The organism is Pseudomonas sp. UTLPPB19802, assembly GCF_059730225.1.
In genome coordinates this window covers 2,242,669-2,358,011 of record NZ_AP048545.1, presented here as the reverse complement: position 1 = coordinate 2,358,011, position 115,343 = coordinate 2,242,669, and the positions used below count along the sequence as shown (strand labels likewise).

102 protein-coding genes and 1 pseudogene (2 of these 103 only partly in view) are annotated in these 115,343 nt (G+C 62.5%); 41 read left to right on the top strand and 62 right to left on the bottom strand.

Annotated elements, in window-relative coordinates; translation table 11 throughout:
- From AC6I6U_RS10685 to AC6I6U_RS10675, 3 genes are all read right to left on the bottom strand, one after another.
- Positions 1-816, bottom strand: the 5' portion of a protein-coding gene (locus tag AC6I6U_RS10685) for an ATPase (protein ID WP_497881913.1). The gene continues 30 nt to the left of window position 1, outside the view; the window shows 816 of its 846 coding nt (coding positions 1-816); it begins with the start codon at positions 814-816; the stop codon falls past the left edge of the window.
- Between the two features lie 114 nt (positions 817-930).
- Entirely contained in the window at positions 931-1,929 is a 999-nt protein-coding gene (locus AC6I6U_RS10680) for an NAD-dependent epimerase/dehydratase family protein (RefSeq protein ID WP_497881912.1), read from the bottom strand.
- A 51-nt stretch (positions 1,930-1,980) separates the two neighbouring features.
- Positions 1,981-2,874 carry a LysR family transcriptional regulator ArgP gene (locus AC6I6U_RS10675; RefSeq protein ID WP_497881911.1) on the bottom strand — a complete coding sequence of 298 codons (894 nt, stop codon included), beginning with the start codon at positions 2,872-2,874 and terminating at the stop codon, positions 1,981-1,983.
- A 96-nt stretch (positions 2,875-2,970) separates the two neighbouring features.
- Here AC6I6U_RS10675 and AC6I6U_RS10670 point away from each other — a divergent pair, with 96 nt between their 5' ends.
- The 10 genes from AC6I6U_RS10670 (at position 2,971) to AC6I6U_RS10625 (ending at position 17,080) form a co-directional block, all read left to right on the top strand.
- A complete protein-coding gene (locus AC6I6U_RS10670; RefSeq protein ID WP_497881910.1) occupies positions 2,971-3,372 on the top strand; it encodes an ACT domain-containing protein in 402 nt (133 codons plus the stop codon).
- A gap of 20 nt (positions 3,373-3,392) precedes the next feature.
- The gene (locus tag AC6I6U_RS10665; protein WP_497881909.1) at positions 3,393-3,995 is read left to right on the top strand and encodes a LysE/ArgO family amino acid transporter; all 603 of its coding nucleotides are present in this window, start codon (positions 3,393-3,395) and stop codon (positions 3,993-3,995) included.
- A 175-nt stretch (positions 3,996-4,170) separates the two neighbouring features.
- Positions 4,171-4,767 carry a superoxide dismutase gene (locus tag AC6I6U_RS10660; RefSeq protein WP_010452821.1) on the top strand — a complete coding sequence of 199 codons (597 nt, stop codon included), beginning with the start codon at positions 4,171-4,173 and terminating at the stop codon, positions 4,765-4,767.
- Between the two features lie 366 nt (positions 4,768-5,133).
- Positions 5,134-7,188, top strand: coding sequence for a putative bifunctional diguanylate cyclase/phosphodiesterase (locus AC6I6U_RS10655; RefSeq protein ID WP_497881908.1), 2,055 nt, complete (start codon positions 5,134-5,136; stop codon positions 7,186-7,188).
- 161 nt (positions 7,189-7,349) lie between these two features.
- Complete coding sequence (locus AC6I6U_RS10650) at positions 7,350-8,693, top strand: imelysin family protein (protein ID WP_497881907.1); 1,344 nt, start codon at positions 7,350-7,352, stop codon at positions 8,691-8,693.
- Between the two features lie 326 nt (positions 8,694-9,019).
- Positions 9,020-10,441, top strand: a complete 1,422-nt coding sequence (locus AC6I6U_RS10645) for a di-heme oxidoreductase family protein (RefSeq protein ID WP_497881906.1) — start codon at positions 9,020-9,022, stop codon at positions 10,439-10,441.
- A 26-nt stretch (positions 10,442-10,467) separates the two neighbouring features.
- Positions 10,468-11,532 carry an imelysin family protein gene (locus AC6I6U_RS10640; protein ID WP_497881905.1) on the top strand — a complete coding sequence of 355 codons (1,065 nt, stop codon included), beginning with the start codon at positions 10,468-10,470 and terminating at the stop codon, positions 11,530-11,532.
- A gap of 2 nt (positions 11,533-11,534) precedes the next feature.
- Positions 11,535-12,632, top strand: coding sequence for a DUF1513 domain-containing protein (locus AC6I6U_RS10635; protein WP_497881904.1), 1,098 nt, complete (start codon positions 11,535-11,537; stop codon positions 12,630-12,632).
- 261 nt (positions 12,633-12,893) lie between these two features.
- Positions 12,894-14,042 (top strand): efflux RND transporter periplasmic adaptor subunit, encoded by a 1,149-nt coding sequence (locus AC6I6U_RS10630; RefSeq protein ID WP_497881903.1) that lies wholly within the window; start codon positions 12,894-12,896, stop codon positions 14,040-14,042.
- 14 nt (positions 14,043-14,056) lie between these two features.
- Complete coding sequence (locus tag AC6I6U_RS10625; protein WP_497881902.1) at positions 14,057-17,080, top strand: multidrug efflux RND transporter permease subunit; 3,024 nt, start codon at positions 14,057-14,059, stop codon at positions 17,078-17,080.
- 135 nt (positions 17,081-17,215) lie between these two features.
- Here the strand turns inward: AC6I6U_RS10625 and rpoS are convergent, their stop codons facing one another.
- The 8 genes from rpoS to AC6I6U_RS10585 form a co-directional block, all read right to left on the bottom strand.
- Positions 17,216-18,220 (bottom strand): RNA polymerase sigma factor RpoS, encoded by a 1,005-nt coding sequence (gene rpoS / locus AC6I6U_RS10620; RefSeq protein WP_497881901.1) that lies wholly within the window; start codon positions 18,218-18,220, stop codon positions 17,216-17,218.
- Positions 18,221-18,327: 107 nt separating this feature from the next.
- Entirely contained in the window at positions 18,328-19,194 is an 867-nt protein-coding gene (locus AC6I6U_RS10615; protein WP_497881900.1) for a peptidoglycan DD-metalloendopeptidase family protein, read from the bottom strand.
- Between the two features lie 243 nt (positions 19,195-19,437).
- A complete protein-coding gene (locus AC6I6U_RS10610) occupies positions 19,438-20,073 on the bottom strand; it encodes a protein-L-isoaspartate(D-aspartate) O-methyltransferase (protein ID WP_497883015.1) in 636 nt (211 codons plus the stop codon).
- 38 nt (positions 20,074-20,111) lie between these two features.
- Entirely contained in the window at positions 20,112-20,861 is a 750-nt protein-coding gene (surE, locus tag AC6I6U_RS10605; RefSeq protein WP_497881899.1) for a 5'/3'-nucleotidase SurE, read from the bottom strand.
- Positions 20,849-21,907, bottom strand: coding sequence for a tRNA pseudouridine(13) synthase TruD (gene truD / locus AC6I6U_RS10600; RefSeq protein ID WP_497881898.1), 1,059 nt, complete (start codon positions 21,905-21,907; stop codon positions 20,849-20,851). Before truD ends, surE begins: the two co-directional genes overlap by 13 nt.
- Positions 21,904-22,377: a 2-C-methyl-D-erythritol 2,4-cyclodiphosphate synthase gene (ispF, locus tag AC6I6U_RS10595; RefSeq protein WP_497881897.1), complete on the bottom strand. Its 474-nt coding sequence runs from the start codon at positions 22,375-22,377 to the stop codon at positions 21,904-21,906. The genes truD and ispF overlap by 4 nt, the downstream gene beginning before the upstream one ends.
- A gap of 52 nt (positions 22,378-22,429) precedes the next feature.
- A complete protein-coding gene (fghA, locus tag AC6I6U_RS10590; RefSeq protein ID WP_497881896.1) occupies positions 22,430-23,275 on the bottom strand; it encodes an S-formylglutathione hydrolase in 846 nt (281 codons plus the stop codon).
- Between the two features lie 55 nt (positions 23,276-23,330).
- The gene (locus AC6I6U_RS10585; RefSeq protein ID WP_497881895.1) at positions 23,331-24,443 is read right to left on the bottom strand and encodes an S-(hydroxymethyl)glutathione dehydrogenase/class III alcohol dehydrogenase; all 1,113 of its coding nucleotides are present in this window, start codon (positions 24,441-24,443) and stop codon (positions 23,331-23,333) included.
- Positions 24,444-24,549: 106 nt separating this feature from the next.
- Here AC6I6U_RS10585 and AC6I6U_RS10580 point away from each other — a divergent pair, with 106 nt between their 5' ends.
- The gene (locus AC6I6U_RS10580) at positions 24,550-25,446 is read left to right on the top strand and encodes a LysR substrate-binding domain-containing protein (RefSeq protein ID WP_497881894.1); all 897 of its coding nucleotides are present in this window, start codon (positions 24,550-24,552) and stop codon (positions 25,444-25,446) included.
- A 61-nt stretch (positions 25,447-25,507) separates the two neighbouring features.
- Here the strand turns inward: AC6I6U_RS10580 and ispD are convergent, their stop codons facing one another.
- From ispD to rpsB, 23 genes are all read right to left on the bottom strand, one after another.
- Entirely contained in the window at positions 25,508-26,218 is a 711-nt protein-coding gene (ispD, locus tag AC6I6U_RS10575; protein WP_497881893.1) for a 2-C-methyl-D-erythritol 4-phosphate cytidylyltransferase, read from the bottom strand.
- The gene (gene ftsB, locus AC6I6U_RS10570) at positions 26,215-26,493 is read right to left on the bottom strand and encodes a cell division protein FtsB (RefSeq protein ID WP_497881892.1); all 279 of its coding nucleotides are present in this window, start codon (positions 26,491-26,493) and stop codon (positions 26,215-26,217) included. Before ftsB ends, ispD begins: the two co-directional genes overlap by 4 nt.
- Positions 26,494-26,660: 167 nt before the next feature.
- A complete protein-coding gene (gene eno / locus AC6I6U_RS10565) occupies positions 26,661-27,950 on the bottom strand; it encodes a phosphopyruvate hydratase (RefSeq protein ID WP_497881891.1) in 1,290 nt (429 codons plus the stop codon).
- Positions 27,951-28,106: 156 nt separating this feature from the next.
- Positions 28,107-28,952 carry a 3-deoxy-8-phosphooctulonate synthase gene (gene kdsA, locus AC6I6U_RS10560; RefSeq protein WP_497881890.1) on the bottom strand — a complete coding sequence of 282 codons (846 nt, stop codon included), beginning with the start codon at positions 28,950-28,952 and terminating at the stop codon, positions 28,107-28,109.
- A gap of 5 nt (positions 28,953-28,957) precedes the next feature.
- Positions 28,958-30,589, bottom strand: a complete 1,632-nt coding sequence (gene pyrG, locus AC6I6U_RS10555; RefSeq protein ID WP_497881889.1) for a CTP synthase — start codon at positions 30,587-30,589, stop codon at positions 28,958-28,960.
- Between the two features lie 274 nt (positions 30,590-30,863).
- Positions 30,864-32,192, bottom strand: coding sequence for a tRNA lysidine(34) synthetase TilS (tilS, locus tag AC6I6U_RS10550; RefSeq protein ID WP_497881888.1), 1,329 nt, complete (start codon positions 32,190-32,192; stop codon positions 30,864-30,866).
- Positions 32,193-32,366: 174 nt separating this feature from the next.
- Positions 32,367-33,314 (bottom strand): acetyl-CoA carboxylase carboxyltransferase subunit alpha, encoded by a 948-nt coding sequence (locus tag AC6I6U_RS10545; protein WP_497881887.1) that lies wholly within the window; start codon positions 33,312-33,314, stop codon positions 32,367-32,369.
- A 149-nt stretch (positions 33,315-33,463) separates the two neighbouring features.
- Complete coding sequence (dnaE, locus tag AC6I6U_RS10540; RefSeq protein WP_497881886.1) at positions 33,464-36,988, bottom strand: DNA polymerase III subunit alpha; 3,525 nt, start codon at positions 36,986-36,988, stop codon at positions 33,464-33,466.
- A 72-nt stretch (positions 36,989-37,060) separates the two neighbouring features.
- Entirely contained in the window at positions 37,061-37,678 is a 618-nt protein-coding gene (gene rnhB, locus AC6I6U_RS10535; protein WP_497883014.1) for a ribonuclease HII, read from the bottom strand.
- Between the two features lie 11 nt (positions 37,679-37,689).
- Positions 37,690-38,820: a lipid-A-disaccharide synthase gene (lpxB, locus tag AC6I6U_RS10530; protein WP_497881885.1), complete on the bottom strand. Its 1,131-nt coding sequence runs from the start codon at positions 38,818-38,820 to the stop codon at positions 37,690-37,692.
- 2 nt (positions 38,821-38,822) lie between these two features.
- On the bottom strand, positions 38,823-39,599 hold the full coding sequence (gene lpxA, locus AC6I6U_RS10525; RefSeq protein ID WP_497881884.1) for an acyl-ACP--UDP-N-acetylglucosamine O-acyltransferase: 777 nt from the start codon (positions 39,597-39,599) through the stop codon (positions 38,823-38,825).
- Positions 39,596-40,036 carry a 3-hydroxyacyl-ACP dehydratase FabZ gene (gene fabZ / locus AC6I6U_RS10520; protein ID WP_497881883.1) on the bottom strand — a complete coding sequence of 147 codons (441 nt, stop codon included), beginning with the start codon at positions 40,034-40,036 and terminating at the stop codon, positions 39,596-39,598. Before fabZ ends, lpxA begins: the two co-directional genes overlap by 4 nt.
- Before the next feature lie 105 nt (positions 40,037-40,141).
- Positions 40,142-41,197, bottom strand: a complete 1,056-nt coding sequence (lpxD, locus tag AC6I6U_RS10515; protein WP_497881882.1) for a UDP-3-O-(3-hydroxymyristoyl)glucosamine N-acyltransferase — start codon at positions 41,195-41,197, stop codon at positions 40,142-40,144.
- 3 nt (positions 41,198-41,200) lie between these two features.
- Positions 41,201-41,704, bottom strand: coding sequence for an OmpH/Skp family outer membrane protein (locus tag AC6I6U_RS10510; RefSeq protein WP_497881881.1), 504 nt, complete (start codon positions 41,702-41,704; stop codon positions 41,201-41,203).
- Between the two features lie 45 nt (positions 41,705-41,749).
- Entirely contained in the window at positions 41,750-44,137 is a 2,388-nt protein-coding gene (gene bamA, locus AC6I6U_RS10505) for an outer membrane protein assembly factor BamA (protein ID WP_497881880.1), read from the bottom strand.
- A 75-nt stretch (positions 44,138-44,212) separates the two neighbouring features.
- Entirely contained in the window at positions 44,213-45,565 is a 1,353-nt protein-coding gene (gene rseP / locus AC6I6U_RS10500; RefSeq protein WP_497881879.1) for a sigma E protease regulator RseP, read from the bottom strand.
- A gap of 54 nt (positions 45,566-45,619) precedes the next feature.
- Positions 45,620-46,810: a 1-deoxy-D-xylulose-5-phosphate reductoisomerase gene (ispC, locus tag AC6I6U_RS10495; protein ID WP_497881878.1), complete on the bottom strand. Its 1,191-nt coding sequence runs from the start codon at positions 46,808-46,810 to the stop codon at positions 45,620-45,622.
- Positions 46,807-47,619, bottom strand: coding sequence for a phosphatidate cytidylyltransferase (locus AC6I6U_RS10490; RefSeq protein ID WP_497881877.1), 813 nt, complete (start codon positions 47,617-47,619; stop codon positions 46,807-46,809). The genes ispC and AC6I6U_RS10490 overlap by 4 nt, the downstream gene beginning before the upstream one ends.
- Entirely contained in the window at positions 47,619-48,374 is a 756-nt protein-coding gene (gene uppS, locus AC6I6U_RS10485; protein ID WP_497881876.1) for a polyprenyl diphosphate synthase, read from the bottom strand. Before uppS ends, AC6I6U_RS10490 begins: the two co-directional genes overlap by 1 nt.
- A gap of 17 nt (positions 48,375-48,391) precedes the next feature.
- Positions 48,392-48,949, bottom strand: a complete 558-nt coding sequence (gene frr, locus AC6I6U_RS10480) for a ribosome recycling factor (RefSeq protein ID WP_186682124.1) — start codon at positions 48,947-48,949, stop codon at positions 48,392-48,394.
- Positions 48,946-49,689: a UMP kinase gene (gene pyrH / locus AC6I6U_RS10475; RefSeq protein ID WP_017906274.1), complete on the bottom strand. Its 744-nt coding sequence runs from the start codon at positions 49,687-49,689 to the stop codon at positions 48,946-48,948. The genes frr and pyrH overlap by 4 nt, the downstream gene beginning before the upstream one ends.
- Before the next feature lie 201 nt (positions 49,690-49,890).
- Complete coding sequence (tsf, locus tag AC6I6U_RS10470) at positions 49,891-50,754, bottom strand: translation elongation factor Ts (protein ID WP_497881875.1); 864 nt, start codon at positions 50,752-50,754, stop codon at positions 49,891-49,893.
- Positions 50,755-50,946: 192 nt separating this feature from the next.
- Positions 50,947-51,681 carry a 30S ribosomal protein S2 gene (gene rpsB, locus AC6I6U_RS10465; protein WP_497881874.1) on the bottom strand — a complete coding sequence of 245 codons (735 nt, stop codon included), beginning with the start codon at positions 51,679-51,681 and terminating at the stop codon, positions 50,947-50,949.
- 396 nt (positions 51,682-52,077) lie between these two features.
- Here rpsB and map point away from each other — a divergent pair, with 396 nt between their 5' ends.
- The 3 genes from map to dapC are packed head-to-tail and all read left to right on the top strand — an operon-like array spanning position 52,078 to position 56,828.
- Complete coding sequence (map, locus tag AC6I6U_RS10460; RefSeq protein WP_497881873.1) at positions 52,078-52,860, top strand: type I methionyl aminopeptidase; 783 nt, start codon at positions 52,078-52,080, stop codon at positions 52,858-52,860.
- 21 nt (positions 52,861-52,881) lie between these two features.
- On the top strand, positions 52,882-55,584 hold the full coding sequence (locus tag AC6I6U_RS10455; protein WP_497881872.1) for a [protein-PII] uridylyltransferase: 2,703 nt from the start codon (positions 52,882-52,884) through the stop codon (positions 55,582-55,584).
- Between the two features lie 41 nt (positions 55,585-55,625).
- Complete coding sequence (gene dapC / locus AC6I6U_RS10450; protein WP_497881871.1) at positions 55,626-56,828, top strand: succinyldiaminopimelate transaminase; 1,203 nt, start codon at positions 55,626-55,628, stop codon at positions 56,826-56,828.
- A gap of 63 nt (positions 56,829-56,891) precedes the next feature.
- Here the strand turns inward: dapC and AC6I6U_RS10445 are convergent, their stop codons facing one another.
- Complete coding sequence (locus AC6I6U_RS10445) at positions 56,892-57,839, bottom strand: PDR/VanB family oxidoreductase (RefSeq protein WP_497881870.1); 948 nt, start codon at positions 57,837-57,839, stop codon at positions 56,892-56,894.
- Between the two features lie 103 nt (positions 57,840-57,942).
- Here AC6I6U_RS10445 and AC6I6U_RS10440 point away from each other — a divergent pair, with 103 nt between their 5' ends.
- Complete coding sequence (locus AC6I6U_RS10440) at positions 57,943-58,662, top strand: autoinducer binding domain-containing protein (RefSeq protein ID WP_497881869.1); 720 nt, start codon at positions 57,943-57,945, stop codon at positions 58,660-58,662.
- Positions 58,663-58,731: 69 nt separating this feature from the next.
- Here AC6I6U_RS10440 and AC6I6U_RS10435 read toward each other — a convergent pair.
- Positions 58,732-58,887: pseudogene (locus AC6I6U_RS10435) on the bottom strand (hypothetical protein); the annotation flags it as partial.
- Positions 58,888-59,031: 144 nt separating this feature from the next.
- Here AC6I6U_RS10435 and AC6I6U_RS10430 point away from each other — a divergent pair.
- The 7 genes from AC6I6U_RS10430 (at position 59,032) to AC6I6U_RS10400 (ending at position 64,532) form a co-directional block, all read left to right on the top strand.
- The gene (locus AC6I6U_RS10430; protein WP_497881868.1) at positions 59,032-59,613 is read left to right on the top strand and encodes an acyl-homoserine-lactone synthase; all 582 of its coding nucleotides are present in this window, start codon (positions 59,032-59,034) and stop codon (positions 59,611-59,613) included.
- Between the two features lie 132 nt (positions 59,614-59,745).
- The gene (locus AC6I6U_RS10425; protein ID WP_497881867.1) at positions 59,746-60,624 is read left to right on the top strand and encodes a sugar phosphate isomerase/epimerase family protein; all 879 of its coding nucleotides are present in this window, start codon (positions 59,746-59,748) and stop codon (positions 60,622-60,624) included.
- 52 nt (positions 60,625-60,676) lie between these two features.
- Positions 60,677-61,411 (top strand): AzlC family ABC transporter permease, encoded by a 735-nt coding sequence (locus tag AC6I6U_RS10420; protein ID WP_497881866.1) that lies wholly within the window; start codon positions 60,677-60,679, stop codon positions 61,409-61,411.
- Positions 61,408-61,752 carry an AzlD domain-containing protein gene (locus tag AC6I6U_RS10415; RefSeq protein WP_497881865.1) on the top strand — a complete coding sequence of 115 codons (345 nt, stop codon included), beginning with the start codon at positions 61,408-61,410 and terminating at the stop codon, positions 61,750-61,752. Before AC6I6U_RS10420 ends, AC6I6U_RS10415 begins: the two co-directional genes overlap by 4 nt.
- Before the next feature lie 4 nt (positions 61,753-61,756).
- Positions 61,757-63,022, top strand: a complete 1,266-nt coding sequence (locus tag AC6I6U_RS10410) for an aspartate aminotransferase type Ic (protein ID WP_497881864.1) — start codon at positions 61,757-61,759, stop codon at positions 63,020-63,022.
- 73 nt (positions 63,023-63,095) lie between these two features.
- Positions 63,096-64,088, top strand: a complete 993-nt coding sequence (locus AC6I6U_RS10405; RefSeq protein ID WP_497881863.1) for a threo-3-hydroxy-L-aspartate ammonia-lyase — start codon at positions 63,096-63,098, stop codon at positions 64,086-64,088.
- 24 nt (positions 64,089-64,112) lie between these two features.
- The gene (locus tag AC6I6U_RS10400) at positions 64,113-64,532 is read left to right on the top strand and encodes a hypothetical protein (protein ID WP_497881862.1); all 420 of its coding nucleotides are present in this window, start codon (positions 64,113-64,115) and stop codon (positions 64,530-64,532) included.
- 77 nt (positions 64,533-64,609) lie between these two features.
- On the opposite strand, the gene AC6I6U_RS10395 is transcribed toward AC6I6U_RS10400, so the two are convergent.
- Positions 64,610-66,253, bottom strand: a complete 1,644-nt coding sequence (locus tag AC6I6U_RS10395) for a Na+/H+ antiporter (RefSeq protein ID WP_497881861.1) — start codon at positions 66,251-66,253, stop codon at positions 64,610-64,612.
- Positions 66,254-66,524: 271 nt separating this feature from the next.
- On the opposite strand from AC6I6U_RS10395, the gene AC6I6U_RS10390 reads away from it, so the two are divergent.
- From AC6I6U_RS10390 to AC6I6U_RS10375, 4 genes are all read left to right on the top strand, one after another.
- Positions 66,525-66,833: an arsenate reductase gene (locus AC6I6U_RS10390; protein WP_497881860.1), complete on the top strand. Its 309-nt coding sequence runs from the start codon at positions 66,525-66,527 to the stop codon at positions 66,831-66,833.
- Between the two features lie 45 nt (positions 66,834-66,878).
- Complete coding sequence (gene dapD / locus AC6I6U_RS10385) at positions 66,879-67,913, top strand: 2,3,4,5-tetrahydropyridine-2,6-dicarboxylate N-succinyltransferase (RefSeq protein WP_497881859.1); 1,035 nt, start codon at positions 66,879-66,881, stop codon at positions 67,911-67,913.
- A 153-nt stretch (positions 67,914-68,066) separates the two neighbouring features.
- Complete coding sequence (locus AC6I6U_RS10380) at positions 68,067-69,272, top strand: aminotransferase class V-fold PLP-dependent enzyme (RefSeq protein ID WP_497881858.1); 1,206 nt, start codon at positions 68,067-68,069, stop codon at positions 69,270-69,272.
- Positions 69,269-69,679, top strand: a complete 411-nt coding sequence (locus AC6I6U_RS10375) for a SufE family protein (RefSeq protein ID WP_497881857.1) — start codon at positions 69,269-69,271, stop codon at positions 69,677-69,679. The genes AC6I6U_RS10380 and AC6I6U_RS10375 overlap by 4 nt, the downstream gene beginning before the upstream one ends.
- A 22-nt stretch (positions 69,680-69,701) precedes the next feature.
- Here AC6I6U_RS10375 and tcdA read toward each other — a convergent pair whose 3' ends face one another.
- Positions 69,702-70,511 carry a tRNA cyclic N6-threonylcarbamoyladenosine(37) synthase TcdA gene (tcdA, locus tag AC6I6U_RS10370; protein WP_497881856.1) on the bottom strand — a complete coding sequence of 270 codons (810 nt, stop codon included), beginning with the start codon at positions 70,509-70,511 and terminating at the stop codon, positions 69,702-69,704.
- Between the two features lie 244 nt (positions 70,512-70,755).
- On the opposite strand from tcdA, the gene AC6I6U_RS10365 reads away from it, so the two are divergent.
- From AC6I6U_RS10365 to AC6I6U_RS10350, 4 genes are all read left to right on the top strand, one after another.
- Positions 70,756-73,347, top strand: a complete 2,592-nt coding sequence (locus AC6I6U_RS10365; protein WP_497881855.1) for a glycosyltransferase — start codon at positions 70,756-70,758, stop codon at positions 73,345-73,347.
- Between the two features lie 186 nt (positions 73,348-73,533).
- The gene (gene dapE, locus AC6I6U_RS10360) at positions 73,534-74,685 is read left to right on the top strand and encodes a succinyl-diaminopimelate desuccinylase (protein WP_497881854.1); all 1,152 of its coding nucleotides are present in this window, start codon (positions 73,534-73,536) and stop codon (positions 74,683-74,685) included.
- Entirely contained in the window at positions 74,685-75,494 is an 810-nt protein-coding gene (locus AC6I6U_RS10355) for a putative RNA methyltransferase (protein ID WP_497881853.1), read from the top strand. Before dapE ends, AC6I6U_RS10355 begins: the two co-directional genes overlap by 1 nt.
- Before the next feature lie 84 nt (positions 75,495-75,578).
- Complete coding sequence (locus AC6I6U_RS10350) at positions 75,579-75,956, top strand: hypothetical protein (RefSeq protein ID WP_497881852.1); 378 nt, start codon at positions 75,579-75,581, stop codon at positions 75,954-75,956.
- A 219-nt stretch (positions 75,957-76,175) separates the two neighbouring features.
- Here the strand turns inward: AC6I6U_RS10350 and AC6I6U_RS10345 are convergent, their stop codons facing one another.
- Complete coding sequence (locus AC6I6U_RS10345; RefSeq protein WP_497881851.1) at positions 76,176-76,385, bottom strand: cold-shock protein; 210 nt, start codon at positions 76,383-76,385, stop codon at positions 76,176-76,178.
- A 244-nt stretch (positions 76,386-76,629) separates the two neighbouring features.
- On the opposite strand from AC6I6U_RS10345, the gene plsB reads away from it, so the two are divergent.
- The 3 genes from plsB (at position 76,630) to AC6I6U_RS10330 (ending at position 80,745) form a co-directional block, all read left to right on the top strand.
- Positions 76,630-79,131 carry a glycerol-3-phosphate 1-O-acyltransferase PlsB gene (plsB, locus tag AC6I6U_RS10340; protein WP_497881850.1) on the top strand — a complete coding sequence of 834 codons (2,502 nt, stop codon included), beginning with the start codon at positions 76,630-76,632 and terminating at the stop codon, positions 79,129-79,131.
- Between the two features lie 135 nt (positions 79,132-79,266).
- Positions 79,267-79,887 (top strand): hypothetical protein, encoded by a 621-nt coding sequence (locus tag AC6I6U_RS10335; RefSeq protein ID WP_497881849.1) that lies wholly within the window; start codon positions 79,267-79,269, stop codon positions 79,885-79,887.
- 168 nt (positions 79,888-80,055) lie between these two features.
- A complete protein-coding gene (locus AC6I6U_RS10330; protein ID WP_497881848.1) occupies positions 80,056-80,745 on the top strand; it encodes a DUF4197 domain-containing protein in 690 nt (229 codons plus the stop codon).
- A gap of 42 nt (positions 80,746-80,787) precedes the next feature.
- Here the strand turns inward: AC6I6U_RS10330 and AC6I6U_RS10325 are convergent, their stop codons facing one another.
- Both AC6I6U_RS10325 and AC6I6U_RS10320 read right to left on the bottom strand, forming a co-directional pair.
- Positions 80,788-83,859, bottom strand: a complete 3,072-nt coding sequence (locus tag AC6I6U_RS10325) for an efflux RND transporter permease subunit (protein ID WP_497881847.1) — start codon at positions 83,857-83,859, stop codon at positions 80,788-80,790.
- Positions 83,860-83,865: 6 nt separating this feature from the next.
- Entirely contained in the window at positions 83,866-84,966 is a 1,101-nt protein-coding gene (locus AC6I6U_RS10320) for an efflux RND transporter periplasmic adaptor subunit (RefSeq protein WP_497881846.1), read from the bottom strand.
- 90 nt (positions 84,967-85,056) lie between these two features.
- Here AC6I6U_RS10320 and AC6I6U_RS10315 point away from each other — a divergent pair, with 90 nt between their 5' ends.
- Positions 85,057-85,692, top strand: coding sequence for a TetR/AcrR family transcriptional regulator (locus tag AC6I6U_RS10315; RefSeq protein WP_497881845.1), 636 nt, complete (start codon positions 85,057-85,059; stop codon positions 85,690-85,692).
- Between the two features lie 36 nt (positions 85,693-85,728).
- Here the strand turns inward: AC6I6U_RS10315 and AC6I6U_RS10310 are convergent, their stop codons facing one another.
- Positions 85,729-86,511, bottom strand: a complete 783-nt coding sequence (locus tag AC6I6U_RS10310) for a class I SAM-dependent methyltransferase (RefSeq protein WP_497881844.1) — start codon at positions 86,509-86,511, stop codon at positions 85,729-85,731.
- Positions 86,512-86,604: 93 nt separating this feature from the next.
- Between AC6I6U_RS10310 and AC6I6U_RS10305 the strand changes: the two genes are divergently transcribed.
- A complete protein-coding gene (locus tag AC6I6U_RS10305) occupies positions 86,605-87,219 on the top strand; it encodes an energy transducer TonB (protein WP_497881843.1) in 615 nt (204 codons plus the stop codon).
- Positions 87,220-87,235: 16 nt separating this feature from the next.
- On the opposite strand, the gene AC6I6U_RS10300 is transcribed toward AC6I6U_RS10305, so the two are convergent.
- From AC6I6U_RS10300 to ppc, 6 genes are all read right to left on the bottom strand, one after another.
- Complete coding sequence (locus tag AC6I6U_RS10300; protein WP_497881842.1) at positions 87,236-88,063, bottom strand: isocitrate lyase/PEP mutase family protein; 828 nt, start codon at positions 88,061-88,063, stop codon at positions 87,236-87,238.
- 33 nt (positions 88,064-88,096) lie between these two features.
- Entirely contained in the window at positions 88,097-88,966 is an 870-nt protein-coding gene (locus AC6I6U_RS10295) for a DUF72 domain-containing protein (RefSeq protein WP_497881841.1), read from the bottom strand.
- 13 nt (positions 88,967-88,979) lie between these two features.
- On the bottom strand, positions 88,980-89,279 hold the full coding sequence (locus tag AC6I6U_RS10290) for a hypothetical protein (RefSeq protein WP_497881840.1): 300 nt from the start codon (positions 89,277-89,279) through the stop codon (positions 88,980-88,982).
- 205 nt (positions 89,280-89,484) lie between these two features.
- Positions 89,485-90,159 (bottom strand): tRNA (adenosine(37)-N6)-threonylcarbamoyltransferase complex dimerization subunit type 1 TsaB, encoded by a 675-nt coding sequence (gene tsaB / locus AC6I6U_RS10285; RefSeq protein ID WP_497881839.1) that lies wholly within the window; start codon positions 90,157-90,159, stop codon positions 89,485-89,487.
- A gap of 91 nt (positions 90,160-90,250) precedes the next feature.
- Positions 90,251-90,898, bottom strand: coding sequence for an adenylate kinase (gene adk / locus AC6I6U_RS10280; protein ID WP_497881838.1), 648 nt, complete (start codon positions 90,896-90,898; stop codon positions 90,251-90,253).
- Between the two features lie 286 nt (positions 90,899-91,184).
- Positions 91,185-93,815, bottom strand: a complete 2,631-nt coding sequence (ppc, locus tag AC6I6U_RS10275; RefSeq protein WP_497881837.1) for a phosphoenolpyruvate carboxylase — start codon at positions 93,813-93,815, stop codon at positions 91,185-91,187.
- A gap of 238 nt (positions 93,816-94,053) precedes the next feature.
- Here ppc and AC6I6U_RS10270 point away from each other — a divergent pair, with 238 nt between their 5' ends.
- The 3 genes from AC6I6U_RS10270 (at position 94,054) to lptF (ending at position 95,941) form a co-directional block, all read left to right on the top strand.
- Entirely contained in the window at positions 94,054-94,398 is a 345-nt protein-coding gene (locus AC6I6U_RS10270) for a pilin assembly protein (protein ID WP_497881836.1), read from the top strand.
- A 279-nt stretch (positions 94,399-94,677) separates the two neighbouring features.
- The gene (locus tag AC6I6U_RS10265) at positions 94,678-95,103 is read left to right on the top strand and encodes a DUF4398 domain-containing protein (RefSeq protein ID WP_497881835.1); all 426 of its coding nucleotides are present in this window, start codon (positions 94,678-94,680) and stop codon (positions 95,101-95,103) included.
- Positions 95,104-95,152: 49 nt separating this feature from the next.
- On the top strand, positions 95,153-95,941 hold the full coding sequence (gene lptF, locus AC6I6U_RS10260; RefSeq protein ID WP_497881834.1) for a lipotoxin F family OmpA-related lipoprotein LptF: 789 nt from the start codon (positions 95,153-95,155) through the stop codon (positions 95,939-95,941).
- Between the two features lie 76 nt (positions 95,942-96,017).
- Here lptF and AC6I6U_RS10255 read toward each other — a convergent pair whose 3' ends face one another.
- The 13 genes from AC6I6U_RS10255 to AC6I6U_RS10195 all read right to left on the bottom strand — a co-directional run bounded on the left by AC6I6U_RS10255 (position 96,018) and on the right by AC6I6U_RS10195 (position 110,814).
- Positions 96,018-96,344: a PA3694 family proteiin gene (locus AC6I6U_RS10255; protein WP_497881833.1), complete on the bottom strand. Its 327-nt coding sequence runs from the start codon at positions 96,342-96,344 to the stop codon at positions 96,018-96,020.
- Positions 96,341-97,252 (bottom strand): alpha/beta hydrolase, encoded by a 912-nt coding sequence (locus AC6I6U_RS10250; protein ID WP_497881832.1) that lies wholly within the window; start codon positions 97,250-97,252, stop codon positions 96,341-96,343. Before AC6I6U_RS10250 ends, AC6I6U_RS10255 begins: the two co-directional genes overlap by 4 nt.
- 142 nt (positions 97,253-97,394) lie before the next feature.
- A complete protein-coding gene (locus AC6I6U_RS10245) occupies positions 97,395-98,672 on the bottom strand; it encodes a flavohemoglobin expression-modulating QEGLA motif protein (RefSeq protein WP_497881831.1) in 1,278 nt (425 codons plus the stop codon).
- Positions 98,673-98,716: 44 nt separating this feature from the next.
- Positions 98,717-99,433 (bottom strand): TetR/AcrR family transcriptional regulator, encoded by a 717-nt coding sequence (locus tag AC6I6U_RS10240; RefSeq protein WP_497881830.1) that lies wholly within the window; start codon positions 99,431-99,433, stop codon positions 98,717-98,719.
- 93 nt (positions 99,434-99,526) lie between these two features.
- A complete protein-coding gene (gene lysS / locus AC6I6U_RS10235) occupies positions 99,527-101,029 on the bottom strand; it encodes a lysine--tRNA ligase (RefSeq protein ID WP_497881829.1) in 1,503 nt (500 codons plus the stop codon).
- Positions 101,030-101,111: 82 nt separating this feature from the next.
- A protein-coding gene (gene prfB / locus AC6I6U_RS10230) for a peptide chain release factor 2 (protein ID WP_497881828.1) occupies positions 101,112-102,207 on the bottom strand; the annotation gives its coding sequence in 2 pieces (ribosomal slippage) (positions 101,112-102,134 and positions 102,136-102,207; 1,095 coding nt in all).
- 122 nt (positions 102,208-102,329) lie between these two features.
- On the bottom strand, positions 102,330-103,340 hold the full coding sequence (locus tag AC6I6U_RS10225) for a diguanylate cyclase domain-containing protein (RefSeq protein ID WP_497881827.1): 1,011 nt from the start codon (positions 103,338-103,340) through the stop codon (positions 102,330-102,332).
- Positions 103,341-103,391: 51 nt separating this feature from the next.
- Positions 103,392-104,402 (bottom strand): chemotaxis response regulator protein-glutamate methylesterase, encoded by a 1,011-nt coding sequence (locus AC6I6U_RS10220; RefSeq protein ID WP_497881826.1) that lies wholly within the window; start codon positions 104,400-104,402, stop codon positions 103,392-103,394.
- Entirely contained in the window at positions 104,399-106,714 is a 2,316-nt protein-coding gene (locus AC6I6U_RS10215; protein ID WP_497881825.1) for a hybrid sensor histidine kinase/response regulator, read from the bottom strand. Before AC6I6U_RS10215 ends, AC6I6U_RS10220 begins: the two co-directional genes overlap by 4 nt.
- Positions 106,711-107,394, bottom strand: a complete 684-nt coding sequence (locus AC6I6U_RS10210; protein ID WP_497881824.1) for a chemotaxis protein CheW — start codon at positions 107,392-107,394, stop codon at positions 106,711-106,713. The genes AC6I6U_RS10215 and AC6I6U_RS10210 overlap by 4 nt, the downstream gene beginning before the upstream one ends.
- On the bottom strand, positions 107,391-108,677 hold the full coding sequence (locus tag AC6I6U_RS10205) for a CheR family methyltransferase (RefSeq protein ID WP_497881823.1): 1,287 nt from the start codon (positions 108,675-108,677) through the stop codon (positions 107,391-107,393). Before AC6I6U_RS10205 ends, AC6I6U_RS10210 begins: the two co-directional genes overlap by 4 nt.
- A complete protein-coding gene (locus AC6I6U_RS10200; RefSeq protein WP_497881822.1) occupies positions 108,677-109,192 on the bottom strand; it encodes a chemotaxis protein CheW in 516 nt (171 codons plus the stop codon). The genes AC6I6U_RS10205 and AC6I6U_RS10200 overlap by 1 nt, the downstream gene beginning before the upstream one ends.
- Positions 109,192-110,814, bottom strand: coding sequence for a methyl-accepting chemotaxis protein (locus tag AC6I6U_RS10195; protein ID WP_497881821.1), 1,623 nt, complete (start codon positions 110,812-110,814; stop codon positions 109,192-109,194). The genes AC6I6U_RS10200 and AC6I6U_RS10195 overlap by 1 nt, the downstream gene beginning before the upstream one ends.
- A gap of 234 nt (positions 110,815-111,048) precedes the next feature.
- Between AC6I6U_RS10195 and AC6I6U_RS10190 the strand changes: the two genes are divergently transcribed.
- A complete protein-coding gene (locus AC6I6U_RS10190) occupies positions 111,049-112,710 on the top strand; it encodes a diguanylate cyclase domain-containing protein (protein WP_497881820.1) in 1,662 nt (553 codons plus the stop codon).
- Between the two features lie 9 nt (positions 112,711-112,719).
- Here the strand turns inward: AC6I6U_RS10190 and AC6I6U_RS10185 are convergent, their stop codons facing one another.
- Positions 112,720-113,451 carry a tellurite resistance TerB family protein gene (locus tag AC6I6U_RS10185; protein WP_497881819.1) on the bottom strand — a complete coding sequence of 244 codons (732 nt, stop codon included), beginning with the start codon at positions 113,449-113,451 and terminating at the stop codon, positions 112,720-112,722.
- A 198-nt stretch (positions 113,452-113,649) separates the two neighbouring features.
- Between AC6I6U_RS10185 and AC6I6U_RS10180 the strand changes: the two genes are divergently transcribed.
- Both AC6I6U_RS10180 and AC6I6U_RS10175 read left to right on the top strand, forming a co-directional pair.
- Positions 113,650-114,564 (top strand): LysR family transcriptional regulator, encoded by a 915-nt coding sequence (locus AC6I6U_RS10180; protein WP_497881818.1) that lies wholly within the window; start codon positions 113,650-113,652, stop codon positions 114,562-114,564.
- 106 nt (positions 114,565-114,670) lie between these two features.
- Positions 114,671-115,343, top strand: the 5' end (the start) of a protein-coding gene (locus AC6I6U_RS10175; RefSeq protein ID WP_497881817.1) for a gamma-aminobutyraldehyde dehydrogenase. 818 nt of this gene lie beyond the right edge of the window; only the first 673 of its 1,491 coding nucleotides appear in the window; it begins with the start codon at positions 114,671-114,673; its stop codon lies beyond the right edge, outside the window.

Here is a 115,343-nt window from a genome sequence, read left to right as displayed (position 1 = left end):
GTTCTGGATCTGGCTTTGCAGGGTGTTGATATTGCGCGTGACCTGGCCGCGGAAGGCATCGAATTCCGCCGTGCTGGCGCCCTGCACTGATGCGCCCGACGCCTGGCGATTGTCCTGCTCGCTCTTGAGCACGATCATGTCCTGCTCCAGGCGCTCCAGAGCTGCACTCGGATTACCCTGCTTCTTCAGCGCAGCGATATCGGCGGCATGGCTCTTGAGCTCGGCGTCGAGCTTGCCGCTGTCCGACTGGCTCGCCTTCAGTGCCGCCAAGTCGGTACCCAGGCTCTTGAGCTGGGCCTGCAACTGGCCGTCGGCGGCCTGCAACTGCGCAGTCTGCTCGCTCATTTTCTGTAGTCGCTGGTCGACGCCGGTCTGCTGCCCGGCAACGCCCTGCTGCTGGCGGTCCTGGTCCTGCAACTTGCCCTCGAGCTGCCTGACCTGCAGCTTCAGCGCCTCGGTGTCGCTGTTGGCGCTCGACTCACTGGAGGCCACTTTGCCGGAGATCACCTGCAATCGCCCCGCCGCTTCCTCGCTGATCCGCGCGAAGCTCTCCTGGGTAGCAACCAGTTGCTGCTCCATCAGCGAGATCTGCTGGAAGCTCCACCAGGCCAGCCCCGCGAAGGCGAAGAACAGCGCGCCCACCAGCGCCCACAGCGGGCCGGTGCTCGGCCCCTTGACCTTGACCACCGGCGTGCTGCGCGAAGCCACCCGGGTACGCTCGCGAGCGGCGGGAGTGGCCACGAACTCGTCCTCGTCCTCCACGTCGGCACGCAGGCTCGGTACATCATCGAAATCGTCGTTGGCATCGTTACGCATGAAAGAACCTTTCCGAACCCATTTGATGGCGAAATACGCGAGTATAAACCCGTTACCCGCCGCTCTGATCGACTCTGAACCGGACGTTCGGTTCAGCGTTGATCACCGAATGTTTCAACGTACGGCCGACTCCTGGGCCTGCCACCAGTGGCAGAACTCGTCCAGCGCGGCCCACAGGCTGACCTTGGGGTCATAATCGAGATAATGCCGTGCGCGGGTGATGTCCAGGGTGAAATCCTTGTTCATGACCTGCATGCCGAGTCGCGACAGGGTCGGTTCCGGGCGTCCAGGCCACAGGGCGCAGGCGGCTTCATTGAGTGCGGCGACACTGTAGGCCAGGCCGTAGGGACGATAACGTCGAACCTGCGGCACCTGCATCTGGCGCATTACATAGTTGACCACATCCCACAGCGGCACCGGCGCACCGTTGCTGATGTTGTAGACCTTGCCCAGCGCCGAACCGCTGACCTGCAGGCAACTGAGCAATGCCGCATTGAGATTCTGCATGCTGGTGAAATCGACCTTGTTCAGGCCATTGCCGACAATTGCCAGACGCCCCTTGCGCTGCATCCTCAGCAGGCGCGGGAAGATACTCATGTCGCCAGCCCCGGTAACGAAGCGCGGACGCAGGGCAAGCACCTCCAGGCCAAATTCCTGGGCGCCGAACACCTTCTGCTCGGCGAGAAACTTGGTCGCCGCGTAGGGGTGGCGGAAACGCTTGGGCACCTGCTCCTCGGTCAACCCCAGGTGCGAGCGGCCGTCGAAATACACCGACGGTGAAGACAGGTGGACCAGGCGCCGCACCTGTTGCTTGAGACAGGCCTCGACGACATTCTCGGTGACCAGCACATTGCCCTGGTGAAAGTCCTGGTAGCGCCCCCACAGGCCAACCGCACCGGCACAATGCACCACCGCCTCGACGTCGCGGCACAGTTCGCGAACCAACTGCGGATCACCCAGGTCACCCTGGACGAACTCGGCCCCGCGACGTACCAGATGCTCGACGCCCTCGGCCCGGCGACCATTGACCCGCACTTCATGGCCCTGTTCCAGGGCGCAACGGGCAAAACGCCCGCCGATGAAGCCGCTCGCGCCGGTGACCAGAATTTTCATGTCGTCTCCAAATACCTTGATTCGTGTTGCCTGCTACTTAAACGCTGCCGATCACGCCAGAGGCACCAACCACTGCCCGGCAGAACGCGCGAGATGCTCGGTCAGGCGGCCCAGCAACTGGCCACCGTTGCGCCAATGATGCCAGTACAGCGGCACATCCACCGGTCTATCTGGAATCAGCTCGACCAGGCGCCCTCGCGCCAGTTGCTCCTGCACCTGCAGTTCGGGCACCAGGCCCCAGCCCAGGCCGGCTTCGCTCATGCGCAGGAAACCTTCGGCCGAAGGGCACAAATGATGCTCGAAACCGCCCTCCACACCCAATGCGGCAAGGTAGCGATGTTGCAGCAGGTCATCCGGGCCGAATACCAGCGCCGGTGCCCGCGCCAAGGCCTGGACATCGACACCTTCGGGGAAGTGCCGGGCGATGAACGCCGGAGTCGCCAGTGCCCGGTAGCGCATGGCACCGAGCAACAGACTGCGGGCGCCGGCCACCGGGCGCTCGCTGGCACAGACACAAGCCGCCACCTCACCGGCGCGCATGCGCTTGAGGCCCACGGTCTGGTCCTCCACCACCAGGTCCAGCAGCAAGTGGTTGGCGACACAGAAGTCCCCCACCGCCTCGGCCCACCAGGTCGCCAGGCTGTCAGCGTTCAGCGCGATGCGCAGGCGTTCTGGCTGCCCGTCTTCATCCAGCGCCGGGACCTGGCCCTGCAGGTCGCGCTCGAGCAGGCGCACCTGCTGCACATGGTTGAGCAGCCGTCGACCGATCTCCGTCGGGCTCGGGGGCGTGGCCCGCACCAGCACCGGCTGGCCGACCCGTGCCTCGAGCAGCTTGATCCGCTGGGAGACCGCCGACTGGGACAGCCCCAGCACCTGCGCCGCGCGATCGAAACCGGCCTGCTCGACCACCGCAGCCAGGGCGGAAAGCAATTTGTAGTCGAACATCAGTTTCCCTAATGAGCGATCACCAATATTGGTTTTTCTTATACAGGATAGCGCAGGAGAATGCCCGCCAGAACTCTTTGAATGAAGGACAGTGAAATGGCTGGTGAAACTTCCCTGGCAACCCTGCTGCGCAGAATGAGTCCGCAATTGAATACAGGCGACTACGTGTTCTGCAGCATTGCCGATGCCTCCCTGCTCAAGGGCCGCGAGCCTGTCGGCAGTTTTCGCGAGCGTGAGGGGCTGACGGTGATTCTCGAGCGCGAGGACGCCCAGGCCCTCGGCCTGGCTTTCGACTATGTGGCCGCCTGGATCACCCTGGAGGTGCACTCGTCCCTGGCCGCGGTCGGCCTCACGGCGGCGTTCTCCGGCGCGCTGGGCAAGGCCGGTATCAGTTGCAACGTGATCGCCGGTTACTACCACGATCACCTGTTCGTCGGCCGCGCCGACGCCGAGCGTGCCATGGCCGTATTGCACGACCTGGCCCGCCAGGGCGCCTGAACCTGGGGAGTACCATCGACATGTGGCAAAGTTATGTAAATGGCCTGCTGGTCGCTGCCGGGCTGATCATGGCGATCGGCACGCAGAACGCGTTCGTCCTGGCCCAGAGCCTGCGCCGCGAACACCACCTGCCGGTCGCCGCGCTGTGCGTCGCCTGCGACGCGATCCTGGTGGCGGCCGGCGTATTCGGCCTGGCCACGGTACTGGCCCACAACCCGACCCTGCTGGCCATCGCCCGCTGGGGTGGCGCCACCTTCCTGATCTGGTACGGCAGCCAGGCCCTGCGCCGCGCCTGCTCGCGGCAAAGCCTGCAGCAGGGCGAGGGCCAGACCACCCGTTCGTTGCGGGCCGTACTGCTCAGCGCACTGGCGGTGACCCTGCTCAACCCCCACGTCTATCTCGACACCGTCCTGCTGATCGGCTCGCTCGGCGCCCAGCAGACCGAACCCGGCGCCTACGTGGTCGGCGCCGCCAGTGCTTCGCTGCTGTGGTTTTTCACCCTGGCCCTGGGTGCGGCGTGGCTGGCACCCTGGCTGGCGCGCCCGGCAACCTGGCGGGTCCTCGACCTGCTGGTGGCGTTGATGATGTTTGGCGTGGCGGCGCAACTCATAACGGCAGGTTGATAGAACAAAAGGCTCTGGAACCTCTATCCCACACAGTTGTTGCGTGGTTAAGCCGCACCCCCGGTGCTATGATCGAAGACCTGCGTCGCAAGGAGTACAAACTCCACGGCGCATTGTCGGGCCGCCCGTGATCGGCCTTGCGCTCCCCGCAACTGACCTGATTAGGAGAATAACCATGGCTTTCGAATTGCCGCCGCTGCCCTATGCACACGATGCCCTGCAGCCGCACATCTCCAAGGAAACCCTGGAGTTCCACCACGACAAGCACCACAACACCTATGTCGTGAACCTGAACAACCTGGTGCCAGGCACCGAGTTCGAAGGCAAGACCCTGGAAGAAATCGTCAAGACTTCCTCGGGTGGCATCTTCAACAACGCCGCTCAAGTCTGGAACCACACTTTCTACTGGAACTGCCTGGCGCCAAACGCCGGCGGCCAGCCTACCGGTGCCCTGGCCGAGGCGATCAACGCCGCCTTCGGTTCGTTCGACAAGTTCAAGGAAGAGTTCACCAAGACTTCCGTTGGCACCTTCGGCTCCGGCTGGGGCTGGCTGGTGAAAAAGGCTGACGGTTCCCTGGCCCTGGCCAGCACCATCGGCGCCGGCAACCCGCTGACCAGCGGCGACACCCCGCTGCTGACCTGCGACGTCTGGGAACACGCCTACTACATCGACTACCGCAACGTACGTCCAAAGTATGTCGAGGCGTTCTGGAACCTGGTGAACTGGAAATTCGTCGCCGAGCAGTTCGAAGGCAAGACCTTCACCGCTTGAGACTGAAGCCTCGCCTTCGAAAAACCCGGCATCGCCGGGTTTTTTTGTGCCTGGACGAAGCCGAATCGGAGCGCGCTGGAGGCAACGGCCCACCTCATCCACGATGAATATCCCGGCCCCGCGTGCCTCATCATCGCAATGGACCAGCCAATTCGCGCAAGGTCAGCTAAATTGAAAGAGGTACCCTCAAGTTAGGCCTCCGTCTTACCGACACAGTACCTAATGACCCAAAGGGACGGAAAACCGCATTTTGGCCAAGCATACGCACCGATCATCTCCGGCCGCATTGTCCCTTTGACTGCCGGGGCCGGATTGCCAATACTCATGGCTACTTGATGCTACCCGCACGGAACAAGGAATAGCCCTTTGAAGCTGGAACTCAAGAACAGCTTGTCGGTGAAGTTGCTCCGGGTCGTGCTGCTGTCGGCGTTGATTGTCGGCGTGGTACTGAGCTGTGCGCAAATCGTGTTCGACGCCTACAAAACCCGTGAGGCGGTCGCCAGCGACGCCCAACGGATTCTCGACATGTTCCGCGATCCCTCGACCCAGGCCGTCTACAGCCTCGACCGGGAAATGGGCATGCAGGTGATCGAAGGCCTGTTCCAGGATAAATCCGTGCGCATGGCCTCCATCGGCCATCCCCATGAAACCATGCTCGCGGAAAAATCCCGCGAGTTGCAGACCTCATCCAGCCGCTGGCTCACCGACCTGATCCTCGGCCAGGAGCGCACCTTCACTACCCAACTGGTTGGCCGTGGACCCTACAGTGAGTATTACGGCGACCTGAGCATCACCCTCGACACCGCGACCTATGGCCAGGGTTTCATCGTCAGTTCGGTGATCATCTTCATCTCCGGGGTGTTACGGGCACTGCTCATGGGGCTGGTGCTGTACCTGGTGTATCACTGGCTGCTGACCAAGCCGCTGTCGCGCATCATCGACCACCTGACCACCATCAACCCGGATCGCCCCGCCGCCAACCAATTGCCCTTGCTCAAGGGCCACGAGACCAACGAGCTGGGGATCTGGATCAACACCGCCAACCAATTGCTGGCCTCGATCGAACGCAATACCCATCTGCGCCACGAAGCGGAAAACAGCCTGCTGCGCATGGCCCAGTACGACTTCCTCACCGGCCTGCCCAATCGCCTGCAATTGCAACAGCAACTGGACAAGATCGTGATCGACGCCGGTCGCCTGCAGCGACGGGTCGCGGTACTCGTGGTCGGCCTCGATGACTTCAAGGGCATCAACGAACAGTTCAGCTACCAGGCCGGCGACCAGTTGCTGCTGGCCCTGGCCGATCGCCTGCGTGCCCATAGCGGCCGCCTCGGCGCCCTGGCCCGGCTGGGCGGCGACCAGTTCGCGCTGGTCCAGGCCGATATCGAGCAGCCCTACGAGGCTGCCGAACTGGCGCAAAGCATCCTTGATGACCTGGAAGCGCCGTTCGCCGTCGACCAGCAGGAGATCCGCCTGCGGGCAACCATCGGCATCACCCTGTTCCCGGAAGATGGCGACAGCACCGAGAAGCTGCTGCAGAAAGCCGAACAGACCATGACCCTGGCCAAGACCCGCTCGCGCAACCGCTACCAGTTCTATATCGCCAGCGTCGACAGCGAAATGCGCCGCCGCCGCGAGCTGGAAAAGGACTTGCGCGAAGCCCTGGCCCGCAACCAGTTCTACCTGGTCTACCAGCCCCAGATCAGCTACCGCGACCACCGCGTGGTCGGGGTCGAGGCACTGATCCGCTGGCAGCATCCGGAACACGGCCTGGTACCGCCGGACCAGTTCATCCCGCTGGCCGAGCAGAACGGCACGATCATCGCCATCGGCGAATGGGTGCTGGACCAGGCCTGCCGGCAACTGCGCGAATGGCACGACCTGGGCTTCACCGACCTGCGCATGGCGGTCAACCTGTCCACTGTACAATTGCACCACGCCGAACTGCCGCGGGTGGTCAACAACCTGTTGCAGATCTACCGCCTGCCACCGCGCAGCCTGGAACTGGAAGTCACCGAAACCGGCCTGATGGAAGACATCAGCACCGCCGCCCAGCATCTGCTGAGCCTGCGTCGCTCCGGCGCGCTGATCGCCATCGACGACTTCGGTACCGGCTACTCGTCGCTGAGCTACCTCAAGAGCCTGCCGCTGGACAAGATCAAGATCGACAAGAGCTTCGTCCAGGACCTGCTGGACGATGACGACGACGCGACCATCGTCCGGGCGATCATCCAACTGGGCAAGAGCCTGGGCATGCAGGTGATCGCCGAGGGCGTGGAAACCGTCGAGCAGGAGGCCTACATCATTGCCGAAGGTTGTCATGAGGGTCAGGGCTATCACTACAGCAAGCCATTGCCGGCCCGTGAACTGGGCATCTACCTCAAGCAGGCCCAGCGCAGTAACGCGGCGATGCTCCAATAATCGCCGCACTACGCATATATTAAACAGCAATCAATCAGCAGATTATTAGTAAATATTTCAACGACTAATCCTTTACACAAAATGCATATCTTTCGCATTATGTGCCGGTTTTGCGCATCCCCGCGCGCACTCGTCCAACCTCTCGAAGCAGGATACTCGCCATGATTCGCATGCCTCTGGCCACCGCCAGCCTGTTGGCCCTTGCCATCGCCCTCGCCGGCTGTGGCGACAAGGACAAGGAAAAAACCGCAGCCGCCGCGCCGACCCCGGCCGCCAGCGCTCCGGCCACGCCTGCCAGCGACGCTGCCGGCAAGGTTGACGAGGCCGCTGGCAAGGCCGTGGTCGCGCATTACGCCGATATGGTCTTCGCCGTGTACAGCGATGCCGAATCCACCGCGAAGACTCTGCAACAGGCGATCGATGCCTTCCTAGCCAAGCCGAACGCCGACACCCTCAAGGCCGCCAAGGCCGCCTGGGTCGCCGCACGCGTGCCTTACCTGCAGAGCGAAGTATTCCGCTTCGGCAATACCATCATCGACGACTGGGAAGGCCAGGTGAACGCCTGGCCCCTGGACGAAGGCCTGATCGACTACGTCGACGCCTCCTACGAACACGCCCTGGGCAACCCGGGCGCCAACGCCAACATCATCGCCAACAAGCAGATCCAGATCGGCGAGGACAAGGTCGATGTCACCGAGATCACTCCGGAGAAACTCGCCAGCCTGAACGAACTGGGCGGCTCCGAGGCCAACGTCGCTACCGGCTACCACGCCATCGAATTCCTGCTCTGGGGCCAGGACCTCAACGGCACTGGCCCGGGCGCCGGCAACCGTCCGGCTTCGGACTACCTCGAAGGTGCCGGTGCCACCGGTGGCCACAATGATCGTCGCCGCGCCTACCTCAAGGCCGTGACCCAACTGCTGGTCAGCGACCTGGAAGAAATGGTCGGCAACTGGAAGCCGAACGTGGCCGACAACTACCGGGCCAGCCTGGAAGCCGAACCGGCCGAGAGCGGCCTGCGCAAGATGCTGTTCGGCATGGGCAGCCTGTCCCTGGGCGAACTGGCGGGCGAGCGGATGAAAGTGTCCCTGGAGGCCAATTCGCCGGAAGACGAACAGGATTGCTTCAGCGACAACACCCACAACTCGCACTTCTACGATGCCAAGGGCATCCGCAACGTCTACCTGGGTGAATACACCCGTACCGACGGCACCAAGCTGACCGGCCCGAGCCTGTCGTCGCTGGTGGCGAAGGTAGACCCGGCTGCCGACAGCGCGCTCAAGGGCGACCTGGAAAGCACCGAAGCGAAGATCCAGGTCATGGTCGACCATGCCAACAAGGGCGAGCATTACGACCAGTTGATCGCTGCGGGCAACGACGCGGGCAACAAGATCGTCCGTGACGCCATCGCCGCCCTGGTCAAGCAGACCGGCTCGATCGAACAGGCTGCCGGCAAGCTGGGTATCAGCGACCTGAACCCGGATAACGCCGACCACGAGTTCTGATCGACGCCTGGCCGCCCCTACTGAACAGAGGGGCGGTCCTGTAGACGGATGTTTGTGGCGAGTGGGCTTGCCCACGCTGGGCCGCCTCGCGGCCCCAGACCGATGACCGCGTTGTTTCAGGAAGAATGCGCTGGCTGGTTTCACGGCTGCCTTGCAGCCGAGCGTGGGCAAGCCCACTCGCCACAAGCGAACCCACTTGCCAGAAGCAGGTGATACCGTCACGGATAACGGTTGGTCCAGCACAAAATTTACTGATCTGGGCAAACACTTGCCCAGTCCCGGCCCGATAAAATTCGCGCCCTGTCCCGAATCCTGCTCCCATGCCCATGCCTTCGTTACGTCTTCGCCTGTCGTCGCTGCTCCTGGCCCTTGGCCTAAGTGCCTGCGATGACGCCGCGCGCTTTAGCGCGCCGGAACCCGGCGAAGCGCGCTCCGGTGGCGGGACCACGGTGAACAGGACCGATCGCAACGCCTTCTCCCTGCCGGCGGCCAATCTATCGCCGAACCGCCGCCTGGACTTCAGTGTCGGCAACAGTTTCTTCCGCAGCCCCTGGGTGATCGCCCCGTCGACTACCACCGCCCGTGATGGCCTGGGCCCGCTGTTCAACACCAACGCCTGCCAGAACTGCCATGTCAGGGACGGACGCGGCCATCCACCGCAAGCCGATTCGGACAACGCCGTGTCGATGCTGGTGCGCCTGTCGATCCCCAACGCCCCGGCGTACGCCAGGTTGATCGAGCAGCAAGGCGTGGTACCCGAGCCGGTCTATGGCGGCCAGTTGCAGGACATGGCCATTCCCGGCGTGGCGCCGGAAGGCAAGGTGCGGGTCGAGTACACACCGCTGCCGGTGCGCTTCAAGGACGGCACAGAAGTCGAACTGCGCCAGCCACGCCTGCGGATCAGCCAGTTGGGCTATGGCCCGATGCACCCGGACACGCGCTTTTCCGCGCGCATCGCGCCGCCGATGATCGGCCTGGGCCTGCTGGAGGCCATCCCCGAGGAAGCCATTCTCGCCAACGCGAAAAATCCGCCAGGCGACGGCATTGCCGGCCGCCCCAACCGGGTCTGGGACGACGCCCAGGGCAAGACCGTACTCGGCCGCTTCGGCTGGAAAGCCGGACAACCGAATCTCAATCAACAAAACGTTCACGCGTTTTCTGGTGATATGGGCCTCACCACGACACTGAGGCCCTTCGATGACTGCACCGCCACCCAGACTGCCTGTCGCAACGCGCCCAATGGCAATGGCGCCGACGGCGAGCAGGAAGTCAGCGACAACATCCTGCGCCTGGTGCTGTTCTATACCCGCAACCTGGCGGTCCCGGTCCGCCGCGACGTCGGCGCGCCCCAGGTGCTGGCCGGCAAGCAGTTGTTCCATCAGGCCGGTTGCCAGAACTGCCACACGCCGCAATTCACCACATCCACCACTGCCGCCGAGCCGGAGCTGGCCGGCCAGGTGATCCGCCCCTACAGTGACTTGTTACTGCATGACATGGGCCCGGGCCTGGCAGACAACCGCACCGAGTTTCTCGCCAGCGGCAGTGACTGGCGCACCCCGCCCTTGTGGGGCATCGGCCTGACCGGGACGGTCAGCGGCCACACCCAGTTCCTGCATGACGGCCGCGCCCGCAACCTGCTCGAAGCCGTGCTCTGGCACGGCGGTGAAGCCTTGCCGGCGCAGCAGCGCGTGTTGTCGTTCAATGCCGAGCAGCGCGCCGCGTTGCTGGCTTTCCTGAATTCGCTATAAGCAACCCTTAACCAGAGGACCTGGACATGTTCCGCCCCAAACTGTTGTTCACCAGCCTCGCCGCCATCGCCCTCGGCGCCTGTTCGCCGCAAGACCCACAGGCCATCACCTCGGCGGCCATCGCCAAGCAGGTGATCCTGCCGACCTACAGCCGCTGGGTCGATGCCGACCGCCAACTGGCGGTCAGCGCCCTGGCCTTCTGTGAGGGCAAGGCCAGCCTGGACACCGCCCGTGCCGACTTCCTCCACGCCCAGAAAGCCTGGGCCGAACTGCAACCGCTGCTGATCGGGCCACTGGCCGAAGGCAATCGCTCATGGCAGGTGCAGTTCTGGCCGGACAAGAAAAACCTCGTCGGCCGCCAGGTCGAGCAACTGGTCACCGCCCAACCGCAGATCGATGCCGCCACCCTGGCCAAGTCCAGCGTCGTGGTGCAGGGCCTGTCGGCCTACGAATACATCCTGTTCGACAGCAAGATCGACATGGCCGACAGTGCCCAGAAAGCCCGCTACTGCCCACTGCTGACAGCCATCGGCGAACGCCAGAAAACCCTCGCCGAAGAGATCCTGTCGCGCTGGAACACCAACGACGGCATGCTCGCGCAAATGAGTAAATTCCCGAACCAGCGCTACGCCGACTCCCACGAGGCGATCGCCGATCTGCTGCGGGTCCAGGTGACCGCGCTGGACACCCTGAAGAAGAAGCTCGGCACGCCGATGGGTCGCCAGGCCAAGGGCATCGCCCAACCGTTCCAGGCCGACGCCTGGCGTAGCCAGTCTTCGCTGCAGGGCCTGGAAGCCAGCCTGGCGGCCGCCCGGACCGTCTGGGTCGGGGTCGACAACAAGGGCCTGCGTGGCCTGCTGCCGGCCGAGCAGAAGCCGTTGGCCGACAAGATCGACGCCGCCTATGCCGCGTCGTTGAAACTGTTCGCCAGCAACCAGCGTTCGCTGACCGAGATGCTCGGCGACGACGCCGGTCGCCAGCAACTCAACGACCTCTATGACAGCCTCAACGTCGTCCATCGCCTGCATGAAGGCGAGTTGGCCAAGGCGCTGGGCATCCAACTGGGCTTCAATGCCAACGACGGTGACTGATGATGTTGCGACGCCAGGCCCTGACCTTGGGTAGCCTGCTGCTCAGCGCGATCACGCTGGGTGGCTGGACCCTGTTTCGACAGAAAGGCAACAGCCCGCTGCTACTCTCGGCCCGCGACGATGGCGAGGGCGGACACTATGCCGTGGGTTACCGACTGGATGGCAAGCAGGTCTTCGCGACCCCGGTCAGCCAGCGCTGCCACGACATCATCAACCACCCGACGCTGCCCCTGGCAGTGTTCATCGCCCGAAGGCCCGGTACCGAGAGCTACCTGATCGACCTGCGTGACGGACGCCTGCTGCAGACCCTCGTTTCGCAGCCGAACCGGCACTTCTACGGCCATGCGGTGATCCACAAGGACGGCGAATGGCTGTACGCCACCGAGAACGACACCCGCGATCCCGGCCGTGGCCTGCTCGGAGTCTATCGGTTCGAAGGCGAGCGCCTGGTCCGTAGTGGCGAGATATCCACCCATGGCATCGGGCCGCACCAGGTCTCGTGGATGCCTGATGGCGAAACCCTGGTCGTCGCCAATGGCGGCATCCGGACCGAAGCCGAAAGCCGGGTGGAAATGAACCTCGACGCCATGGAGCCGAGCCTGGTACTGATGCAACGCGACGGTACCCTGCTGAGCAAGGAAACCCTGGCCCAGCAGATGAATAGCATCCGCCACCTGGGCGTGGCCAACGACGGCACCATCGTCGCCGGCCAGCAGTTCATGGGCCCTTCCCATGAGTCGTCCGAGTTGCTGGCGATCAAGCGCCCTGGTCAACCGTTCATGGCCTTCCCGGTGGCCGAGCAACAGTTGCAGGCGATGGGGCACTACACCGCCAGCGTCGCGGTGCACAGCGAACTGCGGCTGGTGGCGTTGACGGCACCGCGGGGCAACCGGTTCTTCATCTGGGAGCTGGACAGCGGCCAACTGCGCCTGGATGCGCCCCTGCCCGACTGTGCTGGCGTCGGAGCGGTGGCCGACGGCTTCGTGGTCACTTCCGGCCAGGGCCGTTGTCGTTTCTATGATTGCCGCCAGAAAGAGCTGACAGCAAAACCCTTGGAGCTGCCTGCGGGGCTCTGGGATAACCATCTGCATCTGGTGTAGAGCTCTCGGGCCCTTTCGCGGGCAAGCCCTGCTCCTACAGGGTGGCGGCGTATTCACGTTTACCGCACACCACCCTCATGCAGGAGCAGGGCTTGCCCGCGAAAGGGCCCGACCAGCCACCACATATCTCCCCCTCTTCTCAACTCACGCCATTGGCGTAATATCTACTGACATTGCTTCAAGGCGACGCCTGGGTGCGGCGGTTATCGTGCAAGGCGGTTGTTCGACCTTCCACTCGCCTCGTCTCCAAGGAACTGGAATATGCTGCGTCGCCGCATGCTGATCATGTTGGGTCTCGTCCTGCTTGTCGTACTGGCGCTCGCCGGTTACAAAGGCTTTTCGATCTACAGGCAAATCCAGGTCTACTCCGCGCCCAAGCCGGCCATTCAGGTCGCTGCCGTCACCGCGAACGCCCGCCCCTGGCAGGAGCGCCTGCCCACGGTAGGGACGCTCAAGGCGCTGCAGGGCGTCAACCTGAGCCTGGAAGTCGCTGGCACGGTCAAGGCCGTGCAGTTCGAATCGGGGCAGAAGGTCAAGGCCGGGCAACCGCTGCTGCAACTCGACAGCGATGTCGAAAGCGCGTTGCTGGAAACGGCCCAGGCTGATCTCGGCCTGGCCGAACTGGACTACGGCCGGGGCGCCAGGCTGGTCGGCAGCCAGGCTATTTCCCGGGGCGAATTCGACCGGCTCTCGGCCGTCCGGCAAAAGAACCGGGCCACGGTCAACCAACTCAAGGCGGCCCTGGCCAAGAAGAAGATCCTCGCTCCCTTCAGTGGCACCATCGGCATCCGCCAGGTGGACGTTGGCGACTACCTCGCCAGTGGCACGGTCATCGCCACCCTGCAGGACCTGAGCAGCCTCTACGTCGACTTCTACCTGCCCGAACAGTTCGTGCCCAAGCTGGCCGTCGGGCAGGCGGTGCAGTTGAGTGTCGCCGCCTATGGCCAGGAGGTCTTTGCGGGCCTGCTCAGCGCGATCAACCCGAAGGTCGATGAAACCACCCGCAATGTGCTGGTCCGTGCCACCCTGGCCAATCCCGACGGCAAGTTGCTGCCGGGCATGTTCGCCAACCTCCAGGTGCTGCTGCCAGACCCGCAACCCTATGTGGTGATCCCGGAAAGCGCGGTCACCTACACCCTCTACGGCAACTCGGTGTATGTGGTGGCCGAGAAAAAGGCCGAGGACGGCACGGTACTGAAAGAATCCGACGGCCAGCCGCAATTGACGGCGCAGCGGCGCTTCATCAAGACCGCCGAGCGACGCGACGGCCTGGTGAAGGTGGTCGAGGGCCTCAAGGATGGGGAACAGGTGGTCAGCGGCGGCCAGTTGAAACTGGACAATGGTGCGCACATAGCCATCAGTCCGGACAAGATGGCTCCCACCACGACCACCGCCCCCCAAGCGAACTGATCAGGGAGTCGATCATGGCCTTTACCGATCCGTTCATCCGCCGTCCGGTGCTGGCCTGCGTGGTCAGCCTGCTGATCCTCCTGCTGGGTTTCCAGGCCTACAGCAAACTGCCACTGCGCCAGTATCCGCAGATGGAAAACGCGCTGATCACGGTGACCACCGCCTACCCCGGCGCCAACGCCGAGACCATCCAGGGCTACATCACCCAGCCGCTGCAACAGAGCCTGGCAAGTGCCGAGGGCATCGACTACATGACCTCGGTCAGCCGGCAGAACTTCTCGGTGATCTCGGTCTACGCGCGGATCGGCTCCAACAGCGACCGGCTGTTCACCGAACTGCTGGCCAAGGCCAACGAGGTCAAGAACAAGCTGCCCCAGGACGCCGAGGATCCGGTGCTGAGCAAGGAAGCCGCCGACGCCTCGGCGCTGATGTACATCAGCTTTTTCAGCGACCAGTTGAGCAACCCGCAGATCACCGACTACCTCTCGCGGGTCATCCAGCCAAAGCTGGCCACCTTGCCGGGCATGGCCGAGGCGGAAATTCTCGGCAACCAGGTGTTCGCCATGCGCCTGTGGCTGGACCCGGTGAAACTGGCCGGCTTCGGCCTCAGCGCGGCGGACGTGACCAATGCAGTGCGCCACTACAATTTCCTGTCCGCGGCCGGCGAGGTCAAGGGCGAGTACGTGGTCACCAGCATCAACGCCAGCACCGAGTTGAAGTCCGCCAAGGCGTTCGCTGCGATCCCCCTCAAGACCGCCGGTGACAGCCGGGTGCTGCTCGGTGATGTGGCGCGCGTGGAGATGGGCGCGGAAAACTACGACACCATCAGTTCCTTCGGCGGCACGCCGTCGGTCTATATCGGCATCAAGGCCACGCCGGGGGCCAACCCGCTGGACGTGATCAAGGAGGTGCGCAAGATCATGCCCGAGCTGGAGGCCCAACTGCCGACCAGCCTCAAGGCGGAAATCGCCTACGACGCCACGCTGTTCATCCAGGCCTCGATCAACGAAGTGGTGAAGACCCTCTTCGAAGCGGTACTGATCGTCATCGTGGTGGTGTTCCTGTTCCTCGGCGCCCTGCGTTCGGTGGTGATTCCGGTCATCACCATTCCGCTGTCGATGGTCGGCGTGCTGTTTTTCATGCAGTTGATGGGCTATTCGATCAACCTGCTGACCCTGCTGGCGATGGTGCTGGCGATCGGCCTGGTGGTGGACGATGCGATCGTGGTGGTGGAGAACATCCACCGGCATATCGAGGAAGGCAGGACACCGCTGGAGGCAGCCCTCGAGGGCGCACGGGAGATTGCCCTGCCGGTGGTGTCGATGACCATCACCCTGGCAGCGGTCTACGCCCCGATCGGTTTCCTCCAGGGCCTGACCGGTGCGCTGTTCAAGGAGTTCGCCCTGACCCTGGCCGGCGCGGTGGTTATTTCCGGCGTGGTCGCCCTGACCCTGTCACCGATGATGTGTGCCCTGCTGCTACGCCATGATGGAAATGCCACGGGCCTGGCACACCGCCTCGACCAGTTGTTCGAACGCCTCAAGCGCCGCTACCGCAAGCTGCTGCATGGCACCCTCGACACCCGCCCGGTGGTGGTGGTGTTCGCGGTGATCATTCTCGGGCTGATTCCGCTGCTACTGAAGTTCACCCAGTCGGAACTGGCGCCCAACGAGGACCAGGGCATCATCTTCATGATGGCCACTGCGCCGCAGCCCACCAACCTGAACTACCTGAACCAGTACACCGACGAATTCATCACCATCTTCAAGGAGTTCCCGGAGTACTACTCGTCATTCCAGATCAACGGCTTCAATGGCGTGCAGTCGGGTATCGGCGGGTTCCTGCTCAAGCCCTGGGACGAGCGCCAGCGCACGCAGATGCAGATCCTGCCCGAGGTCCAGGGCAAGCTGGCGAGCATCAGCGGCCTGCAGGTCTTCGGTTTCAACCTGCCATCGCTGCCGGGCACCGGCGAGGGCCTGCCGTTCCAGTACGTGCTCAATACCCCGAGCGACTACAGCGCCCTGCTGGACGTGGCCGGGCGGATCAAGAAACGCGCGCTGGAATCCGGCAAGTTCGCCTTTCTCGACATCGACCTGGCCTTCGACAAGCCCGAAGTCGTGGTGGATATCGACCGCAACAAGGCGGCGCAGATGGGGGTATCGATGCAGGACCTGGGCGCCACCCTGGCGACCCTGCTCGGTGAGGCCGAGATCAACCGGTTCACCCTCGAAGGCCGCAGCTACAAGGTGATTGCCCAGGTGGAACGTGCCTACCGGGACAATCCCGACTGGCTGAACAACTATTACGTGAAGAACAGCGAAGGCAAGCTGCTGCCCCTTTCGACCCTGATCAAGGTGTCGGATCGCGCCCGGCCCCGGCAACTGAACCAGTTCCAGCAACTGAACTCGGCCATCGTTTCCGGGGTACCGATCGTCAGCATGGGCGAAGCCATCGAGACCATTCGCCAGATCGCTGTCGAAGAAGCGCCAACGGGATTTGCCAGTGACTACGCCGGCGCCTCGCGACAGTTCGTCCAGGAGGGCAACGCCTTGTGGGTGACCTTCGGCCTGGCCCTGGCGATCATCTTCCTGGTGCTGGCTGCACAGTTCGAGAGTTTCCGCGATCCGCTGGTGATCCTGGTGACCGTGCCGCTGTCGATCTGCGGAGCGCTGGTGCCGTTGTTCCTGGGCTGGTCGAGCATGAATATCTACACCCAGGTAGGTCTGGTGACGTTGATCGGGCTGATCAGCAAGCACGGGATATTGATTGTCGAGTTCGCCAACCAGTTGCGCCGGGACAAGGGCCTGTCAGCCCGCGAGGCCGTCGAAGAGGCAGCGGCGATTCGCCTGCGGCCGGTACTGATGACCACGGCAGCAATGGTCTTTGGCATGGTGCCACTGATTATCGCCAGCGGCGCGGGGGCGGTCAGTCGCTTCGACATCGGCATGGTGATTGCCACCGGGATGTCGGTGGGTACGCTGTTTACGCTGTTCGTGCTGCCATGCGTCTACAGCCTGCTGGCGAAGAAGGATACTTGAGGCTGGGTTCAGGAAAAATGCTCGATAGGTGCGCAGATCCAGTGTTCCCTGTAGGAGCTGGGCTTGCCCGCGAAGCTTTTAATGGCCGCACTGGCCCCTTCGCAGGCAAGCCTTGCTCCTACAGGCCCCCGACACTCACCGGAACAGCGACTCGCTCGACAGGCCGTTCTTCTCCAGGATCTCGCGCAGCCGCTTGAGGCCCTCAACCTGAATCTGCCGCACCCGCTCACGGGTCAGGCCGATTTCCAGACCGACGTCCTCCAGCGTACTGCTCTCGTGACCGCGCAGACCGAAGCGGCGAACCACCACCTCACGTTGCTTGTCGGTCAACTCCGATAGCCACTGGTCGATACTCTGGGACAGGTCGTCGTCCTGCAACAGCTCGCAGGGATCGGTCGGCCGGTCATCCGTCAGGGTATCGAGCAGCGTCTTGTCCGAGTCAGGGCCGAGGGAAACGTCCACCGAGGAGACCCGCTCGTTCAGGCCAAGCATGCGCTTGACCTCTCCGACCGGCTTTTCCAGCAAGTTGGCGATTTCTTCGGGAGAAGGTTCGTGGTCGAGCTTCTGGGTCAACTCGCGGGCGGCCCGCAGGTAGACGTTGAGCTCCTTGACCACATGAATCGGCAGGCGGATGGTCCGGGTCTGATTCATGATCGCCCGTTCGATCGTCTGGCGAATCCACCAGGTGGCATAGGTCGAAAAGCGGAAGCCGCGCTCCGGGTCGAATTTTTCGACCGCTCTGATCAAGCCGAGGTTGCCCTCTTCGATCAGGTCCAGCAGTGACAGCCCGCGATTGACGTAACGTCGGGCAATTTTCACCACCAGGCGCAAGTTGCTTTCGATCATGCGTTTGCGGCCCGCCGGATCGCCGCTTTGCGACAGACGTGCAAAGTGGACTTCTTCTTCCGGGGACAACAAGGGGGAAAAACCGATTTCATTGAGATACAGCTGGGTCGCATCCAGGGCCCGGGTGTAGTCAATGTATTTATGCTGCTTGAGTGCCGCAGCATTTTTGGTCTTGGCACGAACTGGGGGTGGAGAACTGTCGTCCTCCGGCATCATGTCCATGACAATGTCGGAGTCCATAAGGAGCACCTCATCGTCGATGTCAAACCCCGGCGCTTCTTTACTGAGAGCCATTGTTATAGTCCTTTGGTGAGTTCGACCTCAGGCTCGAGCGGCGCCTTTATCCCTGGCAACGCTGGAACCTGTTCCCACTACGTCATGAGAACAGGCTGGAAAACGGATCAACGACGGGGCAGGAATTGCAATGGGTCTACGGGTTTGCCCTGGCGGCGAATCTCAAAGTGCAGTTTCACCCGGTCTGTACCAGTTGATCCCATCTCGGCAATTGTCTGTCCGACTTTGACCTGCTGCCCCTCCCGAACCAACAGCCTGCGGTTGTGACCATAGGCACTGACATAGGTATCGCTGTGCTTGATGATGACAAGTTCGCCGTAGCCCCGTAATCCACTTCCGGCGTATACAACTGACCCATCAGACGCAGCTAAAACAGGCTGTCCCAAATCTCCGGCGATATCAATACCTTTATTCAAACTACCGTTTGAAGCAAATTTTCCAATCAAAATGCCGTTCGCCGGCCATGCCCAACCCTTCGGTGCCGGCCCCGCTGGGGGCGTCGGAGTCGCCGTGGCGGTTGGTGCAGTCGCCGGTGCCGAGCTCCCGGCGGCGGTCGCCGGACGCCGGGTGATGGTGGTTTTGCTCGACGACGAGGACGACGAGGTAGTGGTCGATGTCGCCACCGCCGGTGTTGAATTTGAACGGCTGTCGAAGCGAATAGCCTGACCGACGTGAATGGTATAGGGCTCTTGGATATTGTTGCGCGCGGCCAGGGCTTTCCAGTCCCAACCATAGCGGAAGGCGATCGAGAACAAGGTATCGCCACGGACAACCACGTGTTGCCCGGTGGTGGTCATCGGCCGTTGCGGTGCGGCACTGGCGGAACCCGTCACATTGCCGTTGCGATCGACGACACGGACGCCGTTCTTCGGAGCACTGGAGCAACCAGCCAGTAAAGCACTGAGGGCAAGACCGATCATCAGGCGCTGAACGCTTGCTTTACCCATATGCTGCCGAATGACTGTGAGACTCACCCGCCGCTCCCTTTTGTATTGTCTGAAATGAAGTTGAATGGCCCATACGGGCTCTAGTGTGACGCAAGTATAACTGGCCATTGGAGTTTTACGGGCAGCAAAAGCTCCCCATGTCGGCAGCTTGTACAGTTCGACAGTGAAACTCGACACACTTTAAACAGGCGCTGCTCGCAAGTTCCGGCACTAAGACCGACAACACTCAACAGAATTCAGCGCACTTGTTGAAACAAATACAATCAGGACTCAGGCCAGTGGCCCGTTAAGCAGTGGAACAAAACGTACTGCGCCGAGAACATGCCGGGAAAAACCCTGCTCCTCGCGGACGATCAGCATCAGTTGCTGAACTTCGCCCGAACCGACAGGAATCACCAGGCGCCCGCCCGGAGCCAGTTGGTCAAGTAACGCCTGTGGTACATCGGTGGCCACGGCGGTGACAATGATGCCGTTGTAGGGAGCCAGCGCCGGCCATCCTTCCCAACCATCGCCCCAGCGGAAGACCACGTTACGCAGGTTGAGCTCGACCAGGCGCTCCTTGGCACGGTCCTGCAGGACCTTGATCCGCTCCACCGAAAAGACCCGCTCGACCAGTTGCGACAGCACGGCTGTCTGGTAGCCGGAACCGGTGCCGATTTCCAACACCTTGTCCAGGGGCCCCGCCTCCAGCAGCAGCTCGCTCATGCGCGCGACCATGTAGGGCTGGGAAATGGTCTGGTTATGGCCGATCGGTAGCGCGGTGTCTTCATAGGCCCGGTGGGCCAGGGCTTCATCGACGAACAGATGGCGCGGCGTGCGGCGGATCACCTCCAGCACCTGGGGGTTGGACAGCCCTTCCTCGTATAGCCGTTGGATCAGGCGCTCGCGGGTTCTCTGCGAGGTCATGCCGATCCCACCGCGCAGCAAGTCGTTTTCACGCGCCATCAGGCAAGCCCCTCCAGCCAACCGCCGAGGTGGGCAAAGGCATCGTTGAAGGTACGATCCAACTGTAGAGGAGTGACGGAGACGAAACCTTGCACCAACGCATGGAAATCCGTGCCTGGGCCACCATCCTCGACATCGCCGGCAGCGGCGATCCAGTACCCGGCCTTGCCGCGCGGGTTGACCTCGCGGATCGGCGCCGCCGCCCGTGCCCGGTGTCCCAGGCGGGTCAGGCGGATACCGCGGATATGCTCCAGCGGCAGATTCGGAATATTCACGTTAAGCACGGTGCGCGGCGGCAAGTCGAGGCCTTCGTGGGACTCGACCAGCAACCTGGCGAAATGCGCCGCACTCGCCAGGTTGTCGACCTGATGCGAAGCGAGCGAGAAGGCGAACGAGGTCCGGGCCAGGAAACGACCTTCGAGGGCCGCGCCGACCGTACCGGAGTACAACACGTCATCACCGAGGTTGGCGCCCAGGTTGATACCCGAGACCACCATGTCCGGCTCGTAGCCCAGCAGGCCATTGACCCCCAGGTGCACGCAATCGGTCGGCGTGCCATTCAAGCTGATGAAGCCGTTGGGCAGGGCGTGCGGATGCAGTGGACGATCGAGGGTCAGCGAACTGCTGGTGCCACTCCTGTCCTGATCCGGGGCAATCACCCGGCACTCGGCATAGTCCGCCAGCGCAGCATGAAGCGCAGCGAGACCGGGGGCGAAGACCCCATCGTCGTTGGAAATCAGAATACGCATGAGCTGTCCGTCTGTCCCACCGGCACCAGATCAACCAGCTCGCGCACCAGAACAGTGGCGAAGCATCCGGCCGGCAGGACGAATTCCAGTTGCAGAATGTCCAGCGACGGATAATGCCACGTCAGCCCGCCAATGGGCAGCCGCAGGATGCGACGTTCGTGTTCCATTCCCGCCTTGGCCAGCCACTGGCACAGGTGTGGTTCACGGGCCGCGACAGCCTGCTCCAGTTCGAAGGTCGCTCCCGTCGTCGGCGAAGGCCCCTCGCCCCACTGCGGTCCGGTCGGGTGCAGGTCGAGAATGGCCAGGCGCGGGTCATGGCATTCCGCTTCATTGGCCGGGAAAAAGCTGCGGCTGTCAGTGAAGGCCAGCAGGTCGCCGACCTGGGCGCGGTTCCAGCTGCCGTCGGCGACCCGTGCCGCCAGTACCTGGTTGAACAGATAGCTGCGGGCGGTGGACAGCAGTCGCGAGCGCACATTGCGCTGCTCCGGCAGGGCCTGGCGCGACGCATAGTCGCGGGCCTCGCCAAGATTGCCGCCCTGGTGGCCGAAGCGCTGGGTACCGAAGTAGTTGGGAATGCCCAGCTGGCGGATCTGTTCGAGGCGTTGCTCCAGGCCTGCCTTGTCGGCCTCCAGCTGGCTCAGGCGCAAGGTGAAACCATTGGCCGAATGGGCGCCGCGTTGCAGCTTGCGCTTGTGCCGCACGCTCTTGAGGATTCGCAACGTGTCGTTCTGCGCGGGCGCCATGTCCGGATCGGCCTTGCCCGGCAACTGGATGCTGAACCATTGCCGCGTCAGGGCCTGGCGATCCTTCAGGCCGGCATAGCTGACCGTACGCAGTGGCACGCCAGCGGCCTTGGCCAGGCGTCGGGCGGCTTCCTCGGTGTTGAGGCCGCGTTTCTCCACCCACAGCCACAAGTGTTCACCGTCGCCGGACAAGGGAATGTCGAGCGCTTCGTCGACCTGGAAATCTTCCGCGGTGGCCTTGAGTACCGCACGGCCCAATGCGTCGCCATGGGCACGGGGGCCCAACAGTTCCAGTTCCGTCATGCGCGCAGCAACAAGGCGACGGAATGCACCGCGATGCCTTCTTCGCGCCCGGTGAAACCGAGCTTTTCAGTGGTGGTGGCTTTTACGTTCACTTGGTCCAGCTCAACTTCAAGATCCTCGGCGATCAGCACTCGCATCGATTCGATATGCGGTGCCATTTTCGGTGCCTGGGCGACGATGGTGTTGTCGACGTTGCCGACCCGCCAGCCACGGGCCTTGAGCAGCGATACCACATGACGCAGCAGTACACGGCTGTCGGCGCCCTTGTAGGTCGGGTCGGTGTCGGGGAAATGTTTACCGATGTCACCCAATGCCGCCGCCCCCAGCAGCGCGTCACTCAGGGCGTGCAGCAGCACATCGCCGTCCGAATGCGCCAGCAGCCCATGGTGGTGCGAGATCCGCACGCCGCCCAGAGTGATGAAGTCGCCTTCGGCGAAACGGTGAACATCATAGCCGTGGCCAATACGCATAAAAAAACGCCCCGATTTAGTCAGGGCGTGATTCTACCTATTTTGTCCGACATTAGCCGCTAAGAGCTTCAGCGTGATGTATCAAATGATCGTCGATGAAACTGGCGATGAAGAAGTAGCTGTGGTCGTAGCCCGGCTGCAGGCGCAGGGTCAGCGGATGCCCGGCCAGCTTGGCCGCCTGCTGCAAGGTTTCGGGCTTGAGCTGGTTGGCCAGGAAGTCGTCGCGATCGCCCTGGTCCACCAGGATCGGCAGCTTCTCGCTCGCCTCGCTGATCAGCGCGCAGGCATCCCACTCGCGCCAGCGCGAACGTTCGTCGCCCAAGTAGCGCGAGAACGCCTTCTGACCCCAAGGGCAGTCCATCGGGTTGCTGATCGGCGCGAAGGCCGACAGCGACTGGTACCGCCCCGGATTGCGCAAGGCGCAAACCAGCGCACCATGGCCACCCATGGAGTGGCCACTGATGCCGCGCTTGTCGGAGGCGGGGAAATGCGCCTCGATCAGCGCCGGCAACTCATGCACCACATAGTCGTGCATCCGGTAGTGACGGGCCCAGGGCTGCTGGGTCGCATTCAGGTAGAAACCGGCGCCCAGACCAAAGTCCCAGGCATTCTCGGGGTCGCCCGGAACCTCCGGCCCCCGCGGACTGGTATCCGGCGCAACGATGATCAGCCCCAGTTGCGCAGCCATGCGCTGGGCGCCGGCCTTGTGCATGAAGTTCTCATCGGTGCAGGTCAGCCCGGACAGCCAGTACAGCACCGGCAGCTTGACGCCCTGCTCGGCCTGGGGCGGCAGGTAGACAGCGAACACCATGTCGCAACCGAGTACATCGGAATGATGTTTATAACGTTTATGCCAGCCGCCGAAGCTCTTCTGGCAAGAGAGATTTTCCAGGGACATAAGCGCAACTCCGCACTGCAAGGGCGGCCAGCAGCGGCCCGCCCCTGCAAGGCAATCAGAAGTGGATGACGGTACGGATGCTCTTGCCTTCGTGCATCAGGTCGAACGCCTTGTTGATGTCTTCCAGGCCCATGGTGTGGGTGATGAAGGTATCCAGCGGAATCTCGCCCTTCTGCGCCATGTCGACATAGCTCGGCAGCTCGCTGCGACCACGCACGCCGCCAAACGCCGAACCACGCCAGACGCGACCGGTCACCAGCTGGAACGGACGGGTGGCGATTTCCTGGCCGGCACCGGCGACGCCGATGATCACCGACTCGCCCCAGCCCTTGTGGCAGCACTCCAGCGCCGCACGCATCAGTTGCACATTACCGATGCACTCGAAGGAGAAGTCCACGCCGCCGTCGGTCATGTCGACGATGACTTCCTGGATCGGACGGTCGAAATCCTTCGGATTGACGCAATCGGTGGCGCCCAGTTGCCGGGCGATCTCGAACTTGGCCGGGTTGATGTCGATGGCGATGATGCGTGCGGCCTTGGCCTTCACGGCACCGATCACCGCCGACAGACCAATGCCGCCCAGGCCGAAGATAGCCACGGTATCGCCAGCCTTGACCTTGGCGGTGTTGAGCACCGCACCGATGCCGGTGGTGACGCCACAACCGAGCAGGCAGACCTTCTCCAGCGGTGCGTCCTTGGCGATCTTGGCCACGGAAATTTCCGGCAGCACGGTGTACTCGGAGAAGGTCGAGGTGCCCATGTAGTGGAAAATCGTCTCACCCTTGTAGGAGAAACGCGAAGTGCCGTCCGGCATCAGGCCCTTGCCCTGGGTGGAGCGGATGGCCTGGCAGAGGTTGGTCTTGCCCGACAGGCAGAATTTGCATTTGCCGCATTCCGGGGTGTACAGCGGGATGACGTGGTCGCCGACGGCTACCGAGGTCACGCCCTCGCCAATGGCCTCGACAATCGCACCACCTTCGTGGCCGAGAATGGACGGGAAGATGCCTTCCGGGTCCGCACCGGACAGGGTGTAGGCATCGGTGTGGCAGACGCCGCTGGCCACGACACGCAGCAGCACTTCACCGGCCTTGGGCATGGCGACATCGACTTCGACGATTTCCAGCGGTTTTTTCGCCTCGAAGGCAACGGCAGCACGTGACTTGATCATCCAGCAACTCCTGAAAGTGAATGGCAAAGACCAGAGTGTAAATCATCGACTATTGAGGAATAATCCGACCGAAAGCAAAACATTATTGCTATGCAGGGATAATCGAATGATCGAAAATGGCTGGGAAGGGATCGACGAGTTCGTCGCCGTGGCCGAGTGCAGCCAGTTCACCGCGGCGGCGGAACGCCTCGGGGTATCGTCTTCGCACATCAGCCGGCAGATCGCCCGGCTGGAGGAACGCCTGCAGACCCGCCTGCTCTATCGCAGCACCCGCCGCGTCACCCTGACCGAGGCCGGCCAGACCTTCCTGCAACACTGCCAGCGCTTGCAGGACGGTCGCGAGGAAGCCCTGCGGGCGGTCGGCGACTTGGCCAGCGAACCCAAGGGCATGTTGCGCATGACCTGCGCCGTGGCCTATGGCGAGCGTTTCATCGTGCCGCTGGTGACCGCGTTCATGGGTTTGTACCCGCAGTTGCGGGTGGACATCGAACTGAGCAACCGTACGCTGGACCTGGTGTACGAGGGCCTGGACCTGGCAATCCGCCTGGGTCGCCTACAGGATTCACGACTGGTGGCAGCCCGGTTGGCGCCACGGCGGATGTACCTGTGCGCCTCCCCTTCCTATCTGGAACGTTACGGCCGGCCCCACAGCCTGTCGGAGCTGAGCCGGCACAATTGCCTGATCGGCAGCTCGGATATCTGGCAACTGGAGCAGGACGGCCGCGAGTTTTCCCAGCGGGTCCAGGGCAACTGGCGCTGCAACAGTGGCCAGGCGGTGCTCGATGCGGCGTTGCAAGGGGTGGGACTGTGCCAGTTGCCGGACTACTACGTGCTGGAACATCTGCACAATGGCACGCTGATTTCCCTGCTCGAGGCGCACCAGCCGCCGAATACCGCGGTGTGGGCGTTGTATCCGCAGCAGCGGCACCTGTCGCCGAAGGTGCGCAAACTGGTGGATTATCTCAGGGAAGGGTTGGCACAGCGGCCGGAGTACAAGGCCTGAAGATAGGCGGTGTCGGCTCTGGCGCTTTCGCGGGCAAGTCGGGTCGCGAACAGGGGTATCCTCAGCGGCGATTGGCCCAGCGCAAGCGCAGCCACTCCAGGTCCTCGGGACGGGTGACCTTGATGTTATCCGAGCGCCCCTCGACCAGGCGTGGCGCCTGCCCTGCCCACTCCATCGCCGAAGCTTCGTCGGTGATGTTCGCGTCAGCGACCAGGCTGTCGGCCAGGGCCCGGTGCAAGGCACCAAGGCGGAACATCTGCGGCGTATAGGCCTGCCAGATCAGCGCCCGATCAACGGTTTCCTGGACCCGCCCCTGCTTGTCCACGCGCTTGAGCGTGTCCCGCGCAGGTACGGCCAGGAGGCCACCCACCGGATCGTCCGCCAACTCGGCGAGCAGGGTATCAAGGTCGTCACGGGACAGGTTCGGCCGGGCTGCATCGTGCACCAGCACCCAATCGTCGTCCGCGGCGCCCAGGGCATGCAGATGCAACAGGGCGTTGAGCACCGAATCGGCCCGCTCGGCACCACCGTCGACGCGGCGAATGCGCGAATCCCCGGCACAGGCCAGGGTTGGCCAGTAGGGATCATCGGGCGCCAGGCTCAGCACCAGCCCCTTGAGCCCCGGATGATCGAGAAAACAGCCGAGGCTGTGTTCGAGAATGGTTCGTCCGCCCAACTGCAGGTACTGCTTGGGACGGTCGGCCGCCATACGGGCACCAACACCCGCGGCAGGGATCACGGCCCAGAAGGCCGGTAGTGAGGAGTCAGTCATTGCGCCAACTGATAAAGGGTTTCACCGTCCTTGACCATGCCCAGCTCATGGCGAGCACGTTCTTCGACGGTCTCCATGCCTTTCTTCAGTTCAAGAACTTCCGCATCGAGGACGCGGTTACGCTCCAGCAGGCGTTCGTTCTCCGCATGCTGTTCGGCAATCTGTTGGGTCAGGTCGGCTACCTGCGCCAGGCTCCCATTACCCACCCAAAGGCGGTACTGCAGGCCACCCAGCAGCAAGAGCAGGACAAGGAACAACCAGTAGGGACTGCGCATCGAATTTCGTTTACCCAGTGAAAAAGACAGCCAAGCCGACGTCCAGATACCAACCGCATAAGCCTGGATATACCCAGGCCTATGCTTGTCAGCCATCAGATTAGTTGCGAAAAAACCGCTATAGCGACTTTTCCGACACAATCCGGTGTCTTTTTACCATCTACGGCTTAACCGCGAAACTCGGAACGGCCGTTGTATTTCGCCTTGGCGCCCAATTGCTCTTCGATACGCAGCAGTTGGTTGTACTTGGAGACGCGGTCGGAGCGGCACAGCGAGCCGGTCTTGATCTGGCCGGCAGCGGTACCCACAGCCAGGTCGGCGATGGTCGAATCTTCGGTTTCACCGGAACGGTGCGAGATCACCGCGGTGTAACCGGCCGCCTTGGCCATCTGGATGGCTTCCAGGGTTTCGGTCAGCGAGCCAATCTGGTTGAACTTGATCAGGATGGAGTTGGCGATCTTCTTGTCGATGCCTTCCTTCAGGATCTTGGTGTTGGTCACGAACAGGTCGTCACCCACCAGTTGGGTTTTCTCGCCGATCTTGTCGGTGAGGATCTTCCAGCCAGCCCAATCGGACTCGTCCAGGCCGTCTTCGATCGAGATGATCGGGTAGCGCTGGGTCAGGCCTTTCAGGTACTCGGCAAAACCTTCGGCGCTGAACACCTGGCCTTCACCGGACAGGTTGTACTGGCCGTCTTCGAAGAATTCGCTGGCGGCGCAGTCCAGGGCCAGGGTCACGTCGGTACCCAGGGTGTAGCCGGCGTTGGCGACGGCTTCGGAGATGACTTTCAAGGCATCTTCGTTGGACGCCAGGTTCGGCGCGAAACCACCTTCGTCACCGACTGCGGTGCTCAGGCCACGGGCCTTCAGCACGGCCTTGAGGTGGTGGAAAATCTCGGTGCCCATGCGCAGGCCTTCGGAGAAGGTCTTGGCGCCAACCGGCTGAACCATGAATTCCTGGATGTCGACGTTGTTGTCGGCATGTTCGCCACCGTTGATGATGTTCATCATCGGCACCGGCATCGAGTAGACACCTGGAGTGCCATTCAGGTTGGCGATGTGCGCGTACAGCGGCAGGTCCTGGTCCTGTGCTGCAGCCTTGGCCGCAGCCAGGGATACCGCGAGGATGGCGTTGGCGCCCAGGTTCGCCTTGTTCTCGGTACCGTCCAGGGCGATCATCGCGTGGTCCAGGGCTTTCTGGTCGGATGGATCCTTGCCCAGCAGCAGCTCACGGATCGGGCCGTTGATGTTGGCAACAGCCTTCAGTACGCCCTTGCCCAGGTAACGGCTCTTGTCGCCATCACGCAGCTCGAGCGCTTCACGCGAGCCGGTGGAAGCACCGGACGGAGCACAGGCGCTGCCGATGATGCCGTTGTCCAGAAGCACGTCCGCTTCCACAGTGGGGTTGCCACGGGAGTCGAGAACTTCACGACCTTTGATGTCGACGATTTTTGCCATTGTTGTAAACACTCCAAAGTTGACGAAAACGACGCAGCTGAAGGAAATCTATGTTCGCCGGCAAGCGTATGAAAATTGGCAGCCTTGCAGACGAAAAGGCTCTGAACCTTGGTCCAGAGCCCTGAATCGTGCGGTACTTTACCGGAGATTTGCCGATTAAGCGGTTTCTATCGTCGGAAAACTCTTAATCAACTCATCCAATGCCTTGAGTTGTCCCAGGAACGGTTCCAGCTTGTCCAGGCGCAAGGCGCAAGGGCCATCGCACTTGGCATTATCCGGGTCCGGATGCGCTTCGAGGAACAGGCCTGCCAGGCCCTGGCTCATGCCCGCCTTGGCCAGGTCGGTGACCTGGGCACGACGGCCACCGGCCGAATCGGCGCGACCGCCAGGCATCTGCAAGGCGTGGGTCACATCGAAGAACACCGGGTATTCGAACTGCTTCATGATGCCGAAGCCGAGCATGTCCACCACCAGGTTGTTGTAGCCGAAGCTCGAACCACGCTCGCAGAGGATCAACTGGTCGTTACCGGCTTCCACGCACTTGTTCAGGATGTGCTTCATTTCCTGGGGCGCGAGGAACTGGGCTTTCTTGATGTTGATCACCGCACCCGTCTTGGCCATGGCGACCACCAGGTCGGTCTGGCGCGACAGGAAGGCCGGCAACTGGATGATGTCGCAGACCTCGGCAGCCACGGCAGCCTGCTCGGGCTCGTGGACGTCGGTAATGATCGGCACACCGAAGGCTTGCTTGATGTCCTGGAAGATCCGCATGCCCTCTTCCAGGCCGGGGCCACGGAAGGAGGTCACGGAGGAACGGTTGGCCTTGTCGAAGCTGGCCTTGAACACGTAGGGGATACCGAGCTTCCCGGTGACCTTCACGTACTCTTCGCAGACCTGCATCGCCATGTCACGGCTTTCCAGCACGTTCATGCCACCGAACAGCACCATCGGCTTGTCGTTGGCGATCTCGATGTCGCCGACGCGAATGATCTTCTGGGCCATCAGTCTTACGCCTTCTTCTGGTGTTGGGCCAGGGCCGCCTTGACGAAACCGCTGAACAGCGGATGACCGTCACGCGGCGTCGAGGTGAACTCGGGGTGGAACTGGCAAGCGACGAACCATGGATGGTCCTGCACTTCAACCACTTCGACCAGCGCGCCATCACCGGAACGACCGGAAATCTTCAGGCCGGCTTCCATGATCTGCGGCAGCAGCTTGTTGTTCACTTCGTAACGGTGACGGTGACGCTCGACGATCACGTCCTTGGCGTAGCAGTCGTGCACCTTGGAGCCCGGCTCCAGCAGGCAGTCCTGGGCGCCGAGACGCATGGTGCCGCCCAGGTCGGACGCTTCGGTACGGGTCTCGACCGCGCCGGTGGCATCTTCCCACTCGGTGATCAGGCCAACGACCGCGTGGGCGCTGGTACGATCGAACTCGGTGGAGTTGGCGTCCTTCCAGCCCAGCACGTTACGGGCGAACTCGATGACGGCCACTTGCATGCCCAGGCAGATACCCAGGTATGGAACCTTGTTCTCACGAGCGTACTGGACGGCGGTGATCTTGCCTTCCACGCCGCGCAGACCGAAGCCACCCGGAACCAGGATCGCATCGACGCCTTCGAGCAGACCGGTGCCCTGGTTCTCGATATCCTCGGAATCGATGTAGCGCAGGTTGACCTTGGTGCGGTTGGTAATGCCGGCGTGGCTCATCGCTTCGATCAGCGACTTGTAGGCATCCAGCAGTTCCATGTACTTGCCGACCATGGCGATGGTGACTTCGTGCTCGGGGTTGAGCTTGGCGTCAACCACCTTTTCCCACTCGGACAGGTCGGCACCGTTGCATTGCAGGCCGAAGCGCTCGACGACGAAATCATCCAGGCCCTGGGCGTGCAGCACGGCCGGGATCTTGTAGATAGTGTCGACGTCTTCCAGGGAGATCACCGCACGCTCTTCGACGTTGGTGAACAGCGCGATCTTGCGACGCGAGGACACGTCCACCGGGTGGTCGGAGCGGCAGATCAGCACGTCAGGCTGCAGGCCGATGGAACGCAGTTCCTTCACCGAGTGCTGGGTCGGCTTGGTCTTGGTTTCGCCAGCGGTGGCGATGTACGGAACCAGGGTCAGGTGCATCAGCATCGCGCGCTTGGAGCCGACTTCGACCCGCAGTTGGCGGATGGCTTCGAGGAACGGTTGCGACTCGATATCGCCCACGGTACCGCCGATTTCCACCAGGGCCACGTCGGCATCGCCGGCACCCTTGATGATGCGACGCTTGATTTCGTCGGTGATGTGCGGAATCACCTGGATGGTTGCACCCAGGTAGTCACCACGGCGTTCCTTGCGCAGTACGTGCTCGTACACGCGGCCGGTGGTGAAGTTGTTGTTCTGGGTCATGGTGGTGCGGATGAACCGCTCGTAGTGACCCAGGTCGAGGTCGGTCTCGGCGCCGTCGTGGGTGACGAACACTTCACCGTGCTGGAACGGGCTCATGGTGCCCGGATCGACGTTGATGTACGGGTCCAGCTTGAGCATGGTGACTTTCAGCCCCCGCGCCTCCAGGATGGCCGCCAATGAAGCCGAGGCAATGCCTTTCCCCAATGAAGAAACAACACCGCCCGTGACGAATATATAGCGCGTCATGAAAAACCCTAGAAGTCTGCGTTAAAGCGGTCCGAGCCGCCTGGGAAAGCGAAGGAAGGCCGAAGCCCCCGATCACCAGCATTAATCACAGTGCATCTTTCAAAAAAACCGCCGCGTTGGGACCGACCGGAAGTGAAAACACCGGTACGTTGCTCGCTACACATTTTTTGGAATCGCCCAGCAAAGACTGCTTGGTAATCGGCAACTGCTGTCATTCAGTCGAATCAACAGAAGTTGTATCAAGAAGGGAGCGTAGTCTACCGGAAAGCAGCTTTCAGCTCAAACCTTGATCGCTCGAAGGTGGCTGCCATTGCAAATGCCAGTCGCCGAACGCCCGGCCGTCGAGTCCCGCCAGGTTGGCCACGGCCAGCAACTGCCCATCCCGGTAGACCAGCGGCAAACGGCCGCGGACGAACCAGGGCACCCCGCTTTCGTTGAGCAGCCGCTTGAGATCGCGGTGCCCGCGGTCCGGAAGGTGCAGCACCTCGCCACCCTGACGATAGCGCACCTGCAACGGTCCGGGCGGTGCATCGCCGACGATCAGCAGTTCGCCGTTGTCCGGCAATTCCAGGCCTTGCCGCGGATCGCTCCACTGGATATCCGCCACCGGCTGGCGCAGCCATGAACCGCTCAGCCACCACAGGTGGTCATCGGCACGGTGCAACTCGCCTTCGGCCAGGCGCCATCTGGGACGGGCGTCATGCCCGGCATCGCGCAAGTCGTCCCACCCTGCCCAGTGATCGCTGTCGGGCAGCCGTGTCAGCGGCTCCAGCCAATGCCGCAGCAGGTTACGCTGGCGGGCCTCGGACAACCCGGCAAGGGCATCCAGGGCCAGGGACGGCATGCCCAGCCAGTCATAACGGGAATGGGCCTGGGCACTGTCGAGATCGATCTCGGCCAGCTCATCCAGCAGTTCCTGGGCTTCACGCAGGTGCGCCGCACTGCGCACCATGCTGCCGACCGCCTGCGGCCAGCGCTCGGCCAGGCCGGGGAACACCCGATGGCGCAGGTAGTTGCGCGAGAACTGCTCATCAGCGTTGGACGGGTCTTCGATCCAGTTCAAGCCCTGTTCGCGAGCGTATTGCTCCAGTTCCGCACGCGAAACATCGAGCAGCGGCCGCACCAGATAACCGCCACCCACCTCCCGCTCGCCCGGCATCGCCGCCAGGCCACGCACACCAGCACCACGCAACAGGCGAAACAACAGAGTCTCGGCCTGATCGTCGCGGTGCTGGGCGGTAAGCAGGACATCGTTCAACTGGGTGACGCCGGCGAACGCCAGATAGCGAGCATCCCGGGCGGCACGTTCAAGACTGGCGCCCAACTGGACACTCACCCGCAGCACCTGCAACGGCACGCCCAGCGAATCGCAGATGGCCTGGCAATGCTCCGGCCAGCTGTCCGCGGCGATCTGCAAGCCATGGTGGATATGCAAGGCCTGGAGCTCGGGCAGGGATTCGGTCTTGCCCAGGCGGGCCAGCAGGTGGAGGAGAACGGTGGAATCAAGGCCGCCGGAGAAGGCAAGCCGCCAGGTGGAAGCGCTGCGCCAGGGGGCCAGGGCCTTGAGAAGCCTGGAGGGTAGATCGATATCTGACTGACGCATGGCTTGAGACGCCCCAGATCCTGTAGGAGCAGCCGGTCGACGCTCGATTGCTCGCGAAAGCGATTTCACCTGCGAGGCGAACTCACCGAATGGCCGCCTGCGGCGGTTCAGTGAGCAAGCTCGGCTCCTACAGCTCTGTGCAGGAGCGAGCAGGCTCGCTACAGGTGGCTCTATTTAGAGACCATAGCTCATCAGTCGCTCGTAGCGACGAGCCAGCAATGCATCGTTGTCGAATTTCTTCAACATTGCCAGCTGCGAGCTGAGTTCGGCACGGATCAGCGCCGAGGCGGCTGCCGGGTCACGGTGGGCGCCGCCCAGTGGCTCGGCGATCACCTTGTCGACGATGCCCAGGCCTTTCAGGCGCTCGGCCGTGATACCCATGGCTTCGGCGGCATCCGGGGCCTTCTCGGCGGTTTTCCAGAGGATCGAGGCGCAACCTTCTGGCGAGATCACCGCGTAGGTCGAGTACTGCAGCATGTTCAACTGGTCGCATACACCGATCGCCAGCGCACCGCCGGAACCACCCTCACCGATAACGGTAGCGATGATTGGCGTCTTCAGGCGCGCCATCACACGCAGGTTCCAGGCAATCGCCTCGCTCTGGTTGCGCTCTTCGGCGTCGATCCCCGGGTAGGCGCCCGGCGTGTCGATGAAGGTCAGGATCGGCATCTTGAAGCGTTCGGCCATTTCCATCAGGCGGCAGGCCTTGCGGTAGCCTTCAGGACGCGGCATGCCGAAGTTGCGACGGACTTTCTCGCGCACTTCACGGCCCTTCTGGTGGCCGATCACCATGACTGGCTGGTCGTCCAGGCGGGCAATACCGCCGACGATCGCTGCGTCATCGGAAAAGTGCCGGTCGCCGTGCAACTCATCGAACTCGGTGAAGATGTGATCGATGTAGTCCAGGGTGTAGGGCCGACGCGGGTGACGCGCCAGACGAGCAATCTGCCAGCTGGTCAGTTTGCCGAAAATATCTTCTGTCAGCGTGCTGCTCTTTTCCTGCAGGCGGGTGATCTCATCGCCGATGTTCAGCGAGTTGTCATTACCGACCAAGCGCAGTTCTTCGATCTTGGCTTGCAGGTCAGCGATCGGCTGTTCGAAATCAAGAAAATTCGGGTTCATAAGCGTCCGTCTTGGGTCGAGCACAGTAGTTTTTACACAGCCTGGCCGGCCGATTGATCTGTATCGCGGCATACCTTAAGGGATATGGCGCATTCAGGTCGAGATTAAAAATAAGTCCAAGGTCGGGGCGCACCGCTGGCGCCACCACCTCAACGGTATTGGAGAAAGACGTTGTCTCGCCCTAACTGGTCACGCAATGCCTGAATCAGACCGTCCGCCGGGTCGATCTTCCAGCCATCACCCAACTGCAACAAGGCCTTGGCGTCGGGGCCGGTGTACTCCATGGTGATCGGGCAAGCGCCCCGGTACTGCTTGAACAGCTCGCCCAGCCAGCGTAGCTCATTGACCTTGAGCGCGGCGCCCTGCACCTTCAGGCGCAGGCTTTCGGCCAGGTTGGTCCGGGCATCCTCCATGCTCATCACCCGCTTGACCCGCAGGCGCAGACCACCGGAGAAGTCGTCATTGCTGACCTCGCCTTCGACCACCACCATCGCATCAGTCTGCAACAGCGACTGGGCGGCCATGAAGGCATCGGCGAACAGCGAGGCCTCGATCCGCGCCGAGCGGTCGTCGAGGGTGATGAAACCCATCTTGTCGCCCTTCTTGTTCTTCATCACCCGCAGGGCAATGATCATCCCCGCCACGGTCTGGGTGTCGCGCGCCGGCTTGAGGTCGATGATGCGCTGGCGAGCGAAACGGCGGATCTCGCCTTCGTACTCGTCGATCGGGTGACCGGTCAGGTACAACCCGAGGGTGTCTTTCTCGCCACGCAGGCGATCCTTCAGGGTCAGTTCCCGGGCATTGCGATGACTGGCATAGACGTCGGCATCTTCCTCGACGAACAGCCCGCCGAACAGGTCGGCATGGCCACTGTCGGCGGTGCGTGCGGTCTGCTCGGCAGCCTTAATCGCTTCTTCCAGGGCTGCCAGCAGCACCGCGCGATTGCGGTCGATGTTGGCCTGGTAGGCCTTGATCTCATCATGGAAGTACGGCCCGAGACGGTCCAGGGCGCCACTGCGGATCAGCGCATCGAGCGTACGCTTGTTGATGCGCTTGAGGTCGACGCGACCACAGAAGTCGAACAGGTCCTTGAACGGCCCGCCTTCGGCCCGAGCCTCGACGATGGCCTCCACCGGTCCCTCGCCCACGCCCTTGATCGCGCCCAGGCCATAGACGATACGACCGTCGTCGTTGACCGTGAACTTGAAGTCGGAGCTGTTCACGTCCGGTGCATCGAGGCGCAGTTTCATGCTGCGCACTTCCTCGATCAGGATCACCACCTTGTCGGTGTTGTGCATATCCGCCGAGAGCACCGCGGCCATGAAGGGCGCCGGATGGTGAGTCTTGAGCCAGGCAGTCTGGTACGACACCAGCCCGTAGGCAGCCGAGTGAGATTTGTTGAAACCGTAACCGGCGAATTTTTCCACCAGGTCGAAGATGTTGCCCGCCAGATCGCCGTCGATGCCGTTGTTGGCGCAACCCTCGATGAAACCGCCGCGCTGCTTGGCCATTTCCTCGGGTTTCTTCTTGCCCATCGCCCGGCGCAACATGTCCGCACCACCGAGGGTGTAGCCGGCCATGACCTGGGCGATCTGCATCACCTGTTCCTGGTACAGGATGATGCCGTAGGTCGGCGCCAGTACCGGTTGCAGGCCTTCGTACTGGTAGTCGGGATGCGGGTAGGCCAGTTCGGCGCGGCCGTGCTTGCGGTTGATGAAGTCGTCCACCATGCCCGATTGCAGCGGGCCCGGACGGAACAGCGCCACCAGTGCGATCAGGTCTTCCAGGCAGTCGGGCTTGAGCTTCTTGATCAGCTCCTTCATGCCGCGCGATTCAAGCTGGAACACCGCCGTGGTCTCGGCCTTCTGCAGCAGCTCGTAGGTCTTGCGGTCATCGAGCGGAATGAAGTCGATATTGAGGTCAGGCAGGTTCTGCTTGGCCTGCTCGCGGTTGATGGTCTCCATCGCCCACTTGATGATGGTCAGGGTCCGCAGGCCGAGGAAGTCGAACTTCACCAGGCCAGCGGCCTCGACGTCGTCCTTGTCGAACTGGGTCACCAGGCCGCCGCCCTCTTCGTCACAGGCGATCGGCGAAAAGTCGGTGAGCTTGGTCGGCGCGATCACCACGCCACCGGCGTGCTTGCCGGTACCGCGGGTGACACCTTCGAGCTTGAGGGCCATTTCCCAGATTTCCCGGCCATCCTCGTCGACCTTGAGGAAGTCGCGCAGGATTTCTTCCTGCTCGTAGGCCTTCTCCAGGGTCATGCCGACCTCGAAGGGGATCATCTTCGACAGGCGGTCGGCCAGGCCGTAGGATTTGCCCTGGACCCGCGCCACGTCACGCACCACCGCCTTGGCGGCCATGGTGCCGAAGGTGATGATCTGGCTCACCGCGTTGCGCCCATAGGCCTCGGCAACGTAGTCGATCACCCGGTCACGGCCGTCCATGCAGAAGTCGACGTCGAAGTCGGGCATGGAAATACGTTCGGGGTTGAGGAAACGTTCAAACAGCAGGTCATAGGCCAGCGGGTCGAGGTCGGTGATCTTCAGCACGTAGGCGACCAGGGAACCGGCACCCGAGCCCCGCCCAGGACCGACCGGCACGCCGTTGTTCTTGGCCCACTTGATGAAGTCCATAACGATCAGGAAGTAACCGGGGAAGCCCATCTGGATGATGATATCCAGCTCGAACTTCAGGCGATCGAGGTAGGTCTGGCGCTTTTCCTCGTAGTTGGGCGTGGTGTCCTTGGGCCAGAGTACGGCCAGGCGCTCCTCCAGGCCTTCGTGGGAAACATGGCGCAGGTAGTCGTCGATGCCCATGCCGTTGGGCGTCGGGAAGTCGGGGAGGAAGTACTTGCCCAACTGCACCGTGATATTGCAACGCTTGGCAATTTCCACGGTGTTTTCCAGCGCCTCGGGCAGGTCGCTGAACAACTCGGCCATTTCCTCGGCGCTCTTGAGGTACTGCTGGTCACTGTAGTTGCGCGAACGGCGCGGATCATCCAGCGCCCGGCCTTCGCCGATGCACACGCGGGTTTCGTGGGCATCGAAATCGTCCTGCTTGATGAAGCGCACATCATTGGTCGCCACCAGCGGCGCGCCGATCCTGTCGGCCAGGGCCACGGCGGCATGCACATGCTCTTCGTCATTGGCTCGGTTGGTACGTTGCACTTCCAGGTACAGGCGATCCGGGAAGATCGCCATCCATTCCAGTGCAAGGGCCTCGGCAACCTCCGGATTGCCGGCAATGAGGGCCATGCCGATCTCGCCCTCCTTCGCCGCCGAAAGCATGATCAGGCCTGCGGCTGCCTCTGCCACCCATTCGCGCTCGATGATGATCAGGCCATTGCGCTGGCCATGGGTGTAGCCACGGGAAATCAGTTCGGTGAGGTTGCGATAGCCCTCGGCGTTCATCGCCAGCAGGCTTATGCGGCTCAGCGGTGCTTCGGGGTCCTTGTTCGACAACCACAGGTCGGCCCCGCAGATCGGCTTGATACCACCGCCCATGGCGGTCTTGTAGAACTTGACCAGGGAGCACATGTTGCTCTGGTCGGTCACTGCCACGGCGGGCATGTTCATGCCGGCCAGGGCCTTGATCAGCGGCTTGATCCGGACCAGACCGTCAACCAGGGAGAATTCGGTGTGCAGGCGCAGGTGAACGAATGAAGCCGGCATAGTGATCCTGTCCAAATCTTGAAAAACAACAAGGCCCGGATTGTACCGGGCCTTGGCTAAAACATCAGCAGACTAAAGCAGCTCGCGGGCCTCCCAGGCCAGCCTCACAGGCGCGAACGAGCGCCGGTGAATCGGCGTCGGGCCCAGGCGGCTCAGGGCCTCCAGGTGCACTGGCGTCGGGTAGCCCTTGTGCCCGCCGATACCGTAGCCGGGATAGATTTCTTCGAAAGCGCTCATTTCACGGTCACGGCTGACTTTCGCCAGGATCGATGCCGCAGCGATCGCTGGCACCTTGCTATCACCCTTGACCACCGCCTCTGATGGCATCGCCAGCTTGGGGCAGCGGTTGCCATCGATCATCGCCAGCCGCGGCTGGATATGCAGCCCTTCGACCGCACGCTGCATGGCGAGCATGGTAGCGTGGAGGATATTCAGTTCGTCGATTTCCTCGACCTCGGCTCGGGCGATGCACCAGCTCAGGGCCTTTTCCTGAATCTCGCCGAACAGCTTTTCACGGCGCGCCTCGGTCAGCTTCTTCGAGTCGTTGAGCCCGAGGATCGGGCGCTTGGGATCAAGGATCACCGCCGCCGTGACTACGGCACCACAAAGCGGGCCGCGACCAACTTCATCGACACCGGCTACCAGCTCTCCGGCATCGACCACCAGGGAAAAATCCAGTCCCATCTGCATCTTGGTATTACTCATACGGGTTTTGCGATCAACGCCAGCACTGCATCGGCGGCCTGGTTCGAAGCATCCAGACGCAGGGTCCGGTGAATCTCGTCGAAACTGCGGGTCTGCTCCTCGCCACCTTCGATCAGTGGCGACAGGGTTCTCGCCAACGCCTCGGGCGTGGCCTCATCCTGCAGCAACTCGGGCACCAACAGGCGCTGGGCCAGCAGGTTCGGCAAGGAAATGTAGGGGCTTTTCACCAGACGCTTGAGAATCCAGAACGTCAGCGGCGCCAGGCGATAGGCGACCACCATCGGGCGCTTGTACAACAACGCCTCCAGGGTGGCTGTGCCGGATGCGATCAGTACCGCGTCGCAGGCAGCCAGGGCCTTGTGGGACTGGCCATCGAGCAGGGTCAGCGGCAAATTGCGCCCGTCCAGCAGTGCCTCGATCTGGACTCGCCGTTGCGGACTGGCGCACGGCATCACAAAGCGGATTCCCGGATGCATGGCCTGCAGGCGCTCGGCGGTATCGAAAAACAGTGCTCCAAGACGCCCCACTTCACCACCACGACTGCCGGGCATCAACGCCACCAGCGGGCCGTCCGACAAGCCGAGTTCGGCCCGGGCAGCCACGCGATCGGCCTGCAGGGGGATGGTATCGGCCAGGGGATGGCCGACAAAACGCACCGGCACGCCCTTTTCCTCATAGAAGCGTGCCTCGAACGGCAGCAGCGTCAGCATCAGGTCGCAGCCTTCACGGATCTTCAGCACCCGCTTCTGCCGCCAGGCCCACACGGAAGGACTGACGTAGTGCACGGTCTTGATGCCGGCACGGCGCAACTTGAGCTCGATGTTGAGGGTGAAGTCCGGCGCGTCGATGCCGATGAATACATCCGGCTTCTCGGCAATCAGTGTCCGGATCAGTTCCTTGCGCCGCTTGAGCAGCTCACGCAAGCGACCCAGCACTTCAACCAGCCCCATTACCGAGAGGCGCTCCATGGGGAAATAGGAGACCAGTCCCTCCGCCTCCATCAGCGGCCCACCGACCCCGATGAACTCGACATCGGGGTGACGCGCCTTGAGCGCACGCATGAGGCCGGAACCGAGAATGTCGCCGGATGCTTCGCCGGCGACCAGCGCGATACGCAAACCGGCCATGGTCAGCGGGTAATGCCGCGGGTCGAGGACTGGATCGATTCGAGAAACACTGCCACCTCAGGGTGCTGTGCGGCAGGCTCGGCCAATTCGGCAATCGCCTGTTCCACGGTCAGGCCCTGGCGATAGACCACCTTGTAGGCGCGGCGCAGTGCATGAATCGCGTCCTCGCTGAAGCCGCGACGACGCATGCCCTCGAAGTTCATGCTGCGGGCTTCGGCCGGATTGCCGAATACCGTGACATAAGCAGGCACATCCTTGCCGATGGCGGTGCCCATGCCGGAAAAGCTGTGGGCACCGATATGGCAGAACTGATGCACCAGGGTGTAGCCGGAAAGAATCGCCCAGTCATCGACATGCACGTGCCCAGCCAGGGCCGTGTTGTTGACTAGGATGCAATGGTTGCCGATCACGCTGTCATGGCCGATGTGGGCATAGGCCATGATCAGGTTGTGATCTCCCAGTGTGGTTTCCGAACGATCCTGGATGGTGCCACGGTGAATCGTGACCCCTTCGCGGATAACGTTATGGTCGCCGATCACCAGGCGAGTCTCCTCACCCTTGTATTTCAGGTCGGGGGTATCTTCACCCACCGAGGAGAACTGGTAGATACGGTTGTGCTTGCCGATCCGGGTCGGCCCTTTCAGGACCACATGCGGCCCGATGACTGTTCCCTCGCCGATTTCCACACCTGCGCCGATGATCGACCAGGGGCCGACCTCGACGCCCTCGGCCAGGACGGCCGTCGGATCGATGATTGCACGAGGGTCAATCAGACTCATACTGCCCGTTCCGCACAGGTGATCTCGGCCGAGCACACTGGCTTGCCATCCACCAGCGCACGGCACTCGAACTTCCAGATCGAGCTCTTGCGGCTGGTGAACTTGGCTTCGAGAACCAGTTTATCCCCTGGCACCACCGGCTGACGAAAGCGCAGTTTGTCGGAACCGACGAAGTAGTACAGGGTGCCATCAGCAGGCTTCGCCCCGAGCATCTTGAACCCCAGGATGCCGGCAGCCTGAGCCATGGCCTCGATGATCAGCACGCCTGGCATGATCGGGTGGGCCGGGAAGTGACCATTGAAGAACGGCTCGTTGATGCTGACATTCTTGTAGGCACGAATGCTCTTGGCCTCGACATCCAGCTCCTCCACCCGATCCACCAGCAGGAACGGGTAACGGTGAGGCAGATATTCGCGAATCTCGTTGATGTCCATCATTTCGTGGGGAAGCCTGTAGTAAAGATGGGGGGCACATCCCGGCAGGATGTGCCCCTCTAGCAAATCAAGGAAGCAGTTTAACGGCTACTTGATATGGAAATGGTATCAGCCTTCAGATGAAGCGTGCGCGTCCGGGGTCACGTCCGCGACACGTTTTTCCAACTGTCGCAGCCGTCGCGACATGTCATCCAGCTGGCGAATACGCGCTGCGCTCTTGCGCCATTCGGCGGCCGGCTGCATGGCCGTGCCCGAAGAATAGGCGCCCGGCTCGGTAATCGAGTGGGTGACCATGGTCATCCCGGTCAGGAATACGTTGTCGCAGATCTCGATGTGCCCCACCAGCCCAACGCCACCCGCGAGCATGCAATGCTTGCCGATCTTGGTGCTGCCGGAAATGCCGCAGCACGCGGCCATGGCGGTGTGATCGCCGACCTGGACGTTGTGTGCGATCTGGATCTGGTTGTCGAGCTTGACGCCGTTACCGAGGATCGTATCAGCCAGCGCGCCGCGGTCGATGGCGGTATTCACGCCGATCTCCACGTCATCACCAACCAATACGCCGCCGATCTGGGCAATCTTGTTCCAGACGCCTTTTTCATTGGCGAAACCGAAGCCTTCACCGCCAAGCACCGCGCCCGACTGGATAACTACCCGTTTGCCGATGCGAACATCGTGATACAGGGTCACCCGTGGCGCCAACCAGCCACCCTCGCCGATCTCGCAGCGGGCACCGATAAAGCAATGGGCACCGATGGTGACACCCGCGCCGATACGCGCACCGCTCTCGATCACCACGAAGGCGGCAACGCTTGCCGTTGGGTCGACCGATGCGTCCGCCGCAACCACTGCACTCGGGTGAATCCCCGGAGCAGCCTTGGGCTTGGGATCGAACAGATGCGAGATTCGCGCATAAGCCAGATAGGGATCGGGCACCACCAGCGCATCGCCGGCATAGCCTTCGGCATCGGCGGCCTTGAGCAGGACGGCACCGGCCCGGCTATCGACCAGGAACTTGCGGTATTGGGGGTTCGCCAGGAAGCTCAACTGAGCTGGGCCGGCCTCCTGCAAGGTGGCCAGCCCAGTGATTTCCTTCTCCTCGGAACCACGCAAGGTGGCACCGAGGATCTCGGCCAATTGGCCGAGTTTGATAGTCGCAGTCATGGATTACTTCAGCTGGTTCATACGCTCGATCACCTGACGGGTGATGTCGTACTGAGGCTTGACGTCGATCACAGCACCACGCTCGAACACTAGGTCGAAGGCACCCTTCTTGATGACTTCCTCAACCGCGCTGTCCAGCTTCGGCTTCAGTTGCTTGAGCATTTCACGGTCGGCGACTGCCTTGGCTTCATTCAGCTCCTTGGACTGGAACTGGAAGTCACGGGCCTTTTGCTTGAATTCAAGCTCCAGCCGCTCACGCTCGCCCTGCTGCATCTTGTCGCCACCGGCCACCAGGCGATCCTGGATGCCCTTGGCGCTGCTTTCCAGGGTCTTGAGCTTGGTCAGTTGCGGACCGAACTTCTTCTCGGCATCGACGGCATATTTCTTCGCCGCGTCAGATTCCAGCAGAGCCATCTGGTAGTTCAGTACTGCGATTTTCATTTCGGCAAAGGCCGGGGTCGCTACCAGGACGCTTGCCAGCAGTACCAGTTGGGTCAACTTACGCACGATAAACTCCTACAAAATCCATTGTCATTAGCTGGGGGCAGAACCTTAGAAGGTCTGACCAAGGGAGAACTGGAATACCTGAGTTTCGGCGTTGTCCGGTTTCTTGATCGGCATCGCCAAGGCAAAACTCAATGGGCCCAGCGCTGTGACCCAGGTCACCCCAACGCCCACGGAGCTGGCCAGGTTACTGAAGCTGACGTCGTTGCACTGTGTCTGCGACAGCGTACCGTTGGTGTTCTTGACCTGCTCGCACTTGGAGTCGAACACGTTACCCACGTCCCAGAACAGCGAGGTACGCAGGGAACGCTGGTCCTTCACGAACGGCAGCGGGAACATCAGCTCGGCACCACCCTGGATCAGCACGTTGCCACCGAACGGCAGCGGGTCGTTATCCGAGTCGGCAATGGTGCCAACGTTGCCGGTCACGCCCACGCCACGGCTCGGGGTACCACGCGGGCCGAGGGTACTGTCCTTGAAGCCACGGACCGAGTTGAAACCACCCGCATAGTAGTTCTCGTAGAACGGCAGGCCGTGAGTGGAGCCATAACCGTCGCCATAACCCAGTTCGGTGTGGAACCGCATGGTGTAGGTATCGGTCAGCGGTGCGAACACCTGGCCACGGTAGTCGAGTTTGAAGAACGACAGGTCGCTACCCGGCGTGGTGGTTTCCAGGGTCAGGCTCTGGGAGTGACCACGGGTTGCCAGGACGCCCTTGTTCAGGGTCGATTCCGACCAGCCGGCCGATGCCTTGAAGTTCAGGTAGTTGCTGCCGTTGTCGTTGACGAAGTTGAAGATCTCGTCGACGGTGTAAAGGCCGGTCTTGATCTTGTCCTGCTGGGCGGTCAGGCCGAAGGTCAGGCGAGAGGTCTCGCTGATCGGGTAGCCCACGCTCACGCCGGCACCCAGGCTGTCTACCGCATAGCTGGCTACGTCGACATCGAGGTCCTTGTAGTCGGTGGTGCGGTAGAACACGTTATAGCCCAGGCTCACACCATCGGCGGTCCAGTAGGGGTCAACATAGCCGAAGTTGTAGCGGCTCTGGTATTCGCTGCGGGTCAGGCCGATGCTGACCTTGTTACCGGTACCGAGGAAGTTGTTCTGGGTGATCGAACCACCAAGGATCAGACCGGCACTCTGGGCGAAACCGACGCTGGCGGTGATCGAACCGGAGGCTTGCTCCTCCACGGCGTAGTTGACGTCGACCTGGTCATCGACACCCGGCACGGCCGGCGTCTCGACGTTCACTTCCTTGAAGAAGCCCAGGCGTTCCAGACGGGTCTTGGACTGGTCGATCAGGTAGGTCGAAGCCCAGCCGCCTTCCATCTGGCGCATTTCACGACGCAGCACTTCGTCCTCGGACTTGGTGTTGCCACGGAAGTTGATACGGTTCACGTAGGCACGCTTGCCCGGATCGACCACGAAAGTGATGTCTACGGTGTGATCGTCATCGTGCGGCGTCGGGACGCCGTTGACGTTGGCGAAGGTATAGCCATCGTTACCCAGGCGACGGGTGATCAGCTCGGAAGTGGTGGTCATCAGCTTGCGCGAGAACACCTGGCCAGGCTCGACCAGCAGCAGGGACTTGACCTGGTCTTCAGGCACTTTCAGGTCGCCGCTGAGCTTGACGTCACGAACCTTGTACTTCTGGCCTTCAGTGATGTTGACCGTGATATAGACACTTTTCTTGTCCGGGGTAATCGATACCTGGGTCGAGGCGATATCCATGTTGATATAGCCACGGTCGAGGTAGTAGGAACGCAGGCGCTCCAGGTCACCGGACAGTTTTTCACGGGCATACTTGTCATCGTTCTTGAAGAACGACAGCCAGTTGGTGGTCTTGAGTTCGAACAGGTCGATCAGGTCGTCGTCCGCGAATACCGTGTTACCCACCACGTTGATGTGCTGGATGGCGGCGACAGTACCTTCGTTGATCTTGATCTTCAGGCCGACGCGGTTACGTGGCTGCGGCACGACCTCGGTCTCGACCTCGGCCGAATAGCGGCCCTGGGCAACATACTGGCGTTGCAGTTCGTTACGCACGCCTTCGAGGGTCGCACGCTGGAAGATTTCGCCTTCGGCCAGGCCGGACTGCTTCAGACCTTTCATCAGGTCGTCAGTCGAAATGGCCTTGTTGCCTTCGATATCGATACTCGCCACCGACGGCCGCTCGACGACCGAGATGACCAGGACGTTACCGTCGCGGCCCAGCTGGATATCCTGGAAGAAACCGGTTTTGAACAACGCACGGGTGGACTCCACCAGGCGACGGTCATCAGCTTGATCCCCGACGTTCAACGGTAACGCACCGAACACGCTACCGGCGGATACCCGCTGGAGGCCGTTGACACGGATATCGGAGATAGTGAAGGACTCGGCGTGAACTTCGGCGATCATCAATACGGTGAGAACCGCAGTTAGCAGCAGACGTTTCATGAAGTCCTTTCTTATTCCAACTGGCAATAAACAAACTGCCGCAAAATGCGGCAGATTCGCAATTTTAGCGACGCGTTACAGTCGACCCAGATCGTTGACCAGGGCAAGCAGCATGACCCCGACCACCAAACTGATACCGATCTGTACCCCCCAACCTTGTACTCGTTCCGACAAGGGGCGACCACGTGCCCACTCGATCAGATAAAACAGCAAATGCCCCCCATCCAGTACCGGGATGGGCAGCAGATTCAGAACACCCAGGCTGATGCTCAGATAAGCCAGGAAATTCAGGAAATCAGCGACGCCCGACTGGGCTGAAGCGCCCGCCACTTTAGCAATGGTTATCGGTCCGCTCAAGTTTTTTACCGAGAGCTCGCCGAACAACATTTTCTTCAAGGAATCCAGGGTCAGGACACTCATGGTCCACGTACGCCTGGCCCCCTCGCCGATCGCTGCGACAGGCCCGTAGCTGACTTCGCGGAGCATCTGCGGCGGCCAATCCACTGGCTTGACGCCCGCCCCCAGGTAGCCGGTGGCGGACTTGCCATCACCACGGGATGCCAGGCTCACCGGAACATCGATTTGAGCACCATCGCGCTCGACTTGCAGCACAATTTTGGTATCAGGCCGCACACGCACCCAATCCACCACCTGCTGCCAGTCAGCCACCACCTCGCCATTGAGCGACAACAGCCGATCACCGGTTTTCAGACCTGCGGCCTGGGCCGGACCCTTTGGATCGAGCTCGGCCAGCAACGGCGGCACGGATGGGCGCCAAGGGCGAATCCCCAGGGACTTGATCGGATCGGGCTCGTCGGCCCCCTGCAACCAGCGATCCAGCACCAGCTCACGCGGCGAATCGACACTGGAGCCCGCCTCGCGCACCTGCAAGCGCAGGGTACCGCTCTCGCCCAGGCGACGGACGAGCTGCAGGTTTACCGCGGACCAGCCGGCGGTCGGTTCGCCATCTATCGAAACAATTTCCTGACCCGAGGCCAAGCCGGCCTTGGCAGCGATACTGCCACTTTCGACAGCACCGATGACCGGACGAACCTGCTGGCTGCCGAGCATTGCCAGCACCCAGAAGAAACTGATGGCCAGCAGGAAGTTGGCGATCGGACCGGCAGCAACGATAGCAATACGCTGGCGCACCGACTTGCGATTGAATGCCTGCTCCAACTCGTGCGGCGCGACAGGTGCCTCGCGCTCGTCGAGCATCTTGACGTAGCCGCCCAGCGGAATGGCCGCCACCACGAACTCGGTGCCCTGACGATCATGCCAGCGCAACAGTGGCGTGCCGAAGCCCACGGAAAAACGCAGCACCTTGACGCCGCAACGACGCGCCACCCAGAAGTGACCGAATTCATGGAAAGTGACCAACACCCCCAATGCCACCAGGGTGCCGACAACCATATAGAGTGCGCTCATCTACTTTCTCCGCAATCCTATCAAGTGCCGCATCGCTCGAACGCCAAGCCAGACTCAGCGTCCGTTGCGACTCAACCACTGTTCGGTCAATGCCCGTGCCTTGGCATCTGCTGCGAATACCGCGTCGAGTTCATCGACCGCAACAACAGGTTCCAGATTCAACACTTGCTCGATGATACTCGCGATTTCCGGGTAACGGATGCGCCGCTCGAGAAACGCCGCGACCGCCACCTCGTTTGCCGCATTCAGCATCGCCGGCGCACTACCGCCCGCCTCCGCTGCCGCCCGCGCCAGGCGCAGGCAAGGAAAACGCTGTTCGTCCGGAGCCTGGAAGTCCAGGCGAGCCACGGAAAACAGGTCCAGGGGCGCAACACCGGAATCAATGCGCTCCGGCCAGGCCAGGGCATTGGCGATCGGCGTACGCATATCGGGATTGCCCAACTGGGCAAGCACCGAACCGTCGACATAATCGACCAGGGAGTGAATCACACTCTGCGGATGAATCACCACCTCGACCTGATCGGGCCGCGCATCGAACAACCAGCAGGCCTCGATCAGTTCCAGGCCCTTGTTCATCATGCTCGCCGAATCGACGGAAATCTTGCGCCCCATCGACCAGTTCGGGTGCGCGCAGGCCTGGTCCGGCGTGACATGCTCAAGCTCGGCCAGGGGCGTCTGCCGGAACGGGCCACCGGAAGCGGTCAGCAGGATTCGCCGCACACCCACAGAGCCCAGGCCACGAGCGAAGTCACCCGGCAGACACTGGAAAATCGCATTATGTTCGCTGTCGATCGGCAACAGCACCGAACCGCTCTTGCGTACCGCCTGCATGAACAGCGCGCCAGTCATCACCAGCGCTTCCTTGTTCGCCAGCAGGATCTTCTTGCCCACCTCGACCGCCGCCAGGGTGGGACGCAACCCGGCGGCACCGACGATCGCCGCCATGACCGCGTCGACTTCGGAATGGGAGGCAACCTGGCACAACCCCTCCTCACCCACCAACACCTCGGTCGGCAGCCCGGCAGCGCGCAACCCCTCGCCCAGGCTACCGGCAGCGACCGCATCCGGCACCACGGCAAAACGCGGACGATGACGGACACACAGGGCAAGCAGTTCAGCCAGGCGACTGAAACCGCTCAAGGCGAACGCCTGGTAACGCTCCGGATGCCGGGCAATCACATCCAGGGTGCTCAAGCCGATCGAGCCGGTAGCCCCCAGGACGGTGATCTGTTGTGGCCGGCTCACGATGCGGCAATCCACAGCAGCACCGCAAACATCGGAATCGCAGCGGTCAGGCTGTCGATACGATCGAGCACGCCACCATGACCAGGCAGCAGGTTGCTGCTGTCCTTGATACCGGACTGGCGCTTGAACATGCTTTCGGTCAGGTCACCGACGACCGAAACGAAAACGATGATCGCCGCGCCCATCAGGCTCGCAATGATCTGACCGACGCCCCAGCCAGAAACCAGGCCGAATACCGCGGTGATCGCCAGGCTAAGCGACAGGCCGCCATAGACGCCCTCCCAGCTTTTGCCCGGGCTTACCGCCGGAGCCAGCTTGCGCTTGCCGAAGGCCTTGCCGGAGAAATAGGCGCCAATGTCGGCACCCCATACCAGAATCATCACCGCCATGATCAGCCAGTTACCCTGGCCGGACGCATGCTGCTTGATCTCGATCAGGCCTTGCCAGGCCGGCAACAGAATCAGGAAACCGATCACCAGCTTGCTTGCCGCGCTCGACCACTGGGCGCTGGACTGCGGATAAGTCAGCACCAGGTAGGTTGCCAGCCCCCACCACAACACCGACGCCCCCAACACCCAGGGAGCCAGGTTCGGCAGGATGTACATGAAGAACAGCAGCACCGCGACCAGCGCGGCATACGCCACTCGGGCCGGCTGCGCTTCGAAACCTGCCAGCCGCGCCCATTCCCAGGCACCCAGGGTCACCACCACGCCGATGAACAGCGCGAAACCGGAACCGGAGAGCAGGAAAAAACCGCACAAGGCGATAGGCAGCAGGATAAGTGCCGTGATGATGCGTTGCTTGAGCATTAAACCCGGGCTCCAGCCTCGACCTGCTCGCTCGTTTTACCGAAGCGACGCTGGCGGGAAGCGAAATCAGCCAGCGCATTGCGCATGGCATCGTGTTTGAAGTCCGGCCAGAACAGGTCGGAGAAATACAGCTCGGCATACGCCAGCTGCCACAACAGGAAGTTGCTGATCCGATGCTCACCGCCGGTGCGAATGCACAGGTCCGGCAACGGCAGGTCACCGGTTGCCAGGCAGGTCTGCAGCAGATCCGGGGTGATGTCATCCGGACGCAGATGGCCAGCCTGCACTTCACGGGCAAGGCGCTGGGCCGCCTGGGCGATGTCCCACTGTCCACCGTAGTTGGCCGCGATCTGCAGGATAAAGCGATTGCTACCCGCCGTCGCAGCTTCCGCCTCGCGCATCGCCGCCTGGAGCTCAGGGTGGAAGCGCGAGCGGTCGCCGATGATCCGCAGGCTGATGTTGTTGTCATTGAGACGCTTGGCTTCGCGGCGCAGCGCCTTGAAGAACAGGTCCATCAAGGCACTGACTTCCTCGGCGGGACGCTGCCAGTTCTCACTGGAGAAGGCGAACAGGGTGAGCACCTCGACCTTGGCCTCGGCACACACCTCGATTACCGCCCGCACCGCATCTACACCGGCCTTGTGGCCGGCGACGCCGGGCAAGAAACGCTTCTTGGCCCAGCGATTGTTGCCATCCATGATGATCGCCACGTGGCGCGGCACCGTGGATGACACAGCCTGCTTGGTTTTTTCCATTGAAGGCGTCCTGACCCTTATACGGCCATCAGGTCCTTTTCTTTTTCTTCGGTGGCCTTGGCGATCTGGGCTTCAAATTCCTTGATCAGCTTGTCGATTTCGGCGCCGGCACGACGCTCTTCGTCTTCACTGATTTCCTTGTCCTTGGCCAGCTTCTTCAGGTCACCCAGCACATCACGACGGATGTTGCGCACGGCAACCCGCGCGTCTTCCGCTGCGGCACGCGCCTGCTTGGTGAAGCCCTTGCGGGTTTCCTCGGTCAGCGGTGCCATCTTGATCAGCAGCAACTCGCCCAGGTTGGTCGGATTGAGGTTCAGGCCGGCACTGCCGATGGCCTTGTCGATGGCACCGAGCATGTTGCGCTCGAATGGCACGACCTGCAGGGTCTGGTTGTCTTTCACAGTGACGTTGGCAACACCGGTCAGCGGTGTATCGGCGCCGTAGTAAGGCACCATCACGCTGCCCAGGATGCTTGGGTGGGCCTTGCCAGTGCGGATTTGGCCAAATGCGTGGGCCAGAGACTCCAGGGACTTCTGCATGCGCACCTGAGCGTCTTTCTTGAGTTCGTTGATCATTGTACGCCTTCCTCGACCAGGGTTCCTTCAGCGCCGCCATGTACGATATTCAGCAGGGCGCCAGGCTTGTTCATGTTAAATACGCGCAACGGCATCTTGTGATCGCGGCACAGGCAGATAGCGGTCAGATCCATGACACCCAGCTTGCGATCCAGCACCTCGTCATAGGTCAGATGATCGAACTTCTCGGCATGCGGGTCCTTGAACGGATCTGCGGTATAGACGCCATCCACCTTGGTAGCCTTGAGCACCACGTCGGCATCGATTTCGATCGCACGCAGGCAAGCCGCCGAATCCGTGGTGAAGAACGGATTACCGGTACCGGCCGCGAAAATCACCACTTCCTTGGAATTGAGGTGACGCATGGCCTTGCGGCGATCGTAGTGATCGGTCACGCCGACCATGGAAATGGCCGACATCACGATGGCGGAGATATTCGCACGTTCCAGCGCATCGCGCATCGCCAATGCGTTCATCACGGTCGCGAGCATGCCCATGTGGTCGCCGGTAACGCGATCCATGCCGGCAGCGCTCAAGGCGGAACCGCGGAACAGGTTGCCACCACCGATCACCAGGCCAACCTGCACACCGATGCCGACCAGTTGGCCGACTTCCAGCGCCATGCGATCCAGGACCTTAGGATCGATCCCGAACTCTTCCGAGCCCATCAGGGCCTCGCCGCTAAGCTTGAGTAGAATGCGTTTATAGCGAGCTTGATAACCACTGCCCTGCTGAGCCATTGCGAATCTCTCCTGCGGCGTTATAAAAATCTTTCAGCTGTTTTACAGCCTGAGCTAACTCTAGCTTGGCGCTGCTACAGCGCCATCAGAACACGACTTTGTAAGCCGGTTCCGACGAGAGAAAGAGAAACCTTCCTCCCATTTGAAAAGAGGCTGCGCGCGTGAGCGGGCAGCCTCTTCGGGGCGACAGACGAGTCCGTCTTACTGCTTGGCAGCAGCTACCTGGGCAGCAACTTCTTCAGCGAAGTTGTCAACCGGCTTCTCGATGCCTTCGCCGACCTTGAAGTAGGTGAAGGAAACGATTTCAGCACCGGCTTTCTTGGCCAGTTCGCCAACCTTGACTTCCGGGTTCACGACGAAAGCCTGCTCAACCAACGAGGCTTCGGCCAGGAACTTCGAGATACGACCCTTGATCATGTTCTCGACGATGTTTTCCGGCTTGCCAGCGATCTTGTCGGCGTTCAGTTGCAGGAAGACGCCTTTCTCGCGCTCGATGGCTTCGGCCGAAACTTCCGACGGCAGCAGGAACTCCGGGTTCGACGCTGCAACGTGCATGGCGATGTTCTTGGCCAGTTCGACGTCGCCGCCTTTCAGGACGACGGTTGCACCGATCTTGTTGCCGTGCAGATAGGCACCGACAACGTCACCTTCAACGCGCGCCAGGCGACGGATGTTGACGTTTTCACCGCACTTGGCAACCAGGGCTTCACGAGCAGCTTCACGCGAGGCGATCAGCGGAGCAGCGTCGGTCAGCTTCTGAGCAAAGGCTTCTTCCAGGCTTTCGTTGACGAAGTTCTTGAAGTCGTCTTGCAGAGCCAGGAAGTCGGTCTGCGAGTTCACTTCCAGCAGAACGGCGGATTTACCGTCGGTCTTGACCGCGATAGCGCCTTCAGCAGCGACGTTGCCAGCCTTCTTGGCGGCCTTGATGGCGCCCGAGGCACGCATGTCGTCAATGGCTTTTTCGATGTCGCCGCCGGCCTTTTCCAGGGCCTTCTTGCAATCCATCATGCCTTCGCCGGTACGCTCGCGCAGTTCTTTGACCAGCGCTGCAGTAATTGCTGCCATTTCAAAATTCCTCTTGGATAGGTTATCAACCATTCCACCCGATCGAACGGGCGTTCAATTCTTCCCGAATCTACCTTGTTAGCAGCTGCACATTACAGACGCTGTAGTGGCGCGCCAAACAAACGGTTTTCGAGGTGGCAAAAAGGGGGCCAAGCCCCCTTTTTGCTTACTGAGTCAACGCCAGGGCGTCAATTACTCAGCTGCAGCCTGAGCTTCTTCAACGAAGACTTCAGTGCCGCCAGCAACGTTGTTGCGGCCACGGATAACGGCATCAGCCATCGAACCCATGTACAGCTGGATGGCGCGAATGGCGTCATCGTTGCCTGGGATGATGTAGTCAACGCCTTCCGGGCTGCTGTTGGTATCGACTACGCCGATGACCGGGATGCCCAGCTTGTTGGCTTCGGTGATCGCGATGCGCTCGTGATCAACGTCGATGACGAACAGTGCGTCAGGCAGACCGCCCATGTCCTTGATACCACCCAGCGAACGATCCAGCTTTTCCAGATCGCGAGTGCGCATCAGCGCCTCTTTCTTGGTCAGCTTGGCGAAGGTGCCGTCTTCGGCTTGAACTTCAAGATCACGCAGACGCTTGATCGAAGCGCGGATGGTCTTGAAGTTGGTCAGCATGCCGCCCAACCAGCGGTGATCGACGTACGGCGAGCCGCAACGTACTGCTTCTTCAGCAACGATCTTGCCAGCGGAACGCTTGGTGCCGACGAACAGAATCTTGTTTTTGCCCTGGGCCAGGCGCTCTACGAACGACAGAGCGTCGTTGAACATAGGCAGGGTTTTTTCAAGGTTGATGATGTGGATCTTGTTGCGCGCGCCGAAAATGTACTTGCCCATTTTCGGATTCCAGTAACGGGTTTGGTGACCGAAGTGCACACCGGCCTTCAGCATATCGCGCATGTTGACTTGGGACATGATAGTTCCTTGATAAGTCGGGTTTGGCCTCCACGTATCCCAATGACCAACCGATCGGCATCAAGCCGAAGGCACCCAGGTCATCGTGTCGACACGTGTGTGGATTTAGGCTTTTCGGGGCATCCCCGGAAAGCGGCGCATTTTATACCACAAGGACGCTGAAAACGGAACCCGGATTCACATATCCCGCCTGCGGCTTTTGCGCAGCCCTTGGATTCGCGCCAGAATGCCCCATCCTTAATAGAGAGAAGCGATGCCCGGACGTCATGATTTGCTCCGTCCGTCTGTTAGAATCGCATTTTTCAGGGTTCCGGCACGCAATGCTCCGTTAGCGGATGTTGCCGCCGTCGACCTTTTTCCGTGTTTACCTGCGCCTGAGCGCAATAGAGAGCCCGTATGACCGTCACCCTCAAGACTCCCGAGGACATCGCAAAAATGCGTATCGCCGGGAAACTGGCCGCCGATGTACTGGAAATGATCGGTGAGCACGTCAAGCCCGGCGTCACCACCGAGGAACTGGACCGCATCTGCCACGATTATATCGTCAACGTGCAGCAGGCCATTCCCGCCCCGCTCAACTACAAGGGCTTCCCCAAGTCGATCTGCACCTCGATCAACCACGTGGTCTGCCACGGCATCCCGGGCGACAAGCCGCTCAAGGACGGCGATACCCTGAACATCGACGTCACGGTGATCAAGGACGGCTACCACGGCGACACCAGCAAGATGTTCCACGTCGGCAACGTACCGGTCTGGGCCGAGCGCCTGTCCCAGGTGACCCAGGAATGCATGTACAAGGCGATCGAGATCGTCAAGCCAGGCTGCCGTCTGGGCGATATCGGCGAAGTCATCCAGAAGCACGCGGAAAAGAACGGTTTTTCCGTGGTACGTGAATTCTGCGGCCATGGCATCGGCAAGGTGTTCCACGAGGAGCCGCAGATCCTGCACTACGGCCGCGCCGGCACCGGCATGGAACTGAAGGCCGGCATGACCTTCACCATCGAGCCGATGATCAACCAGGGCAAGGCCGACACCAAGGTGCTGGGCGACGGCTGGACCGCGATCACCAAGGACCGCAAGCTCTCGGCCCAGTGGGAACACACCCTGCTGGTGACCGAAACCGGCTATGAGATCTTTACCCTGCGCAGCGACGACACCATCCCGCGCACCTCCGCCTGACCCACAAAGGAAACCCGACCGATGCCGCAGGTGGACCCCGAACTTTTCGACCGTGGCCAGTTCCAGGCGGAGCTGGCACTGAAGGCCAGCCCCATAGCGGCATTCAAGAAAGTCATCCGCCAGGCCCATGAGGTACTCGACGCCCGCTTTCGCGAGGGGCGCGACATCCGTCGGCTGATCGAGGACCGCGCCTGGTTCGTCGACAATATCCTGCAACAGGCCTGGGACCAGTTCGCCTGGAGCGAAGACGCCGATATTGCCCTGGTGGCGGTCGGCGGCTACGGTCGCGGCGAACTGCATCCCTACTCGGACATCGACCTGCTGATTCTGCTGGACAGCGCCGACCATGAGATCTTTCGCGACTCCATCGAACGTTTTCTGACCCTTCTGTGGGACATCGGCCTGGAAGTCGGCCAGAGTGTTCGCTCGGTGGAGGAATGCGCCGAAGAGGCCCGCGCCGACCTGACGGTCATCACCAACCTGATGGAAAGCCGCACCATCGCCGGCCCGGAGCACCTGCGCACGCGCATGCTGGACGTCACCAGCACCGCGCACATGTGGCCGAGCAAGGACTTCTTCCTGGCCAAGCACGCCGAACAGAAGGCCCGGCACCACAAGTACAACGATACCGAATACAACCTGGAACCCAATGTCAAAGGCTCACCCGGAGGCCTGCGGGATATCCAGACGATTCTCTGGGTCGCCCGTCGCCAGTACGGCACCCTGAACCTGCGGGCGCTGGCCGGCGAAGGCTTCCTGGTGGAAAGCGAAAACGTGTTGCTGGCCTCTTCCCAGGAGTTTCTCTGGAAGGTCCGCTACGCGCTGCACATGCTCGCCGGACGCGCAGAAGACCGCCTGCTGTTCGACCACCAGCGCAGCATCGCCGGGCTGCTGGGATTCCAGGGTGACGATGCCAAGCAGGCCGTCGAAAATTTCATGCAGCAGTACTACCGGGTGGTCATGAGCATCGCGCAACTCAGCGAGCTGATCATCCAGCACTTCGCGGAGGTCATCCTGGCCCCCGAGGCCGACACACCTCCGCAGCCACTGAATTCGCGCTTCCAACTGCACGACGGCTACATCGAGGCGAGCAACCCGAACGTCTTCAAGCGCACTCCGTTCGCGATGCTGGAAGTTTTCGTACTGATGGCCCAGCAGCCGGAAATCAAGGGCGTACGCGCCGACACCATCCGCCTGCTGCGCGAACACCGCTACCTGATCGACGACGATTTCCGCAACGACATCCGCAACACCAGCCTGTTCATCGAGCTGTTCAAGTGCAAAATCGGCATCCACCGCAACCTGCGCCGGATGAACCGCTACGGCATCCTCGGTCGCTACCTGCCGGAGTTCGGCGATATCGTAGGACAGATGCAACACGACCTGTTCCATATCTATACCGTCGACGCACACACCCTCAACCTGATCAAGCACCTGCGCAAACTGCAGTACACCCAGGTTTCCGAGAAATTCCCGCTGGCCGCCAAACTCATGGCGAAGCTGCCCAAGCCGGAACTGATCTACATGGCCGGGCTATACCATGACATTGGCAAGGGTCGCCACGGCGACCACTCGGAGCTCGGTGCGGTCGACGCCGAAGCCTTCTGCAGGCGCCACCAATTGCCGGCCTGGGACAGCCGGCTGATCGTCTGGCTGGTGCAGAACCACCTGGTGATGTCGACCACCGCCCAGCGCAAGGACCTGTCCGACCCACAGGTAATCCACGATTTCGCACAGATCGTCGGCGACAACGTCTACCTGGACTACCTCTACGTCCTGACCGTGGCCGATATCAACGCGACCAACCCGACGCTCTGGAACTCCTGGCGTGCCAGCCTGCTGCGCCAGCTCTACACCGAGACCAAGCGTGCACTGCGCCGCGGCCTGGAGAATCCGGTGGACCGCGAGGAGCAGATTCGCCAGACCCAGAGTGCCGCCCTGGACATCCTCGTGCGCAACGGCACCGACCCTGACGATGTCGAGCAGCTCTGGTCGCAACTGGGCGACGACTACTTCCTGCGCCACACCGCCGGCGACGTCGCCTGGCACAGCGAAGCGATCCTGCAGCAGCCGGCCGATGGCGGCCCTCTGGTGCTGATCAAGGAAACCACCCAGCGCGAGTTCGAGGGCGGCACGCAGATCTTCATCTACGCCCCGGACCAGCACGACTTCTTCGCCGTGACCGTGGCCGCAATGGACCAGCTCAACCTGAACATCCACGACGCCCGGATCATTACCTCCAGCAGCCAGTTCACCCTCGACACCTACATCGTGCTGGATACCGACGGCGGCTCGATCGGCGACAACCCCAAGCGGGTCAAGCAGATCCGCGAAGGCCTGGCCGAAGCCCTGCGCAACCCCGACGACTACCCGACCATCATCCAGCGCCGGGTACCACGCCAGCTCAAGCACTTCGCCTTTGCCCCGCAGGTGACCATCCACAACGATGCCCAGCGCCCGGTGACCGTGCTCGAACTGAGCGCGCCGGACCGCCCTGGCCTGCTGGCGCGGATTGGAAAGATCTTCCTGGAGTTCGACCTGTCGCTGCAAAACGCGAAGATCGCCACCCTGGGCGAGCGGGTGGAGGACGTGTTCTTCATTACCGACGCGCAGAATCAACAGCTGTCCGATCCGCAGCTGTGCAGCCGCCTGCAGGACGCCATCGTCGAGCAATTGAGCGTCAATTCCGAACCGACTATCGAGCTGACCCGCCTGAGCATCTAGCAGCGGGCCATGAACCTGATTTTGATTGAGAGCCGTACCCGATGAACAACGCGTTGAACCAGCTGCAACCCTATCCGTTCGAGAAATTGCGCGCCCTGCTCGGCAGTGTCCAGCCCACTGCGGACAAGCGTCCGATCGCCCTGTCCATCGGTGAGCCCAAGCATCGCTCGCCAAGCTTCGTCGCCGAAGCCCTGGCTGCCAATCTCGACCAGATGGCGGTGTACCCGACCACCCTGGGCATCCCGGCCCTGCGCGAAGCGATCGGTGCCTGGTGCGAACGCCGCTTCAACGTCCCCAGCGGCTGGATCGACCCGGCGCGCAACGTGCTGCCGGTCAACGGTACCCGCGAGGCTCTGTTCGCCTTCACCCAGACCGTGGTCAACCGCGGTGAAGACGCACTGGTGGTCAGCCCCAACCCCTTCTACCAGATCTACGAAGGCGCTGCGTTCCTCGCCGGGGCCAAGCCGCATTATCTGCCGTGCCTGACCGACAACGGGTTCAATCCGGACTTTGACGCCGTACCCACGGAAATCTGGCAGCGCTGCCAGATCCTGTTCCTCTGCTCGCCTGGCAACCCGACCGGTGCGCTGATTCCCCAGGCGACCCTGGAAAAACTGATCGCCCTGGCCGACGAGCATGATTTCGTGATCGCTGCCGACGAGTGCTACAGCGAGCTATATTTCGACGAACAGACCCCGCCACCGGGCCTGCTCAACGCCTGCGTGGCCCTGGGCCGCAAGGACTTCAAGCGTTGCGTGGTGTTCCACAGCCTGTCCAAGCGCTCAAACCTGCCAGGCCTGCGCTCCGGCTTCGTCGCCGGTGATGCCGAGATTCTCAAGGCCTTCCTGCTGTACCGCACCTACCACGGCTGTGCGATGCCCGTGCAGACCCAACTGGCCAGCGTTGCCGCCTGGAACGACGAAGTCCATGTACGGGCCAACCGGGCGCTGTACCGGGAGAAGTTCGACGCGGTATTGGAGATCCTCGCACCGGTGCTGGATGTGCAGCGGCCGGATGGCAGCTTCTACCTCTGGCCGAATGTCGCGGGTGACGACGCCGAGTTCTGCCGCGACCTGTTTGCCGAGGAGCACGTGACCGTCGTGCCGGGCTCCTACCTGTCTCGCGAGGTGGATGGCGTCAATCCGGGCGCCGGCCGGGTACGCATGGCCCTGGTTGCACCGCTGGCCGAGTGCGTCGAGGCAGCGCAGCGGATTCGCGCATTCATCGAGCGTCGCAAGCCGTAACCTCACCAGGCCCTGGCGGCAGTACTCGCTACCGCCAGGGCTCCCGGTTCGGCGAGGAGCGCCTCAGATATCCAGCACCAGCCGACCGGATTTGCACCCGGAAACACAGAGCATCATGGTTTTCCCCGAGGCACGCTCGGACGCACTCAGGACAAAGTCGCGGTGCTCGGGCGTGCCTTCCAGAACCACCGTCTCACAAGCCCCGCACACGCCTTCCCGGCAGCTGTAGGAGAGGTTCTGCCCCGAAGCGATCAGGGTATCCAGCAGGCTACCCTTGCCATCATGGTAGAGCTGCTTGCCGGAGCGCGAGAGCACAACCTCGAATCCGCCCCCCTCATTCTCGCTCGGCCCGACGCCGCAGAAGCGCTCGGTGTGGCGGTGCTCGATACCCAGCACGGCACAGGCCTGGTCGAAAGCCTCCAGCATTGGTGCAGGACCGCAACAGTAGAAATGCGTATCGCGAGGATAGTCCCCCAGCAGGGCTTTCAGATCAGGTGCGCCACCGTGCTGATCATCGAAATGATAGGTCACCGCCCCTGGCAAGCCGGCGAGTTCCTCACGAAACGCCACCTCCGTCTCGGAGCGCGCGCAATACAGCAATTCGACAGCCGCCCCCGTGCCCGACAAATGCCTGGCCATGCTCAAGAGTGGCGTTATGCCAATGCCGCCAGCAATAAAAACAGCCTGTTCCGCACGACGGACTGGAAAGTTGTTGCGTGGTGCCGACGCCTTGAGCAACCCACCCACCCTCAGATGCTTGTGGATAAAGGCCGAACCGCCGCGGCTTCGGCGATCGTGGAGTACCCCTAGACGATAGTGGCTCAGGTCCGACGGCGAACTCATCAGCGAATAGCTGCGCACGAGCCCATTGGGCAGGTGCAGATCGATATGCGCTCCAGCCTCGAACGCTGGCAAAGGTTGTGCCCCAACCGGTGCCAGGTCTATGGACAGGATACTGGGGGTTTCCCGGGTAATGCTTCTGACACGGACGGTCTGTAGGCTGGCGCTCATATCTACTTTCCTTGTATATATCTGGCAATAGGGCCGCTCGCCGCGGATCTGGAGAGCGCCCTGTTTCTGGTAAAACAATAATTAGCCGAGAGCGGATTTTTCGATGTTACTCATGGATGAATGTATAGAGCTGTTAAATGCAATGGATGCCCGAACCTGGTTTCAGTCGCTCACTGTTTCTGTCGGGAAACTCGGATACAGCCAACTGCTGTACGCCCTGAAGCCCAACAAGGAAGCACAGAACGACGCCGCGGAAATCATAAGTAACTTCCCAGTCGACTGGCGCAGTCGTTACGATAACGAGAACTATTCCTGTCTCGATCCTACCGTCCGCCACAGCTTTTCCTCCTCACTGCCCATCCTCTGGGAAGACAGGCTCTACAAGACGAAAAAACAGAAGGAGTTTGCCGAAGAAGCCAGGAGTGCCGGCCTCAGCCATGGCATGACCCTGCCCATACACGGCCCCCAGGGCCAGGTCGGCATGCTCAGCCTGAGTTGCGACTCGATGCCGGAAGCCGAATACCGACAGAGACTCAAATGCAGCATCGGCGCGGCCACCATGCTTCGTGACTATGCGGTGACCAGTAGCAGTCAGCATTTTCTCCAGGGTTCAAGCTCCACTCCCCCTCAACTTACTCCCCGCGAACTGGAAATCCTGCATTGGGCCTGGGCCGAAAAGACCACTTGGGAAATTGGCAAGATCCTCAGTCTGTCGGAGCCCACTGTCGAGTTTCACTTCAAGAACATCCGACGCAAGTTGAACGTCGGCTCCAGGAGACTCGCCGTGGCAAGAGCCATACAACTGGATCTCATGACGCCCTAGGGCAATGTCCTGATCGGGCGGTGACAGCAGATCGTGCACATCGATCCGCCCGGCGATATACAGCCTGAGCAACACCGCAAGGCTTGCCGACCCCCGCCCTGCGCACTCCAGCCGGCTTGCCGCCGGCTGGCTCAAGCCGAACATTCGCCAAAACGCACCCTGACTCCAGCCCAGCTGCAGGCGCAACGCAACGGCTTGCCTGATCAAACTTCGTTCAACCCTCATTTCGGCGTCTCATCAGCAAACCCAGACGATATTCGACTCTCGGTACAGCGGCCACCTATCAGATTGATAGGCTGCTAATTATCCAATCTGGATATACAAATAAGTCACCTTCGTGAGGTAACTTCCGTGAATATAGCTATTGATATGAGAAACAACTTCGACAAGAGCTGCCTGCAAGAAATGCACAAACTGCGAGCCAGGATATTTCGAGAGAAAAAAGACTGGGACGTCAGTGTCATCGCAGGCATGGAGATCGATGGTTACGACGCGCTGAATCCCTACTACATGATTCTGCAGGATGCGGATCCGGATGAAAGTGTCTGTGGTTGCTGGAGACTCCTGCCGACCACCGGCCCGAACATGCTGGCCGATACTTTTCCGGAACTCTTGGCGGGCGCACCGGTTCCCTGCGCCGAAGACACCTGGGAGCTCAGCCGCTTTGCGATCTGCCAACCGAGCGGACGCCCCTACGCCTTCTCCGACCAGTCACTCATCGCCATCAGGGCAGTCGTCGGTTTTGGTGTCGAACGAGGGTTGAAGCACTTCGTTACGGTGACCGCCGTCGGTGTCGAGAAACTGCTGATCAGGCTTGGCCTGGACATCCGTCGGCTGGGTCCGGCCAGGACCATCGGCGTCGAGCGCGCCGTTGCCCTGTCCATCGCCCTCAGCCAGAAGACACTGGATGCCCTGGCGGGCAGCGAGGTCGAATCCAACCTGTCAAATTGATAGGTTGTTCCGCCAGCAGATTGATAGATGATTCCTCCCGCATCGCAATGTACCGGGTTGGGCCCTGCGGCCATGGCGGTACGTAAACATCACGCTTTCATCATAAATACAACTGGACTGTGGAGATGACACATGGACACCGTGATTGACTTGCCAAAACGCGACGCCGAGTTCGCCAGCCGGGAAACCTGGCCCGAGTTCATCACCGCCACGGCTCAACAGGACTATCTGGCAGCCGAGGCCGGGTTGCAGCGGGCCTTCGAACAGGGCTACAGCCACTGGTACATCGACGGCAGCCTCGAGGGCGAACGTCCGGCCGACTTCACCGGGCAACGCATCGCCGCGCTGAACGAAATGATCGCCAGCACCGGGGTAAAACCCATCTTCCACGGCAACTTCAAGGCGCCACTGGGCAGTGACGTGGAAGACCTGGCCGCCGCCGCCCTCGACTACGTGAAAAAAGAGGTCGACATCTGTGCCGCACTGGGCGGCGCACCGCTGATCGTGCACGGCGGCGGCGTGGTCGAACCGCGCCTGGTCAAGGAAGCACGCCAGAAAGGCCTGGAACGCCTCATCGGCAATCTCCAGGAACTGGTCGCCTATGGCAAGGCCCGTGGCGTGCAGATTTGGCTGGAGAACCTGTGCAACTACACTCGCTTCCACCCCTTCTACTACATCTGCACCACCGAAGACGAAGTGGAGCACGTGCTGGAATCCGTGCCAGGCCTATATATGTTCCTGGACGTATCCCACGCCTACGTCAACGAAGGCGATCCGTTGTCCTTCTTCTGGAAGTTCAGCAACCGCGTGGTTGGCATGTCTTTCAGTGACAACAATGGCGACAGGGATTCGCATTTCCCGCTGGGCCAGGGCAACCTCGATTTTCCCGGCCTGATCGATGCCGTCCAGTACACCAGCTGGAAGGGCATGGTCGGTTTCGAAACCCGTGGCGGCACCCTGCGTGGCAGTGTCGACTTTCTCAACCAACTCGTAGCGTCCAGCGCTCGATAATCTGTTGCGCTGACGACGGGTTCACCTCGTCGTCAGCGCCGGAGGCTCCAACATGGGAAACCCCGCATCGGTCACTGAATCGCCAGGAGAGCAGCGCCTGACCGGACGCAGTTCCTTCATGGAAGGTTGCATCGATTCACTCCCCGTCTGCCTGACCTTCATGTTCCTGTTCTTTTCCATTGGTGCAGCCAGCCGGATTGGGGGCTTCACCGGGCTCCAGGCGTTGCTGATGACCTTCACCGTGCACGCAGCGCCGCTGCAGGTCTTCCTCGCCCAGCACGGGGAGAACCTGACCGTCATGTCGATCCTGTTCACCACCCTGGTGGTCAACTTTCGCTTCCTGATCATGTCCTCGGTGCTCACCGAGCACTTCAAGGGCGTGCCGTTGTGGAAATCGCTGCTGTCGGCCCAACTCCTGTCGATCTCCACCTTCACGCTGTCCAATGCCAGGAAGGGCATGATCGCCAATGTCTACAACTACTACCTGGGTTGCGGCATCAGCACGCTATTGGTCGCCATTCTCGCCACCGGCCTGGGCTACTGGGTCAGCGCCGAGCAGAACCCTCTCCTGCAGTCGGTCATCAGTGTGATCCTCCCCATTCACTTCACCGTACTCGCCTCACTGGCATGGCCGAAACTCAAGCCGATGATCGCCACCGGCGCCGGTTTCGCCTTGACGCCAATCGTTGGCCGCTACCTGCACGAGTACCAGATCTTCGTGGTGCCCTTCGCGATCGGCGCCGCCCTGCTGATCTGGGACGCATTGTTTGAACGGAAGACCCAATGAACAACTGGACGCTGATTCTCGTTGCCTCGCTCGCCTCCTATGCCTTGCGGGCCATTCCCATCCTGGTGTTTCACAAATTCCAGATCGCCTCCGATGGCTTGATCTATCGCTTCCTGAACTATGCAGCCTTTGGCGTCATGGGTGGAATCATCTACTCCGCCCTGCTGGGCGAGCATTACTACAACGACTGGATGGGCCATTTCGACAATCACCTGGCCCTACTGAAACTGGCCACCCTGTGCCTCGCCGTATTCATCGCCGCACGCTTCAGAGGCGTATTCAAGACCCTCTTCATCTGCCTCGGCTTTTTCATCGCCATGACGTTCTTCGTAGGAGTTTGACGCAATGCCAGATTCTCGCCCACCGCTGCCGGAACTGAAAAAACTGCGTGAGAAACACGCCGAATTCTGCGAACGCCGTGAGTCGATCAATATGACCCGTGGCCTGCCCTCGCCAGAGCAGATCTCGCTGTCGCACGATTTCCTGAGTCTTCCCGGCACCCATCAGTTCTCTTCCGCCGATGGCCAGGACTGGCTCAATTATGGGGGGCTGCAAGGCGTCAAGGAGGTTCGTGAACTGTTCGGGCCGGCCCTGCTCGGGCTTCCCGGCGAACAAGTCGCTATCGGCGAGAACTCCAGCCTGGCCCTGATGCACGAAGCCATTGGCCATGCCTGGATCAAGGGGTTCCCGGGCACGCAGCCCTGGGGCAAGGCCGAGAAGGTACGCTTCATCTGCCCGGAACCCGGCTACGACAGGCACTTTTCGATCTGCGAGTACTACGGCATCGAAATGATTCCCGTGGCCCTGGACGAGCATGGGCCCGATATGGAAGCGGTAGAACGCCTGGTCGCAGCCGACCCGAGCATTCGTGGCATGTGGTGCGTACCTCGGCACGCCAACCCCAACGGCGCGATCTACAGCGAGGAAGTGATCAGGCGACTCGCCGGCATGCCCACGGCGGCACCGGACTTCAAGCTGTTCTGGGACAACGCCTATGCAGTTCACGACTTCGAGGGCGCTCCCGAGCAGGCACCGGCTCCGTACCCGGCCTGCGTGCGTGCCGGCAACCCGGACCGGGTGATCATGTTTGCCTCGACATCCAAGATGGTCATTCCCAGCTCGGGTATCTCGATGATCGGCGGCAGCCCCGCAACCCTGCGCTGGTGGCTCGATTGCCGCCAGCACAAGACGATCGGCCCGGACAAGGTCAACCAGGTCCGGCACCTGATGTTCTTCCGTACACAGGAAAACCTGTTGGCGCACATGAAACATCACGGCCAATCGCTGGGAGCCAAGTTCGAGCGCGTCCAGCAGGTCTTCAGCCGCGCGCTGACAGGGCTGCCGCAGGTCAGTTGGTCCCGTCCCAGCGGAGGCTACTTCATCTCCCTGCTGGTGCCCGAAGGGCTGGCCGGCCGGGTGGTTGCCATCGCCGCCGAGGCGGGGGTGAAAATGACACCTGCCGGGGCGACCCACTGTCATGGTCATGACGCCCAGGGGCGCCATCTGCGCATTGCACCCTCCTATCTCAACCTGGCACAGATCGACCAGGCGACCGAAATCATCGCCAACTCGGTCCTGCTCGCGTGTGCCGAACACGGGGAAGCTCGCTGAGCCCACGGCTCCGTCCCGACGGCACGAAGGCGAATCCTTCGTGCCGTGCCTTCGCATCCATCCAGGAACCATCATGAGTGAACCGCCATTGCCCACTGCACGGGATGTGCAAGACGCTGCTGCCCGCCTGAAAGGTCGGGTCCAGCGCACGCCCGTCTTCACCTCGTCCACCCTCGACAGCTGGCTGCACAGCCGCATCCACTTCAAGTGCGAGCAGTTCCAACGCATGGGGGCCTTCAAGATACGCGGCGCACTCAATGCCCTGATGAAACTCGACACCTCGGCCAGGCAACGGGGAGTGGTGGCCTACTCGTCCGGCAACCACGCCCAGGGAGTCGCGCTGGCCGCACGCGAGTTGGGCATACCGGCGGTGATCGTCATGCCTTCCGATGCACCGGCGGCCAAGAAGGCGGCGACGATAGGCTACGGAGCAACGGTGGTGGAGTACGACCGCCATGCCGAAGACCGGCTGGCAATCGCCAGGCAGTTACAGCAGGAGCATGACTACACCTTTATTCCTCCGTTCGATCACCCCGATGTCATCGCGGGCCAGGGCACTGCCGCCCTGGAGCTGTTCGAAGAGGTTGGTCAGCTGGACGTGCTGCTCGTCCCGGTCGGGGGCGGAGGGCTGATTGCCGGGACGGCACTGATCGCCAACGCCCTGGCCCCGGATTGCCAGATCATCGGCGTTGAACCACAGGCCGGAAATGACGGGCAACGCTCGTTGCGCACGGGCTCTCTCGTCACCATCCCGACACCCGTCACCATCGCCGACGGTGCGCAGAGCCAGTCATTGGGCAACCTCACGTTCCCGATCATCCGGGAGCGGGTCAGCGATATCGTCACCGTAACCGATGACGAGTTGCTGGAGGCCATGGCGTTCCTCGCTGCACGCATGAACCTGGTCGTCGAGCCCACGGGGTGCCTGGCGGCCGCCGCCGCCTTCAAGCTGCGTGAACAGCTTCGAGACAAACAGGTTGGCGTGATATTGTCTGGCGGCAATGTCGACCTTGAGCACTACGCCCGGCTATTGCTCCAGCCGCACGGGCACATTGCGAACCGGTAAGCGAATCAAGGAGAGATCATCGTCATGGCGCAGCGACTCATCGATGCCCAAACCCTTTTCGGCCTGGCAATCGAGTCATCGGCCATTACTCGCGAATGCGCCTGCCTCCAACGGAGCCTGGAAGGTTGGAGCAGTTGGCCGGTAGGCTATCGGGAAGAGGCCTTCACCGAGATCGGCACACTGGCCAAGTATCCTCCAGAGGAGGCGGTGATCGACGAATACCACCCCCAGGGCACCACCTACTGGTCACCGCAAGCCCCCATCGCGCCGCTCTACTATCCCTACAACCAAAGCACCGTATGGTGCTGTGGCAGCTGCGGGCGCCTTTACATCCGCCACAACGATGACGGTGCCTACCACGTGGAGCGGCGTATCCGCAGGGTTCAGCCAACCATGGTGGTGGATGCTCCCCACGCCAACGATGGTCGAGAGCCCGGGTGGTGAGCGCCCCGTAGGCTGCCCGGTATCCGCCGGTAGACGGTGGTGCCGCGCCATCCCTGCGTGAGACGCCAACTGCGCTGCTACTTCACCTGCCCCAGGTTGGCCTCGCTCAGGTCCAGCTCGCCCAACACCTCACGCAGAGCATCATCGCCAATCTGGTGATGACGACGCAGGCTATACAATTCCAGCCGCTGCGCCCGCAGTGCCTTCAGGCGCAGGCGCCGCTCCAGCAGGTCCATCTGGAACGCCAGCGCCTGGGCTTCGGCGGAATCGTTGAACACCTCCAACTGATGCCGATACTCGGACATGATCCGCGCCTTCAGTTCGGCGGCCAAGGCTGCCTGGGCCGCATCCGCCGCATTGGGCTCAGCCGCCTCCTCGATCTCCAGCGCGCGGATCGCGGCCTCGGCTGTCCGTCGCCAGGCCTCGCGTACTTCATGGCGACGAGCATCGTCCGGACTCGGCGCGACATCACGCAACAACACCGGCAACGCGATACAGGCCGTCACCAGCGACAGCAGGATCACCCCCGCAGCGATGAAGATCAGCAGGTCACGCTCGGGAAAAGCCGTTCCCGGCGCGATCAATAGTGGCACCGACATCACACCCGCCAGAGTCACTGCCCCACGGACACCGCCCAGGGTCAACAGCCAGCAGGAACGTGCCTTGGGCATCGACGCCAGTTCACTCTTGCCGCGCCAACGCCGCAACAATACCGACAACCGCCAGATGCTCTGTACCCAGACGTACCGCAGCACCAGCAACACCAGGAAGATCGCCAACACATCCAGGCAACGGTAGAACAGCGTTGGCCACAACGAGGCTTCATGACTGGCCACTGCCTTGACGATGTCCGGCAACTGCAAGCCCAGCAACAGGAAGATCAGGCCATTGAAGGCAAACTCCAGCAACGACCAGACGCTGCGATTGAGCAGCCGGGTGCTGGTCTGCCGTGGCAGCAGGTCGAGCCAGCTCTGCATCATGCCTGCCGCCACCGCCGAGAGGATGCCCGAGACACCCAGGCGCTCGGCCAGGACATAGGCGGCAAACGGCAACAGCAGCATGAACACCACATGGGTCGCCGGATCGTCCCAGCCCCGGGCAATCATCCAGGCCCGCAAGCGGCCGATCAGCCAGCTCAGCACCACCCCAGTGGCCAGGCCACCGACCGCCACCAGCAGGAACGTCAGGCTGGCATTGGCCAGGGAAAACACCCCGGTCACGGCCGCCGCCAGGGCGAACTTGAAGGTCACCAGGCCCGAAGCATCGTTCATCAACGCCTCGCCCTGCAGCATGTGCATCAAGGGTGTGGGCAGGCGGTTCTGGGCAATCGCCGAAACCGCCACGGCGTCCGTCGGCGATAGTACCGCAGCCAGGGCAAACGCCACTGGCAAGGGAATACCGGGCAGCAACCAGTGAATGAAGTAGCCGGCGCCGACCACGGTGAACAGCACCAATCCCACCGCCAGGGTCAGCACGGGTCCGCGCAAACGCCAAAACTCGCGCTTGGGCATCCGCCAGCCATCGGAAAACAGCAACGGCGGCAGGAACATGAAAAGAAACAGCTCCGGGTCGAGGGCGACATGCAGGCCGAGGGTCGGCCAGGCCAACGCCGCGCCGGCAGCGATCTGCACCAGCGGCAGAGGCAGCGGAATTACCCGCGCCAACAAACGCGAGACGCCGACCAGCATCAGCAGAATGAGGACGGTGTAGGCGGTTTGCATAAGGCGACTTCCCAATCGTTCAACAACATCTCCGGCAGCAACCAGCCGCCAAAGTGCCATATTAACCGCTTAATCTGCCGCGCGAGCGTCGTGCCATGGTCGCATGTGAAATCCCTGCCGACCAAATGGGCAGCCAAGGGGTTGGCCCCGAACCGACTCGGCCATGGCATAATTGCCGACTGTTCATCTCGCACATCTGCAAAAGGGGGCAATTCCCGTGACCGATACGAGCAACACATTGCGCCTTTTCGGAATCAAGGCCTGCGACACCATGAAGAAGGCTCGCACCTGGCTGGACGAACACGCCGTAGCCTACGATTTCCATGATTACAAGACCGCCGGCATCGACCGCGAAAACCTCACCCGCTGGTGCAACGAGCACGGCTGGGAAGTGGTACTCAACCGCGCCGGCACCACCTTCCGCAAGCTCGACGACGCCAGCAAGGCCGATCTCGACCAGGCGAAGGCGATCGAGCTGATGCTCGCACAACCTTCGATGATCAAGCGCCCGGTGCTCGATCTCGGCAACCGAACCCTGATTGGCTTCAAGCCAGATAGCTACGCGGCGGCCCTCAACTGAGCCAGAGCGCTCAAGGCCCCACTCAATTTCGCAAGAGGTAACTGCATGTCCACTACTCTGTTCAGCCTGGGCTTCGGTGTCGGTACCCAGAATCGTCAAGGCGCCTGGCTGGAAGTGTTCTACGCCCAGCCACTGATCCAGCCATCGGCCGCACTGGTCGAGGCCGTCGCCCCGGTACTGGGCTACACCGGCGGCAACCAGGCTATCAGCTTCACCCCGGCGCAGGCCGCGCAACTGGCCGAAGCCCTCAAGAGCGTCGACGCCGCACAAGCCGCGCTGCTGACCCGCCTGGCCGAGAGCCACAAGCCGCTGGTCGCCACCCTGCTGGCCGAAGACGCACAACTGACCTCCACGCCAGAGGCCTACCTCAAGCTGCACCTGCTGTCCCATCGCCTGGTCAAGCCGCACGGCCTGAGCCTGGCTGGCGTATTCCCGCTGCTGCCGAACGTGGCCTGGACCAGCCAGGGCGCGATCGACCTGGCCGAACTGGCCGAGCACCAGTTGGAAGCGCGTCTGCGCGGCGAGCTGCTGGAAGTGTTCTCGGTGGACAAGTTCCCGAAAATGACCGACTACGTGGTGCCGAGCGGCGTACGTATCGCTGACAGCGCACGTATCCGCCTGGGCGCCTACATTGGCGAAGGCACCACCGTAATGCACGAAGGTTTCGTCAACTTCAACGCCGGCACCGAAGGTCCGGGCATGATCGAAGGCCGCGTCTCGGCTGGCGTATTCGTCGGCAAGGGTTCGGACCTGGGCGGCGGTTGCTCGACCATGGGCACCCTGTCGGGTGGCGGCAACATCGTGATCAAGGTCGGCGAAGGCTGCCTGATCGGCGCCAACGCCGGTATCGGTATCCCGCTGGGCGACCGCAACACCGTCGAGTCGGGCCTGTACGTGACTGCCGGCACCAAGGTCGCCCTGCTCGACGAGAACAACCAGCTGGTCAAGGTGGTCAAGGCCCGTGACCTGGCCGGTCAACCGGACCTGCTGTTCCGTCGCAACTCGGAAACCGGCGCCGTGGAATGCAAGACCCACAAGTCGGCCATCGAGCTGAACGAAGCACTGCACGCACACAACTGATAGCGCGCCTGTGGGAGCCGGTCCATCGGTTCCCACAACACAGGCTGCCAATCACCGCAGTACCTGTAGGAGCAGGGCTTGCCCGCGAAGAGGCCCTAAAGATCGCCTCAACCTCCGCTGGCAAACCGCGATCCCACCACCGGGGCCAACACCATGCTGATACCCTCCCCCTGGCGCGCCGATTTCCCGGCCATCGCCGCCCTGCAACGGCAGGACCAGACCTACCTGGACAGCGCCGCCACCACGCAAAAACCCCAGGCCCTGCTCGACGCCCTGACGCATTACTACACCAATGGCGCGGCCAACGTGCACCGTGCCCAGCACCTGCCAGGCGCCCATGCGACCCAGGCCTTCGAGGACAGCCGGCTGAAAACCAGCCAATGGCTGGGAGCGGGCGAAAACGGACAGATCATCTTCACCCATGGCGCCACCTCGGCGCTGAACCTCCTGGCCTACGGCCTGGAGCATCTCTTTCAACAGGGCGACGAGCTGGTCATCAGCGCCCTGGAACACCACGCCAACCTGCTGCCCTGGCAACAACTGGCAAAACGACGTGGGCTCAAGCTGGTGGTCCTGCCGATCAACGCCGCCGGCCTGATCGACCTCGACGCCGCCCATGGCCTGATCGGCGAACGCACCCGCCTGCTGGCGGTCAGCCAACTGTCCAACGTACTCGGCGCCTGGCAACCGTTGCCTCAACTGCTGGCCCGGGCCAAGGCCTGTGGCGCCCTGACCGTCGTCGACGGTGCCCAGGGCGTCGTGCATGGCCGCCATGACGTGCAGGCACTGGACTGCGACTTCTATGTCTTCTCCAGCCACAAGCTCTACGGCCCCGACGGGCTCGGCGTGCTCTATGGTCGCAACGACGCCCTGCGGCAACTGCGCCACTGGCAGTTCGGCGGCGAGATGGTCCAGGACGCCGACTACCAGCACGCCAGTTTCCGCCCCACGCCCCTGGGCTTCGAGGCCGGAACGCCGCCGATTGCCAGCGTGATCGGCCTGGGCGCGACCCTCGACTATCTCGCCGGGCTGGATCAGGCCGCGGTGCTTGCCCATGAAGCCGCGCTGCACGATCACCTGCTGCAAGGCCTCAAGGTGCGCAAGGGCATCCATCTGCTGGGCGAACCGCAACTGGCCCTGGCCAGTTTCACCGTCGAAGGTGTCCACAGCGCCGACTTGGCCCACCTGTTGACCGAACAGGGCATCGCGGTGCGGGCCGGTCATCACTGCGCGATGCCCTTGATGAAACGACTTGGCTTGAGCGGGGCGATCCGTGTCTCGTTGGCGCTGTACAACGATTCCGAGGACCTGGAGCGCTTTTTCGAAGCACTGGACCAGGCCCTGGAGCTGTTGCGATGAGTTTGCCGAGCGAAGCCCAAGGCGCCCTGGACAGTTTTCAGGCGGCGGCCGGCTGGGAGCAACGGGCGCGCCTGCTGATGCAATGGGGCGAGCGCCTACCCACCCTGGACGAAGCCGAAAAAACCGAGGCCAACCGGGTGCATGGCTGCGAAAGCCAGGTCTGGTTGACGGGCAGTCTGCAGGACGGCCAGTGGCGATTCGTCGCCAGCAGCGATGCGCGGATGATTCGTGGGCTGGTGGCGCTGCTGCTGGTGCGGGTCAACGGCCTGAGAGCCGAGGAGCTGCAGGCAATCGACCTGCCCGACTGGTTCAACCAGCTCGGCTTGTCCCGCCAGCTATCACCGTCGCGCAGCAACGGCCTGAACGCCGTGCTGCAACGGATGCGCGAGCTGACTCGCCAGCCCTGAACGGCACGGGTTGTGGCGAGGGTTATTGCGGCCTGGCCCGCTCCGACGGCCGCCGCACGCCCGCTACCAGCTTGTCCACGGCCTTGGTCGCGGCAACCATGCCGAAGGTCGCCGTGACCATCATCACCGCACCGAATCCACCCGCACAGTCCAGCTTCACTCCATCACCGACGAAACTCTTCTGAAGGCAGATACCGCCGTCCGGTTTCGGATAGCGCAACTGCTCGGAAGAAAACACGCACGGCACGCTGTAGTGGCGATTGACCGTCCGGGAGAAGCCATAATCACGACGCAGGGTCGAACGCACCTTGGAGGCCAGCGGGTCGTTGAAGGTGCGGTTCAGGTCGCAGACCTGGATCTGCGTCGGATCGATCTGCCCACCCGCCCCGCCGGTGGTGATGATCTGGATCTTGCGCCGCTTGCACCAGGCAATCAGCGCCGCCTTGGCGTTGACGCTGTCGATGCAGTCGATCACGCAGTCGATATCGGCGGTGATGTACTCGGCCATGGTGTCGCGGGTAACGAAATCCGTCACCGCATGCACCTGACAGTCCGGGTTGATGCCCTTGAGGCGCTCGGCCATGACGTCGACCTTGGCCCGACCCACCGTACTGTCGAGGGCATGCAACTGGCGATTGCTGTTGCTGACGCAGACATCGTCCAGGTCGAACAGGGAAATCTCGCCGACGCCGCAGCGGGCAATGGCCTCGGCCGCCCAGGAACCGACACCGCCCACGCCGACGATGGCCACGTGAGCCGCCTTCAGCCGCTCCAGGCCCTCAATGCCATACAACCGGGCAACGCCGGCAAACCGCGGATCTTCTGCACTCATGACCAATCACCGGAAAAATCGGCGCGCATTATAGGCTGATCGCAGGGCGCAGGCACCTTCAGCCTACAAATGGCGGCTACCAGAGTGAAAATGACAGCACCTTCACAAGAAACCGACTACAAAGACTCGGGAAAGAACTTAAACCGATGGTCACTGCCTAAGCTCCGCAGTGTTCTAGCACGTATCGCACGTGTAGGATGCGCGCCGCGCTGTTCAACGTTCTACTTCGGAACCCGAAATATCTATGTCATCGCGTAAATTTGGACTCAACCTGGTGGTGGTGCTGGCAATCGCCGCGCTGTTCACCGGTTTCTGGGCGTTGATCAACCGTCCGGTCTCGGCCCCCAACTGGCCTGAACATATTTCCGGCTTCTCCTACTCGCCCTTCCAGCAGGGACAATTCCCGCAGAAGGACCAGTACCCGACCGACGATGAAATGCGTCGCGACCTGGAGATCATCAGCAAGCTGACCGACAACATCCGGATCTATTCGGTCGACGGTACGCTGCAGGACATCCCCAAGCTGGCCGAGGAATTCGGCCTGCGGGTCACCCTGGGTATCTGGATCAGCCCGGACCAGGAGCGGAATGAACGGGAAATCACCCGTGCCATCGAACTGGCCAACACCTCACGCAGCGTGGTTCGCGTGGTGGTGGGTAACGAGGCGATCTTCCGCAAGGAAATCACTGCCAAGGAACTGGGGGTTCTGCTCGATCGCGTGCGCGCCGCGGTGAAGGTGCCGGTGACCACCTCCGAACAGTGGCATATCTGGGAACACAACCCGGAACTGGCCAGGCATGTCGACCTGATCGCCGCGCACATCCTGCCGTACTGGGAATTCATCCCGATGGAGAAATCCGGCCAGTTCGTGCTCGACCGCGCCCGTGAACTCAAGCGCATGTTCCCGAAAAAGCCGCTGCTGCTCTCGGAAGTCGGCTGGCCGAGCAATGGCCGGATGCGCGGAGGCGCCGATGCGACCCAGGCCGACCAGGCAATCTACCTGCGCACGCTGGTGAACAAGCTTAACCGCCAGGGCTTCAACTACTTCGTGATCGAAGCCTTCGACCAGCCGTGGAAAGCCAGCGACGAAGGCTCCGTGGGCGCCTACTGGGGCGTGTACAACGCCGCGCGCCAGCAGAAATTCAATTTCGAGGGCCCGGTAGTCGCCATTCCACAATGGCGAGCCCTGGCCGTCGGTTCGGTGGTGCTGGCGATGCTGTCGCTGGCGGTCCTGCTGATCGACGGCTCGGCATTGCGCCAGCGCGGCCGGACATTCCTGACGTTCATCACCTTCCTCTGCGGTTCGGTACTGGTGTGGATCGGCTACGACTACAGCCAGCAGTACAGCACCTGGTTCAGCCTGACCGTGGGCTTCCTCCTCGCCCTCGGCGCACTGGGGGTATTCATCGTGCTGCTGACCGAGGCACACGAACTGGCCGAGGCGGTCTGGACCCACAAGCGTCGCCGCGAATTCCTGCCGGTCGAGGGTGAATCGGACTACCGCCCGAAAGTCTCCATCCACGTGCCGTGCTACAACGAGCCACCGGAGATGGTCAAACAGACCCTCGATGCCCTGGCGGCCCTCGACTATCCGGACTACGAAGTCCTGATCATCGACAACAACACCAAGGACCCGGCGGTCTGGGAGCCGGTGCAGGCGTACTGCGAGACCCTCGGCCCGCGCTTCCGCTTCTTCCACGTCGCGCCCCTGGCCGGTTTCAAGGGCGGTGCGCTGAACTACCTGATCCCGCATACCGCCAAGGATGCCGAAGTCATCGCGGTGATAGACTCGGACTACTGCGTCGACCGCAACTGGCTCAAGCACATGGTGCCGCACTTCGCCGATCCGAAGATCGCCATCGTGCAATCGCCGCAGGACTACCGCGACCAGCACGAAAGCACCTTCAAGAAGCTCTGCTACTCCGAATACAAGGGCTTCTTCCATATCGGCATGGTCACCCGCAACGACCGTGACGCGATCATCCAGCACGGCACCATGACCATGACCCGTCGTTCGGTCCTGGAAGAACTGGGCTGGGCCGACTGGTGTATCTGCGAAGACGCCGAGCTGGGCCTGCGGGTGTTCGAAAAAGGCCTGTCGGCGGCTTACCACCATCACAGCTACGGCAAGGGCCTGATGCCCGACACCTTCATCGACTTCAAGAAGCAGCGCTTCCGCTGGGCCTATGGTGCGATCCAGATCATCAAGCGGCACACTGCCAGCCTGCTGCGCGGCAAGGACACCGAACTGACCCGTGGCCAGCGCTACCACTTCCTCGCCGGCTGGCTGCCGTGGGTCGCGGACGGCATGAACATCTTCTTCACCGTCGGCGCCCTGCTCTGGTCCTCGGCGATGATCATCGTGCCGAAACAGGTCGACCCGCCGCTGCTGATCTTCGCGATCCCGCCGCTGGCACTGTTCTTCTTCAAGGTCGGCAAGATCCTGTTCCTCTACCGGCGCGCGGTCGGCGTCAACATGAAGGACGCCTTCGCCGCGGCATTGGCCGGCCTGGCGCTGTCGCACACCATCGCCAAGGCGGTGCTGTACGGTTTCTTCACCAGCAGCATTCCGTTTTTCCGCACACCGAAGAACGCCGACAAGCACGGCTTCTGGGTCGCGATCTCGGAAGCGCGCGAAGAACTGTTCATCATGCTGCTGTTGTGGGGCGCGGCGCTCGGGATCTACCTGGTGCAGGGCCTGCCGAGCAACGACATGCGTTTCTGGGTCGCCATGCTGCTGGTGCAGTCTCTGCCATACGTGGCTGCGCTGTTCATGGCTTTCGTCTCTTCGCTGCCGAAACCGGCCGAGGAGCCTGAGCAGGTGCCGGCCGCATAAAGTCCAGGCAATCCACTAAACGGCGGCCTTTGGTCGCCGTTTTGCTTTAAGATATCCGCCACTTTCTGCACACCGCGCCCTGTAGGAGCCGGCTTGCTGGCGAAGAGGGCCTCAAAGGCGCCAACACTTCGCGGGCAATCACGCTCCCACAGGCCGAGCCTGTCTTTCATGTTTTCGGAGTTTTCCATGACGGCCCACGCCGAGCTTTCGCCGACCCTGCAACTTGCCTGTGATCTGATCCGCCGCCCATCGGTGACCCCGGTCGACGCCGACTGCCAGAAACTGATGATGCAGCGCCTGGGCGATGCCGGCTTCAACCTCGAGCCGATGCGCATCGAGGACGTGGACAACTTCTGGGCCACCCATGGTCGTCATGACGGACCGGTGCTGTGCTTCGCCGGCCATACCGACGTGGTCCCGACCGGCCCGGTGCAGGCCTGGCAGAACGATCCGTTCGATGCGCTGATCGACGAACACGGCATGCTCTGCGGGCGCGGCGCCGCCGACATGAAAGGTAGCCTCGCGGCAATGACCGTGGCGGCCGAGCGCTTTGTCAGCGACTACCCGGACCACAAGGGCACGGTCGCCTTCCTGATCACCAGCGATGAAGAGGGCCCGGCCCACCACGGCACCAAGGCGGTGGTCGAACGCCTGGCCGCGCGCAAGGAACGCCTGGACTGGTGCATCGTCGGCGAACCGTCGAGCACCTCGCTGGTCGGCGACGTGGTGAAGAACGGCCGTCGCGGCTCCCTCGGCGCCAAGCTGACCATCCGCGGCGTGCAAGGTCACGTGGCCTATCCGCACCTGGCGAAGAACCCGATCCACCTGGCCGCGCCTGCGTTGGCCGAACTGGCCGCCGAACACTGGGACGATGGCAATGCCTTCTTCCCGCCGACCAGCTTCCAGATCTCCAACCTCAATTCCGGCACCGGCGCGACCAACGTGATCCCCGGCGACCTGGTGGCACTGATCAACTTCCGCTTCTCCACCGAATCGACTGTCGAAGGCCTGCAACACCGGGTCGCGGCGATTCTCGACAAGCACCAGCTGGACTGGCACGTGGACTGGGCCCTGTCCGGCCTGCCGTTCCTGACCGAGCCGGGCGCGCTGCTCGACGCGGTGTCTTCCAGCATCAAGGCAATCACCGGGCGCGACACCAAGGCCTCGACCAGCGGCGGCACCTCCGACGGGCGCTTCATCGCCACTCTCGGCAGCCAGGTGGTGGAACTCGGCCCGGTCAACGCGACCATCCACCAGGTCAACGAGCGGGTCCTGGCCAGCGACCTCGATGTGCTGACCGAAATCTACTACCAGACCCTGATCAAGTTGCTCGCCTGATGCTCACCTGCCCTCTTTGCAGCGCACCGCTGGACGCGGTCGACAACGGCGTGGCCTGCCCGGCCGGGCACCGTTTCGACCGCGCCCGCCAGGGTTACCTGAACCTGCTGCCGGTGCAACACAAGAACAGCCGTGACCCGGGCGACAACCAGGCCATGGTCGAAGCCCGGCGCGACTTCCTCAATGCCGGGCACTATGCGCCGGTCGCCCGGCGCCTGGCCGAGCTGGCGGCAGAGCGGGCCCCGCAACGCTGGGTCGATATCGGCTGTGGCGAGGGCTACTACACCGCGCAGATCGCCGAAGCGCTGCCAGCGGCCGACGGCTATGCCCTGGACATCTCCCGCGAAGCGGTAAAACGCGCCTGCCGTCGCAACCCGAAACTGACCTGGTTGATCGCCAGCATGGCGCGTATTCCGCTACCGGATGCCAGTTGCCAGTTTCTCGCCAGCGTCTTCAGCCCGCTGGACTGGCAGGAAGCCAAGCGCCTGCTCAGCCCCGGCGGCGGCCTGATGAAGGTCGGCCCGACCAGCGGCCACCTGATGGAGCTGCGCGAGCGGCTGTATGACGAAGTGCGTGAATACACCGATGACAAACACCTGGCCCTGGTGCCGGAAGGCATGGCGCTGCAACACAGCGAAGTCCTCGACTTCAAACTGCGCCTGGAGCATCCCGCCGACCGCGCCAACCTGCTGGCCATGACCCCGCACGGCTGGCGCGCCAGCGCCGAGCGCCGCACCCAGGTGATCGAGCAGGCCGAGCCGTTCGAGGTCAGTGTGTCGATGCGCTACGATTACTTCGTTTTGCAATGATCCCCATGACCAAACTCGCCAACCCCGGTTGGCGACCGCCAGAATCCGCGAATGGATTTTTCAGCAGCCGCAGAGAGGACATCCATGCGCCAGCCTGATATCGAGATTTACCTGAAAGACGCCGACGTCGACCACAAGGCCATTACTGCCTGGCTGGGCCAGGCGCTTGGCCCATGCACCGAGTGGAAGCAAAAGGGCCAGACCTGGAAATGCAAGGCTGCCGGCGTACCCGTGACCTGGCTGCCAAAGGCCGTGGGCAAGTGGAACAGCCTTTACCTGGAAAGCGACCAGACCCCTTGGGACGACGACATCGCCTGTGCCCGCGCCGCCTTCGCCGCGCTGCAGGTGGAAGTGCGCTGCGCACCTGGAACCTGGGTCGAGGAGGAAGGCGAGGAAAGCGCCGACCGCTGGATTCGCATCAGCGTCGACGGAGAAGAAGAGATCACCTGGCGCACATCCTGAATCAGACAGAACTTGCCCTGGCCAGGTCTACACGGGTCCGGCCATGGCCAAACCTTGTGGTGAGCGGGCTTGCCCGCGCTGGGGCGCAAAGCGGCCCCAACCCCGGCTGACGTGTTTTCCAGACGTATCGCTGCCAACCGGTTTACGGCTACTTCGCAGCCGAACGCGGCGGTGCGGCGTTCCGACAAGCCCGCTCGCCACAAGGTTGTTTGCTGCGGGCTACAGCCCCACCACATCCTCGGCCTGCAGGCCTTTCTGGCCTTGCACCACCGCGTACTCGACCTGCTGCCCCTCGGCCAGCGAACGATGGCCCTGGCCACGAATCGCGCGATAGTGCACGAACACATCCGCCCCACCCTCACGCTGGATGAAGCCGTAGCCCTTGGCATCGTTGAACCATTTCACACTGCCAGTTTCGCGAGTTGTCATGAATCCGTACTCCATTTTTATTATTGGGTGAACCCCGCTCGCAGGGTTCTACTAGCCTGATCGCCAGAACTTCGGACGACGCTCGTGGGTCATACCGCTGAGGGCGAATCCCGGAGTATAAGACAGCACGAAAAACTCTCAATCAATATTACTTCGTTGCGTTTTTGCCGATTTTCGCCAGATACGGCACACTACGCCCCGCCCGAGCAAACGCTCGGCTCACTCCATCTGAAGCAGAATCCGTATGACCCGTTCGCCGTTCCGCCGTCTCGTGTTTGGCACCTTGCGCCGCCTCCTGTACCTGTGGGTGCGCTCGGAGACGATCAACCAGTCGTCACTGACTCTCAACCTCGACCGCAGCCGCCCGGTGTTCTACGTCCTGCAATCGCCATCGCTGAGCGACCTGGCGGTGGTCGACCGTGAATGCACTCGCGCCGGTCTGCCACGGCCGGTACTGCCGGTGTCGGTCGGCCCACTGATGGAGCCGGCAGCGTTTTTCTACCTGACCCCGGAACCCGACTGGCTAGGTCGCCAGGACAAGCGTGGCGCCCCGCCCGCACTGACCCGCCTGGTCGATACCCTGAGCCAGAACCCGGCCGAGGATGCCCAGGTCATCCCGGTCAGCGTGTTCTGGGGGCAATCGCCGGACAGCGAATCCAGCCCATGGAAATTGCTGTTCGCCGACAGCTGGGCGGTCACCGGCCGCCTGCGGCGCCTGCTGAGCATCCTGATCCTCGGCCGCAAGACCCGCGTGCAGTTCTCCGCGCCGATTCACCTGCGCGAGCTGGTGGAACACAACAAGGGCCACGAACGCACCGTGCGCATGGCCCAGCGCATCCTGCGGGTGCACTTTCGCAACCTGAAGACCGCGGTGATCGGTCCCGACCTGTCCCACCGGCGTAACCTGGTCAAGGGCCTGGTCAACGAGCCGCAGGTCCGCCAGGCGATTCTCGAACACGCCCAGCGCGAGAACATTCCGGCGGAGAAAGCCAAGGCCCAGGCGCTGCGCTACGGCAACGAAATCGCCTCGGACTACACCTACACCGCGATCCGTTTCCTCGAAGTGGTGCTGAGCTGGTTCTGGAACAAGATCTACGACGGTATCCGCGTCAATCACATCGAAGGCGTGCAAGCCGTGGCCCAGGGACACGAGGTGATCTACGTGCCCTGCCATCGCAGCCACATCGACTACCTGCTGCTGTCCTACCTGCTGTTCCGCAACGGCCTGACCCCGCCGCACATCGCTGCCGGGATCAACCTCAACATGCCGGTGATCGGCAGCCTGCTGCGCCGTGGCGGCGCGTTCTTCATGCGCCGTACCTTCAAGGGCAACCCGCTCTACACCGCGGTGTTCAACGAGTACCTGCACACCCTGTTCACCAAGGGTTTCCCGGTCGAGTACTTCGTCGAAGGCGGCCGCTCCCGCACCGGGCGCATGCTGCAGCCCAAGACCGGCATGCTGGCCATCACCTTGCGCAGCTACCTGCGCTCCTCGCGCATGCCGATCGTCTTCGTGCCGGTCTATATCGGCTATGAGCGGGTACTGGAAGGCCGGACCTATCTCGGTGAACTGCGCGGTGCCAGCAAGAAGAAAGAATCGATCTTCGACATCTTCAAAGTCATCGGCGCCCTCAAGCAGCGTTTCGGCCAGGTCGCGGTCAACTTCGGCGAACCGATCAAGCTGGCTGAATTCCTCGACCAGGAACAGCCGGACTGGCGTAGCCAGGAGCTGGGGCCGCAGTTCAAGCCGGACTGGTTGAGCGCGACCACCAACCGCCTTGGCGAGCGCGTGGCACGCCACCTCAACGAAGCCGCGGCCATCAACCCGGTGAACCTGGTAGCCCTGGCGCTGCTGTCCACCAGCCGCCTGGCCCTGGATGACCGCGCCCTGGCGCGGGTACTCGATCTCTACCTGGCGCTGCTACGCCAGGTCCCGTACTCGCAGCACACCACGCTGCCCGAGGGTGACGGTCGGGCGCTGATCCAGCACGTCAAGGACATGGACCTGCTGTCCGAACAGAGCGACGCGCTGGGCAAGATTCTATACCTGGACGAACAGAACGCGGTCCTGATGACCTACTACCGCAACAACGTCCTGCATATCTTCGCCCTGCCGGCATTGCTCGCGAGTTTCTTCCAGAGCTCCTCGCGCATGAGCCGCGAACAGCTGTTGCGCTACACCCGCGCGCTGTACCCCTACCTGCAATCGGAACTGTTCATCCGCTGGTCGCTGGACGAACTCGACGCGGTGGTCGACCAGTGGCTGGCGGCCTTCGTCGAACAGGGCCTGTTGCGCTTCGAAAACGAGGTCTACCTGCGCCCGGCGCCCAGCTCGCGGCACTTCGTGCTGCTCACCCTGCTGTCCAGGAGCATCGCCCAGACCCTGCAACGCTTCTACATGGCCATCTCGCTGCTGCTCAACAGCGGCCAGCAGAGCATCAGCGCCGAGGAGCTGGAAGACTTGTGTACGGTCATGGCCCAGCGCCTGTCGATCCTGCATGGCCTCAACGCCCCGGAGTTCTTCGACAAGAGTCTGTTCCGCCACTTCATCCAGACCCTGCTCGACCTCGACGTGCTGCGTCGCGACGATGCCGGCAAGCTCAGCTATCACGAGCTGTTGGGCGAGCTGGCGGAAGGTGCGGCCAAGCGGGTATTGCCAGCGGAAATTCGCCTGTCGATCCGCCAAGTGACACTGCACGACACAGGCCCGGAACAGAGTATCGACACCAGCCCCACTGCCGGCTGATATCGGAATACCGGCAACCTCACGACAGACGATTCGGCAAGGAAACAAGGAAGTTTCTCCATCGAATTTCTCCGGCAAACACTCGTATAGACTGGGTATTGCGTCGCTTTTGACGCGTTCGATAAGGACATCGAGATGACTGCAAAAAACGTCGTGGCCGCTGTTTTCCACTTTCCGCCGGAATACGCCATCCCGGCCCGGGCACAGACCCGCATCACCCTGCGCAACCGTGATACCCATGCCGTCCTCGGCACCTGGAGCAGCACCGACCTGCCACCTCGCAGCCCCTGGCGCTTTGCCTTCGAGCTGGCAAATGACCCGCGTCACAACAGCAAGGTCGAGATCGAGTTCGACATGAGTGTCGATGGCGTCTCGCTGCTGGCCGACATCCGCTACAACTTCCGGTGGCGCAAGGATAATCAGGAGGAAGTCTTTCACCTGAGCCCGCCCGGCTATCTGTATCTCAGCGCCGCGCTGGTGCCACTCATCGGCACCGAGGAAAGCACCCTGGCCAACCTGAAGCTGGTCGCCCTCAACGAATCAGGCCTGCCGCCCTACATCCTCTGCGAGGAAATCACCCTGCTCAAGGGGGCGATCCCCCGCTACCTGCGCTATGACCCCAATCGCGTCAAACCCGGGCAGCTCTACGAGACCCAGGGCACCTTCGGCGGTCGGCGCAAGTTCACCCTCAAACCCATTCCCAGGACCGTCGTGCTGCAGAAGGAACGGCCACAGAACCTGACACTCAGGGCCTGAAGGCAGGGAATGTAGTCGATCAACGCTCGCATCGAACCCGCCGGCCAGCTACTGTTGTCCCCAGCGGACAACCCGGCGCTCGCTTGAACGGTCTCTTTCCGGGACCCTTGCGGTGCGTGTCGGGTCCGCCCGGTCATTTTCTTCATTTTTTGCATAAGGAAGCTTCCCATGCTCCGTCCTTCCCTACGTCTGGCCAGTATCTGTGCCGGCCTGCTGATCTCCGCCAACGCGCTGGCCCTGTCCCTGGGCAGCCTGTCCCAGGGCGAAGCCTCCGGCGGGCTCAAGGACGCCTTGGCCCAGGGGGCCGTCGCCGCCGTCACCACGCTCGGCAAGCCGGGAGGCTTCAGCAATAACCCGGAAGTGAAGATCGAGTTGCCGGGCAAGCTGGGCAAGGTCGCCAGCAAGATGAAACAGTTCGGCATGGGCGCCCAGGTCGATCAACTGGAAACCAGCATGAACAAGGCAGCGGAAGTCGCCATGCCGCAGGCCCAGGCCCTGCTGGTGGATGCCGTGAAGAAGATGACCGTGAGCGACGCCAAGGGCATTCTCAGCGGCGGCAAGGATTCGGCGACCCAGTACCTGGACAAGACCAGCCGCGAGCAGATCCGCGCCAAGTTCCTGCCGATCGTCAAGCAGGCCACCGACCAGGTCGGCCTGGCCCAGCAGTACAACTCGTTCGCCGGGCAAGCGGCGACCCTCGGCGTGATCGACGCCAAGAGTGCCAATATTGAAAGCTATGTGACTGAAAAGGCCCTGGACGGCCTGTTCAAGATCATCGCCCAGAAAGAGGAAGGCATCCGTGCCAACCCGGCTGAAGCGGCTACCAGCCTGGCGAAGAAGGTATTTGGCGCACTCTGATGTGCCGATGGGAGCCAGCGTGCTGGCTCCCATCTGATCGCTCTATCCTTCGGCTGCGGTTTTCTTCACCCGGAACCAGCCGGCATACAACGCCGGCAGGAACAGCAGGGTCAAGGCCGTGGCCACGATCAGCCCGCCCATGATCGCCACCGCCATCGGTCCGTAGAACACGCTGCGCGACAACGGGATCATCGCCAGCACCGCCGCCAGCGCGGTGAGTACGATCGGTCGGAAACGCCGTACCGTTGCCTCGATGATCGCCTGCCATTGCGACATGCCAGCACGGATATCCTGCTCGATCTGGTCCACCAGGATCACCGAGTTGCGCATGATCATCCCCGACAACGCGATTGTCCCGAGCATCGCCACGAAACCGAACGGCTGGCCGAACACCAGCAGGAACAGCGTCACGCCGATGAGCCCCAGCGGTGCGGTGAGAAACACCATCGCCACCCGCGAGAAACTGCGCAGTTGCAGCATCAACAGGGTCAGCACCACCACGATGAACAGCGGCACGCCGGCGTTCACCGAAGCCTGGCCGCGCTCCGAATCCTCAACCGTACCGCCCACATCGAGCAGATAGCCGTCCGGCAATTCGGCGCGGATCGAATCCAGGGTCGGCATGATCTGCTTGACCAGGGTGACCGGTTGCTCCTGGCCGTAGATATCGGCGCGGATGGTCACGTTCGGCAGACGATTGCGGTGCCAGATAACCCCTTCCTCGAAACCGTATTCCAACGTCGCGATCTGCGACAGCGCCACGCTCGTGCCGTTGTCGGTAGGCACCGCCAGGCTTGGTAGCGCCGACAACTCGCTACGCTCGTGCACGGTGCCGCGCAACAGAATTTCGATCAGTTCGTTGTCTTCGCGGTACTGGCTGACGGTCGAGCCGGTCAGTGAACTCTGCAGGAAGCGCGACAGGTTCGCCGTACTCACGCCGAGGGCCCGGGCACGATCCTGATCGACATTCAGGTACACCACCTTGCTCGGTTCTTCCCAGTCCAGGTGCACGTTGACCACATGGGGGTTCTCCCGCACCTTGGCCGCCACCTTGCGCGCCAGGGCCCGTACCACCTCGATATGTTCACCGGTGACACGGAACTGCACCGGGTAGCCCACGGGCGGACCGTTCTCCAGGCGCGTCACCCGCGAACGCAGGTCCGGGAACTGCTCGTTGAGGGTGTCGATCAGCCAGGTCCGCAGCTTCTCCCGGTCCTCGATAGTCTTCGCCAACACCACGAACTGGGCAAAGCTGGCCGCCGGCAACTGCTGATCCAGCGGCAGGTAGAAACGCGGCGAGCCGGTGCCGACATAGGCCACGTAGTTGTCGATGCCGTCATGCCCCTTGAGCAGGTTTTCCAGGCGCTTGACCTGCTCTGCGGTGTTGCTCAGCGACGCGCCCTCGGCCAGCTTGAGGTCGACCATCAGTTCCAGGCGCCCGGAAGCCGGGAAGAACTGCTGGGGCACGAAGCGGAACAGCGCCACCGAGGCCACGAACAGCAGAATGGTCAGCACGATCACTGTCTTGCGCCGCCGCACGCACCACTCCACCAGCCCTCGCACTCGCTGGTAGAACGGAGTGGCGTAGGGGTCGGGCTGATCGGCTCCATGCTTGGCGGCATGCATCTTCGCCAGGTCCGGCAGCAACTTCTCTCCCAGGTACGGCACAAACACCACCGCGGCAATCCACGAGGCCAGCAGGGCGATGGTCACCACCTGGAAAATCGAGCGAGTGTACTCACCGGTCCCAGACTGCGCGGTGGCGATCGGCAGGAAGCCGGCGGCGGTGATCAGCGTGCCGGTCAGCATCGGGAATGCGGTGCTGGTCCAGGCGTAGCTCGCGGCCTTGAGCCGATCGAACCCCTGCTCCATCTTGATCGCCATCATCTCCACGGCAATGATCGCATCGTCCACCAGCAGGCCCAGCGCCAATACCAGGGCGCCGAGGGAAATCTTGTGCAGGCCGATCCCCAGGTAGTACATGGTGGCGAAGGTCATCGCCAGCACCAGCGGAATCGCCAGCGCCACGACCATCCCGGTGCGCACGCCCAGGGAGAAGAAACTCACCAGCAGAACGATCGCCAGTGCCTCCACCAGCACCTGGACGAACTCGCCGACACCGGTCTTGACCGCCGCCGGCTGGTCGGAAACCTTGCTCAGGTGCATGCCGGCCGGCAGGCCTTTCTGGATTCGGGCGAATTCGCCTTCCAGCGCCTTGCCCAGCACCAGGATGTCGCCCCCCTCGTTCATCGCCACGGCCAGGCCGATTGCATCTTCGCCCATGAAGCGCATGCGTGGTGCGGGCGGGTCGTTGAAACCACGGCGGACCTCGGCGAAATCGCCGATGCGCAGGGTCCGGTCGCCGACCCGGATCGGGAAATTGCGAATCTCGTCGACGCTCTTGAAATTACCACTGACCCGCAGTTGTACCCGCTCCGTCGGTGTTTCGAAGAAGCCTGAGGTGGAGACCGTGTTCTGCTCCTGCAACGCCTGCTGGACGGCCGCCATCGGCACCCCGAGCGTGGCCAGCTTGACGTTCGACAGTTCGATCCAGATTTTTTCGTCCTGCAACCCCAGCAGGTCGACCTTGCCCACATCCTTGACCCGCTGCAGCTGGATCTGGATACGGTCGGCGTAGTCCTTGAGCACCGCGTAGTCGAAACCGTCGCCGGTCAGCGCATAGATATTGCCAAAGGTGGTACCGAACTCGTCATTGAAGAACGGCCCCTGGATATCCGGTGGCAGGGTCTGGCGAATGTCGCTGATCTTCTTGCGCACCTGGTACCAGAGTTCGGGGATCTGCGCCGAGTGCAGCGAATCGCGCGCCATGAAGATCACCTGAGACTCGCCCGGGCGTGAGAACGAGGTGATCCGCTCGTACTCACCGGTTTCCATCAGCTTCTTTTCAATACGCTCGGTGACCTGCCGCGAAACTTCCTGGGCGGTCGCCCCGGGCCAGTTGGTCTGGATCACCATGGCCTTGAAGGTGAACGGCGGATCCTCGCTCTGGCCCAGCCTGGTGTAGGACATCGCCCCCACCATGGCCAGCAACAGCATCAGAAACAGCACGATCTGGCGATTGCGCAACGCCCATTCGGAAAGGTTGAACCCCATCGAGGACTACTCCTTGGCCGCCAGATTGACTACACGGTTGGAGCGGTCCACCGGACGCACCTGTTCGCCCTCATGAAGCACATGCACACCAGCCGCCACGACCCAATCGCTGGCGTTGAGCCCTTCGAGCACCGGCACGCTTTTCTCGCCGAAGGCTCCAACCCGCACCGGGGTACGCTTGAGGGTATTGTCGGCCTGGACTTTCCAGACATAGGCCGCACCATTTTCCGCAGTGAGCGCAGACAACGGCACCGACAGCGGCACGGCGCCAACTGCCTGGACGAAGACGCGGGCACTCTGGCCCAGTTCGGCAGGAGTTTTGCCAGCATTGAAGGCGATACGGGCGGCAAAGGTCCGCGATTTCGGATCGGCTGCCGGCGACAGCTCGCGGATATGCCCGTTGAAGCGCTGGTCCGGCTGCGACCAGAGTTCGACCGCGACATCCTGGCCGACCTTGAATCGCCCAAAGGCCTGCTCCGGAAAACTGATCAGCACTTCACGTTCGCCGTCGGCGGCCAGGGTGAAGACGGTCTGACCGGCCGCCACCACTTGGCCGACTTCGACCTGCCGCTTGGCGATCACCCCATCCTGGGGCGCACGCAGCACCGCGTAGCCGGCCTGGTTGCTGGAGACATCGAATTCGGCCTTGATCTGCCTCAGCCGGGCTTCACCGGCGCGATAGGCATTTTCCGCGTTGTCATACTGCGAACGGCTGACCATCTGCCGGTCCAGCAGGGTCTTGTAGCGATCGCGTTCGGAACGCACCAGGCTCAGGTTGGCCTCGGCGGCCGCCACCTGGGCCCGGGTGGCCTCCAGTTGCAGGCGCACGTCCTGTGGGTCGAGTTCCGCCAGCGGCTGGTTGGCCTTGACCCGCTGCCCCTCCTCCACCAGGCGCCGAGTCACCTTGCCAGCGATGCGAAACGCCAGTTCGGGCTCGAAACGGGCCCGCACCTCACCGGGATAACTGTCCATCGCCTGGGCCGACAACTGCGGCTGAACCACCATGGCGGGACGCACGGTGACCTGGGCCGCCTCTTCGTGACCACAGCCGACGAGGAAAAAGGCTAGACTGGCGGGTAACGCAAGGGGCAGGACATAGCGGAACATGGTGGACCCTTCGCTAAGAGTGCTCGAAATAATTATACTGGCCAGTATGGTATTTATACCAAACTGACCAGTCCAGTATTAAAGTGAAAAATGTCCGACAATCTTTCTGTGCCCAGCGGCCCTGGCCGCCCCAAGGACCTGGCAAAACGCCAGGCCGTTCTTGAAGCAGCGAAAGATCTGTTCCTGAGTAATGGATACGCCAGCACCAGCATGGACGCGGTAGCAGCAGCGGCAGGTGTTTCGAAACTGACGGTCTACAGCCATTTCAACGACAAGGAGACCCTGTTCTCCGCTGCGGTGGCGGCCAAATGCGAAGCGCAGTTGCCCGAACTGTTGTTCGCCCTGCCCGAGGGCGTGCCGGTCGAATCGGTGCTGCTCAATATCGCCCGCGGCTTCAACCTGTTGATCAACAGTGACGAGTCAGTGAACCTGCATCGCCTGATCATCGCGCTGGGCAGCCAGGATCCCAAGCTCTCGCAGATTTTCTACGAGGCTGGCCCGCAGCGGATGCTGACCGAGATGGAAGGCTTGCTGAGCAGGATCCACCAGAGTGGAGCCCTCGACATCGACAAGCCGCAGCGCGCCGCCGAGCATTTCTTCTGCCTGCTCAAGGGCGCGGCGAACTTTCGCCTGCTGTATGGCTGCGGTGAGCCGTTGAGTGCCGAAGAGGGCGAGGCGCATGTGCGCGAAGTGGTCGAACTGTTCATGCGCGCCTACCGACCCTGAACATAGTGGGGCGAGCCCGCTCGCCACAGGAAGCGGTCAGGGCTTGAGCGCTTTCTTCGGATAGATGTCGTAGCGACTCGACTTGCCCTCCAGCCCATGGCTGGGCTTGGGCCCGTCGATGATCGGCGCCTTGCGCGGGCGCTTGACCACCACCCGGTGGGTCGCCAGGGCCAGCGCTGCCCCCAGCAGCGCCGGCGCATCCGGATCATCTCCCACCAGTGGCCGGAACAGGCGCATTTCCTTCTTCACCAATGCAGTCTTCTCCCGATGGGGAAACATCGGGTCCAGATAGATGACCTGTGGCGGTTCACCCTCCCAGTTGCGCATCACCTCGATGGAGTTGCCCTTGAGCAGGCGCATGCGGGCAACGATCGGCGCCACCTCCAGATCCTCCAGGCCACGGGCCAGGCCATCCTCCAGCAGCGCACCGATCAGCGGCTGGCGCTCGATCAGGCTCATCTCGCAGCCCAGGGTCGCCAGCACGAACGCATCCTTGCCCAACCCCGCCGTGGCATCCAACACCCGCGGACGCACGCCCTGCTGGATACCGACCGCCTTGGCGATCATCTGGCCGCTGCCACCACCGTACAAACGCCGATGCGCCGCACCGCCCTCGACGAAATCCACCCGCACCGGCCCCGGTGCATCCGGACCCAGTTGCTGCAACTGCAAGCCCTGTTCGGAAACCTGCAGGGCGAACTCGGCCTCGGGCTCCTGCAAAGGTAGCGCCAGCCGTCGGGCCCACTCCTGCGCCTGGGATTGAAGCCCCTCGTCCAGCGCCTCGACCCTGATCCGTACGGCTGCTTGCTGCTCAATCATGAAAAAAACGCTCAAAAATTAAATGATCGGCAAAAACGGCCGATAAAAGAATTATCCGTCATTTTGCCAGAGCTTGGGTCACCACCAAGAGCCATGTCAGACATTCAGCGCACATCCATAGGTTATCTATCGCCCGTCGGCGATTACGGCCTGCGAAACTCCCAGGCACTGAGTGGCGTCAGCCACCTGTGGCAGGATTTCTTCGCACGGGCGATGGCCGAGCAAGTGGGTGATGCGCCAAAGCAGCCAGTGGCCGAACTGCCGGTCGATGGTCCGATCGAGCCGACCGCCGGTGCCGAAACCCTGGCACAGATCGTCGACCAGTTGCACTGCGAAGTCACCGACAATCCGGTCCGCCCGCCAGAGCCACTGTTCCTGCCGATCGCCGAGTTCGAGCTCGATTTGCTGAAAAAACCGGCACCGCCTTACCCGGACGACGAAATCGTCGCCCAGCAGCGGCAGCAGGATTTCGAAAGCGAATGGGTTCGTCCGATCGTACTGACTGCCGGCCAGCCACAACCCCAACCCGGCCCGGCACCACAACAACGTCCGCTGTTCCTGCCGATCGCCGAGTTCGAACTCGACCTGCTGCCAAAACCGGCAACCCCGTACGACGAATCGACCCTGGTCAAGCAACAGCAGGCCCTGGACTACGACCAGAACTGGGCGCGCCCGCTGGTGGCGCACAACCTGCGTCTGGCGGCCTGAACCGCCAGCCTCCGCTTCACGCCTTGAACATCTGGTTGATCTTGCCGAACGGTATCGCCTGCTCGGTGAAACCGAAGGTGCCCTGCCCATAGATTTCCTGCGCCGCCTGGTAAAAAGCCCCATACGCCGCACGTGCCAGCACCGAGCCCACGCTGATGCGCTTGACCCCCAACGCACTCAAGTCGGCCACCGACAGCGGCACACCACCGGACATCAGCACGTTGACCGGCTTGGGCGCCACCGCCTTGACGATCGCGCGGATCTCCTCGGCCGTGCTCAAGTCCGGTGCGTACAGCACGTCGGCGCCCGCCTCGGCAAAGGCCTGCAGGCGGCGGATGGTGTCATCCAGGTCCCGCCGCCCGACCAGGAAGTTCTCCGCCCGTGCAGTCAGAGTGAAATCGAACGGCAGGCTGCGCGCTGCCGCCACCGCCGCCTCGACCCGCTCGACCGCTAACGCAAAGGGGTAGATCGGCTCTTCGGGGTTACCCGTGGCGTCTTCGATGGAGCCACCCACCAAGCCGACTTCGGCAGCCATCAGGATGGCCTGGGCGCAACCTTCGGGACTGTCGGCGTAACCGTTTTCCAGGTCCGCAGCCACCGGCAGCGCCGTGGCCTTGGCAATCACATGAGCGTTCGCCAGGGCATCGGCACGGCTGAGCGCACCTTCCGCATCCGGGCGCCCCAGGGAAAACGCCAACCCCGCGCTGGTAGTAGCCAGGGCCTCGAAACCCAGCGCCGCGAGCATCTTCGCCGAGCCGGCGTCCCAGGGGTTGGGGATCACGAAGGCCCCGGCACGCTCGTGCAGGGCCCTGAAGGTCTGGGCTCGAAGGGTTTGCGCATCCATATGACCAACTCCAGGCAGAAGAAACGGGTGCCGTCAGAGCAAGCCGAGTTGCTCCGCAGCGGGCTCTCTGTATAGCTCAGGCAAGGCCGGCAGGCCAGGCAAACGTGCCATCAGCCGCTGGTGGAAGCGCTGCGCCAGTTTAGGCGCCAGCAGGTTGTCCGAGGTATGCAGGAAAATATACGGCGTACGCCCTTCTTCGATCCAGACAGCGACTTTCTCGACCCAGGGTGTCAGGAAGGACTCATTTGCCTCCAGCTCCGGGTGGCCGATGAAACGTACCTGTGGAAATGGGGTAAAGGCTGCCGGGCGCGGCGGCACCCTGGGCTTCTTCGACTGCGCGTGCAGTACCGCAGGTTCGGTCGAGGTGCAACTGAACAGGGCCCGCGGGTCTAGACAGATGCGCTCCACGCCACGATCGAGCAGCAGTCGATTGAGCATCCGCTCGGCATCACCCTTGGCGAAGAACTCGGGATGGCGGACCTCGACGGCCAAAGGCCGCTGCAGGCTATCGATGAACCCGGCCAGTTCGCCCAACCGATGCGGAGCGAAAGTGGCCGGCAACTGCAGCCACAGCGGCGAGACCCGAGCCCCCAGCGGCTTGAGCAGTTGCAGGAAGTCTTCGGCGGCCTGGATCTGGTCGCGCAGGTCGCCACCATGGCTGATATCGCGAGGGAACTTGGCGGTGAAGCGAAAATGCCCCGGCATGGTCTGCGCCCAGCGCTCGACGGTGCCAGGCGCAGGCCGCGCATAGAACGTGGTGTTGCCTTCGACGGCGTTGAAGACCTGGCTGTAGAGGTCGAGAAAATCCGTGGGACGAGCATTTTCCGGGTACAGGAACTCGCGCCAGGCGTTTTCACTCCAGGACGGACAACCCAGGTGGTAAGGGAGAACTGAATCGGTCATGCCACCGATTAGATCAGATATGCAGGTCGAGCCCCAACACTTCCATGTCCCACTCGACGAAGCCGGCGGTCGTCAGGTAGCTGGCCAGCGCCGTGGCGACGCTCTTGCTCATGGAGCGATGGAAGATCATGTCCTGCGGACGGGCCGGCAGGTTGGCCAGGCGCTCACCTGCCGCCTCGGCTCGGGCAGCGACTTCGGAGAGGTCCTCGCTATCACTGTTCAGCAGTTCGCCATCAGCGTCCAGCACCACGCCGCCCTTGCGGGGTTTGCGCTTGATGGAATAGGACTGTGATGAAACGCCGTCTATACGCATTGTGGCAGGCTCGGTATCGATGATGGCAATTTAGCAGTACTTGCCGTACGTGGCTATTGTCCAAGTGATAACCAGACCACATAACCAATAAAAGGTTTTCACACAACGTCGCCTGCGTGTGCAAAACATGACGTACGGCACATTTTTGACTGCCACGAGCGACATCCCGAGCGCCCGACTTCAAGTTTCAGTATAGCTTGGAAATTTACCTGGCCTTGGGGGTGGCGACCTTATCGCGCAGGTAAACCGGCTGGGCTTCGTCGGCAGCGATGGCCTCGCCGCGCGCCCAGGCGAAGCGTGCCAGAGATAGCAGGTCCTGGGCATCGGGCAGCATGCCAGCATCCTGGCCACTCAGCGCGACCATGATCCGCTCACCATAGCCCCAGCCGGTACCCGCGCCAAACCAGGCGCCGGCGGCCCCTTCCGGCAGTGCCGCGACTTCCGGCGGCAGCACCGCTTCGACGCCGGCCAGGTGCATCTCGCCAGCGTCCTCGCGGTAACAGCCCCAATACACTTCATCCATCCGCGCATCGATGGCCGCCGCAACCTGGGTGGCGCCGTGCTCGCGCAATGCCCGCTGGGCCAGCACCGCCAGGTTGGATACCGGCAATACCGGCCGTTCCAGGGCGAAGGCCAGGCCCTGGACCACGCCGATCGCGATCCGCACGCCGGTAAAGGCGCCGGGCCCACGGCCGAAGGCAATCGCATCCACCGCCGACAGGCCGATCCCGGCATCCGCCAGCAGCTTCTGAATCATCGGCAACAGTTTCTGCGCGTGCAGGCGCGGGATCACCTCATAGTGGCTCGTCACCTTGCCGTCGTGCAGCAAGGCGACGGAGCAAGCTTCAGTCGCGGTGTCCAGGGCCAGCAAGGTGCTCATCGATGTTTCCGTCAGGTCAGAATGAAAAAGTGCAACAGTATAAACAACAACAGCCCGCAAGCGGGCTGTTGTAGAGACACGATAGCGACGATCAGTTCAGCGCTTCGAGCACCTTGCCGGTGATCGCTTCAACCGAGCCGACGCCAGCGATGTGGCTGTACTTCGGCTTGCCTTGGGCAGCCGACAGCTTCTGGTAGAAATCCACCAGCGGCTTGGTCTGGGAATGATAGACCGACAGGCGGTGACGAACGGTTTCCTCGGTGTCGTCCTTGCGCTGGACCAGTTCGTCGCCGGTCACATCGTCCTTGCCTTCAACCTTCGGCGGGTTGTAGACGACGTGGTAGACGCGACCGGAAGCTTCGTGAACGCGACGGCCGGCGATACGCTGGACGATCTCTTCATCGTCGACGGCGATCTCGACCACGTGATCCAGCTCGACACCGGCCTGCACCAGGGCTTCAGCCTGGGGAATGGTGCGCGGGAAGCCGTCGAACAGGAAGCCGTTGGCGCAGTCGGCCTGGGCAATACGGTCCTTGACCAGTGCGATGATCAGGTCATCGGACACCAGGCCGCCAGCATCCATGATGCCCTTGGCCTTGACGCCCAGCTCGGTGCCAGCCTTGACCGCGGCACGCAGCATGTCGCCGGTGGAGATTTGCGGGATGCCGAATTTTTCGGTGATGAACTTAGCCTGAGTACCTTTACCGGCCCCGGGAGCTCCCAGCAGAATGACGCGCATCGATGTGCTCCTCAATTTTTTATTTAGAAACGCTCGGATTTGCCTCTTCGGGCCAATCTCAACAATAGGGTGTCAGCCGCCCAAACGGCCAAGGGCTGATCAAGATACACAGCCGACCGACCCCACACAAGCCGCCCAAAGTCGCAACGACCCGACCCGCTGCACCCGCCGAAACCTGCTACCACGGGTCGCAAGCCGGCAACAAAGTGTCGCGCGCACGGCTACGACCGCCCTGACCGGCCGGTCGTACTTGTCCTACCTATTCCCCCTCAAGCGAGACACAACCTCAACCGGTATTGCGCAGCCCGGCGGCGATCCCCGCCACGGAGACCAGCAAAGCCTGTTCCAGAGGGCTGTCCTGATGGCTTTCCTGGCGCCGCGTGCGCGCCAGCAGCTCGGCCTGCAGCAGGTGCAGCGGGTCCAGATACGTATTGCGCAGGCGAATGAACTCCAGGGTCTCGGGGCTGTGGGCCAGCAACTGCGACTGACCGGTCAATCCCAGCACCACCGTGCATGCCTGCGACAATAGGTCGCGTAAATGAGCACCCAGCGGCAGCAGTTCCGGCTCGACCAGACGCTCGTCATAAGAACGGGCAATATCGCTGTCGGCCTTGGCCAGCACCATCTCCAGCATGTCGATGCGGGTACGGAAGAACGGCCATTGCTCGCGCATCTGCTCCAGCAATCGCCCCTGCCCCCGTTCCAGCGCATGCCGCAAGGCCGTTTCCCAGCCGAGCCAGGCTGGCAACATCAGGCGGGTCTGGGTCCAGCCGAAGATCCAGGGGATCGCCCGCAGGCTTTCTATGCCGCCGGCCCGGCGCTTGGCTGGCCGGCTGCCCAACGGCAGGCGCCCAAGTTCCTGTTCCGGGGTCGACTGGCGGAAATACTCGACGAACTGCGGGTTGTCGCGCACTTCCGCGCGATAGGCGCGAACCCCGTCCGCCGCCAAGTCGTCCATCAGCTTGCGCCAGGCCGGCTGGGGCAGTGGCGGCGGCAGCAAGGTGGCTTCGAGTACAGCCGCCAGGTACAGGCTGAGGTTCTGTTCGGCGATGTCCGGCAGGCCAAACTTGAAGCGAATCATCTCGCCCTGCTCGGTCGTACGGAAACGCCCCGCCACCGAACCCGGCGGCTGCGACAGGATCGCCGCGTGGGCCGGGCCGCCGCCACGGCCGACGGTGCCGCCACGACCATGGAACAGTAGCAGTTCGACCTGCTGCTCGCGGCAGATGTCCACCAACCGTTCCTGGGCCCGGTACTGGGCCCAGGCGGCCGCCGTGGTGCCGGCATCCTTGGCCGAGTCGGAATAACCGATCATCACCTCCTGCGGCCCTTGCAGGCGCGAGCGATAACCGGGCAGCAGCAACAGGCGCTCCATCACCGGACCGGCATTGTCCAGGTCGGCCAGGGTCTCGAACAGCGGCACCACGCGCATTGGCCGCAGCACCCCGCACTCCTTGAGCAGCAACTGCACCGCGAGCACATCGGAGGCCGCACCCGCCATCGAGATGACATACGAGCCGAGGGACGCCGCTGGCGCAGCGGCGATCTCCCGGCACGTCGCGAGTACCTCGGCGGTGTCCGCCGAGGGTTTGAAATACGAGGGCAACAGCGGGCGACGGCTGCCCTGCTCGCGGATCAGGAAGGTCAACCGGGCATCTTCATCCCAGTCCTCATAGCGCCCCAGGCCCAGGTAGTCGGTGATTTCGCTCATCGCCGCGGCATGGCGCGACGAATCCTGGCGCACGTCCAGCCGCACCAGGAACAATCCGAACGTCACCGCACGCCGCAGGCAGTCCAGCAACGGACCGTCGGCGATCACGCCCATGCCGCATTCGTGCAGGGAGCGGTAACACAACTGCAGCGGCTCGAGCAGTTGGTGATTGTCCTGCAGGACCTGGTCCGAGGCCGGCTGGGTGGCCTCCAGCGAATCATGGGCCCACTGCCGGGTCGCCCGCAGCCGCTCACGCAGTTGCTTGAGCACTGCGCGATAAGGTTCGGCACTGTTGCCGGCCTGGCTGCGCAGCGCTTCGCTGGCGTGCTGCATCGACAGCTCGGCAGCCAGTTGATCGACATCGCGCAGGTACAGGTCGGCAGCCATCCACCGTGCCAACAACAGGACCTCGCGGGTGACCTTGGCGGTGACATTCGGGTTGCCATCACGATCGCCGCCCATCCACGAGGCGAAGCGAATCGGCGCCGCCTCCAGCGGCAGGTGCAGGCCAGTGGCGGCGTGCAGGGCTTCATCGGCCTTGCGCAGATAACTCGGGATGGCGTGCCAGAGCGAATGCTCGATCACCGCGAAGCCCCACTTTGCCTCGTCCACCGGGGTCGGCCGGGTACGGCGGATTTCCTCGGTGTGCCAGGCCTCGGCAATCAACCGCTGCAGGCGCTGGCGGATCTGTTCACGCTCGGCGGCGGTGAGGTCGCGATGGTCCTGCAAGGCCAGTTGCGCCGCAATCGCATCGTATTTCTGGATCAGCGTGCGCCGTGCCACCTCGGTCGGGTGCGCAGTGAGCACCAGTTCGATATCCAGGCGGGCCAGTTGCCGGGCCAGGGCTTCGTTATCATGCCCCTCGGCCTGCAGGCGGGCGAGCAGCTCCGGCAGTGCCCGCGACTCGAACGGTGCCGGCTGCGAGTCGTCCCGCCGGTGAATCAGCTGGTACTGCTCGGCGATGTTCGCCAGGTTGAGAAACTGGTTGAATGCCCGGACCACCGGCAGCAACTCGTCGTCGCCGAGGTCATCGAGGCTGGCACTGAGTTCGGTACTGGCTGAATCGCTGCGGTCAGCCTTGGCGCTCTTGCGAATCCGCTCGATCTTGTCGAGGAACCCATCACCATGCTGGTCACGGATGGTATTGCCCAACAGCTCACCCAGCAGGTGAACGTCTTCACGCAAACGCACATCGATATCGGACATCGGCAGGCTCTCCGGCGGACACTGGAACGTTCCATGACCCAAGAGTGCACCACTGCGCCAAGTGCTTACAAGCCGGGAAAGCGATTGCGAACGGTTGGAAAATTCCCCATCGAACCTCATCGCCAGAAGCTAGTCTGATGATTGAGCAGCCCCATGAAGGCTGATGGCCGGCCAGGCGCCATTGCCAACCCGGTCACTCATCAACCCCCGTCCCGGACGGGTGCGAATTGAGGTCATCATGAAAATCCGAGAGCTTGCCCAGCACTGGGAAGAGAATGCCAAGGGTCAACTGACCGATACCGGCTATGCCGTTCACCTGGACGTGGAAGCCGCCGCCCGCCTCGCCGCGATCAGCGAGATGTACCCCAAGCGCAGTCCCGAGGAACTGCTGGGGGAACTGATCGGCGCCGCCCTGGAAGAGCTGGAGGCGAGTTTCCCCTACGTCCAGGGCCCGCATGTGGTCGCCACCGACGAAGAAGGTGATCCACTCTACGAGGATGTTGGCGCGACTCCACGCTTTCTTACACTGTCACGTCGTCATTTGCATAACCTGTCTTCCCGGGCCGACGAGCCCAAGCACTGACACCTGTCCCTCCCCGAAAGCCCCGTTATCCCTGGCTCCGACCGAGCCGGGGATACCGCTGCGCCCCGCAAAAGTTCAGATTTTCTGCATTGACCGATCAGTCAGAATTTTTTTCGAATGATTAACCCGACTCGCTGAACTATTCAAAAAAGCCTCGGGTCACAGCCAGTAGCCATCACTGGCACAGCTGCTGCGAAACACGCCCGGCCAACACGGCGGGATCTGCGCTGAAGGCCCTCGGGCCCGTGATGGGGATTGATGTTTTTCAGGAGCTATCCAATGGAGTTGAAGACCATGAAAACCAGCATTGCCACATCTTCGTTTAACCAGCTGCGTGGCCTGAAACTGGCCGCGCTGGCCTTGGGCACCAGCTTCATCCTGGCCGGTTGCGCCGGCAATCCACCGAGCGAGCAGTACGCGGTGACCCAATCCGCGGTGAACAGCGCGGTGAGTGCCGGTGGTACCGAATACGCCGCCGTGGAAATGAAGTCGGCCCAGGACAAGCTCAAGCAAGCCGAGCTGGCCATGCATGACAAGAAATACGACGACGCCCGCCGCCTGGCCGAACAGGCCGAATGGGACGCCCGTGTCGCCGAGCGCAAGGCCCAGGCCGCCAAGGCCGAGCTTGCCGTGAAGGATTCCCAGAAAGGCGTTCAGGAACTGCGCCAGGAAAGCCAGCGCCCCGTAGTGCAGCCGGCGCAATAAGCCCTCACGCAGCCTGAAGTTTCAACGGACAGAATAAAGGACGAACATTATGCGCAATCAACTGATGATCCCCGCCCTCCTGGCTCTCAGCGTTGGCCTGGCGGCCTGCTCGTCGCAGCCCAACGCCAACCTGGAACAGGCACGTACCAACTTCTCCGGCCTGCAGGCCAACCCGCAGGCAAGCAAGGTCGCAGCCCTGGAAACCAAGGACGCCAGCGACTACCTGGACAAGGCCGACAAGGCCTACCAGAACCGCGAGGATGAAAAGACCGTCGACCAGTTGGCCTACCTGACCAACCAGCGTGTCGAAGTCGCCAAGCAGACCATCGCCCTGCGCACCGCCGAAGCGAACCTGAAAAACGCTGCAGCCCAGCGTGCCCAGGCCCGCCTGGATGCCCGTGACGCGCAGATCAAGCAACTGCAGGACAGCCTCAACGCCAAGCAGACCGAGCGCGGCACACTGGTGACCTTCGGTGACGTGCTGTTCGCCACCAACAAGGCCGACCTCAAGTCCAGCGGGCTGGTCAATATCAACAAGCTGGCGCAATTCCTCCAGGAAAACCCAGACCGCAAGGTGATCGTCGAGGGCTATACCGACAGCACCGGCAGTGCGTCCTATAACCAGAGCCTGTCCGAGCGTCGTGCGGCTTCGGTCCAGGTCGCCCTGATCAAGATGGGCGTGGACCCGACCCGCATCGTCACCCAGGGTTATGGCAAGGAATACCCGGTAGCGGACAACGGCAGCGTGTCCGGCCGGGCGATGAACCGTCGCGTGGAAGTAACCATCTCCAACGACAACCAACCAGTGGCACCGCGCTCCTCGATCAGCAGCAACTGATGATCGTTTGACGTGCCAATGAAAAGCCCCGCCTGACCAGGTCAGGCGGGGCTTTTTCATGCCCGCGGCCGGTACCCTACTGCTCCAGCTTGGGCGTATCCTGGCCCATGCAGCGCACCGCCTGCTTCCTGTCATTGACCAGCACACCGGTCAGGCCCTTCTGTTCGGTGTCGAACAGCACCAGCACGCCATCGATGCACTGGGCGACCTGGTTGGCCGGCGTCAGCGAAACCTTGTAGTCCTCGCCGGGAATGGTCTTGAGCATGGTGAACTGGTTGAGTTCCAACGCATCCTCCGGCTTGGCGAAATGCAGGTAGCCGTAGTACCAAAGGCAACCCACAGTGCCGATGATGCTGCAGATACCAGTGATAATCAGGGGAATGGCGTTGCGTTCTTCGGTCATTGCGGACTCTCTGGATCAACATTCGAATTCGGGGCGGCAGGATAATTCGGAATTTCACCCAGCCGGCGCAGACCATTGAAATGCCCTGGATCTTCCAGGTACCGCAGCATCACCTGGCGCCAGGTGGGGTCGGCGAAGGTCTGTACATGTCCTCCGCGGGTCAGTTGTAACACCCTTGGCGGCGGCGCGGCCTGATACAGGACAATACCGTTGCTCATGGGGACCAGCGGATCATCGATACTCTGGAAGATCAGCTTGGGCACGCCGTTCAGTTGCGGCATCGCGTGGATCGCACTGTCGCCGTCCGGCACCAGCCAAGACAGCGGCACCTGGAACGGCCAGGTCAGCCAGGAACCACTCAGGGCGAATTGCCCCACCGAGCGATAACTGGCCGGCACGCCATCGAGCACCAGGGCCTTGAGGCGTGACTGGTAGGCCGGATGTTCGACCAGGTAATGCACGGCCATCGCCCCGCCGAGACTCTGGCCCAGGACCACCAGCGGCTTGCCCCGGACCTCGGGCGCCTGCTCCAGCCACTGGAACGCGGCATCGATATCCTGGTAGACCGCCGGCAGGCTCGGCTCGCCTTCGGACACGCCGTAACCGCGATAGTCGACCAGCAGCACCTGGTATCCCTGCTCCGGCAGCCACCAGCTTCCCCCCAGGTGCATCGACAGGTTGCCGCCGTTGCCGTGCAGGTGCAGCACCGTGCCCTTGACCGGAACGCCAGCCTTGGCCGGCAGCCACCAGGCCCTCAGGCGCGTGCCGTCGGCGGTGGTCAGGGTGACGTCGCGGTAGGCCAGGTGCGCCTTGTCGGGGGTGAACGGCAGGCCGGGTTCGGGATAGAACAGCAGCGAGCTGCAACCGTTCAGGGTCAGGAGCAGGCAAAGAATGCCGAGGATTCTCATCCGGTTGAAACCTCACAGATGTCGGTGGCATCGCCCCCTGTAGGAGCAGGGCTTGCCCGCGATGAGGCCGTCCCTGACGATACGTGTGGACAGGGCAGGCGCTTTCGCGGGCAAGCCCTGCTCCTACAGGGGGCGCCCTGGATCAGAGGATATTGGAATAATCCGCCTCGATCCGATCCAGACTGAGGTGATTGAGGAAGTTGCTGAAACACATCCAGGCCGACAGCGCGTTCATGTCGCGGAACTGCTCCGGCAGGTATTTCGGCGGCACCACCAGCCCTTCATCCACCAACTGGCGCAGGGTACGCATGTCCTCCAGGGTGGTCTTGCCGCAGAACAGCAGCGGCACCTGTTCGAGCTTGCCCTTGCGCACGGCCAACTGGATGTAGTTGTAGACCATGATGAAACCCTTCAGGTACGACAGGTCCTTGGTGAACGGCAGCCCATTGGGCACCGAACCACGGAACACCCGGCTGGCGTTGCCGTAGCTCTCGGCCATCTCGAAACCCTGTTCGCGGAAGAACTCGAACACCTGGAGGAAGTCCGCGCCCTGCTCGACCATGTCGATGGCCCGGGTGCGGTTGGTGAGCTTGCGCAGGCGGCTCGGGTAGGAAGCGAAGGTGATGATTTCCATCAGGATCGCCAGGCCTTCCTGGGTCACCGTCGACGAGGGCGGCCCCTTCGACAGGAAGGTACAGATCGGCTGGTTCAGGCCGTTGAGGGTAGTACCGACGTGCACCAGCCCCTCATGCACCTCCAGCGCCCGCACATCCCGCGAGTTGAACAATGCATCGGCGCGAATCTTGATGTAGTCGGCGCCAGCCGCCGCATCGGCGACAATACCGTCGGACTCGAAGACCCGGATGGTCTCCTCGGCTTCGCCGAACACCTTGTTCAGCCGCCGTTGCAGCATGTCGACGGCATCCTTGGCGGTCAGGGTCTTGGGTTCGTCCTTGAGATCGCCACGGCCGTCGATGTTGTTGAGGTAGTCGGACAGCATCAGGCCAAGGTCGGCCAGGGTCGGGTCGCCAGCATGGAATGCATCGGAGGCGGCGCCGTAGAGTTCCTGGGAGATCAGCCCGAAGTCTGGAGTACCGCGTGCCTCGAGCATCCGCACCACCATCCGGTATTCCCGGCACATGCGCCGCATGATCTGCCCCACCGGGCTGAACTGGCCGAGCTGGCGGGTGATGTCGCGCTCGATGTTCTGCAACTCCAGCTTGACCGCGCCAGAATCGAAAGACAGCGGCCGCGAGGTGTAGTAGTCACGATCCACCGCCGGCATTTCCTTGCCCTTGGCCTTGAGAAAACCCTTGCGGATATTCTCGTCCCACTTCACCGCATCGAGCACGCGAATCGGCGTCTGCGCCAGCACAATGCGGTCGGACAGGCTGCGTATCGTCTGCTGGTATTCGTCCAAGGAAAACTCCTGTTCGTTGCTGCGGTATTGACCGTGCCTGTAGCTTAGACGGAGGCCAGCACCAGATGCATGTAACGGGTAAGAATCCCGAGCCGGTCCTGCTCGGATTCGGGCTCCGCTTCGTCGAGAAGGCCCTGATATTCCATCCGTCCGATAATCGCCGTCAACACTTTGGCATCCTGCTCCGGCTGCCGCGACCCCAGCACCTGGAAGAACTGGCAGGTGCCGCGCAACAGGATCTGCTGGTGCGAGCGTACCAGCAGCGCCAGGCGTGGGTTGAGCAGGGCCTCCTGGCGAAACGCCTGCTCGGCCATCAGGTATTCGCGCCGGTTGTGCAACTGGCGTTGCACATAATCAGCGGTCAACCGGGCGATGTCGTCGGCCAACTGCGCCCGCGAGGCCGGGCTGCCATCACCGTAGGCGACCATCTCGCGCAACAGGCCCTCATTGTTCTCCCACAGCTTGGCCATGAAGGCCGCACTGCGTTCGACGTACTGGGCAAAGGTATCGGTCAGCAGGTCATCGATATCCTTGAAGTAGTAGGTAGTGGCCGAAAGCGGCACTCCCGCCTCGGCGGCCACCGCCCGGTGCCGCACGCCCCGCACGCCGTCACGCACGACAATCCGCATGGCCGCGTTGAGAATGTCCTGTCGCCGTTGCTCGCTGCCCTGTCGGCTGGCCTTGCGCCCCTGGTACTGAACGCTTTCAGCCAATGCGCTGGCGACGCCAGCAGCCCCTTGTTGAGCCTTTGCACGGTCCACTACAGGTATTCCTCTCTTGTAATAATCTGAAACATCAGTACCAACACGCAATAAAAAAGCCGCCTTGCGAGGGCGGCTTCTTCAACAACGGTCTTACGCTTGTGGCCGCATGTGCGGGAACAGGATCACGTCGCGGATCGACGGTGCGTTGGTCAGCAGCATCACCAGGCGGTCGATACCGATACCCTCGCCAGCAGTCGGCGGCATGCCGTACTCCAGCGCACGAACGAAGTCGGCGTCGTAGTGCATGGCTTCGTCGTCACCGGCATCCTTCTCCGCCACCTGGGCCTTGAAGCGCTCTGCCTGGTCTTCGGCGTCGTTCAACTCCGAGTAGGCGTTGGCGATTTCGCGGCCGCCGATGAACAGCTCGAAACGGTCGGTGACGTTCGGGTTCTTGTCGTTGCGACGTGCCAGTGGCGAGACTTCGAACGGGTACTCGGTAATGAAATGCGGCTGCTCCAGCTTGTGCTCGACCAGCTCTTCGAAAATCATCACCTGCAGCTTGCCCAGGCCTTCGTGGCCGAGCACCTTGGCGCCGGCTTTCTTGGCGATGTCACGGGCCTTGTCGACGTCGAGCAGGTCGGCTTCGGTCAGCTCCGGGTTGTACTTGAGGATCGAGTCGAACACCGACAGGCGCACGAATGGCTCGCCGAAGTGGAACACCTTGTCGCCGTAAGGCACGTCGGTGCTGCCCAGAACGGCCTGGGCCAGTTCACGGAACAGTTCCTCGGTGAGGTCCATGTTGTCTTCGTAGTCGGCGTAGGCCTGGTAGAACTCAAGCATGGTGAACTCGGGGTTGTGCCGGGTCGAAACACCTTCGTTACGGAAGTTGCGGTTGATCTCGAACACGCGCTCGAAGCCACCGACCACCAGGCGCTTGAGGTACAACTCCGGCGCGATACGCAGGTACATGCCCATGTCCAGCGCGTTGTGGTGGGTTTCGAAAGGCTTGGCCGCGGCACCGCCAGGAATGGTCTGCAGCATCGGCGTTTCGACTTCCATGAAGTCGCGCTTCATCATGAAACTGCGGATGTGGGCGATGACTTGCGAGCGGACGCGGAAGGTCTGGCGGGTTTCCTCGTTGACGATCAGGTCGACGTAGCGCTGGCGATAGCGCTGCTCGGTGTCGGTCAGGCCGTGGTGCTTGTCCGGCAGCGGACGCAGCGACTTGGTCAACAGGCGCACGTCGGTCATTTCGACGTACAGGTCGCCCTTGCCGGAACGGGCCAAGGTGCCTTCGGCGCTGATGATGTCGCCCAGGTCCCAGGTTTTCACCGCCGCCAGGGTCTCTTCCGAGAGGGTCTTGCGGTTGACGTAGACCTGGATGCGTCCGGACATGTCCTGGATCACCATGAACGAGCCACGGTTGAGCATGATGCGACCGGCAACCTTGACCGGGATCGCTGCCTCTGCCAGCTCTTCCTTGGTCTTGTCGGCGTACTGTTTCTGCAGGTCTTCACAGTAGGCGTCGCGGCGGAAGTCGTTGGGGAAGGCATTGCCCTTGCTGCGCTCGGCGGCAAGCTTTTCCTTGCGCAGGGCGATCAGGGTGTTTTCTTCCTGTTGCAGGGCTTGCGGGTCGAGTTGTTGGTCGCTCATGTCTTTAAATTTTCCATCACAGGTTCGTTGCCCCCGGCCAGCGGCCGGGGATCGCCAGCAAGCCGGCTCCCACGGTAGTGTCTTACAGCCCTTGCTTGAGGCTGGCTACCAGGTATTCGTCGATATCGCCGTCCAGCACCTTGTCGCAGTCGCTGCGTTCGATATTGGTACGCAGATCCTTGATCCGCGAGGCATCGAGCACGTAGGAGCGAATCTGGTGTCCCCAGCCGATGTCCGACTTGGAGTCTTCCAGGGCCTGGGAAGCGGCGTTGCGCTTCTGGATTTCCTGCTCGTACAGGCGCGCCCGCAACATCTTCATCGCGGTGTCCTTGTTCGCGTGCTGGGAGCGCTCGTTCTGGCAGCTGACCACGGTGTTGGTCGGCACGTGGGTGATCCGTACCGCCGAGTCGGTGGTGTTGACGTGCTGGCCGCCGGCACCGGAGGAACGATAGGTGTCGATCCGCAGGTCTGCCGGGTTGATGTCGATTTCGATGTTGTCATCGATTTCCGGCGAGACGAACACCGCGGAGAACGAAGTGTGGCGACGGTTGCCGGAGTCGAAGGGGCTCTTGCGCACCAGGCGGTGCACGCCGATTTCGGTGCGCAACCAGCCAAAGGCGTACTCGCCCTTGATATGCACGGTCGCGCCCTTGATCCCGGCGACTTCGCCAGCGGACAGTTCCATGATGGTGGCGTCGAAGCCGCGCTTGTCGGCCCAGCGCAGGTACATGCGCAGCAGGATGTTGGCCCAGTCCTGGGCTTCGGTGCCGCCGGAACCGGCCTGGATATCCAGATAGGCGTGGTTCTGGTCCATTTCGCCGCTGAACATCCGGCGGAATTCCAGCTTTTCGAGGATTTCGCGCAGGCGCTCGACCTCGGCGGCGACATCGTCGACAGCGCCCTGGTCTTCTTCGGCCGCAGCCATTTCCAGCAGATCGCTGGCATCGCTCAGGCCACTGGACATTTCATCGAGGGTCTCGACGATCTGGGCCAGGGTGGCACGCTCGCGGCCCAGGTTCTGGGCGTACTCGGGGTTGCTCCAGACGCTTGGGTCTTCGAGCTCGCGGTTGACTTCGATCAGGCGCTCATGCTTTTGATCGTAGTCAAAGATACCCCCGAATAGTTTCGGAGCGCTCGGACAGGTCCTTGATACTGTTAAGGATCGGGTTGATTTCCATGGCGGGCAGCACTCGTCGGTGAACTTTTGAAAGCCGACGAGTATAACGCAATTGTAACCGTCCCGGCAGCCCGCTTGGCGGGGCAGCGCCGGCCAGCGGCGCAATTCACTGCCCGGCTGCGCTCACTGTTGGCCAATGCCCACCTGGTTGCGCCCATTGTGCTTGGCCTGGTACAGGCCCTTGTCGGCTGCCAGGATCAGGTCCCGGCAGTTGCTGCCCTGCTGCGGTATCACGGTCGACAGGCCGATGCTGATGGTCAGTACCGAACCCTCGGCCGGCATCTTGTGCGGAACCTTCAGGGCCGCCACGTTCTGGCGCAGCTTTTCCGCCACCAGCCGTGCACCACCTTGCGAGGTATTGGGCAGCACCAGCGAGAACTCCTCGCCACCGTAGCGGGCCGGCAGGTCCGAAGGACGGCTGCTGGCCTCGCGAATGGCCCCGGCGACCTTGCGCAGCGCCTCGTCGCCCTCGAGGTGGCCGAAACTGTCGTTATAGGACTTGAAGTAATCGACGTCGATCATCAGCAGCGACAGTTGCGTCTGCTCACGCTGGGCCCGGCGCCACTCCAGCTCAAGGTACTCGTCGAAATGCCGGCGGTTGGACAACCCCGTCAGGCCATCGGAATTCATCAGCCGCTGCAGCACCAGGTTGGTGTCGAGCAACTGCTGCTGGCTGAGGCGCAGGGCACGATAGGCGGCATCGCGCTGCAACAGCATCATGTAGGAGCGCGAGTGATAGCGGATTCGCGCCACCAGTTCGATGGTGTCCGGCAGCTTGACCAGATAATCGTTGGCGCCGGCGGAAAACGCCGCGCTCTTGATCAGCGGGTCCTCCTTGGTCGACAGCACGATGATCGGGATGTCCTTGGTCGCCGGATGATTGCGGTACTCGCGCACCAGGCTCAGGCCGTCGAGCCCCGGCATCACCAGGTCCTGCAGGATCACCGTCGGCTTGATCCGGATCGCATGGGCGATGGCTTGATGGGGGTCGGCACAGAAATGAAAATCGATGTTCGTCTCCGTGGCGAGCCCCCGACGCACCGCCTCACCGATCATGGCCTGGTCATCGACCAGCAGCACCATGGCGGCGTTCTCATCGGCGGGTTTGAACTCCTCCAGCTCTATATCATTCATGCGTGGTCACCTGGTTCACTGCATTCAAGCCATGCGTGCTGGTTGTAGGGTTCATGTCGAAAATATCTCCAGCAAGCGTGGCGCGATCCTGTTCAGTGAGCGAATTTCCACCGCGGCATCGATAGCGGCTGCCGCCTTGGGCATCCCGTATACCGCGCTGCTTTCCTGATCCTGGGCGATCGTCAGATAGCCTCGCTCACGCATCAACTTCAAACCCTGGGCACCGTCTCTGCCCATGCCGGTGAGCAACACACCCACCGCGTCACCCTTCCAGTAATCGGCGACACTTTCAAAGAACACGTCGATCGAAGGGCGATAAATTTCATTTACCGGTTCGGCGGTATAGGCCAGCGTGCCATTCTGCAACAAGCGAATATGGTGATTGGTCCCGGCCAGCAGCACCGTGCCGTTCTGCGGAGGCTCACCTTCGCGAGCCAGACGCACCGGCAGCCGACAGGAACTGCTCAACCATTCGGCCATGCCGGCTGCGAACACCTGGTCGACATGCTGCACCAACACGATCGCAGCAGGAAAATCGTCGGGCAACCCCTTGAGCAGGCTTTCCAGGGCCGCCGGGCCGCCCGCCGAGGAACCGATGGCTACCAGTTTTTGCCGGCTCCCGCCATTCTCCCCAGGGGTAGAAACACTGCGTACCCGTGCGCCCCGCTGACCGATCAACCAACTGATGTTAAGAATCTTGCGCAGCAGCGGTGCTGCGGCCTCCCGCGGATTACCACCACCAATGGCCGGTGTATCGACCACATCCAGCGCCCCGTGCCCCATGGCTTCGAACACCCGGTGCACGTTCTGCTGGCGGTCGACGGTGACGATGACAATCGCGCAGGGCGATTCGGCCATGATCCGTCGCGTGGCCTCCACGCCATCCATGACCGGCATGATCAGGTCCATCAGGATCAGGTCCGGCGTGTTCTCGGCACACAGTTTCACTGCATCGGCGCCGTTGTTCGCCACCCAGATCACCTGGTGCGCCGGCTCGAACGCCAGGGCACGGCGCAAGGCCTCGACGGCCATGGGCATGTCGTTGACGATCGCAATCTTCATCCCTGGGCGCCTCCTATCAGTTCCACCACCGCATCGAGCAAGGCGTCGTCATGGAAACTGGCCTTGGCCAGATAATAGTCGGCTCCGGCGTCCAGTCCACGTCGACGGTCTTCTTCGCGGTCCTTGTAGGACACCACCATCACCGGTAGCGACTGCAGGCGGCTGTCGCGGCGCAGCAGCGTGACCAGTTCGATGCCGTCCATGCGCGGCATGTCGATGTCGGTGATCAGCAGGTCGAAATCCTCGGCACGCAACACGTTCCAGCCGTCCATGCCATCCACCGCGACCGACACATCGTAGCCGCGGTTGATCAGCAGCTTGCGTTGCAGTTCGCGCACGGTCAGCGAATCGTCGACCACCAGCACCCGCTTGCGCGCCACTTCACTGGCCTGGCGATTGCGCCGGTCGATACGTTCCAGGCGCCCGGTGTTGAGCAGTTTGTCCACCGAACGCAGCATGTCCTCGACATCGACGATCAGCGCCACCGAACCGTCATCGAGCAAGGCCCCGGCAGAAATGTCCTGGACCTTGCCCAGGCGCGGGTCGAGCGGCAGCACCACCAGGGTCCGCTCGCCGATGAAACGCTCGACCGCCAGCCCATAGACCGCATCACGCTCGCGGATCACCACGACCTTGAGGGTGTCGCCGACATGCTCGCTGGCCGGCCTCTGCAGCAACTGGCTGGCCGCGACCAGGCCGGCATGGCGGCCTTCGTGCCAGAAATGCTGGCGCCCTTCCAGTTGCACGATCTCTTCGGTGGGCAGATCGAGCATCCGCTCGATATGCGCCAGCGGGAAGGCATAGGCCTCGCCACCGACCTCAACCACCAGGCTGCGCACCACCGACAGGGTCAGCGGCACCTCCAGGTGGAAACGACTGCCCTGCCCGGCCGCCTGTTCCAGCACGACCGCGCCATGCAGTTGCCGGACCATGTGCTGCACGGCATCCAGGCCCACGCCACGCCCGGACACCTCGGTCACCTTGTCCCGCATGCTGAAACCGGGCAGGAACAGGAAGGTCAGCAATTCCTCCTCGCTGAGCTGCGCGGCGGTTTCGGCCGGCGACAACTTGCGCTCGACGATATTGCGGCGCAGGCGCTCGAGGTCGACGCCACCGCCATCATCCTGCAGTTGCAGCACCAGCAGGCCGGCCTGGTGCGAAGCACGCAGGCGAATCAGGCCCTCGGCGGGCTTGCCGGCCAGCACGCGCAGCTCCGGGCTCTCGATGCCGTGATCGACCGCATTGCGCAGCAGGTGGGTCAACGGCGCCTCGAGTTTTTCCAGGACATCGCGGTCGACCTGGGTTTTCTCGCCCTCGACCTCCAGCCGCACCTGCTTGCCCAGGCTGCGCCCGAGATCACGGACCATCCGTACCTGGCCGCCAAGCACATCGGCGAAAGGCCGCATGCGACAGGCCAGCGCCGTGTCATAGAGTACCTGGGCACGCTGGCCGGCCTGCCAGCCGAACTCGTCGAGTTCGGCGATCTGCGCCGTCAGCATCTGTTGCGATTCGGCCAACTGGCGCCGGGCGTCGGCCAGCGCCTCTTCGGCTTCCAGGCTCAGGCCGACGTCCTTCAACTGGTCGCCGAGACTGTCCAGGGCCCGCTGGCTATTGCCCTGCAGGCGCCGCAACCGTTGCAGGCTGGCCAGGTAGGGCTTGAGACGCTGGGTTTCCACCAGGGACTTGCTCGACAGGTCGAGCAGGCTGTTCAGGCGTTCGGCGGTGACCCGCAATACCCGTTCGCCGCCTTCGGTGGCGGCGCGCTTGCCGGGCTTCACGGCAGGCTCGGGCTCAACCGGGGCAGGCACGGGCATCGGCTCAGGCTCGGCGGCAACCAGTGGCGCGCTCGGCGGCGGCTCGGGCTCTGCCGCCGCGGGCGGTGTCGGCGGCGCAGGAGGCGCAACCCGGGCACTCAAGGCCGAAGGGTCAAGCAGGGTTTTCATCAACAGCAGGTACGCTTCGACATCCACCGGGCCGACGTTGTCACTACCCGGAGTGGCAATGCGCATGAGCATGTCGGTGCCCTGCAGCAGGGCGTCGATATGTTCGGGCTGCAGATACAGCCGCCCTTCCTGGGCACTGACCAGGCAATCCTCCATCACGTGGGCCACGCTCACGCCAGCGTCGACGCCGACGATCCGCGCCGCGCCCTTGAGGGAGTGGGCGGCGCGCATGCAGGCCTCGAGCTGGTCGGCCTGGGTCGGGTTGCGCTCCAGCGCCAGCAGGCCGGCACTGAGCACCTGGGTCTGGGCCTCGGCCTCCAGGCTGAACAGTTCGAGCAACGACGAGTCGCGCATTTGATCTGGGGTCATGTAAGGCTCCGGGCCACGGCCGACAGCAATTGCTCCTCATCCAGCCAGCGCAGGCTGCGTCCCCTGAACGGCAACACGCCCCGGGTAAACCTGGCACTGGCCTGGGGGCCGGCGGCGGAGGCTGCGTCGAGCAGGCGCTGGTCGATCGCATGGATACCGTCCACTTCATCCACCGGCACCACCACCGGACCACCCTGGGCGGCGATGATCAGCATGCGCGGCATGACCCGGCCACCAGGGGTGGCGGTGACACTCGCGTCCAGCCCCAGAAGCTCCACCAGCGACAAGCAGCCCACCAGCGCGCCCCGCACGTTGGCCACGCCCAGCAACGCCCGCGAACGCTGATGCGGCAGCGAATGGATCGCGCGCAACGGCGCGATCTCCACCAGGCAGCGTGTGGCCAGGCCCAACCACTCCTCGCCGAGACGAAACATCAGCAGCGAACGGGTGGCGATTTCCTCGCCCTCCGCCGTTGCTTCCTGCTCACGGTTCTCCCGCTGCAGGGTATAGCGATCCAGCAGGCGGGTGGCGGCGGCGGAATACACCGCGCAGTTACGGCAGTGGATATGGTCCTTGAGTAGCGGGCAGGACTTGTCGCCGTGAATACCGATACGGTTCCAGCAATCGTCGATGGCCTCGGCGTCTTCATGGGTAAGGTTCAAGGCTGTCAAGCCGCTCATCGTTTGCGCTCACTGTCAGCGGCACGCCCACTCCGGGCGGCGCGGTCCTGCAATCGTCGGGCTCCAGCCACGTCGCCCTGGGCGGCCAGCAGCGCGGCCAGCTGTGCCAGGGCTTCGGGGTGTTGCGGCTCAAGGTACAGCGCCTTGCGATAGAACCCCTGGGCCTGTTGCGCACTGCCGGCCACATCGCTCAGCAGCCCAAGCCAATAGAACACCTGGGCCACCGGTTCATGCTGACGCAGGAAGCTGTCGCAGGCCTGCCGGGCCTCCACACTCTTGCCCTCGTTGGCCAGCTCGGCAATCCGCGCCAGCAGGCTGGCGGCATCGGCTGCCGGTGCAGGCGGCCTGGCAGGTGGCGGCGTGACGCTGGCCAGCAACGGACGCGGTTGCGCCCTGGGTGCCGCCACTTTTGCCGGTGGCGTGCGCACCGGCAAAAGTGGGGGGGGCAAGGGCGGCGGCGAGGAAGCCGGCACGGGTTCCGGCTCAGCCGGTGTATGCCGGCGAAAGGCGAACGACTGCGGGATGCCGATGGAGCGCATGCCCATCCGTCCCAGCAGGTTACCCTCGGCAGGGCCGATGAACAGCACGCCGTCGACATGGGTCAGGCGCTTGAGAATCTCGAAGACCTGCTGCTGGGTCGGCAGGTCGAAATAGATCAGCAGGTTGCGGCAGAACACGAAGTCATACACCTCGCCCGCCAGCAGCCCCGGTTCCAGCAGGTTGCCGGTACGCAGACGCACCTGTTCGCGTACCCGCTCGTTGACCTGGTAGCCCTCGTCGAGCGCGATGAAATGCCGCTCGCGAAAGGCGATGTCTTCGCCGCGGAACGAGTTCTTGCCGTAGATCGCACGCTTGCCTCGCTCGATCGATGCCGGGCTGACGTCAAGGCCATCGACCTTGAACTGGTGCGGCGCCAGCCCCGCGTCGAACAATGCCATGGCAATCGAATAGGGCTCCTCCCCCGTGGAAGATGGCAGGCTGAGAATCTTCAGTGCGCGCATGCCGCGCAGCTGCTCCTGGCGCTCGATGGCCAGGCGGGCCAGGGTCGCGAAGGACTCGGGATAACGGAAAAACCAGGTCTCCGGGACGATCACCGCCTCGATCAGCGCCTGCTGCTCGTCGGCGGAGCCCTGCAGCCTGGCCCAGTACTGGTCGGCCGAATCCATCTGCAGTTGAGTGCAGCGCTGGCGCACCGCGCGCTGGATGATCAGCGGCCCGACCGAGGCGACATCCAGGCCGATACGCTCCTTGAGAAAATCGAAGAATCGCTGGTCGGCACTCATCACAGGCCCTCGGCAGATTCGGGAAACAGCAGGGCACGAACCGACGGACTGAGCAGCTCATTGACGCCGATGCGTTGCACCAGCCCCTGCCGATCCTCCCGCACCGGGCCCAGGTAAGGCGCCTGGCGGTTGTCCAGGCCGTAGGGCTGGAAGTCCTGCGGATTGCAGCGCAAGGTATCGGTAGCCTGCTCAAGAATCAGTCCGAGCAGATACCGGGCGCCATCAGGCTCGGGTCGATAGTGCACCAGCACCAGCCGCGTACTGGTGCGGGCCACGGCAGGCTCCCCGAAGGTCATCGCACTGACATCGATCACCGGCACCATCGAACCACGGTGTGCAAAGACTCCCGCCACCCAGCCCGGCGCATGGGCGATGCTCCTGAGCTGCAGGCGCGGCAATACTTCCGCGATGTCCACGGCTTCCAGGGCATAGCGCTCGCCGCCGATGCGAAAGACCAGGAACAGGCTGTCCCGGGATTGCGCGCTGGCGACGCGCTTGGCCAGCAGCTCGCTCATCAGACTTTGAAACGCGAGACGCCGCTGCGCAGGCCGACCGCGACCTGGCTCAGCTCGTCGATGGCGAAACTGGCCTGGCGCAGGGACTCGACGGTCTGGCTGCTGGCATCCCCCAACTGCACCAACGCGAGGTTGATCTGCTCGGCGCCCGTGGCCTGGGCCTGCATGCCCTCGTTGACCATCAGCACCCGCGGCGCCAGGGCCTGGACCTGGTGAATGATCTGCGACAGTTGCTCACCGACCTGCTGCACTTCGAACATGCCCCGGCGCACCTCCTCGGAGAACTTGTCCATGCCCATGACCCCGGCGGACACCGCCGACTGGATCTCGCGCACCATCTGCTCGATGTCATAGGTGGCGACGGCCGTCTGGTCGGCCAGGCGGCGCACCTCGGTGGCGACCACGGCGAAACCGCGGCCATACTCACCGGCCTTCTCCGCCTCGATCGCGGCGTTGAGGGACAGCAGGTTGGTCTGGTCGGCGACCTTGACGATGGTCACTACCACCTGGTTGATGTTGCCGGCCTTCTCGTTGAGGATCGACAGCTTGGAGTTCACCAGCTCGGCGGCGCCCATTACCGAATGCATGGTGTCTTCCATCCGCGCCAGCCCCTGCTGGCCAGAGCCGGCGAGCACCGAGGCCTGGTCGGCGGCCGAGGACACCTCGGTCATGGTACGCACCAGATCACGGGAGGTCGCGGCGATTTCCCGCGATGTCGCACCGATTTCAGTGGTGGTGGCGGCGGTTTCGGTGGCCGTCGCCTGCTGTTGCTTGGAGGTGGCGGCAATCTCGGTGACCGAGGTGGTGACTTGCACCGCCGACCGCTGCGCCTGGGAGACCAGGGCCGTCAGCTCGGTCATCATGTCGTTGAAACCGTTTTCCACCGAGCCGAATTCGTCCTTGCGATCCAGGTTCAGGCGGCTGCTCATGTCGCCGGTGCGCATGATCTCGAGAATTTCGACGATCCGCTGCATCGGCGAGGTGATGGCGCGCATCAGCAACCAGCCGCACAGGCCCGCGGCGAGCACCGCGAGCAGCAGGGAAATGACCATGCTGATCTTCGCCGACGACACGGCAGCACTGATGCTGTCGGTGGCACGGTCGGCAACACCCTTGTTCTGCAGGATGATGTCGTTGAGTTCCTTGCGCCCATTCATCCAGGCCGGAGTCAGTTGCAGCTTGAATTGGCGGATCGCCTCATCGTTCTGCTTGCGCTGGTAAAGATCGAGCACATTGGCCAGGGCCTTGGTGTAGGCCTCATGCTCGTGCCTGAAGAGTTCGAATCGCGCCCGGTCCTCGCCGTCGAAGATGGTCTTCTGGTAATTCTCGATCTGCTCGAGCAAACGACTGGCGAAAGCCTTGTACTGTTCCTGGTCGGCGGTGCTGATCACCCCGTCGCCGTTGAAACCGAGCAATTGCTGGGTCAACACATAACTTTCGACCCAGGAGCTGCGGATCATGGTGCTGTAGTAGACGCCGGGGATGGCATCGCTACGCACACTCTCCTCGCTGGACTCGATCGACAACAACCGCGAGTACGCGGCCACGACCATCAACAACATGATCGCGATGATGACGGCAAAACTCGCGAGTATCCGTTGACGCAGAGTCCAGTTCTTCACAATCAGTCCTCGGGAAACATTTCAAATGGAAGGCAGTATAGCCGAGGGTGTGCCATCATTTACCCACAGGCTACGACCGGGATTACAAATGTAAGGAATATAACTTACAGGAGATTTCTCATCCTGAGCGGCTACTTGCCGACATTCTCTACAAAGCCCACCTACGTGGTTGAAAGCAATTGTTGTCGTTCACGAGCCCCATCATTTAGTCATACCGACCATGGGAACTGCTTGATGCCCGTACTGCCGAGCCTGCGTAGCCGCTTTGCCGTTGCCATCGCCTTGTTGGTAAGCGTGCTGAGCTGGCTGCTGGGCTCGTTCATCAGCCATGACTCCAGCGTGCGAATGCGCGCTGAAATTGGCCAGGACCTGGCGGAAGTCTCCTATCAGATGTCAGACCGACTGGACCATGCCATGGCCAGCCGCTTTCATCTCCTGGGCGTCATCAGCCACCTCAAGGTATTGCAGGAAGGTTCCGATCTGGCACAGATACGCCAGTTGCTCGAACAGATGCAACAACAGTTCCCGGATCTGGCCTGGCTCGGCCTGACCGATACCAAGGGCCTGGTCAGGGCCTCGACCGGCGCAATCCTGCAGGACACCAACATCAGCCAGCGCCCGGTGTTCAAGGAAGGGCTCAAGCGTGTCTTCGTCGGCGATGTCCACGAGGCGGTGCTGTTGTCCAGACTGCTGCCCAATCCCAGCGGCGAAACCCTGAAGTTCGTCGACATCAGCCTGCCGGTCTTCAACGGTGCCAGCGGCGATGCCCGGAAAACCGTCGGGGTGCTGGCCGCTCATCTCTCCTGGGCCTGGGCCGAGGACATGCGCCAATCCCTGATGGCGCCGTTGCAGGAACGGCGCAAGGTCGAATTCTTTGTCGTGGCCGCCGACCACCGGATACTGCTTGGCCCGCGTGAAACCATCGGCCAGGTCCTGCAGCTGCCACAGCTCGAGGGCCTGGGCCAGCGGCCACGCTGGGCAGTGCAGCGCTGGCCGGATGGAAAGGACTACCTGACCGGCCTGGCTCCCAGCCGCGGCTACGAAGACTACAAGGGCCTGGGCTGGACGGTGATCACCCGCCAGAGCCTCGACGAAGCCTACGCACCGGCTAAGGAGTTGCAGCGTGACATCCTGGTCTGGGGCGTTGCGCTGGCAGTGATCGTCGCCTTCATCGGCTGGCTGCTGGCAACCTGGTTCACCCGGCCGCTGAAAGCCATCGCCAACGCCGCCGACCGCCTGAGCATCGGTGAGTCGATGGAAATTCCGGAACTCAAGGGCACGCGGGAAATCGTCCAATTGAGCCAGTCGATTCGCCATCTGGTGGACAGCCTGAGCAATCACCAGACGGCCCTGGGCGTGATGGAAAGCCTGGCGCACCATGATGCGCTGACCGGACTGCCCAACCGTGCGGCTCTGGAGAAATACCTGCCACGGGCGCAACAGCGCAGCCAGTCGCATAACAATTGCCTGGCCCTGCTGTACCTGGACCTGGACGGTTTCAAGCCGATCAACGACCAGTTCGGCCACGCCGGTGGTGACGAACTGCTGAAGGAGGTGGCCCGCCGCCTGCGCACCTGCCTGCGTGAAGGCGACATGGTCGCGCGGCTTGGCGGCGACGAGTTCCTGATGGTGCTGCAGGTGCCGCGCGGCGACGCGCTGAATCAGGCCAGGGCCATCGCCAACCGGGTACTCGCCAGCCTGGCGCACTCGATCATGCTGCACCAGGTACCCGCACGGATCGGTTGCAGCATCGGCGGCGCGGTCTGGCCCCTCGACGCCCCCGACCTCAGCGACGTGCTGGGGCTGGCGGACAAGGCCCTTTACCGAGCCAAGCATGCCGGCAAGGGTCAGGCGCACTTTCATCAGGCCGAGGATGTGCTGCCCGGTTATCCGTGAACAGCCTTGTCACTGCGGGACGGCTTGGCGAACCTGCCGTTCCAGCTCCTGGCGCAACCCCGGATCCAGCCGCAACTGGCGCGCCAACTCGTCCAGATAAGCTTTCTCCATGAAGTTCTCCTCATCCACCATCAGCACGCTGGCGATGTACATTTCCGCCGCCATCTCCGGCGTGCTCGCCGCCCGGGCGACCTGAGCCGGGTCCAGCGGCTTGTTCAGTTCGGCATGCAGCCACTGCTGCACCTCACGATCGCTGCCCAGCCTGGCGAACTCACCCTCGATCAGCTCCCGCTCGCGGGCGTCGACATGCCCGTCGGCCTTGGCCGCGGCCACCAGTGCCTGGAGAATCGCCTGGCTGTGCTGCTCGACCTGCGCCACCGGCAGGCGATCGATAGTCCGAGGCTCCACCGCGCAGGCATTCGCCTGCTGCGCCTGCCAGTTGCCATAGGCCTTGTAGGCCAGCACGCCCAGCGCGGCCAGCCCACCATAGGTCAATACCGTGCCACCGACCTTGCGCGCCTTCTTGCTACCCAGCAGCAACCCCATGGCCCCGGCGGCCAGGGCGCCACCGCCCGCGCCGGAAAGCAGGCTGCCCAGCCCCGCCGAGCCGCCTTTTCCCGCACCGAGCAGGCTGCCCAGGGCGCCCTTGTCGGCATCACTTTCGGGCTTGCCTCTTGCCTGGTTCTGCAACAGGTCTTGACCAGACCTGAGTAACTGATCGAGCAATCCACGGGTGTTCATCGGCAGTCTCCGCAAGCGAGGAATGAACCCACAGGGTAAAACGAGCATTCCGACGATGGTTGGCCAGTGTGCTTCCAGATGTTGCACATCCTGCGGGCAAATCCTGACTCACGGATCAAGCCTTCGATTAAAAAGATATACACTGGCTCACATCCATAAAAACAACTCGCCGAAAAACCCGGCAAGGGTAACGCTCCCATGATGACCCTGCGTCAGATCCGCCACTTCATCGCCGTGGCCGAAACCGGCTCGATCTCGGCCGCCGCCCAGGCCGTGTTCATTTCCCAGTCGACGCTGACCCTGGCGATCCAGCAACTGGAACAGGAAATCGGCGTCAGCCTGTTCAACCGCCACGCCAAGGGCATGACCCTGACCCACCAGGGCCACCAGTTCCTGCGCCAGGCGCACCTGATCCTGGCCACCGTCGACAACGCCAAGCGCAGCCTGCAACAGAGTACCGACCAGGTCAGCGGACAATTGACGGTCGGCGTGACCAGCCTGGTGGCCGGTTACTACCTGGCCGATCTGCTCACCCGCTTCCAGCGCGCCTACCCCAACGTGGAAATCCGCGTGACCGAGGACGAGCGGCCGTATATCGAGCACCTGCTGGTCAGCGGCGAGATCGATGTCGGTGTGCTGATCCTCTCCAACCTGGAGGACCGCCACGCCCTGCAGACCGAAGTACTGACCCACTCGCCGCACCGCCTGTGGCTACCGGCCCAGCACCCGCTGCTGGAACACGACAGCATCAACCTCGCCGACGTCGCCCGCGAGCCGCTGATCCAGCTCAACGTCGATGAAATGGACCGCAACGCCCAGCGCATGTGGCGCGGTGCCGGCCTGCTGCCACGGACCAGCCTGCGCACGGCCTCCACCGAAGCGGTGCGTAGCCTGGTGGCCGCCGGGCTCGGCCTGTCGATCCAGCCGGACATGACTTACCGGCCCTGGTCACTGGAGGGCGACATCATTGAAGCCCGGCCGATCGCCGATCTCAGCCACACCCTCGATGTCGGCCTGGCCTGGCGCCGCGGTACGGCCCGACCGACGCTGGTCGACCCGTTCCTCACCGTGGCCCGTGAACAACCCCCTGGCGGACGCAAGCCATCGATTTAATCGAACGCTGCTTTCAGTATTTAGTATTTGTCGACCTCTGTTCCGGCCACTAGTCTCTTTCCATCCATATAGAGAAAGGCCGGACTCCAGCTGCAAGGGAAGCTCCATGGCCACACAAGAAAAGAGAACTCGCAAAATGGCTGGCGCGCACCCGACCCCATTGTTCACCTCGTTGCTGATCGACGGTGAACTCGTTGCAGGTCAAGGTTTCGTCGAACCGATCCTCAACCCGGCCACGGGCGAGGTCATCACGCAGATCGCCGAGGCCAGCACCGAGCAGGTCGAAAGCGCGATCCTCGCCGCCCACCGGGCGTTCACCGCCTGGTCGCGAACCACCCCGCAACAACGCTCGAACATCCTCCTGGCGATCGCCGACGCAGTGGAGAAAAACGCCGACCTGCTGGCCCGCCTCGAATCACTGAACTGCGGCAAGCCGCTGCACCTGGCACGCCAGGACGACCTCAGTGCTACGGTCGACGTGTTCCGCTTCTTCGCCGGCGCGGTGCGCTGCCAGACCGGGCAACTGTCCGGCGAGTACCTGCCGGGCTACACCAGCATGGTCCGCCGCGACCCGATCGGCGTGGTCGCTTCCATCGCCCCGTGGAACTACCCGATCATGATGGCCGCGTGGAAGATCGCCCCGGCCCTCGCGGCCGGCAATACCCTGGTGTTCAAGCCATCCGAACACACACCGCTGTCGATCCTGGCGCTGGCACCCACCCTGGCCGAGCTGCTGCCACCGGGCGTGATCAACATTGTCTGCGGTGGCGGCGAAGGCG

Coding starts and splice junctions, on each gene's coding strand:
- AC6I6U_RS10330 (WP_497881848.1), top strand. CDS start 80,056: ATGCTCCGTCCTTCCCTACGTCTGGCCAGTATCTGTGCCGGCCTGCTG.
- AC6I6U_RS10270 (WP_497881836.1), top strand. CDS start 94,054: ATGAAAATCCGAGAGCTTGCCCAGCACTGGGAAGAGAATGCCAAGGGT.
- AC6I6U_RS10425 (WP_497881867.1), top strand. CDS start 59,746: ATGGACACCGTGATTGACTTGCCAAAACGCGACGCCGAGTTCGCCAGC.
- AC6I6U_RS10185 (WP_497881819.1), bottom strand. CDS start 113,451: ATGAACACCCGTGGATTGCTCGATCAGTTACTCAGGTCTGGTCAAGAC.
- lpxD (WP_497881882.1), bottom strand. CDS start 41,197: ATGACTGCGACTATCAAACTCGGCCAATTGGCCGAGATCCTCGGTGCC.
- AC6I6U_RS10335 (WP_497881849.1), top strand. CDS start 79,267: ATGACTGCAAAAAACGTCGTGGCCGCTGTTTTCCACTTTCCGCCGGAA.
- AC6I6U_RS10200 (WP_497881822.1), bottom strand. CDS start 109,192: ATGAGCGAGCTGCTGGCCAAGCGCGTCGCCAGCGCGCAATCCCGGGAC.
- lysS (WP_497881829.1), bottom strand. CDS start 101,029: ATGAGCGACCAACAACTCGACCCGCAAGCCCTGCAACAGGAAGAAAAC.
- AC6I6U_RS10490 (WP_497881877.1), bottom strand. CDS start 47,619: ATGCTCAAGCAACGCATCATCACGGCACTTATCCTGCTGCCTATCGCC.
- AC6I6U_RS10180 (WP_497881818.1), top strand. CDS start 113,650: ATGATGACCCTGCGTCAGATCCGCCACTTCATCGCCGTGGCCGAAACC.
- AC6I6U_RS10625 (WP_497881902.1), top strand. CDS start 14,057: ATGGCCTTTACCGATCCGTTCATCCGCCGTCCGGTGCTGGCCTGCGTG.
- adk (WP_497881838.1), bottom strand. CDS start 90,898: ATGCGCGTCATTCTGCTGGGAGCTCCCGGGGCCGGTAAAGGTACTCAG.
- AC6I6U_RS10415 (WP_497881865.1), top strand. CDS start 61,408: ATGAACAACTGGACGCTGATTCTCGTTGCCTCGCTCGCCTCCTATGCC.
- rnhB (WP_497883014.1), bottom strand. CDS start 37,678: ATGCAGATGGGACTGGATTTTTCCCTGGTGGTCGATGCCGGAGAGCTG.
- AC6I6U_RS10380 (WP_497881858.1), top strand. CDS start 68,067: ATGCTGATACCCTCCCCCTGGCGCGCCGATTTCCCGGCCATCGCCGCC.
- AC6I6U_RS10545 (WP_497881887.1), bottom strand. CDS start 33,314: ATGAACCCGAATTTTCTTGATTTCGAACAGCCGATCGCTGACCTGCAA.
- rpsB (WP_497881874.1), bottom strand. CDS start 51,681: ATGTCCCAAGTCAACATGCGCGATATGCTGAAGGCCGGTGTGCACTTC.
- AC6I6U_RS10635 (WP_497881904.1), top strand. CDS start 11,535: ATGTTGCGACGCCAGGCCCTGACCTTGGGTAGCCTGCTGCTCAGCGCG.
- AC6I6U_RS10290 (WP_497881840.1), bottom strand. CDS start 89,279: ATGCGTATAGACGGCGTTTCATCACAGTCCTATTCCATCAAGCGCAAA.
- AC6I6U_RS10440 (WP_497881869.1), top strand. CDS start 57,943: ATGTTACTCATGGATGAATGTATAGAGCTGTTAAATGCAATGGATGCC.
- AC6I6U_RS10345 (WP_497881851.1), bottom strand. CDS start 76,385: ATGACAACTCGCGAAACTGGCAGTGTGAAATGGTTCAACGATGCCAAG.
- AC6I6U_RS10420 (WP_497881866.1), top strand. CDS start 60,677: ATGGGAAACCCCGCATCGGTCACTGAATCGCCAGGAGAGCAGCGCCTG.
- fabZ (WP_497881883.1), bottom strand. CDS start 40,036: ATGATGGACATCAACGAGATTCGCGAATATCTGCCTCACCGTTACCCG.
- AC6I6U_RS10355 (WP_497881853.1), top strand. CDS start 74,685: ATGCTCACCTGCCCTCTTTGCAGCGCACCGCTGGACGCGGTCGACAAC.
- AC6I6U_RS10665 (WP_497881909.1), top strand. CDS start 3,393: ATGTGGCAAAGTTATGTAAATGGCCTGCTGGTCGCTGCCGGGCTGATC.
- dnaE (WP_497881886.1), bottom strand. CDS start 36,988: ATGCCGGCTTCATTCGTTCACCTGCGCCTGCACACCGAATTCTCCCTG.
- AC6I6U_RS10405 (WP_497881863.1), top strand. CDS start 63,096: ATGAGTGAACCGCCATTGCCCACTGCACGGGATGTGCAAGACGCTGCT.
- tsaB (WP_497881839.1), bottom strand. CDS start 90,159: ATGAGCACCTTGCTGGCCCTGGACACCGCGACTGAAGCTTGCTCCGTC.
- AC6I6U_RS10680 (WP_497881912.1), bottom strand. CDS start 1,929: ATGAAAATTCTGGTCACCGGCGCGAGCGGCTTCATCGGCGGGCGTTTT.
- rseP (WP_497881879.1), bottom strand. CDS start 45,565: ATGAGCGCACTCTATATGGTTGTCGGCACCCTGGTGGCATTGGGGGTG.
- AC6I6U_RS10350 (WP_497881852.1), top strand. CDS start 75,579: ATGCGCCAGCCTGATATCGAGATTTACCTGAAAGACGCCGACGTCGAC.
- AC6I6U_RS10325 (WP_497881847.1), bottom strand. CDS start 83,859: ATGGGGTTCAACCTTTCCGAATGGGCGTTGCGCAATCGCCAGATCGTG.
- AC6I6U_RS10255 (WP_497881833.1), bottom strand. CDS start 96,344: ATGACCGAAGAACGCAACGCCATTCCCCTGATTATCACTGGTATCTGC.
- AC6I6U_RS10190 (WP_497881820.1), top strand. CDS start 111,049: ATGCCCGTACTGCCGAGCCTGCGTAGCCGCTTTGCCGTTGCCATCGCC.
- AC6I6U_RS10455 (WP_497881872.1), top strand. CDS start 52,882: ATGCCGCAGGTGGACCCCGAACTTTTCGACCGTGGCCAGTTCCAGGCG.
- lptF (WP_497881834.1), top strand. CDS start 95,153: ATGCGCAATCAACTGATGATCCCCGCCCTCCTGGCTCTCAGCGTTGGC.
- AC6I6U_RS10220 (WP_497881826.1), bottom strand. CDS start 104,402: ATGAAGATTGCGATCGTCAACGACATGCCCATGGCCGTCGAGGCCTTG.
- AC6I6U_RS10410 (WP_497881864.1), top strand. CDS start 61,757: ATGCCAGATTCTCGCCCACCGCTGCCGGAACTGAAAAAACTGCGTGAG.
- tcdA (WP_497881856.1), bottom strand. CDS start 70,511: ATGAGTGCAGAAGATCCGCGGTTTGCCGGCGTTGCCCGGTTGTATGGC.
- lpxA (WP_497881884.1), bottom strand. CDS start 39,599: ATGAGTCTGATTGACCCTCGTGCAATCATCGATCCGACGGCCGTCCTG.
- AC6I6U_RS10205 (WP_497881823.1), bottom strand. CDS start 108,677: ATGAGTGCCGACCAGCGATTCTTCGATTTTCTCAAGGAGCGTATCGGC.
- ftsB (WP_497881892.1), bottom strand. CDS start 26,493: ATGCGCAGTCCCTACTGGTTGTTCCTTGTCCTGCTCTTGCTGCTGGGT.
- pyrH (WP_017906274.1), bottom strand. CDS start 49,689: ATGGCTCAGCAGGGCAGTGGTTATCAAGCTCGCTATAAACGCATTCTA.
- tsf (WP_497881875.1), bottom strand. CDS start 50,754: ATGGCAGCAATTACTGCAGCGCTGGTCAAAGAACTGCGCGAGCGTACC.
- ppc (WP_497881837.1), bottom strand. CDS start 93,815: ATGTCCGATATCGATGTGCGTTTGCGTGAAGACGTTCACCTGCTGGGT.
- AC6I6U_RS10585 (WP_497881895.1), bottom strand. CDS start 24,443: ATGATCAAGTCACGTGCTGCCGTTGCCTTCGAGGCGAAAAAACCGCTG.
- rpoS (WP_497881901.1), bottom strand. CDS start 18,220: ATGGCTCTCAGTAAAGAAGCGCCGGGGTTTGACATCGACGATGAGGTG.
- AC6I6U_RS10320 (WP_497881846.1), bottom strand. CDS start 84,966: ATGTTCCGCTATGTCCTGCCCCTTGCGTTACCCGCCAGTCTAGCCTTT.
- AC6I6U_RS10445 (WP_497881870.1), bottom strand. CDS start 57,839: ATGAGCGCCAGCCTACAGACCGTCCGTGTCAGAAGCATTACCCGGGAA.
- AC6I6U_RS10365 (WP_497881855.1), top strand. CDS start 70,756: ATGTCATCGCGTAAATTTGGACTCAACCTGGTGGTGGTGCTGGCAATC.
- uppS (WP_497881876.1), bottom strand. CDS start 48,374: ATGGAAAAAACCAAGCAGGCTGTGTCATCCACGGTGCCGCGCCACGTG.
- dapD (WP_497881859.1), top strand. CDS start 66,879: ATGTCCACTACTCTGTTCAGCCTGGGCTTCGGTGTCGGTACCCAGAAT.
- AC6I6U_RS10310 (WP_497881844.1), bottom strand. CDS start 86,511: ATGATTGAGCAGCAAGCAGCCGTACGGATCAGGGTCGAGGCGCTGGAC.
- AC6I6U_RS10295 (WP_497881841.1), bottom strand. CDS start 88,966: ATGACCGATTCAGTTCTCCCTTACCACCTGGGTTGTCCGTCCTGGAGT.
- dapC (WP_497881871.1), top strand. CDS start 55,626: ATGAACAACGCGTTGAACCAGCTGCAACCCTATCCGTTCGAGAAATTG.
- surE (WP_497881899.1), bottom strand. CDS start 20,861: ATGCGTATTCTGATTTCCAACGACGATGGGGTCTTCGCCCCCGGTCTC.
- AC6I6U_RS10265 (WP_497881835.1), top strand. CDS start 94,678: ATGGAGTTGAAGACCATGAAAACCAGCATTGCCACATCTTCGTTTAAC.
- AC6I6U_RS10610 (WP_497883015.1), bottom strand. CDS start 20,073: ATGACCTCGCAGAGAACCCGCGAGCGCCTGATCCAACGGCTATACGAG.
- AC6I6U_RS10215 (WP_497881825.1), bottom strand. CDS start 106,714: ATGACCCCAGATCAAATGCGCGACTCGTCGTTGCTCGAACTGTTCAGC.
- AC6I6U_RS10670 (WP_497881910.1), top strand. CDS start 2,971: ATGGCTGGTGAAACTTCCCTGGCAACCCTGCTGCGCAGAATGAGTCCG.
- tilS (WP_497881888.1), bottom strand. CDS start 32,192: ATGCGTCAGTCAGATATCGATCTACCCTCCAGGCTTCTCAAGGCCCTG.
- AC6I6U_RS10250 (WP_497881832.1), bottom strand. CDS start 97,252: ATGAGAATCCTCGGCATTCTTTGCCTGCTCCTGACCCTGAACGGTTGC.
- ispD (WP_497881893.1), bottom strand. CDS start 26,218: ATGACTGACTCCTCACTACCGGCCTTCTGGGCCGTGATCCCTGCCGCG.
- AC6I6U_RS10395 (WP_497881861.1), bottom strand. CDS start 66,253: ATGCAAACCGCCTACACCGTCCTCATTCTGCTGATGCTGGTCGGCGTC.
- AC6I6U_RS10210 (WP_497881824.1), bottom strand. CDS start 107,394: ATGAGCGGCTTGACAGCCTTGAACCTTACCCATGAAGACGCCGAGGCC.
- AC6I6U_RS10630 (WP_497881903.1), top strand. CDS start 12,894: ATGCTGCGTCGCCGCATGCTGATCATGTTGGGTCTCGTCCTGCTTGTC.
- bamA (WP_497881880.1), bottom strand. CDS start 44,137: ATGAAACGTCTGCTGCTAACTGCGGTTCTCACCGTATTGATGATCGCC.
- dapE (WP_497881854.1), top strand. CDS start 73,534: ATGACGGCCCACGCCGAGCTTTCGCCGACCCTGCAACTTGCCTGTGAT.
- frr (WP_186682124.1), bottom strand. CDS start 48,949: ATGATCAACGAACTCAAGAAAGACGCTCAGGTGCGCATGCAGAAGTCC.
- AC6I6U_RS10580 (WP_497881894.1), top strand. CDS start 24,550: ATGATCGAAAATGGCTGGGAAGGGATCGACGAGTTCGTCGCCGTGGCC.
- AC6I6U_RS10400 (WP_497881862.1), top strand. CDS start 64,113: ATGGCGCAGCGACTCATCGATGCCCAAACCCTTTTCGGCCTGGCAATC.
- kdsA (WP_497881890.1), bottom strand. CDS start 28,952: ATGGCCCAGAAGATCATTCGCGTCGGCGACATCGAGATCGCCAACGAC.
- AC6I6U_RS10225 (WP_497881827.1), bottom strand. CDS start 103,340: ATGAATGATATAGAGCTGGAGGAGTTCAAACCCGCCGATGAGAACGCC.
- lpxB (WP_497881885.1), bottom strand. CDS start 38,820: ATGGCCGGTTTGCGTATCGCGCTGGTCGCCGGCGAAGCATCCGGCGAC.
- AC6I6U_RS10315 (WP_497881845.1), top strand. CDS start 85,057: ATGTCCGACAATCTTTCTGTGCCCAGCGGCCCTGGCCGCCCCAAGGAC.
- AC6I6U_RS10640 (WP_497881905.1), top strand. CDS start 10,468: ATGTTCCGCCCCAAACTGTTGTTCACCAGCCTCGCCGCCATCGCCCTC.
- AC6I6U_RS10390 (WP_497881860.1), top strand. CDS start 66,525: ATGAAGAAGGCTCGCACCTGGCTGGACGAACACGCCGTAGCCTACGAT.
- AC6I6U_RS10375 (WP_497881857.1), top strand. CDS start 69,269: ATGAGTTTGCCGAGCGAAGCCCAAGGCGCCCTGGACAGTTTTCAGGCG.
- truD (WP_497881898.1), bottom strand. CDS start 21,907: ATGACGGAACTGGAACTGTTGGGCCCCCGTGCCCATGGCGACGCATTG.
- AC6I6U_RS10645 (WP_497881906.1), top strand. CDS start 9,020: ATGCCTTCGTTACGTCTTCGCCTGTCGTCGCTGCTCCTGGCCCTTGGC.
- AC6I6U_RS10300 (WP_497881842.1), bottom strand. CDS start 88,063: ATGGATGCGCAAACCCTTCGAGCCCAGACCTTCAGGGCCCTGCACGAG.
- pyrG (WP_497881889.1), bottom strand. CDS start 30,589: ATGACGCGCTATATATTCGTCACGGGCGGTGTTGTTTCTTCATTGGGG.
- plsB (WP_497881850.1), top strand. CDS start 76,630: ATGACCCGTTCGCCGTTCCGCCGTCTCGTGTTTGGCACCTTGCGCCGC.
- AC6I6U_RS10430 (WP_497881868.1), top strand. CDS start 59,032: ATGAGAAACAACTTCGACAAGAGCTGCCTGCAAGAAATGCACAAACTG.
- AC6I6U_RS10305 (WP_497881843.1), top strand. CDS start 86,605: ATGTCAGACATTCAGCGCACATCCATAGGTTATCTATCGCCCGTCGGC.
- fghA (WP_497881896.1), bottom strand. CDS start 23,275: ATGTCCCTGGAAAATCTCTCTTGCCAGAAGAGCTTCGGCGGCTGGCAT.
- AC6I6U_RS10660 (WP_010452821.1), top strand. CDS start 4,171: ATGGCTTTCGAATTGCCGCCGCTGCCCTATGCACACGATGCCCTGCAG.
- ispF (WP_497881897.1), bottom strand. CDS start 22,377: ATGCGTATTGGCCACGGCTATGATGTTCACCGTTTCGCCGAAGGCGAC.
- AC6I6U_RS10650 (WP_497881907.1), top strand. CDS start 7,350: ATGATTCGCATGCCTCTGGCCACCGCCAGCCTGTTGGCCCTTGCCATC.
- map (WP_497881873.1), top strand. CDS start 52,078: ATGACCGTCACCCTCAAGACTCCCGAGGACATCGCAAAAATGCGTATC.
- AC6I6U_RS10675 (WP_497881911.1), bottom strand. CDS start 2,874: ATGTTCGACTACAAATTGCTTTCCGCCCTGGCTGCGGTGGTCGAGCAG.
- eno (WP_497881891.1), bottom strand. CDS start 27,950: ATGGCAAAAATCGTCGACATCAAAGGTCGTGAAGTTCTCGACTCCCGT.